Annotated in this window: 87 protein-coding genes, 1 tRNA gene and 1 pseudogene (1 of these 89 running past the window's edge); 39 read left to right on the top strand and 50 right to left on the bottom strand. The window is 72.0% G+C overall.

All coding sequences use genetic code 11. The annotated features are described in order from the left end of the window. A protein-coding gene (locus LDL48_RS30795; RefSeq protein WP_225258630.1) for a type I polyketide synthase crosses the window boundary here: on the bottom strand, positions 1 to 11,887 show its 5' portion. The gene continues 5,906 nt to the left of window position 1, outside the view; 11,887 of the gene's 17,793 nt are visible here — the first part of the coding sequence; it begins with the start codon at positions 11,885 to 11,887; its stop codon lies off the left edge, out of view. Between the two features lie 327 nt (positions 11,888 to 12,214). Between LDL48_RS30795 and LDL48_RS30790 the strand changes: the two genes are divergently transcribed. From LDL48_RS30790 to LDL48_RS30770, 5 genes are read left to right on the top strand one after another with little or no spacing between them, the layout of a single operon-like run. Continuing rightward, positions 12,215 to 13,075: a 3-hydroxyacyl-CoA dehydrogenase family protein gene (locus LDL48_RS30790; RefSeq protein ID WP_225258629.1), complete on the top strand. Its 861-nt coding sequence runs from the start codon at positions 12,215 to 12,217 to the stop codon at positions 13,073 to 13,075. Then, the gene (locus tag LDL48_RS30785) at positions 13,072 to 13,341 is read left to right on the top strand and encodes an acyl carrier protein (protein ID WP_225258628.1); all 270 of its coding nucleotides are present in this window, start codon (positions 13,072 to 13,074) and stop codon (positions 13,339 to 13,341) included. Before LDL48_RS30790 ends, LDL48_RS30785 begins: the two co-directional genes overlap by 4 nt. After that, entirely contained in the window at positions 13,328 to 14,455 is a 1,128-nt protein-coding gene (locus LDL48_RS30780) for an acyl-CoA dehydrogenase family protein (protein WP_225258627.1), read from the top strand. Before LDL48_RS30785 ends, LDL48_RS30780 begins: the two co-directional genes overlap by 14 nt. Next, positions 14,452 to 15,543, top strand: coding sequence for an HAD-IIIC family phosphatase (locus LDL48_RS30775; RefSeq protein ID WP_225258625.1), 1,092 nt, complete (start codon positions 14,452 to 14,454; stop codon positions 15,541 to 15,543). The genes LDL48_RS30780 and LDL48_RS30775 overlap by 4 nt, the downstream gene beginning before the upstream one ends. 13 nt (positions 15,544 to 15,556) lie before the next feature. Then, positions 15,557 to 16,222, top strand: coding sequence for an O-methyltransferase (locus tag LDL48_RS30770; protein WP_225258624.1), 666 nt, complete (start codon positions 15,557 to 15,559; stop codon positions 16,220 to 16,222). Here LDL48_RS30770 and LDL48_RS30765 read toward each other — a convergent pair. Continuing rightward, positions 16,197 to 16,856, bottom strand: coding sequence for a carboxymuconolactone decarboxylase family protein (locus LDL48_RS30765; protein WP_225258623.1), 660 nt, complete (start codon positions 16,854 to 16,856; stop codon positions 16,197 to 16,199). The genes LDL48_RS30770 and LDL48_RS30765 overlap by 26 nt on opposite strands. A gap of 250 nt (positions 16,857 to 17,106) precedes the next feature. Here LDL48_RS30765 and LDL48_RS30760 point away from each other — a divergent pair, with 250 nt between their 5' ends. Continuing rightward, entirely contained in the window at positions 17,107 to 22,593 is a 5,487-nt protein-coding gene (locus LDL48_RS30760) for an ATP-binding protein (protein ID WP_225258622.1), read from the top strand. Positions 22,594 to 22,614: 21 nt separating this feature from the next. Here LDL48_RS30760 and meaB read toward each other — a convergent pair whose 3' ends face one another. The 5 genes from meaB to LDL48_RS30735 all read right to left on the bottom strand — a co-directional run bounded on the left by meaB (position 22,615) and on the right by LDL48_RS30735 (position 29,940). Further along, on the bottom strand, positions 22,615 to 23,616 hold the full coding sequence (meaB, locus tag LDL48_RS30755; RefSeq protein WP_225258621.1) for a methylmalonyl Co-A mutase-associated GTPase MeaB: 1,002 nt from the start codon (positions 23,614 to 23,616) through the stop codon (positions 22,615 to 22,617). Further along, on the bottom strand, positions 23,613 to 25,832 hold the full coding sequence (gene scpA, locus LDL48_RS30750) for a methylmalonyl-CoA mutase (RefSeq protein WP_225258620.1): 2,220 nt from the start codon (positions 25,830 to 25,832) through the stop codon (positions 23,613 to 23,615). Before scpA ends, meaB begins: the two co-directional genes overlap by 4 nt. Continuing rightward, the gene (locus LDL48_RS30745; protein ID WP_225258619.1) at positions 25,829 to 27,673 is read right to left on the bottom strand and encodes a methylmalonyl-CoA mutase subunit beta; all 1,845 of its coding nucleotides are present in this window, start codon (positions 27,671 to 27,673) and stop codon (positions 25,829 to 25,831) included. The genes scpA and LDL48_RS30745 overlap by 4 nt, the downstream gene beginning before the upstream one ends. A 57-nt stretch (positions 27,674 to 27,730) precedes the next feature. Continuing rightward, on the bottom strand, positions 27,731 to 27,958 hold the full coding sequence (locus LDL48_RS30740) for a DUF5988 family protein (RefSeq protein ID WP_225258618.1): 228 nt from the start codon (positions 27,956 to 27,958) through the stop codon (positions 27,731 to 27,733). Positions 27,959 to 28,116: 158 nt separating this feature from the next. Then, on the bottom strand, positions 28,117 to 29,940 hold the full coding sequence (locus LDL48_RS30735; protein WP_225258616.1) for an ABC transporter ATP-binding protein: 1,824 nt from the start codon (positions 29,938 to 29,940) through the stop codon (positions 28,117 to 28,119). A gap of 73 nt (positions 29,941 to 30,013) precedes the next feature. Here LDL48_RS30735 and LDL48_RS30730 point away from each other — a divergent pair, with 73 nt between their 5' ends. Continuing rightward, positions 30,014 to 30,568, top strand: coding sequence for a TetR/AcrR family transcriptional regulator (locus LDL48_RS30730; RefSeq protein WP_225258615.1), 555 nt, complete (start codon positions 30,014 to 30,016; stop codon positions 30,566 to 30,568). 26 nt (positions 30,569 to 30,594) lie between these two features. On the opposite strand, the gene recD2 is transcribed toward LDL48_RS30730, so the two are convergent. Next, positions 30,595 to 32,808 carry an SF1B family DNA helicase RecD2 gene (gene recD2, locus LDL48_RS30725; RefSeq protein ID WP_225258614.1) on the bottom strand — a complete coding sequence of 738 codons (2,214 nt, stop codon included), beginning with the start codon at positions 32,806 to 32,808 and terminating at the stop codon, positions 30,595 to 30,597. A 138-nt stretch (positions 32,809 to 32,946) separates the two neighbouring features. Between recD2 and LDL48_RS44270 the strand changes: the two genes are divergently transcribed. Continuing rightward, entirely contained in the window at positions 32,947 to 33,414 is a 468-nt protein-coding gene (locus LDL48_RS44270; protein ID WP_308016511.1) for a cold-shock protein, read from the top strand. A 140-nt stretch (positions 33,415 to 33,554) separates the two neighbouring features. Continuing rightward, the gene (locus tag LDL48_RS30715; RefSeq protein WP_225258613.1) at positions 33,555 to 36,236 is read left to right on the top strand and encodes a DEAD/DEAH box helicase; all 2,682 of its coding nucleotides are present in this window, start codon (positions 33,555 to 33,557) and stop codon (positions 36,234 to 36,236) included. Between the two features lie 7 nt (positions 36,237 to 36,243). Here LDL48_RS30715 and LDL48_RS30710 read toward each other — a convergent pair whose 3' ends face one another. After that, positions 36,244 to 36,564, bottom strand: a complete 321-nt coding sequence (locus LDL48_RS30710) for a hypothetical protein (RefSeq protein WP_225258612.1) — start codon at positions 36,562 to 36,564, stop codon at positions 36,244 to 36,246. A 113-nt stretch (positions 36,565 to 36,677) separates the two neighbouring features. Then, on the bottom strand, positions 36,678 to 37,748 hold the full coding sequence (locus LDL48_RS30705) for a saccharopine dehydrogenase family protein (RefSeq protein ID WP_225258611.1): 1,071 nt from the start codon (positions 37,746 to 37,748) through the stop codon (positions 36,678 to 36,680). A gap of 101 nt (positions 37,749 to 37,849) precedes the next feature. Here LDL48_RS30705 and LDL48_RS30700 point away from each other — a divergent pair, with 101 nt between their 5' ends. Beyond that, positions 37,850 to 38,413: a TetR/AcrR family transcriptional regulator gene (locus LDL48_RS30700; protein WP_225258610.1), complete on the top strand. Its 564-nt coding sequence runs from the start codon at positions 37,850 to 37,852 to the stop codon at positions 38,411 to 38,413. Between the two features lie 26 nt (positions 38,414 to 38,439). Here the strand turns inward: LDL48_RS30700 and LDL48_RS30695 are convergent, their stop codons facing one another. The 17 genes from LDL48_RS30695 to pdxR form a co-directional block, all read right to left on the bottom strand. Continuing rightward, the gene (locus LDL48_RS30695; RefSeq protein WP_225258609.1) at positions 38,440 to 39,534 is read right to left on the bottom strand and encodes a PIN domain-containing protein; all 1,095 of its coding nucleotides are present in this window, start codon (positions 39,532 to 39,534) and stop codon (positions 38,440 to 38,442) included. Positions 39,535 to 39,660: 126 nt separating this feature from the next. After that, on the bottom strand, positions 39,661 to 40,176 hold the full coding sequence (locus tag LDL48_RS30690) for a MarR family winged helix-turn-helix transcriptional regulator (protein ID WP_225258608.1): 516 nt from the start codon (positions 40,174 to 40,176) through the stop codon (positions 39,661 to 39,663). A 123-nt stretch (positions 40,177 to 40,299) separates the two neighbouring features. Continuing rightward, entirely contained in the window at positions 40,300 to 43,338 is a 3,039-nt protein-coding gene (locus LDL48_RS30685; protein ID WP_225258607.1) for a BTAD domain-containing putative transcriptional regulator, read from the bottom strand. A gap of 70 nt (positions 43,339 to 43,408) precedes the next feature. After that, positions 43,409 to 49,657, bottom strand: a complete 6,249-nt coding sequence (locus tag LDL48_RS30680) for an RHS repeat domain-containing protein (protein ID WP_225258606.1) — start codon at positions 49,655 to 49,657, stop codon at positions 43,409 to 43,411. A gap of 20 nt (positions 49,658 to 49,677) precedes the next feature. Beyond that, positions 49,678 to 53,616: a discoidin domain-containing protein gene (locus LDL48_RS44730; protein WP_225258605.1), complete on the bottom strand. Its 3,939-nt coding sequence runs from the start codon at positions 53,614 to 53,616 to the stop codon at positions 49,678 to 49,680. 122 nt (positions 53,617 to 53,738) lie between these two features. Beyond that, on the bottom strand, positions 53,739 to 54,239 hold the full coding sequence (locus LDL48_RS30670) for a MarR family winged helix-turn-helix transcriptional regulator (RefSeq protein ID WP_225258604.1): 501 nt from the start codon (positions 54,237 to 54,239) through the stop codon (positions 53,739 to 53,741). A 7-nt stretch (positions 54,240 to 54,246) separates the two neighbouring features. Then, positions 54,247 to 55,494, bottom strand: a complete 1,248-nt coding sequence (locus LDL48_RS30665) for an FAD-dependent oxidoreductase (RefSeq protein WP_225258603.1) — start codon at positions 55,492 to 55,494, stop codon at positions 54,247 to 54,249. 9 nt (positions 55,495 to 55,503) lie between these two features. Beyond that, positions 55,504 to 56,589 carry an MSMEG_0565 family glycosyltransferase gene (locus tag LDL48_RS30660; RefSeq protein WP_225258602.1) on the bottom strand — a complete coding sequence of 362 codons (1,086 nt, stop codon included), beginning with the start codon at positions 56,587 to 56,589 and terminating at the stop codon, positions 55,504 to 55,506. After that, on the bottom strand, positions 56,586 to 57,419 hold the full coding sequence (locus tag LDL48_RS30655; RefSeq protein ID WP_225258601.1) for a carbon-nitrogen hydrolase family protein: 834 nt from the start codon (positions 57,417 to 57,419) through the stop codon (positions 56,586 to 56,588). The genes LDL48_RS30660 and LDL48_RS30655 overlap by 4 nt, the downstream gene beginning before the upstream one ends. Before the next feature lie 2 nt (positions 57,420 to 57,421). Beyond that, on the bottom strand, positions 57,422 to 58,255 hold the full coding sequence (locus LDL48_RS30650) for a carbon-nitrogen hydrolase family protein (RefSeq protein WP_225258600.1): 834 nt from the start codon (positions 58,253 to 58,255) through the stop codon (positions 57,422 to 57,424). Next, the gene (locus tag LDL48_RS30645) at positions 58,252 to 59,616 is read right to left on the bottom strand and encodes an MSMEG_0567/sll0787 family protein (RefSeq protein WP_225258599.1); all 1,365 of its coding nucleotides are present in this window, start codon (positions 59,614 to 59,616) and stop codon (positions 58,252 to 58,254) included. Before LDL48_RS30645 ends, LDL48_RS30650 begins: the two co-directional genes overlap by 4 nt. Further along, on the bottom strand, positions 59,613 to 60,665 hold the full coding sequence (locus LDL48_RS30640; RefSeq protein WP_225258598.1) for an MSMEG_0568 family radical SAM protein: 1,053 nt from the start codon (positions 60,663 to 60,665) through the stop codon (positions 59,613 to 59,615). The genes LDL48_RS30645 and LDL48_RS30640 overlap by 4 nt, the downstream gene beginning before the upstream one ends. Beyond that, complete coding sequence (locus LDL48_RS30635; protein ID WP_225258597.1) at positions 60,665 to 61,177, bottom strand: MSMEG_0572/Sll0783 family nitrogen starvation response protein; 513 nt, start codon at positions 61,175 to 61,177, stop codon at positions 60,665 to 60,667. The genes LDL48_RS30640 and LDL48_RS30635 overlap by 1 nt, the downstream gene beginning before the upstream one ends. Before the next feature lie 11 nt (positions 61,178 to 61,188). Continuing rightward, positions 61,189 to 61,989 carry an amidohydrolase family protein gene (locus LDL48_RS30630; RefSeq protein WP_225258596.1) on the bottom strand — a complete coding sequence of 267 codons (801 nt, stop codon included), beginning with the start codon at positions 61,987 to 61,989 and terminating at the stop codon, positions 61,189 to 61,191. After that, on the bottom strand, positions 61,986 to 63,293 hold the full coding sequence (locus LDL48_RS30625) for an MSMEG_0569 family flavin-dependent oxidoreductase (protein WP_225258595.1): 1,308 nt from the start codon (positions 63,291 to 63,293) through the stop codon (positions 61,986 to 61,988). The genes LDL48_RS30630 and LDL48_RS30625 overlap by 4 nt, the downstream gene beginning before the upstream one ends. After that, positions 63,290 to 63,568 carry an MSMEG_0570 family nitrogen starvation response protein gene (locus LDL48_RS30620; protein WP_225258594.1) on the bottom strand — a complete coding sequence of 93 codons (279 nt, stop codon included), beginning with the start codon at positions 63,566 to 63,568 and terminating at the stop codon, positions 63,290 to 63,292. The genes LDL48_RS30625 and LDL48_RS30620 overlap by 4 nt, the downstream gene beginning before the upstream one ends. Before the next feature lie 110 nt (positions 63,569 to 63,678). After that, positions 63,679 to 65,154 (bottom strand): MocR-like pyridoxine biosynthesis transcription factor PdxR, encoded by a 1,476-nt coding sequence (gene pdxR / locus LDL48_RS30615; RefSeq protein ID WP_225258593.1) that lies wholly within the window; start codon positions 65,152 to 65,154, stop codon positions 63,679 to 63,681. 66 nt (positions 65,155 to 65,220) lie between these two features. Between pdxR and LDL48_RS30610 the strand changes: the two genes are divergently transcribed. Continuing rightward, positions 65,221 to 66,489 (top strand): MFS transporter, encoded by a 1,269-nt coding sequence (locus LDL48_RS30610; protein ID WP_225258592.1) that lies wholly within the window; start codon positions 65,221 to 65,223, stop codon positions 66,487 to 66,489. Here the strand turns inward: LDL48_RS30610 and LDL48_RS30605 are convergent. Next, positions 66,478 to 67,521, bottom strand: a complete 1,044-nt coding sequence (locus tag LDL48_RS30605; RefSeq protein ID WP_225258591.1) for an ABC transporter substrate-binding protein — start codon at positions 67,519 to 67,521, stop codon at positions 66,478 to 66,480. The two genes, LDL48_RS30610 and LDL48_RS30605, sit on opposite strands and share 12 nt — an antisense overlap. A 178-nt stretch (positions 67,522 to 67,699) precedes the next feature. On the opposite strand from LDL48_RS30605, the gene LDL48_RS30600 reads away from it, so the two are divergent. Then, on the top strand, positions 67,700 to 68,002 hold the full coding sequence (locus LDL48_RS30600; protein ID WP_225258590.1) for a hypothetical protein: 303 nt from the start codon (positions 67,700 to 67,702) through the stop codon (positions 68,000 to 68,002). 20 nt (positions 68,003 to 68,022) lie between these two features. On the opposite strand, the gene LDL48_RS30595 is transcribed toward LDL48_RS30600, so the two are convergent. Continuing rightward, on the bottom strand, positions 68,023 to 68,265 hold the full coding sequence (locus LDL48_RS30595; protein WP_225258589.1) for an AMP-binding enzyme: 243 nt from the start codon (positions 68,263 to 68,265) through the stop codon (positions 68,023 to 68,025). A 461-nt stretch (positions 68,266 to 68,726) separates the two neighbouring features. Between LDL48_RS30595 and LDL48_RS30590 the strand changes: the two genes are divergently transcribed. The 3 genes from LDL48_RS30590 (at position 68,727) to LDL48_RS30580 (ending at position 74,236) form a co-directional block, all read left to right on the top strand. Further along, positions 68,727 to 71,153: a non-reducing end alpha-L-arabinofuranosidase family hydrolase gene (locus LDL48_RS30590; protein WP_372472216.1), complete on the top strand. Its 2,427-nt coding sequence runs from the start codon at positions 68,727 to 68,729 to the stop codon at positions 71,151 to 71,153. Positions 71,154 to 71,258: 105 nt separating this feature from the next. Then, positions 71,259 to 72,728 (top strand): poly(ethylene terephthalate) hydrolase family protein, encoded by a 1,470-nt coding sequence (locus tag LDL48_RS30585; RefSeq protein WP_225258588.1) that lies wholly within the window; start codon positions 71,259 to 71,261, stop codon positions 72,726 to 72,728. Further along, entirely contained in the window at positions 72,725 to 74,236 is a 1,512-nt protein-coding gene (locus LDL48_RS30580; RefSeq protein ID WP_225258587.1) for a hypothetical protein, read from the top strand. The genes LDL48_RS30585 and LDL48_RS30580 overlap by 4 nt, the downstream gene beginning before the upstream one ends. A 45-nt stretch (positions 74,237 to 74,281) precedes the next feature. On the opposite strand, the gene LDL48_RS30575 is transcribed toward LDL48_RS30580, so the two are convergent. Then, positions 74,282 to 75,025: a poly-gamma-glutamate hydrolase family protein gene (locus LDL48_RS30575; protein ID WP_225258586.1), complete on the bottom strand. Its 744-nt coding sequence runs from the start codon at positions 75,023 to 75,025 to the stop codon at positions 74,282 to 74,284. A 293-nt stretch (positions 75,026 to 75,318) separates the two neighbouring features. Here LDL48_RS30575 and LDL48_RS30570 point away from each other — a divergent pair, with 293 nt between their 5' ends. Beyond that, positions 75,319 to 76,158 carry a hypothetical protein gene (locus tag LDL48_RS30570; protein ID WP_225258585.1) on the top strand — a complete coding sequence of 280 codons (840 nt, stop codon included), beginning with the start codon at positions 75,319 to 75,321 and terminating at the stop codon, positions 76,156 to 76,158. A 31-nt stretch (positions 76,159 to 76,189) separates the two neighbouring features. Here the strand turns inward: LDL48_RS30570 and LDL48_RS30565 are convergent, their stop codons facing one another. Both LDL48_RS30565 and LDL48_RS30560 read right to left on the bottom strand, forming a co-directional pair. After that, a complete protein-coding gene (locus tag LDL48_RS30565; RefSeq protein ID WP_225258584.1) occupies positions 76,190 to 78,478 on the bottom strand; it encodes a hypothetical protein in 2,289 nt (762 codons plus the stop codon). Positions 78,479 to 78,480: 2 nt separating this feature from the next. Continuing rightward, positions 78,481 to 78,552, bottom strand: a tRNA-Tyr gene (locus tag LDL48_RS30560). Positions 78,553 to 78,786: 234 nt separating this feature from the next. Between LDL48_RS30560 and LDL48_RS30555 the strand changes: the two genes are divergently transcribed. Together LDL48_RS30555 and LDL48_RS30550 are read left to right on the top strand one after the other, a co-directional pair. Further along, complete coding sequence (locus tag LDL48_RS30555) at positions 78,787 to 79,188, top strand: VOC family protein (RefSeq protein ID WP_225258583.1); 402 nt, start codon at positions 78,787 to 78,789, stop codon at positions 79,186 to 79,188. Between the two features lie 71 nt (positions 79,189 to 79,259). Continuing rightward, entirely contained in the window at positions 79,260 to 79,838 is a 579-nt protein-coding gene (locus LDL48_RS30550) for an SMI1/KNR4 family protein (protein ID WP_225258582.1), read from the top strand. Positions 79,839 to 79,872: 34 nt separating this feature from the next. On the opposite strand, the gene LDL48_RS30545 is transcribed toward LDL48_RS30550, so the two are convergent. The 5 genes from LDL48_RS30545 to LDL48_RS30525 form a co-directional block, all read right to left on the bottom strand. Further along, on the bottom strand, positions 79,873 to 80,322 hold the full coding sequence (locus LDL48_RS30545; RefSeq protein ID WP_225258581.1) for a hypothetical protein: 450 nt from the start codon (positions 80,320 to 80,322) through the stop codon (positions 79,873 to 79,875). A 92-nt stretch (positions 80,323 to 80,414) separates the two neighbouring features. After that, entirely contained in the window at positions 80,415 to 80,747 is a 333-nt protein-coding gene (locus tag LDL48_RS30540; RefSeq protein WP_225258580.1) for a hypothetical protein, read from the bottom strand. Next, the gene (locus LDL48_RS30535; protein WP_225258579.1) at positions 80,744 to 81,970 is read right to left on the bottom strand and encodes a type 2 periplasmic-binding domain-containing protein; all 1,227 of its coding nucleotides are present in this window, start codon (positions 81,968 to 81,970) and stop codon (positions 80,744 to 80,746) included. Before LDL48_RS30535 ends, LDL48_RS30540 begins: the two co-directional genes overlap by 4 nt. 177 nt (positions 81,971 to 82,147) lie before the next feature. Then, complete coding sequence (locus LDL48_RS30530) at positions 82,148 to 82,564, bottom strand: VOC family protein (RefSeq protein ID WP_225258578.1); 417 nt, start codon at positions 82,562 to 82,564, stop codon at positions 82,148 to 82,150. A gap of 41 nt (positions 82,565 to 82,605) precedes the next feature. After that, a complete protein-coding gene (locus LDL48_RS30525; RefSeq protein WP_225258577.1) occupies positions 82,606 to 83,193 on the bottom strand; it encodes a TetR/AcrR family transcriptional regulator in 588 nt (195 codons plus the stop codon). A gap of 75 nt (positions 83,194 to 83,268) precedes the next feature. On the opposite strand from LDL48_RS30525, the gene LDL48_RS30520 reads away from it, so the two are divergent. Continuing rightward, complete coding sequence (locus LDL48_RS30520; protein ID WP_225258576.1) at positions 83,269 to 84,129, top strand: enoyl-CoA hydratase/isomerase family protein; 861 nt, start codon at positions 83,269 to 83,271, stop codon at positions 84,127 to 84,129. Positions 84,130 to 84,191: 62 nt separating this feature from the next. Here LDL48_RS30520 and LDL48_RS30515 read toward each other — a convergent pair whose 3' ends face one another. After that, on the bottom strand, positions 84,192 to 84,662 hold the full coding sequence (locus tag LDL48_RS30515; protein WP_225258575.1) for an SRPBCC family protein: 471 nt from the start codon (positions 84,660 to 84,662) through the stop codon (positions 84,192 to 84,194). A 99-nt stretch (positions 84,663 to 84,761) separates the two neighbouring features. Continuing rightward, on the bottom strand, positions 84,762 to 85,094 hold the full coding sequence (locus LDL48_RS30510; RefSeq protein ID WP_225258574.1) for an ArsR/SmtB family transcription factor: 333 nt from the start codon (positions 85,092 to 85,094) through the stop codon (positions 84,762 to 84,764). 51 nt (positions 85,095 to 85,145) lie between these two features. Between LDL48_RS30510 and LDL48_RS30505 the strand changes: the two genes are divergently transcribed. Then, the gene (locus LDL48_RS30505; RefSeq protein ID WP_225258573.1) at positions 85,146 to 86,414 is read left to right on the top strand and encodes an enoyl-CoA hydratase/isomerase family protein; all 1,269 of its coding nucleotides are present in this window, start codon (positions 85,146 to 85,148) and stop codon (positions 86,412 to 86,414) included. 9 nt (positions 86,415 to 86,423) lie between these two features. Here the strand turns inward: LDL48_RS30505 and LDL48_RS30500 are convergent, their stop codons facing one another. The 3 genes from LDL48_RS30500 to LDL48_RS30490 form a co-directional block, all read right to left on the bottom strand. Continuing rightward, on the bottom strand, positions 86,424 to 87,560 hold the full coding sequence (locus tag LDL48_RS30500) for a glutamate--cysteine ligase (RefSeq protein ID WP_225258572.1): 1,137 nt from the start codon (positions 87,558 to 87,560) through the stop codon (positions 86,424 to 86,426). A gap of 87 nt (positions 87,561 to 87,647) precedes the next feature. Next, positions 87,648 to 87,845: a ferredoxin gene (locus LDL48_RS30495; protein ID WP_225258571.1), complete on the bottom strand. Its 198-nt coding sequence runs from the start codon at positions 87,843 to 87,845 to the stop codon at positions 87,648 to 87,650. Next, positions 87,842 to 89,026, bottom strand: coding sequence for a cytochrome P450 (locus LDL48_RS30490; protein WP_225258570.1), 1,185 nt, complete (start codon positions 89,024 to 89,026; stop codon positions 87,842 to 87,844). The genes LDL48_RS30495 and LDL48_RS30490 overlap by 4 nt, the downstream gene beginning before the upstream one ends. Positions 89,027 to 89,131: 105 nt before the next feature. On the opposite strand from LDL48_RS30490, the gene LDL48_RS30485 reads away from it, so the two are divergent. The 7 genes from LDL48_RS30485 to LDL48_RS30455 all read left to right on the top strand — a co-directional run bounded on the left by LDL48_RS30485 (position 89,132) and on the right by LDL48_RS30455 (position 98,200). Continuing rightward, positions 89,132 to 89,728, top strand: coding sequence for a TetR/AcrR family transcriptional regulator (locus tag LDL48_RS30485; RefSeq protein WP_225258569.1), 597 nt, complete (start codon positions 89,132 to 89,134; stop codon positions 89,726 to 89,728). A 175-nt stretch (positions 89,729 to 89,903) separates the two neighbouring features. Continuing rightward, on the top strand, positions 89,904 to 91,517 hold the full coding sequence (locus tag LDL48_RS30480) for a PAS domain-containing protein (protein ID WP_225258568.1): 1,614 nt from the start codon (positions 89,904 to 89,906) through the stop codon (positions 91,515 to 91,517). A gap of 106 nt (positions 91,518 to 91,623) precedes the next feature. Continuing rightward, positions 91,624 to 94,314: an ATP-binding protein gene (locus LDL48_RS30475; protein WP_225258567.1), complete on the top strand. Its 2,691-nt coding sequence runs from the start codon at positions 91,624 to 91,626 to the stop codon at positions 94,312 to 94,314. 126 nt (positions 94,315 to 94,440) lie between these two features. After that, on the top strand, positions 94,441 to 95,427 hold the full coding sequence (locus LDL48_RS30470) for a Ppx/GppA family phosphatase (RefSeq protein ID WP_225258566.1): 987 nt from the start codon (positions 94,441 to 94,443) through the stop codon (positions 95,425 to 95,427). A gap of 233 nt (positions 95,428 to 95,660) precedes the next feature. Continuing rightward, a complete protein-coding gene (locus LDL48_RS30465) occupies positions 95,661 to 96,746 on the top strand; it encodes a CinY protein (RefSeq protein WP_225258565.1) in 1,086 nt (361 codons plus the stop codon). A gap of 10 nt (positions 96,747 to 96,756) precedes the next feature. Then, entirely contained in the window at positions 96,757 to 97,263 is a 507-nt protein-coding gene (locus LDL48_RS30460; protein ID WP_225258564.1) for an LURP-one-related/scramblase family protein, read from the top strand. Positions 97,264 to 97,816: 553 nt separating this feature from the next. Then, on the top strand, positions 97,817 to 98,200 hold the full coding sequence (locus LDL48_RS30455; RefSeq protein ID WP_225258563.1) for a VOC family protein: 384 nt from the start codon (positions 97,817 to 97,819) through the stop codon (positions 98,198 to 98,200). 154 nt (positions 98,201 to 98,354) lie between these two features. Here the strand turns inward: LDL48_RS30455 and LDL48_RS30450 are convergent, their stop codons facing one another. From LDL48_RS30450 to LDL48_RS30430, 5 genes and pseudogenes are all read right to left on the bottom strand, one after another. Continuing rightward, complete coding sequence (locus LDL48_RS30450) at positions 98,355 to 99,080, bottom strand: EAL domain-containing protein (protein ID WP_225258562.1); 726 nt, start codon at positions 99,078 to 99,080, stop codon at positions 98,355 to 98,357. A 281-nt stretch (positions 99,081 to 99,361) separates the two neighbouring features. Continuing rightward, positions 99,362 to 99,532 (bottom strand): hypothetical protein, encoded by a 171-nt coding sequence (locus tag LDL48_RS30445; RefSeq protein ID WP_225258561.1) that lies wholly within the window; start codon positions 99,530 to 99,532, stop codon positions 99,362 to 99,364. Between the two features lie 83 nt (positions 99,533 to 99,615). Continuing rightward, positions 99,616 to 99,891: pseudogene (locus LDL48_RS45455) on the bottom strand (hypothetical protein); the annotation flags it as partial. 15 nt (positions 99,892 to 99,906) lie between these two features. After that, complete coding sequence (locus tag LDL48_RS45200; RefSeq protein ID WP_225258560.1) at positions 99,907 to 100,071, bottom strand: hypothetical protein; 165 nt, start codon at positions 100,069 to 100,071, stop codon at positions 99,907 to 99,909. Between the two features lie 109 nt (positions 100,072 to 100,180). Next, the gene (locus LDL48_RS30430) at positions 100,181 to 100,834 is read right to left on the bottom strand and encodes a hypothetical protein (RefSeq protein ID WP_225258559.1); all 654 of its coding nucleotides are present in this window, start codon (positions 100,832 to 100,834) and stop codon (positions 100,181 to 100,183) included. Positions 100,835 to 101,062: 228 nt separating this feature from the next. On the opposite strand from LDL48_RS30430, the gene LDL48_RS30425 reads away from it, so the two are divergent. The 7 genes from LDL48_RS30425 (at position 101,063) to LDL48_RS30395 (ending at position 107,399) form a co-directional block, all read left to right on the top strand. Beyond that, the gene (locus tag LDL48_RS30425; protein WP_225258558.1) at positions 101,063 to 101,959 is read left to right on the top strand and encodes an ABC transporter ATP-binding protein; all 897 of its coding nucleotides are present in this window, start codon (positions 101,063 to 101,065) and stop codon (positions 101,957 to 101,959) included. Then, positions 101,956 to 102,705, top strand: a complete 750-nt coding sequence (locus tag LDL48_RS30420) for an ABC transporter permease (RefSeq protein ID WP_225258557.1) — start codon at positions 101,956 to 101,958, stop codon at positions 102,703 to 102,705. The genes LDL48_RS30425 and LDL48_RS30420 overlap by 4 nt, the downstream gene beginning before the upstream one ends. Positions 102,706 to 102,718: 13 nt before the next feature. Continuing rightward, positions 102,719 to 103,873 (top strand): sensor histidine kinase, encoded by a 1,155-nt coding sequence (locus tag LDL48_RS30415; protein WP_225258556.1) that lies wholly within the window; start codon positions 102,719 to 102,721, stop codon positions 103,871 to 103,873. Then, positions 103,870 to 104,526 carry a response regulator gene (locus LDL48_RS30410; RefSeq protein ID WP_225258555.1) on the top strand — a complete coding sequence of 219 codons (657 nt, stop codon included), beginning with the start codon at positions 103,870 to 103,872 and terminating at the stop codon, positions 104,524 to 104,526. The genes LDL48_RS30415 and LDL48_RS30410 overlap by 4 nt, the downstream gene beginning before the upstream one ends. Positions 104,527 to 104,714: 188 nt before the next feature. Beyond that, on the top strand, positions 104,715 to 105,530 hold the full coding sequence (locus LDL48_RS30405) for a helix-turn-helix domain-containing protein (protein ID WP_225258554.1): 816 nt from the start codon (positions 104,715 to 104,717) through the stop codon (positions 105,528 to 105,530). Between the two features lie 125 nt (positions 105,531 to 105,655). Further along, positions 105,656 to 106,591 (top strand): helix-turn-helix domain-containing protein, encoded by a 936-nt coding sequence (locus tag LDL48_RS30400; RefSeq protein ID WP_308016510.1) that lies wholly within the window; start codon positions 105,656 to 105,658, stop codon positions 106,589 to 106,591. Positions 106,592 to 106,634: 43 nt separating this feature from the next. Next, entirely contained in the window at positions 106,635 to 107,399 is a 765-nt protein-coding gene (locus LDL48_RS30395) for an SAM-dependent methyltransferase (RefSeq protein ID WP_255629395.1), read from the top strand. A 25-nt stretch (positions 107,400 to 107,424) separates the two neighbouring features. Here LDL48_RS30395 and LDL48_RS30390 read toward each other — a convergent pair whose 3' ends face one another. Next, the gene (locus LDL48_RS30390; RefSeq protein WP_225258552.1) at positions 107,425 to 107,631 is read right to left on the bottom strand and encodes a DUF397 domain-containing protein; all 207 of its coding nucleotides are present in this window, start codon (positions 107,629 to 107,631) and stop codon (positions 107,425 to 107,427) included. Positions 107,632 to 107,950: 319 nt separating this feature from the next. Here LDL48_RS30390 and LDL48_RS30385 point away from each other — a divergent pair, with 319 nt between their 5' ends. Continuing rightward, positions 107,951 to 108,871 (top strand): GGDEF domain-containing protein, encoded by a 921-nt coding sequence (locus LDL48_RS30385; RefSeq protein ID WP_225258551.1) that lies wholly within the window; start codon positions 107,951 to 107,953, stop codon positions 108,869 to 108,871. Between the two features lie 73 nt (positions 108,872 to 108,944). Here the strand turns inward: LDL48_RS30385 and LDL48_RS30380 are convergent, their stop codons facing one another. Then, entirely contained in the window at positions 108,945 to 109,823 is an 879-nt protein-coding gene (locus tag LDL48_RS30380; protein ID WP_225258550.1) for an NADP-dependent oxidoreductase, read from the bottom strand. A gap of 303 nt (positions 109,824 to 110,126) precedes the next feature. Here LDL48_RS30380 and LDL48_RS30375 point away from each other — a divergent pair, with 303 nt between their 5' ends. From LDL48_RS30375 to LDL48_RS30365, 3 genes are all read left to right on the top strand, one after another. Further along, positions 110,127 to 112,829 carry an ATP-binding protein gene (locus tag LDL48_RS30375; protein WP_225258549.1) on the top strand — a complete coding sequence of 901 codons (2,703 nt, stop codon included), beginning with the start codon at positions 110,127 to 110,129 and terminating at the stop codon, positions 112,827 to 112,829. A gap of 45 nt (positions 112,830 to 112,874) precedes the next feature. Beyond that, complete coding sequence (locus LDL48_RS30370) at positions 112,875 to 113,303, top strand: hypothetical protein (protein ID WP_225258548.1); 429 nt, start codon at positions 112,875 to 112,877, stop codon at positions 113,301 to 113,303. A 63-nt stretch (positions 113,304 to 113,366) separates the two neighbouring features. Beyond that, a complete protein-coding gene (locus LDL48_RS30365; RefSeq protein ID WP_225258547.1) occupies positions 113,367 to 113,801 on the top strand; it encodes an SgcJ/EcaC family oxidoreductase in 435 nt (144 codons plus the stop codon). Here the strand turns inward: LDL48_RS30365 and LDL48_RS30360 are convergent, their stop codons facing one another. Beyond that, positions 113,802 to 114,626, bottom strand: a complete 825-nt coding sequence (locus tag LDL48_RS30360; RefSeq protein ID WP_225258546.1) for a helix-turn-helix transcriptional regulator — start codon at positions 114,624 to 114,626, stop codon at positions 113,802 to 113,804. 102 nt (positions 114,627 to 114,728) lie between these two features. Here LDL48_RS30360 and LDL48_RS30355 point away from each other — a divergent pair, with 102 nt between their 5' ends. Beyond that, positions 114,729 to 115,196 (top strand): VOC family protein, encoded by a 468-nt coding sequence (locus LDL48_RS30355; protein WP_225258545.1) that lies wholly within the window; start codon positions 114,729 to 114,731, stop codon positions 115,194 to 115,196. The last annotated feature ends 147 nt before the right edge of the window (positions 115,197 to 115,343 follow it).

Below are 115,343 nucleotides of genomic sequence, written 5' to 3'. Positions count from 1 at the left end.
CGACGTCGACGCCGTCGACACCGAGCCGGGCGACGGTCGCCAGGAGCGTCGCCGATTCGGGCTGATTCCGGCGCAGCGTGGGAAGCAGAACGGTCTCCGGATCGGAGAGGGTCTCCCGTCCCATGGCCGTCAGCACGCCGTCCGGACCCAGTTCCACGATTCGCCGTACCCCGTGGGCGTGCATCCGCTGGACCGCGTCCGCGAAGCGGACCGGCTCGCGGACCTGCCGGAGCCAGTACCCGGCGGTGGCCCACTCCGTCCCGCTGCCGCCCCCGGTCACCGTCGACACGCCGGGGACGGCCGCCGGGTGGAAGGCCAGCCCGGCCAGCACGGCGCCGAAGTCGTCCAGCATCGGCTCCATGCGGGCGGAGTGGAAGGCGTGGCTCACCGGCAGCCGCCGGACTCGCCGGCCCTGCGCCGCGAAGCGGTCCGCCACGGCGAGCACCGCCGCCTCGTCGCCGGACAGGACCACGGACGACGTCGTGTTCACCGCCGCGAGAAACACCTCGCCGCTCAGCCACGGCCGGACGTCGTCCTCGGTCGCCTGCACCGCGACCATCGCGCCGCCGGCCGGCAGGGCCTGCATGAGCCGGCCCCGGGCCGCGACCAGCCGCACGGCATCGGCGAGCGACAGGACGCCCGCGGCCTGCGCCGCGGCGATCTCCCCGACGGAATGCCCGGCCACCAGATCCGGGTGTATCCCCCAGGACGCCAGCAGCCGGTGCAGCGCCACCTCGACGGCGAACAGGGCCGGCTGCGCATAGCCGGTCTGATCGAGGAGGGCCGCCTCGGGCCCGCCCGGGGCGGCGGAGAACACCGGCCGCAGCGGTGGTCCAGGCTCGCCGTCGACGAGGTCCAGCACCTCGTCCAGGGCGGTCGCGAACACCGGGAACGCCGCGGAGAGTTCGGCACCCATGCCGATCCGCTGCGCGCCCTGACCGGTGAAGGTGAACCCGAGCGTCCCGCCGAGCGGACGGCCCGTCCCGCGGATCAGGCCGGCGTGCTCGCGGTCGGCGACCAGTGCGTCGAACGCCCGGCCCGCGCTCTCCCGGTCCGCGGCCAGGACGACGGCGCGATGCCGGAACCTGGTGCGGGCGGTGGCCAGGGTGAACGCCACCTCCCGCAGATCGTGCCGGGCCAGCACCGGGCGGAGGCTCTCGGCCTGATCGCCGACCGCCTCCGCGACGGGTGCGGACAGCACCAACGGGAGTACGTCCGGCGCCGGAGCCGGCGTCTCGACCGGCGGCTGTGGTTCGGGTTCCGCCTGTTCGAGGATCAGATGCGCGTTCGTGCCGCTGATGCCGAACGACGACACGGCCGCCCGTCGCGGCCGGCCGGTCCGCGGCCACGGCACCCGTTCGGTCAGCAGCCGCAGGCCGTCGCCGGTCCAGTCGATCCGGGACGACGGCGTCGTGACGTGCAGGGTCCGGGGCAGTTCCCCGTGCCGCAGCGCGAGCACCATCTTGATGACGCCGAGCACGCCCGCCGCCGCCTGGGCGTGCCCGATGTTCGACTTCAGCGATCCCAGCAGCAGCGGCCGGGGCGCCCGTTCCCGGCCGTACGCGGCCAGCAGTGCTTCGGCCTCGATCGGATCGCCCAGCCGGGTGCCGGTCCCGTGCGCCTCGACCGCGTCGACGTCCTCCGGCTGGAGCCGGGCGTCCGCCAGCGCCTGCCGGATCACCCGTTCCTGCGCCGTGGCGTTCGGTGCGGTGAGCCCGTTCGACGCGCCGTCGGCGTTGACCGCGCTGCCCCGGACCACGGCGAACACCTCGTAGCCCTGGCGGCGGGCGGTGGACAGCCGCGTGAGTACCACCATGCCGACGCCCTCGGCCCAGGCGGTTCCGTCCGCGTCGTCGGAGAACGACCGGCACCGGCCGGTCGGCGAGAGACCGCCCTGGCGGGTGAACTCGACGAACATGCCGGGGGTCGGCATCACCGTGACGCCGCCGGCCACCGCCGTCTCGCACTCACCGCCGAGCAGGGCCCGCGCCGCGAGGTGCAGCGCGACCAGCGACGAGGAACAGGCGGTGTCGACGGTCACCGCGGGACCCTCGAACCCGAACTGGTACGCGACGCGGCCGGACAGGACGCTCAGCGTCGTCCCGGTCAGGGCGAAGCCGTCCGCGTTGTCCCCGGCCGAGTCGTGCAGGGCCGGCCCGTAGTCCTGGTGGGTGGCGCCGACGAAGACCCCGGTCCGGGTGCCGCGCAGCGCGTCGGGCGCCGAACCGGTGCTCTCCAGCGCCTCCCAGGCCGTCTCCAGCACGAGGCGCTGCTGCGGGTCCATGGCCGTCGCCTCGCGCGGGCTGATGCCGAAGAACTCGGCGTCGAAGTCCATCGCGTCCGGCAGAAAGCCGCCCTCCGACGAGGCGAGGGGCAGGTCACCGATCGTCCAGCCCCGGTCCGCCGGAAAGTCCGTGATCGCGTCCCGGCCGTCGCTGAGCAGTCGCCACAGCTCGTCCGGAGTGGTCACGCCGCCGGGCCCGCGGCAGGCCATCCCGACGACCACCACCGGGTCCGCGGCGGCGGCCGGCGACGTGCCGGTCACCTGGGCCGGCGCCGGCGCGGCGTCCCGGTCGCCCAGTTCCCGGTGCAGGTGGGCGGCGAGTTCCGCCGGGGTGGGGTGGTTGAACACCAGGGTGGGCGGCAACCGGCGGCCCAACTCGTCGGACAGACGCTCCCGCAGCTCGACCGAGGTGAGCGAGTCGAACCCATGGTCCTTGAACGTCACGTCGGGGTCGACCGTCGCCGGATCGGCGTGGCCGAGAACCGCCGCCGCCGACCGCTGAACGAGCGCCACCAGCGCGCGCCCGGATCCGCCGGGCGGCGCCGCCGCCCGACCGTGCTCGGCGGGCGCGGGCGGGCCGGCCACAGCGGACGGACCGGCCACGGCGGACGGACCAGCCACAGCGGACGGACCAGCCACAGCGGACGGACCAGCCACGGCGGGCGGACCAGCCACAGCGGCGGGCGAGCCCGCCAGGGCGGCGCCCGGGAGGCCGGGCGTCGCGGTCGGTGGCGTCGAGGTGGGGTCCGCGCCGAGCGCGACCACGACGGCCGGCCCGGCGCGTCGGGCGGCGTCGAACAGTTCCGCTCCCGGGCCCGCCGCGATCGGCCAGAGCCCGAGGCGGGACAGCCGCCGGCGGATGACCGGCGGCAGCGTGCCGGCCATCCCGGTGTCCCACAGTCCCCAGACGATGGATCTGGCGGGCAGGCCGGCGCTCTGCCGATGCTCGGCGAGCGCGTCCAGAAAGGCATTGGCGGCGGTGTAGTTCGCCTGGCCGGCACCGCCGAGATGCCCGCTCACCGAGGAGTAGAGGATGAAGGCGGCGAGCGGCCGGTCCCGGGTGAGTTCGTGCAGGTGCCAGGCCGCGTCGGCCTTGGCGCGCCAGACCGGGTGCAGCCGGGCCGGCGTCATGGACCCCACCGCCGCGTCGTCGAGCACTCCGGCGGTGTGCACGATCGCGGTCAGCGGCCGGTCGGCCGGGACGCCCGCCAGCACACCGGCGAGCGCGGCGCGGTCGGCGACGTCGCCGGCGACGACGTCGACGTGCGCACCGGCCGCGGACAATTCGGCGACCAGTTCCGCCACGCCGGTCGCCGTGGCGCCACGCCGGCTGACGAGCAGCAGGTACCGCACGCCCGAGGTCCGGACCAGGTGCCGGGCGACGTGCCCGCCGAGCCCGCCGGTTCCGCCGGTGACCAGCACCGTCCCGGCCGGGTCCCAGGGCACCGGCAGGGTCAGTACGACCTTGCCGACATGCCTGGCCTGGCTCATCACGCGGAACGCGTCCACCGCCTGCCGGACCGGGAACGTCCGCACCGGAGGCGGCGTCAGGGCGCCCGCGGCCAGCAGGTCCACCACCGTGCGCAGCATGCCGCGGATCTCCTCGACCGGCACGTCGAACAGGTCGAAGGCGGTGTAGGTGACCCCGTACCGGTCGGCGACCTCGGCGGAGTCCCGCACGTCAGCCTTGCCGATCTCGACGAAGCGGCCACCGGCCCGCGTCAGGCGCAGGGACGCGTCGACGAACTCCCCGGTGAGCGCGTCCAGCACGACATCGACGCCGCGGCCACCGCTGGCCGACCGGAACCGGTCCTCGAAGTCGACGGTCCGGGACGAGGCGAGGTGGTCGTCGGCGATTCCCCGGGCCCGCAGGTGCTCCCACTTGCCGGGGCTGGCGGTGGCGTACACCTCCGCCCCGAGGTGGCGCGCCAGGCTCACCGCCGCCATGCCGACCCCGCCGGCCGCGGCGTGGATCAGCACCGATTCCCCCGCCCGCAGCCGGGCCACGTGCACCAGAGCGTGGTACGCCGTGAGGAATGCGGCGGGGATCGCGGCCGCCTGCGCAAACGACCAGTCCGGCGGAACCGGCACGAGGACCCGGGCATCCACATCGGCGTGCGAACCGAGCGCCGGGGCGAACAGGCCCAGCACCCGGGTGCCCACCGGGAGGTCGTCGACGCCGGGACCGGTCTGCACCACCACGCCGGATCCCTCGACGCCGAACGGTACGTCCCCGGGATACATGCCGAGCGCGTTCAGAACGTCCCGGAAGTTGAGCCCCGCCGCACGGATCGCCACCCGTACCTGTCCGGCAGCGGGCGACGTCGCGCCGGTGGCGACCGCACGCAGGCCGTCCAGCATTCCCTTGCGGGCGGTCACCAGCTGCCAGGGGGCGCCGTCCGCGGGCGGCTCGATCCCGGACGGCAGCGGCCGCATACGTGGTGTCCGCAGCGCCTGCGACCGGATCGCCACCTGCGGCTCGGGCAGAGCGAGCGCCTCCGGCACCGGCGGGCCCGGTGCGGGTGCCGGTCCGGCCGGTGCCGGGTCGAGGTCCACCAGCTGGATCCGGCCGGGATGTTCTGCCTGGATGCCGCGAACCAGTCCCCACACGGCGGCGGCCGCCGGATCGGGCGCCGGATCGCCGCTGTCGGCACGGACCGCGCCGACCGTGACGACGGTCAACGTGGCCACGGCTCGGGCTGCGGATGGCCGGACCGGCGGCGTGAGGTCCGGCGAGTCGTGGTGCGCGAGCCAGGCCCGCACCTGGTCGAGCACGGTCGTGGTCGCGACCCGGGCGACGTCGGCCGCGTTCGCACCGGCCCGCGGCACCACCGGCAGCAGCACCGCGTCCGGTGGCGGGGTGGTCGTCGGCCCCGCCTCGAACAGCGCGTCCAGGTCGGGGTAGAACGCCGGGGGCGCGGTGAACGACGCGGCCATGCCCCACGGATCCCGCCCGATCACCGCCACCTGCAACGGCGCCGGAACGATCGGCGCGGCGGCGGCCGGCCAGTCGAAGTGCAGCAGCCGGCCGGTCGGCTCGGCCGTACCGGCATCCGGCGCCGGGTGCCGCGTGCGGCCGGCGTCCTCGGCCGGCGCCGGGCGCATGACCAGTGAATCCACGGTGATCACCGGCCGGCCGGTGTCGTCGGTGGCGGTGATCGTCACGGTGTCCGCACCCTCGACCCGGACCGCGACTCGCAGCGCGGCGGAGCCGCCCGCGTGCAGGGCCACCCCGGACCAGCTGAACGGCAGCCGCGTCCCGGCGTGCGGCCAGTCGAGCAGTGCGGTGGCCTGCACCGCGGCGTCGAACAGAGCGGGATGGAGCGGGTGCGCGGCCGCACCGGCGGAGAGCGGGGAAGGAAGGGCCACCTCGGCGAACACCTCGGTGTCGCGGCGCCACGCCCGGCGCAGGCCACGGAACGCGGGCCCGTACCCGAATCCGCGGGAGGCGGAGGTCTCGTGGAAGTCGTCGAGGTCGACCGGAACGGCGCCGGCCGGCGGCCACACCGGGCCGGCCGGTGGACCGGTGCCCGCGACCGTCCCGAGGACGCCGCTGGCATGTCGGGTCCACGGGTCGGCGTCGGTGCGCCGCGCGTGGACGCGGTACCTGCGGTCGCCGTTCCGGTCGGGTGCGTCGATCAGCTGCTGCACCGTCGTACCGCCGTCGGCGGACAGTGGCAACGGCGCTTCGATCGTCAACTCGACGACCCGGCCGGCCTCCACCTGTGCGCCGGCCGCGAGCGCCAGGTCCAGGAACGCGGTGCCGGGCAGGATGGCGCTGCCGTGCACGACGTGGTCGGCAAGCCACGGGGTGGTGTCCAGCGACAGCCGTCCGACGATGAGCCGGCCGCCGTTGCCCGGCAGGTCCGTCACGGCCGGCGCGGAGAACAGGGGCGACGTACCCTCGGGGTCGGCCACCCGTCGCGGCGACCGGGCCAGGAAACGCCGCCGCTGGAACGCGTACGTCGGCAGGTCGCAGCGGCGGGCACCGCGCCCGCGCAGCACGGCGGACCAGTCCACGTCGACGCCGTCGACGTCCAGACGGGCGAGCGCGGCCAGCGCCGTCCGGGTCTCCGGACGGTCCCGGCGCAGCATCGGCACGGCCACCGCCTCGTGGCCGTCGTCCGCGAGGTTCTCGCGGACCATGGCCGTCAGCACACCGTCCGGGCCGAGTTCCAGGAAGCGGCGCACCCCGGCCGTCCGCATCGCCCGGACGGCGTCCGCGAACCGCACCGGCTCGCGGACCTGGCGCACCCAGTACTCCGGCGTGGCCAGGTCGTCGGTGATGAGCCGGCCGGTCACGGTGGAGATCACCGGGAGGTTCGGTGAGCCGAAGGTGAGACCGGCCACGACCGTACGGAATTCGTCGATCATGGGGTCCATGTGCGCCGAGTGGAAGGCGTGGCTGACGGTCAGCCGCCGGGTGCGGCGGCCCTCTGCCGCCAGGGCGTCGGCGACGGCACGGACGGCCTCCTCGTCGCCGGACAACACCACCGATGTCGGGGTGTTGACCGCGGCCATGGACACCCCGGACCGCAGCAGGGGCCGGACGTCGTCCTCGCCGGCTTCCACGGCGACCATGGCGCCCCCGCCGGGCAGCGCCTGCATGAGCCGGCCACGGGCGGTGACCAGGCGCGCGGCATCACGAAGCGACAGCACGCCCGCGATGTGCGCGGCGGCGACCTCGCCGACGGAGTGCCCGGCCACGACCTCGGGTCGGACGCCCCAGGACGTACTCAGCCGGTGCAGCGCCGTCTGCACCGCGAACAGCGCGGGCTGCGCATAGCCCGTCTGGTCGAGCAGCAGCGCGGCCGGGGTATCCGGCGCGGCGAACAGGACGTCCCGCAGCGGCGGCTCGAACCCACCGCCGGCCACGTCCAGCACCTCGTCGAGGGCCTGCGCGAAGACCGGGAACCGGTCGTAGAGTTCCGCACCCATGCGCGCTCGCTGGGCGCCCTGCCCGGTGCAGAGCACACCCACCTTCCCGCCGCCGCGCCGCGGCGGCCCGGACACGACGCCGGGATGGGCGGTTCCGGCGGCCAGCGCGGCACCGGCCTCGTCGGCGCCGTCCCGGTCGTCCGCCAGCAGGACCGCTCGGTGGGCGAGCCGCGTCCGGGTGGTCGCCAGCGAGTAGGCCACGTCCAGCAGTGCGGTCTCGGGCGGCAACGGGCAGAGGCGGGCCGCCTGCCCGCGTACCGCGTCCGCGGAGTGCCCCGACACCACGAGCGGCACGGTCTCCAGGCGCGGCGCCGGCGGTACGGACGGCGGGGCCACGGGTTCGGCCGGCGCCTCCTCGACGATGGCGTGCGCGTTGGTGCCGCTGATCCCGAACGACGACACACCCGCACGGCGGATCCGGCCGGTCCGCGGCCACGGTACCGGTTCGGTCAGCAGCTGGACGCCGGCCCAGTCGACCCGCGACGACGGCGCGGTGACGTGCAGCGTCCGGGACAGTTCCTCGTGGCGCAGGGCCAGCACCATCTTGATCAGACCGAGGATTCCGGCGGCGGCCTGGGTGTGGCCCACATTGGATTTCAGCGACCCGAGCAGCAGCGGGCGGTCCGCACGGTCCCGGCCGTACGTGGCGACCAGCGCTTCCGCCTCGATCGGATCACCGAGCCGGGTGCCCGTGCCGTGCGCCTCGACCGCATCGACGTCCTGGGCCCGCAGGCCGGCGTCGCGCAGGGCCCGCTGGATCACCCGCTCCTGCGCCGACCCGTTCGGCGCGGTGAGTCCGTTGGAGGCACCGTCCGAGTTGATCGCCGTGCCGCGGATGACGCCGAGGACCCGGTGCCCGTGCCGGCGTGCCGCGGACAAGTTCTCGAGCACCAGCATGCCGGCGCCCTCCGACCAGACGGTCCCGTCGGCGTCGTCGGAGAACGACCGGCACCGCCCGCTGGGTGAAAGGCCGCCCTGGCGGTCGAACTCCACGAACATCCCCGGTGTCGGCATGACCGCGACGCCGCCGACCAGCGCACGCTCGCATTCGCCGTCCCGCATGGCCCGGGTGGCCTGGTGCAGGGCGACCAGAGACGAGGAGCAGGCGGTGTCGACGGTCACGGCCGGGCCCTCGAACCCGAACTGGTATGCGATGCGACCCGACATCATGCTCACCGACGTGCCGGTCAGGGCGAACCCGTCCACCGGCGTGCCGCGGGACTCGTCCATCCGCGGTCCGTAGTCCTGGTGGCTGGCGCCGATGAAGACTCCGGTCGGCGAGCCGCGCAATCCGGCCGGGCCGAGGCCGGCGTCCTCCAGCGCCTCCCAGGCCGTCTCCAGGACGAGCCGCTGCTGCGGGTCCATCGCGGTCGCCTCGCGCGGGCTGATCCCGAACAGGGCGGCGTCGAAGTCGAAGGCGTGCGGCAGGAATCCGCCCTCCCGGCGGGCGAGATCCATCCCGTCGAGCGACCACCCCCGGTCGGCCGGAAACGCGGAGATCGTGTCCGCACCGCGGCTGAGCAGCCGCCACATGGCTGCCGGCGAGTCCACTCCCCCCGGCAGCCGGCACGCCATGCCGACGATGACGACGGGGTCGTCCGCCACCGGCGGCGACGGCTTGGCGGGGCCCGCGGCGCCCGCGGTCCCCGGAGCCTCCGGCCGGTCCGGGACGCCGGCCAGCTCGCCGAGCAGGAACTCCGCGAGCGACATCGGGGTCGGATGGTTGAACACCAGCGAGGTGGGGGTCTGCAGGCCGGCCTCCGCATCCACCCGGTTGCGGAGGTCCATCGACATCGCGGAGTCGAAGCCCAGGTCCTTGAACGTCGACTCCGGGTCGACGACGTCGTCGTCGTGACCGAGCAGGACCGCGGTCTCGTGCCGGACCCAGTCGCGCAGCATCGACCGGCGGTCCGCCGGGTCGCTCGCGGCGAACGCGCGGGGCAGGGTCGGCCCGGTTTCCGGTTCGTCCGTCGCGGCCGGATCGATGGCCGGAGACGACGGCGGTGTGGCCCCGGCCGCCGCGCCGGCCGGCGCCAGCCAGTAGGGGCGCCGCTGGAAGGGGTAGGTGGGCAGGGACACCCGGCGACCGCCCGCGGTGGCGGCGCTCCAGTCGACGCCGGCCCCGGCGACATGCGCCGCGGCGAGCGAGTGCAGCAGCCGGCGCCGGTCCGGCTCGTTGCGGCGCAGACTGCCGACCGCGGTGACCTTCCGGCCGTGCTGCGCCGCGGTCTCCTCCACCGCGGCGCGCAGGATCGGATGGGGGCTCATCTCGAGGAAGGTGTCGTGCCCGGTCGACGTCAGCCGCTCCACGGTGTCCGCGAACCGGACGGTCTCGCGCAGGTTCCGGCACCAGTACCCGACGTTCAGCTCGGTCGTGGGCAGCTCCGCCGCGGTGACGGTGGAGTAGAACGGGACGCTCGCGGCCCGCGGGTCGATCGGGCCCAGCTCCGCGGAGAGCCGGGCCGCCGCGGGCTCGACCTGCGGCGAGTGTGAGGCGACGTCCACCTCGACGAGACGGGACCGGACGTCGCGGGCGGTCAGCTCGCCGTGGAGCCGGTGGACGGCGTCGATCGTGCCGGCGAGCACCACCGAGCGGGGCCCGTTGACCGCGGCCACGGCCAGCGCCCCGTCCGAACGGGCCGCGTACCGCTCCGCCTCCGCCGGCTCCAGCGCGGTGGAGACCATCGCACCGGTACCGGCGACGTCCCGCGCCAGGATCCGGCTGCGTACCGCGATGACGCGGGCGCCGTCGGGCAGCGACAGGCCGCCCGCCACGCAGGCCGCCGCGATCTCGCCCTGGGAGTGCCCCAGGACGGCGGCGGGTTCCACACCGAACGACCGCCAGACCTCGGCGAGGGCGACCATGACCGCCCACAGCACCGGCTGCACCACGTCGGTGCGGCGCAGCGCCTCCTCGTCGTCCAGGGCCGCGGTCAGCGACCAGTCCGTGAACGGGGCCAGCGCCTCGGCGCACTGGTCCATCCGCCGCCGGAAGACCGGCGAGGTGGCGATCAGCTCGCGGCCCATCCCGCACCACTGCGAGCCCTGACCGGGGAAGACGAACACCACCCGCCGCCGGTCCCCGCGGACCAGGCCGTCGATCACGTTCGGGTGGCTCCGTCCGGCGGTGACGGCGTCGAGACCGTCGAGCAGGTCGTCCCGGCCGGTGGCGAGGAGAACCGACCGGTGTGCGAACCGGGACCGGCCGCCGTCCAAGGTCGACGCGACGTCGGGCAGCGACAGGTCCGGCCGTTCCCGCAGCCGTACGGCAAGGTTGCCGGCCTGGTCCCGGAGGGCGATCGCGGAGCGTGCGGACAGCAGGAACGGAAGCGGCGCCGGGGCCACCGCGTCCGGCGTCTCCGGTACCGGTTCGCACGGGGTGGCCGGAGCCGACGACACGACGACGTGACAGTTCGACCCGCCGACGCCGAACGACGACACGCCGGCCAGCATCGGACCGTCGCGGTCCGGCCACGTCTCCAGCTCGCCGACGACCCGCAGCGGACAGGCGGCGAAGTCGATCGCCGGATTCGGCCTGGTGAAGTGCAAGCTGGGCGGAAGCTGACCGTGCCGGACGGCGAGTGCGGTCTTGAGGAGCCCGACGATGCCGGCCGCGCCTTCCAGATGCCCGACGTTGGTCTTGGCCGAGCCGACCCGCAACGGCCGCTCCGGTGACCGGCCCGCGCCGAGCACCGCGGTCAGCGCCGCGGCCTCGACGGGATCACCGACCGGGGTTCCGGTGCCGTGCAGCTCCACGTACTGCACCGCAGCGGGGTCCGCGCCGGCCCGCCGGTACGCCTCTGCCAGCACCGATCGCTGTCCGGCCTCGCCGGGGGTGGTCTGCCCCGCGGTTGCGCCGTCGTTGTTCGTGGCGCTGCCGCGGATCACACAGTAGATCCGGTCCCGGTCGGCCAGGGCCACGGAGAGTGGTTTCAGGATCACCACCGCCCCGCCCTCGCCGCGGACGTAGCCGTTGGCTCGGGCGTCGAAGGTGAAGCACCGGCCGTCGGGCGACAGGCCGCCGAATCGGTGCGCCACCTCGGCGCCGTGTGGGGTCAGATGCAGATTCACTCCGGCGGCCAGCGCCAGCTGTGAGTCGCCGCGCTGCAGGGACTCGACCGCGAGGTGGACCGCCACCAGTGACGACGACTGCGCGGTGTCGACCGTGAGGCTGGGCCCGGTGATGCCGAGCAGGTAGGAGACCCGGTTCGCGATGAGGCCGCGGCTGACACCGGTGAGGGTGTGATGGTCGACCGCCGGGCTACCCGCGGCGTGGGTCAGCTTCGCGTAGTCGTCGGCCATCGCCCCGACCATGACCGCGGCCCTCGTGTCCCGCAGCGCCGCCGGCACGATTCCCGCGTCTTCCAACGCCTCCCAGCACAGCTCCAGGGTCAACCGTTGCTGCGGATCCATCGCCTGTGCCTGGCGCGGCGTGAGCCGGAAGAAGGCCGGGTCGAACCCGGCGACGTCGGGCAGGAATCCGCCCCGGGCCGCGGCGTCGTCGATGCCGGATCCGAACCGCCCCGGCGGCGCCACGGTGACGGCGTCGGTCCCGTCCCGCAGCAAGGCCCAGAACGCCTCCGGATCCGCCGCGCCCGGCAGCCGGCAGGAGACACCGACGACCGCGACCGCGAGTTCGGGCGAGGGGGTGATCGGCAGATGCATCGGGTCTCCAGTCTCCGCGGCTCACGCGTCACGCTCAGCGGATCAGATGATCGATGTCGGCGACGGACACGTGACAAAGCACGCGCAATCCTGCCCGCCGGTCCGCTGGGAATTCCTTAGTAGAGCGTGGCCGGCATGATTCGCGGAACGACACACTCCGGATTCCACTAGTATTCCCCGGCGCTCGTTGACACTTCCCCTGCGCGCCGTGCAGCCTCATGCCGACGGTGCCGCCGTGTCGATCCCATGACGACCACGAACGGTGGCTGATTCGCAGCACCGCACAATCGGACACGTGCTCGAGGAGCATGGGAGGTACGGCGCCAGATGCATCCGGCTACGGAGACCATCGCCATTATCGGTGCGGGTGTCATGGGCTGCGGTATAGCGGCAATGGCGCTGGGCGAAGGTGTTGATGTGATTCTCATCGACATTTCCGACGATGCGCTGAAGCAGGCGCCGCCGACCATCGACAAGCAGTTGCGGCACGGCCGGATGATGGACGCGTTCCCGGCCTCCCGCCGCCCGGGAACGCTGACGACCGGGTCGTCGCACCGGGACGCCGCGGGCGCCGGCGCCGTGATCGAGGCGATCACCGAGGACACGGCGCTCAAGGCGGACGTCCTCGCCCGGGTCTCCACCTCGGTCGAGCCGGGCACCCTGCTGATCTCCAACACGTCGGGCATCCCGATCGCCGAGCTGGCCCGGTCGGTGCGCCACCCGGCCGAGTTCTGCGGGGCTCACTTCATGAACCCGTCCTATCTCATCCGGATGGTCGAGGTGATCCGCGGGCCGCAGACCAGCGACGCCACCATCGAGGCCATGGTCTCCCTGCTCACCCGGATGTCCCGGACGCCGGCCGTGGTCAACGACGCACCCGGCTTCGTCACGAGCCGGCTCCTGCACCCGATGATCAACGAAGCCGCCCGGATAGTCGCCGCCGGGACGGCCGACCCGGCATCCGTCGATGCGCTCATGCAAGGGTGTCTGGGTCACCCGACCGGCCCACTGCGCACGGCGGATCTGATCGGCATCGACAATCTCGTGGACGCGCTGCGCGCCCTTTCCGAACGCACCGGCGATGCCAGCCACGCGCCCTGTGACCTGCTCGTCGAGAAGGTGCGTCGCCATGAGCTGGGACAGAAGACAGGTCGCGGCTTCTTCGACTACGGAAAGGTACTCTCATGAGCCAGTTCAGCGCGTCGGAAGTCGAACGGCACATCGGCCAGTTCCTCGCCGCCCGGGTCAATGACGACGTTCCGGTCGACCGGGATCTCTTCGCGTCCGGGCTGGTGTCGTCGATGTTCGCGATGGAACTCGTCGTCTTCCTGGAGCAGGCGTTCGCGCTCGAAATTCTCGGGGAGGATCTGAAGCGCGACAACTTCCGCACCATCCGATCGATGACGGACCTGGTGCTGCGGCTGCAGCCCGCGGAAACCCATGCCGAGGCCTGAGCCGCTCGCCGGCGCCCGGGAACTGGTCGATCGTCTGGTCGGTGACCGGGCGGCGGACTGGGATCGGGACGCGCTTCTCCCGGCCGGCGTCCCGCGGGAGCTGGCGGCAGCCGGGTTGCTCTGCGCGGAGGTGCCGGCCGAGTACGGCGGCCTCGGCGCGACCAGCCTGGCGAACGGGGCGTTCACCGCCCACGTGGGCAGCCGGTGCTCGTCGCTGCGCAGCGTGATGACATCGCAGGGGATGGCCGCGTGGACCGTGCAGCGACTGGGCAGCCGTAGCCAACGGGCCCAGTACCTTCCCGCGCTGACCCGCGGCCGGCTCGCCGCCGTCGCCTTCAGCGAGCCCGAGGCGGGCAGCGATCTGTCGGCGATCACCGCGACGATCGAACCCGACGGTGACGACGTCGTCGTCCGTGGCCACAAGGTCTGGACGACGGCGGCCCGCTACGCCGACCTCATCGTCGTCGTCGGCCGCTACCGGTCGGGCGCCGCCGCCGTCGTCGTTCCCGCCACCGCCGACGGCGTGACCGTGACCCCGGTTCCTCAGCCGTCCGGATGCCGGGCCGCCGGCCACGCCGACGTCCGGCTCGACGGCGTACGGGTGCCGGGCAGCGCCGTGCTGGGCGGTGGACAGCCGATCGGCATGCTCGTGACGGCCGCGCTCGCCTACGGGCGCATGTCCGTCGCCTGGGGATGCGTGGGCATCCTCCAGGCCTGCGTCGACGCCGCGGCCGAGCACGCCCGCACCCGGACCCAGTTCGGCAAGGTCCTCGCGGAGCATCAGCTCGTCGGCCGTCATCTCGCGAACCTGCTGACCGCCCGCCAGGTCGCCACGCTCGTCTGCGAGCACGCCAGCCGGTGCTGGGACAGCGCTTCACCCGAACAGGTCATCGCCACCGTCGTCGCGAAGCAGGTCAGTGCCACGCAGGCGGCCCACGGCGCCGCCACCGCGGTGCAGGTTCTGGGCTCGGCGGCCGCACACGACGGTCACGTGGTGACGCGCGGATACCGCGACGCCAAGCTCATGGAACTCATCGAGGGCAGTACCGAGATCTGCCAACTGATCCTCGCCGACCACGTGGTGTCGTCCGCCCGAAGGAAGGTGACGCAATGACCGCAACCGCCAAGGTCGTCAAGTGTCTCGTCTGGGACCTGGACAACACGCTGTGGAAGGGCACCCTGGTCGAGGACGGCGACGTCGTCCTCGACGAACAGATCCGCGACCTGATCGCCGAGCTGGACCGGCGCGGCATCCTGCAATCGGTGGCCAGCAAGAACGATCACGACAACGCGTGGGCGAAGCTGGAGGCCCTGGGCGTCGCCGACTACTTCGTGCTCCCCCGGATCAGCTGGAACCCGAAATCCGCCGCCGTCGCGGAGATCGCCGCCGAGCTCAACTTCGCGCTCGACGTCATCGCCTTCGTCGACGATCAGCCCACCGAACGGGCCGAGGTCCAGTTCCACCATCCGGAGGTGCGGTGTTACGCCGCCGAGCAGCTCGGTGAGATCGCCGCCCGGCCGGAGTTCCGCCCCGCCACGGTCACCGCGGACGCGGGCAACCGGCGCAAGATGTACCAGGCCGGATTCCGGCGCAAGGCGGCCGAGGCGGAGTTCCGCGGCCCCAGCGAGGACTTCCTCCGGACCCTCGGCATGGTCATGCGGATCGACCGGGCCACCGAGGCGGACCTGTCCCGGGTCGAAGAACTCACGCTGCGCACCAGCCAGATGAACGCCACCGGCGTGCACTACCACCGGGCCGAACTCACTGCGCTGGTGGACGATCCGGACCATGAGGTCCTGGTGACCTCCCTCTCGGACCGGTTCGGACCACACGGCGCGGTGGGTCTGGTGCTGATGGCGAAGCACGCCCGCGTCTGGCACATCCGGCTCCTCGCCACGTCCTGCCGGGTGGTGGCGTTCGGCGTGGGTTCGACGCTGCTGAACTGGCTCGCGGACGAGGGCGCGCGGACCGGCGTCCACCTGCTCGCGGACTTCCTGCCGACCACGCGGAACCGGATGATGGACGTCGCGTACCGCTTCGCCGGCTTCACCGACGACCACTGTGACTGCCGCACCGAGCCGAAGCCGGCGGAACTGCCGGACCTCCGGCGACTGCATCTGATCCCGTCGCCGACGGACCCGCCGGCGACGCTGACACTGCACGCGGTGTCCCTCACCGGCGCCCCGGCCGGCAGATCCTGAGCGGAGACGACGCATGGCACAGCAGGTTGACACCTCCGCCCCGCTGGGGGCCTACATCCGGGACGTCTCGCTCCGGGAGGACGACATCCTCCGGCAACTGCGGGAGTTGACGGCCGAGCTGCCGATGGGCACGGCCATGCAGATCATGCCCGAGGAGGGGCAGCTGCTGGCGATGCTGGCGCGCCTGACGCCCGCCCGGAACGTTCTCGAGATCGGTACGTTCACCGGGTACAGCACGCTGTGCCTGGCCCGGGCACTCGCGCCGAACGGTCGTCTGATCACCTGCGACATCACGAACCGGTGGCCCCGGATCGGTGCGGAGTACTGGCAGCGGGCCGGGGTTGCGGATCGCATCGACGTCCGCATCGGCGACGCGGTCGACACCCTCACGACGCTCATCGCGGACCAGCGGGCCGGATCGTTCGACTTCGTGTTCATCGACGCCGACAAGCGACGCTATCCGGACTACTACCGCCTGGCCCGGACGCTGGTCCACGACCAGGGTCTCATCGCGGTGGACAACACGCTGTTCTTCGGCCGGGTCATCGATCCCGCGGCGGACGACGCCGACACCGCCGGCGTCCGGGACTTCAATCTCCTGGTCCGCGACGACCCGGCGGTCGACGTGTCGCTGATCCCGATGGCGGACGGCATCACGCTGATCCGGAAGAAGCCCTGAACCAGCCGGACCAGTCGGATTCGAACCGCGCCGCGTGGGCCGGGCCCGGAGGCAGCGGCGCCGGGCGCGGCAGCCAGGTGTCGATCGGCACCTGGCAGGAGTTCAGGACGTACGCCAGCGTCCGGTACGTGCCGGCCAGCACCATCAGTTCGAGCGCCTGATCCCGGTGGTACCGCCCGGCGATCGACCGCCAGGTGTCCGCGGAGATGACGGACCCGGCGTGCAGTTCGTCCACGGCACGCAGCAGAGCCGACTCGAACGGGGCCCAGCCACCCGGCTCCTCGGAGGCGATCCGCGCGATGTCGGCGTTGCTGAGACCCGCGGCGAGACCCGCGGGATGGTGATGTGCCCAGATGTAGGGGGCCTGCGAACGCCAGGCCGTCCGCAGAATCGCGATCTCCCGGTCCCGTGCCGGCAGCACCTCGCCGGCGACGTGGGCGAGCAGCGGCATCATCGCCGGGAACAGCTCGCGGTGGTGGGCGAGCGTGCGCAGCACATTGGGCGGCGGACGGTCGGCCAGGAGGCCCTCGAACGCCTGCGCGGCGATCTCCGCGTAGGCCCGGCCCGTCGGGGTGCCCAGGAACGCCTCCACCCCCAGCGGTGGGATCCGGGGCCATGCCTGCGGTCGCGTCACCGCCACCTCCGTTGTCAGCGTGACGGCAATCCCACCAACAACCGGCTCAGGGAAACCCTAGAAGGTGGGCGGCCGGGCGGCGTCGGACCGCCCGCGAACTAAGGGTTTCCCGACGGATTTCGTCACTAGGCTCCGGGAAATCGGCACCGCGCTCCTTCGACGGCCCCGATGCCCAGGTCGTGCACCTCGACTCCCGACCAGCCGAACGTCCGGTCAGGGCCTCGCCCTGGTCACCGTGAATGGAGGAACGGTGTTCCGTCGCATCGCCATCGTGAACCGGGGAGAGGCCGCAATGCGGCTGATCTACGCCGTTCGTGGCCTCTCCGCCGAGACCGGTACGCGGATCGAGACCGTCGCCCTTTACACCGACAGCGATCAGGACGCCACGTTCGTCCGGCAGGCGGATGTCGCCTACCCGCTGGGCCCGGCGTCCACCCGCCCGTACCTCGATCACGCCGTGCTCCGGCAGGCCCTCGTGGCGACGGGCGCGGACGCCGCGTGGGTGGGGTGGGGGTTCGTCGCCGAGGATCCGGCGTTCGCCGAGCTGTGCGACGAGATCGGCGTCGCGTTCATCGGCCCGAGCGCGGATGCCATGCGCAAGCTGGGCGACAAGATCGGCGCGAAGCTGATCGCCGAGGAGGTCGGCGTGCCGGTCGCGCCGTGGAGCCGCGGCGAGGTGGCCACGCTGGAGGACGCACTGCGCGCCGGTGACGCGATCGGTTTCCCGCTGATGCTCAAGGCCACCGCGGGCGGCGGCGGGCGAGGCATCCGGAAGGTCTCGACGGCCGACGACCTGGCCGACGCGTACGAGCGCACGCGCCAGGAGGCCCTGCGCTCGTTCGGCTCCGGCGTGGTCTTCCTGGAGCGGCTGGTCACCGGCGCCCGGCATGTCGAGGTGCAGGTGATTGCCGACGGCCAGGGCACGGCGTGGGCGCTCGGGGTGCGTGACTGCTCGGTGCAGCGGCGCAATCAGAAGGTCATCGAGGAGTCCGCCTCACCGGTCCTGTCGGCCGGCCAGGCCGCGGAGCTGAAGGCGTCGGCCGAACGGCTGGCCGTGGCGGTCGGTTACCGCGGTGCCTGCACCGTCGAGTTCCTCTACCACCCCGGCGACAAGCTGTTCGCCTTCTTGGAGGTCAACACCCGGCTCCAGGTCGAGCACCCGATCACCGAGATCACCACGGGCATCGATCTGGTCCGGCTGCAGCTGCACATCGCGAGCGGCGGCAGGCTCGAGGGCGACCCGCCGATCGAGTCCGGTCACGCCATCGAGGCCCGGCTGAACGCCGAGGACCCGGACCGGGACTTCGCGCCCGCCCCGGGCCGCATCACGCGCCTGGTGCTTCCGGTCGGTCCCGGCATCCGGGTGGACACCGGCGTCAGCGAGGGCGACACCATCCCGGCGGACTTCGACTCGATGATCGCGAAGGTGATCGCCTACGGGCGGGACCGGCGGGAGGCCCTGGGCAGGTTGCGCCGCGCGATGGCCGAGACCACGGTCCTCATCGACGGCGGCGTCACCAACAAGAGCTTCGTGATCGACCTGCTGAACCAGCCCGAGGTGATCGACGCGAGCGCCGACACCGGCTGGATCGACCGGGTCCGCGCGCAGGGCCGCCTGGTCAGCCGTCAGCACTCCGCGGTCGCCCTGGCGGCGGCCGCGATCGAGGCCTACCGCGCCGAGGAGGAGGCCAGCCTTCAGTCGTTCCTGTCCACCGCCCGGGGCGGGCGCCCACAGATGCAGCACCAGGGCGCCCGGCAGCTGCGGTTCAAGCTCCGCGGGATCGACTACCGGGTGAACGTGGCCCGGGCCGGGCAGAACGCCTTCCGGGTCGGCGTCGCCAGCGGTGGTGACGTGCACACCGCGGAGGCCGAGGTACGGCGGTTCGACAGGCACAGCGGGCAGATCGTGGTCAACGGCCGCCGGTTCCGGCTGGCGTCGGCCACGCACGGCCCGGTCCACCTGATCGAGGTCGACGGCGTGACCCACCGGATCAGCCGGGACGAGGGCGGTGTGGTCACCGCGCCCGCACCGGCCCTGGTGGTGGCGACGCCGGTGGCGGCCGGCGACGAGGTGGCGTCCGGTGCCCCGATCCTGGTGCTGGAGAGCATGAAGATGGAGACGGTGCTGCACGCGCCGTTCCGGGCCCGGGTCGGCGAATGCCTGGTCTCGGTGGGCAGCCAGGTCGGCGCCGGCTCGCTGCTGATGCGCCTGGAGCCGCTGGCCGGCGACGACGGCACGGTCGAGGCACCGGAGCCGGCCGCCACCGCCGACATCGATCTGCCGGCCGGGCCGGTGGACTCCTCGGCGGCCGAGCGGGTCGAGCGGGTGCTGTCCGACCTGCGCAGCTTCCTGCTCGGTTTCGACGCCGAGCCGCAGGACGGCGAACGGATCCGGTCCGCCTATCTGGCGGTCCGCGCGGAAGCCGGTGGCGGGCCGTGGCCCGAGGAGATCGGCCTGGTGACCGCGTTCGCGGACCTGCTGGAGCTGAGCCGCACCAAGCCGGCCGGCGGCCCGGAGACCGAACCCGGCGGCTCGGTACGGAGCAATCGCGAGTACTTCCACAGCTACCTGAAGAGCCTCGACGTCGGGCGCGCCGGCATCACCACCGACTTCCAGTCCGTGCTGGAGCGGGCGCTCGCGCACTACGGCGTCACGGATCTGGACCGTACCCCCGGGCTCGAGGACGCGGTCTTCCGGCTCTGCCTGGCCCAACAGCGTGCGGCCGCGGCCGCCGCCATCGTCTCGGAACTGCTCCGGCAGTGGCTCACCGACAATCCGCCGCCGGCATCGTTGCACGACGGCGCCGGCCGCGCCCTCAGCCGTCTGATCGAGGCCACGCAGGTGCGTTTCCCGGCGGTGTCGGATCTGGCCCGCGGGTCGGTGTTCCGCTGGTTCGCCCAGCCGCTGCTGCGCCGCAACCGCGCCACCGCGTACGCCGCCGTCCGCGGCGATCTCCGCCACCTGGACCTGACGCCGCTGGCGGCGGACCGCGCGGAACGGATCCAGGCGATGGTGAGTTGCCCGGAACCGCTGGTCCGGCTCCTCGGCCAGCGGATGGGGCGGCCCGGCCTCGACCACGCCCCGCTGCTCGAGGTGCTGGTCCGCCGCTACTACGGCAATCGCCGGCTGTCCGAGGTGACCGTCCAGGACACCGCGGGCTGCCGGTTCGTCACCGCCCGGCACACCACCGCCGGGGGCGTGTTCCGGGTCGTCACCACCGCCGCCACGATCGGCGCCCTGCCCGCCGCGCTGGATCAGATCGGCGCGCTCGCGGCCGGCCGCGCCGACCGCGGACTCATCGCCGACGTGTACGTGACCTGGCCGGACCAGCCGGACGCGGACACCATGGCGGAACGCCTGGGCCGGCTTCTCGCCGACCATCCGATGCCCGGGAGCACCCAGCGGGTCACCGTCATCGTGGCCGGGCCGAGCGGCGCCGTGATGCATCGCCAGTTCACCTTCCGGCCGGGCGATGCCGGCTTCGCCGAGGACCGGCTGATCCGTGACCTGCACCCGCAGACCGCCCGACGCCTGCGGCTGCGCCGGCTGCACGCCTTCGACCTGGTCCGGCTGCCCTCGGCCGACGAGGAGATCTATCTGTTCCGGGCCGTGGCGAAGAGCAACCCGGCGGACGAGCGGCTCATCGCACTCAGCCAGGTCCGCGATCTGACGCCGCTGCGCGAGGCCGACGGCCCGCTGCGCGCCCTCCCGTCGCTGGAGAACGTCCTCGCCGGCTGCCTGGACGCGATCCGCAAGGTGCAGGCCCAGCGCCCACCGCACAAGCGGTACGAGACCAACCGCATCATCCTGTACGTCTGGCCGCCGACCGACCTGACCGCCGAGGAACTCGAGACGCTCGGCCGGCGTCTCCTGCCGACCACCGCGGGCGCCGGTCTCGAGGAGATCGAGCTGGTCGCTCGCCGGCGTACCCCGGCCGGCGAACTGGTCGAGTCCGCGATGCGGATGACCCTGGGCACCGGCGGCGGCGCGCACCTGCACGTCGGCGAGCCCTCCAAGGAGCCGGTGCAACCGCTGGACGGCTACCGGCAGAAGGTGCTCCGGGCGGCCCGGCGCGGAAACGCGTACCCGTACGAGCTGTTCGGCCTGATCGGCGACGTCGTGGAGTACGACCTCGACGACGACCTGGCACTGGCCCCGGTGGATCGCCCGAAGGGCGGCAACACCGCGGGAATCGTGGCGGGCGTGGCCACCACCCGCACCAGCCGGCATCCGCAGGGCGTGGTCCGGGTCGTGCTGCTGGGTGATCCGACGAAGTCGCTGGGCGCGTTGTCGGAGCCGGAATGCCGCCGGGTGATCGCCGCGCTGGACCTGGCCGAGCGGATGGGCGTGCCGTTGGAGTGGTACGCGCTGTCCGCCGGGGCGCGCATCTCGATGACGTCGGGCACGGAGAACATGGACTGGGTGGCCGCGGCGCTCAAGCGAATCGTCGAGTTCACCCAGGCCGGCGGTGAGATCAACATCGTGGTGGCGGGCATCAACGTCGGAGCGCAGCCGTACTGGAACGCCGAGGCGACGATGCTGATGCACACCAGGGGCGTCCTGATCATGACGCCCGACTCGGCCATGGTGCTCACCGGCAAGCAGGCGCTGGACTTCTCCGGTGGGGTATCGGCCGAGGACAACTTCGGCATCGGTGGCTACGAGCGGGTGATGTCGCCGAACGGGCAGGCCCAGTACTGGGCGCCCGACCTGGCCGGCGCGCGGGACGTGCTGATGGCGCACTACGACCACACGTACGTCGCGCCGGGCGAGGCCGGACCGCGGCGGGCGGACACCAGCGATCCGGTCGACCGGGACGTCACCGTGTTCCCGCACACCGCGCCGGGATGCGACTTCGGCACGGTCGGCGAGATCTTCTCCCGGACCGCCAATCCGGACCGCAAGAAGCCGTTCGACATCCGGACCGTGATGCGGGCCCTGTCCGACCAGGACCACCCGGTGCTGGAACGCTGGGCCGGGATGGCCGGTGCGGAGACCGCGGTCGTGCAGGACGCCCATCTCGGCGGCATCCCGGTGTGCCTGCTCGGTATCGAGTCCCGTTCGGTGCCGCGGCAGGGCTTCCCGCCGACCGACGGTCCGGACACCTACACCGCCGGCACGTTCTTCCCCCGCTCGTCCAAGAAGGCCGCCCGGGCGATCAACGCCGCGAGCGGCAACCGCCCGCTGGTCGTGCTCGCCAACCTGTCCGGCTTCGACGGCTCGCCGGAGTCGATGCGCGAGCTGCAACTGGAGTACGGCGCCGAGATCGGCCGGGCCGTCGTGAACTTCCGCGGCCCCCTGGTGTTCTGCGTGATCTCCCGCTACCACGGCGGCGCGTTCGTGGTGTTCTCCAAGGCGCTGAACCCGACCATGACCGTGCTGGCACTGGAGGGCTCCTACGCCTCGGTCCTCGGCGGCGCCCCGGCCGCCGCGGTGGTCTTCGCCGGCGACGTCGACGCCCGTACGGCGGCCGATCCGCGGGTGACCAAGCTGCAGGGACAGGCGGCGGCGACGAGCGGGACCGAGCGCGCGCTGCTGAACGCGCAACTGGTCGAGGCGCAGTCCGCCGTCCGCGCCGAGATGCTCGGCGCGGTGGCCGCCGAGTTCGACCGGGTGCACAGCATCCAGCGCGCGGTCGAGGTCGGCTCGGTCGATGCGATCATCAGCGCCGCGGAGTTGCGGCCGAAGGTCATCGAGGCCGTGGAGAGGGGAATGGGCGCGACCGGAGCATCCTGAGGCCGGGCGCGCGGTGACCGGTCAGGTCACTGCGCGCCCGTCATAGGCGGCGAGCAGGTGTTCCACGGCCTGTGCGGGCGTGAGGGAACCGTCCAGGACGCGCCGCTCCACGGCGTCGGTGGCGGCGCGCACCGCGGGATGCGACCGGAAGCGGCTCAGCACGGCGTCCCGGGCCATCGCCCGCATGGACTCCACCTGCTGCCGGCGGCGGCGCTCGGTCAGCTCCCCGCTCGACCGCGACCTCTCGCGGTGCGCGGTCAGCTGCGCCCAGGTCTCCTCGATGCCGGTGCCGTCGAGACCGCTGCAGGTGAGGACCGGCGTCACCCAGGACGATTCGTCGCCGCCGCGAAGCAGCCGCAGTGCGCCGGTCAGTTCCCGGGCCGCGCGTCTCGCCTCGGCGGCATGCACGCCGTCGGCCTTGTTGATGGCGATGACGTCGGCGAGTTCGAGGATGCCCTTCTTGATGCCCTGGAGCTGGTCGCCGGCGCGGGCCAGGGCCAGCAGCAGGAACGAGTCGACCATGTCGGCGACGGCGGTCTCGGACTGTCCCACGCCCACGGTCTCCACGATGACGACGTCGTAGCCGGCGGCCTCCACCACGACGATCGCCTCCCGGGTGGCCTTGGCGACTCCGCCGAGGGTGCCGGCCGTGGGTGACGGGCGGACGTAGGCGTCGGGGGCGGCGGCCAGCCGCGCCATGCGGGTCTTGTCGCCCAGGATGCTGCCGCGGCTGCGGGACGAGGACGGGTCCACGGCGAGGACCGCGACCCGATGCCCGGCGGCGATGAGATGGCTGCCCAGCGCGTCGATGAAGGTGGACTTGCCGGCGCCGGGCACGCCGCTGATGCCGATGCGGTGCGACCGGCCGGCGTCCGGGGCCAGCAGGGCCAGCAGGCGCTGGGCCTGGGCCTGGTGGTCGCTGCGGGTCGACTCGACCAGGGTGATGGCACGGGCGACCCACGCCGGGGTCCGGGCGCGTACCCCGGCCGCCACCGTGGCGATCTCCGGCCCCGGTGGGGTCATGTCGCCGGTACGGGGTGGCCGAGTCGGCCGGACAGGTCGGCGAGCAGGTCGACCGCCGCGTCGGCCAGGACGGTGCCGGGCGGGAAGATGGCGGCGGCGCCGGCGGCCCGCAGCGCGTCGTAGTCCTGCGGCGGGATGACGCCACCGGCGATGATCATGATGTCGGGACGGCCCTGAGCGGCCAGTTCGTCGCGCAGGGCGGGGACGAGCGTGAGATGACCGGCCGCGAGGGAGTTGACGCCGACGATGTGCACGTCGGCGTCGACGGCCTGTTTCGCCACCTCTGCCGGGGTGGCGAACAGCGGGCCGACGTCGACGTCGAAGCCGAGGTCGGCGAAGGCCGAGGCGACGACCTTCTGCCCGCGGTCATGGCCGTCCTGCCCCATCTTGGCCACCAGGATCCGCGGCTGGCGTCCCTCCGCCGCGGCGAACGCGGCGGTGGCCGCCCGGGCCGCGGTCATGTTCGACACCTCGCCCGCCTCCTTGCGGTACACGCCGGACACCGTGCGGATGCGCGCGGTGTGGCGGCCGTAGACCCGTTCCAGCGCGTCGGAGATCTCCCCGACGGTGGCCTTGGCCCGGGCGGCGCGCACCGCCAGCGCGAGCAGGTTCTCCTCCAGCCCCGGCCGGCGCGCGCCGGTGCGCTCCCGATCGGCCGCCCGGGTCAGCGCGTCCAGCGAGGCACGCCAGGTGGCCTCGTCGCGTTCCGCGCGCAGGGCGCGCAGCTTCGCCAGCTGGCTGGCCCGGACCGCGGCGTTGTCGACCTTCAGCACGTCGATCGGCTCGTCGGCGTCCAGGCGGTACCGGTTCACGCCGATGACCGCCTGGCGGCCGGAATCGATACGGGCCTGGGTCCGGGCCGCGGCCTCCTCCACCCGCATCTTCGGGATGCCCTCGTCGATCGCCCGGGCCATGCCCCCGGCCGCCTCGACCTCCGTGAGGTGTTCCCAGGCGCGGGCGGCCAGATCGCGGGTGAGACGCTCGACGTAGGCGCTCCCGCCCCACGGGTCGATGGCGCGCGTCGTACCGGACTCGTGCTGGAGCAGCAGCTGGGTGTTGCGGGCGATCCGGGCGGAGAAGTCGGTGGGCAGGGCGAGCGCCTCGTCGAGCGCGTTGGTGTGCAGCGACTGGGTGTGTCCCTGGGTGGCCGCCATCGCCTCGACGCAGGTCCGGACGACGTTGTTGTACACGTCCTGCGCGGTCAGCGACCAGCCCGAGGTCTGGCTGTGCGCGCGCAGGCTCATCGAGCGCGGGTCCTTCGGCCCGAACTCGCGCACCAGCCTGGCCCACAGCAGCCGGCCGGCGCGGAGCTTGGCCACCTCCATGAAGAAGTTCATGCCGATGCCCCAGAAGAACGACAGCCGCGGCGCGAACGCATCGATGTCGAGCCCGGCGTCCCGTCCGGCGCGCAGGTACTCCACCCCGTCGGCGAGCGTGTAGGCGAGTTCGAGGTCGGCGGTCGCACCGGCCTCCTGGATGTGGTAGCCGGAGATGGAGATGGAGTTGAAGCGCGGCATCCGCTGCGAGGTGTACGCGAAGATGTCGGAGATGATCCGCATCGACGGCGCCGGTGGGTAGATGTAGGTGTTACGGACCATGAATTCCTTGAGGATGTCGTTCTGGATCGTGCCGGACAGCTGCTCCGGCGCGACCCCCTGCTCCTCCGCGGCGACGATGTAGAGCGCGAGCACCGGCAGCACCGCGCCGTTCATCGTCATCGACACGCTCATCCGGTCCAGCGGGATGCCGGCGAACAACTGCCGCATGTCGTAGATGGAGTCGATGGCGACGCCGGCCATGCCGACGTCACCGGTGACCCGTGGGTGGTCGGAGTCGTAGCCGCGGTGGGTCGGCAGATCGAACGCCACCGACAGGCCCTTCTGCCCGCCGGCCAGATTGCGGCGGTAGAAGGCGTTGGACTCCTCCGCGGTGGAGAATCCGGCGTACTGCCGGATGGTCCACGGCTGGTTGACGTACATGGTCGGATAGGGGCCACGAAGGTACGGCGCGATGCCGGGATAGGTGTCCAGGAAGTCCAGGCCGGCCAGATCGGCGCCGGTGAACAGCGGCGGCACCACGACGTTCTCGGGCGTGTGCCAGCGCAGGTCGCCGGGGGCCCGCCCGGTCTCCGCGAGCACCGCGGCCTGCCAGGTCTGCTCCGCGTCCGGCGGGGGCACCGGCGCGGTCAACTCGGCGGTGGAGAAGTCAGGGATCACTCCGGCACTCCCAGCTCGGCCAGTGTTCTGGTCAGGACCGCCACGGCGTCACACCCCACGTGGACGTTCTCGTCCACGTCCGGATGGTCGCCCCGGCCGGCCAGCAGGATGCGTTGCGCTCCGGCCGCCCGCAGCGCCGCGACCACCGGATCGGCGTGTTCGACGTAGGCCTTGTCGGTGCCGCACAGGCACGCGACGGTGGTTCCGGAGGCCACGAACGCGGCGGCGACGGCTTGCGGGTCCGCGCCGGACCCGGTGACCACCGCCAGGCCGCCGGCCGCGAACAGGTTGGTCGCGAACGTGACGCGCGGTCCGCTCCCGCCCGGTGCGCCCAGGGCGGCGAGGAAGACGGCGGGCCGGCCACCGGTGGTCTCCTGGTGGGCGTCGCTGCGGTCACGGAGACGCTCGAACGCCTCCGCATGGCGCCGCCGGGGCAGGCCGCCGTTCGCGGGCGCGGCGGCGGGCCGGCGCGGTGGCGGTTCCTCGGCCGGGTTCGGGAACTCACTCACCCCGGTGATCGGGTCCCGGCGGTGCGCGATGCCGCTCTCCCGCAGCCTCCACGTCCGGTTCAGCCGGTCGGCGACCAGACCGCTGTCGAGTGCGGCCGCGAGACCGCCGGCACGCTCGATGGTGGTGAACCACTCCCAGGCGGCCTGCGCCAGCTGCTCGGTGTACTGCTCGACGTACCACGAGCCACCGGCGGGGTCGAGCACCCGGGCCAGATGCGCCTCCTCGACGAGCAGGGTCTGCGCGTTGCGGGCCAGGCGCCGGGACAACGCATCGGGACGGCCCAGCTGATGGTCGAAGGGCAGGACGGTCACCGCCTCCGCCCCGCCCACCCCGGCGGCGAAGGTCGCGATCGTGGTGCGCAGCAGATTCACCCACGGGTCCCGGACGGTCATCATGGCCGCCGAGGTCACCGCGTGCTGTCGTTGCCCACCGGCGTCGGCGGCGCCGCACATCTCGGCGACCCTGGCCCACAGCCGGCGGGCCGCGCGCAGCTTGGCGATGGTGGCGAACTGGTCGACCGTGGCGGCGAACCGGAACTCCATCTGGCTCAGGGCCGCCGCGACGGACAGCCCCTCGCCGGTCAGCGCGCGAAGGTACGCGACACCGGCGGCGACGGCGCTGCCGAGTTCCTCCGCGTCGGAGCCACCGGCGTCGTGGTACGGGGAGGCGTCCACGGTGATCGCGCGAACGCCCGGCGCCTCGGCGACGCACCGGGTCGCCAGCGATGCGGTGTCCTTCAGCGCACCACCGAGGCCGGTCCGGTCCCCGGTGCGGGCCCGCCATCCCAACGGATCCGCGCCCAGTCCCCCGGACAGCTGCCGGGAATCAAGCCCACGGGCGGCCGCCAGGTCGAACCAGGCGTCGGCCGCGTCGGTGCAGCCGTCACCGCTGTCCAGGAACACCGCGGCCATGGTGAGGTGGACGCCGTCGAGCGCGTCCGGCAGGGCGTCGATCGGCAGGGCGTCACCGCCGAGCACCACCCAGAGCGAGGTCGTCCCGTTCTCCAGGTCGGTGAGCGCGGCCTCGCGGAGCGCCTCCGGCTCCGCCTCGGCGTACCGCTGGCGCACGTCCCAGCCCGCGACCAGCCCACCCGAGGCCCGGGCCCCCCGCACGTACGGCGGCTGGCCCGGCAGGCCGACCGGCGGCAGGACCGCGCTGTCCGCGGTGTGCAGAGCGGCGATCCGCGGCCCGCCGTGGGTCACCGTGGCGAGCAGGTCGTCCACCTGCTCCGGGCCGGTGCGGTCGGTGGCGTTGCCGGACCTGCGCAGCGCGGCCAGCGCCAGGCGCCGCCACTGTTCGGCCGTGGTGGCGGGAAACTCGGTACCCGTCATGAGTTCCTCGGCCACGCGGTCATGGCCCGGCAGTCCAGGTCGACACGTCCCGCCCGTTCACTCGGCCACGTACGTCCGCCGGGCCCAGTCGAAGACCCGGAGTTCGCGATCGTCCACAAGGGTGGTGTCCGGGCTGGCCTCGAAGTGCTCGTAACGGTTGCCACACAGGATCTTCACCGTGGTGGTGCTGGAGTCCGGGAGGTAGCGCAGCCGCTGTTCGTCAGCGATCGCCGCCTGCGGATCGCCACCGCGGAGGAACACGTTGGGAACGCCGTTCTCACCCATGATCACCCTCGTTCTCGCGACCTGTGATCCCGCACGTACGCCCGGGCCGGCGGTCGCGACAGCCGCCCGGACCACAATGATCCGCCGCTATTCGTGTGATTTTCCCCAGACAGTTGGGCCTGGGGCCGGAGAGTCAGCGGTACCGGCGGGGCCAGGCCTCAGACGGCCGGGACCGGCGTCTGGGTCTGGATGTGCAGGGCCTCGATCAGCTCCCGGTAGAGGGTGCTGCGTTCCAGCAGTTCGTCATGGGAGCCCCGGGCGACCACACGCGCGTCCTTCATCACCAGGATCTCGTCCGCGTCGAGCACGGTGGACAGCCGGTGGGCGATCGTGATGACCGCCGCCCGCTGCGCATGCTCCCGGACGGCGGCGTGGATGGCGGCCTCGGTGATGCCGTCGACCTGGGCGGTCGCCTCGTCGAGCAGGAGTACCCGCGGGTCGGCGAGCAGGGCGCGGGCGAGGGCGATCCGCTGGCGTTGCCCGCCGGAGATCGAGCTGTCGCTGAGCGGGGTGTCGAGGCCGAGCGGCAGGCCGTCCACCAGCCCGTCGAGCCTGATCTGCTCGAGTACCGCGTCGATCTGCTCGCGGGAGGCGTCCGGGTTCGAGAAGGTGATGTTCTCGCCGATGGTGCCGGGCACGACCGGAGTCTCCTGCTCGACGTAGGCGAGATGTTCGCGCACCCGGGCGGAGCCGAGCCGGTCGTACGGCACGCCGTCGAGTAGCAGCTCTCCCTGCTCCGGTTCGAGGAACCGCAGGATGAGCGCGAGCACGGTGGTCTTCCCGGCGCCGGACGGCCCGACGATCGCGACGTGGCCCCGGGCCGGGATGACCATGTCGAGCTGGCGCACCGCGGGTTCCGTGTCCGGACCGTAACGGGCGGTCACCCCACGCAGTTCGATCGCCGGGGGACGTTCGGCGGTCCAGAGGTAACCGTCCGGGTTTCCCGGCGCCGAGGTCGCCAGGGCGGGATCGGCGGGCTCGATCTCCAGCGCCTCCAGCTCGCGGATGCGCCCCGCGGCCGCGAGTCCGGCCTGCATCGCGGTGAGGTGGGTGCTCAGTTCCATGATCGGGCCGATCAGGCCGAACGCGTAGAGCAGGAAGGCGATGAGCGTCGACACGGGGAGGTCACCGGTCGACACGCGCCAGGCGCCGAATCCGAGGATCACGATGATCGCCCCCTGGACGCCGGACCAGGCGACCGTCCACACCAGCGCTTCGCGCCGCACCGCACGGATGCTCTGCCGGCGCGACTCGGCCGCGTGGCGCAGCAGGACGTCGAGCTGGCGCTGCTCGGCGCCGGCGGCCTTCACGGTCTTGATCGCCCGGAGCGTTCCCTCGAGCGCACCGCCCAGAGCGCCGAGGGAGTCCTGCGCCTTCTCCTGCGCGGTGGCGATCGCGGGCATGAGCGCCACGAAGATGATCACCACGATGAGCACGGCGGTGAGCGTGGCCGCCACCAGCGGGAGGTCCAGCACGGCCATGAGCACGATGGTCCCGACGAGCATGATCGCGCCGTTGACCAGCCCGATGATGCTGGACGAGGTCGCTTCGCGCAGCAGGAGCGAGTCCGACGTGACCCGGGTGACGAGTTCTCCCGGTGAGCGCCGCAGCAGCGGGAACACCTTGGCGCGCAGGAACCGGCGGATCATGCCGTCGCGCACGTCGTAGACGATGTGCTCGGCGAGGGCACCGAGGATGGTCCACTGCCACCAGCTGACGGCGGCACCGATGACCAGGAGCCCGACGAGAAGCAGAACCGGGGTCACCAGCGTGCCGCCCCCGGCGAGGGAATCCAGCACCCATTTGGTGACGAGCGGATTGGCGAGATTGAGGGCCGACACGAACAGCCCCAGCACGAGCGCGCCGATCAGCACCCGGGCCCGGGGACGGGCATAGCGCCACAGGAGCGCCAGCCGGCTCTTCTCCAGTCTGCGATCCAGCACGGTACGGGTCGCTTCTTCGGTCGTCCGCGAGTCACCCACCGAGCGATCGTACATTCATGTCCCAAAAACGACAATGGCTGTCCGATTGTCGAACTCGGGTTATTCTTTCCGCATGTCTGTGACGGCCACGGAGAGCTCCACACGCGAGCGCACTCGCCGCGCCATCCTCCTGGCCGCCATCGCGACGCTCATCGCGAAGCCCAACGCCAGCCTGGGTGAGGTGGCGGATGCGGCCGAGGTGGCCCGGAGCACGCTGCACCGCTACTACCCGAGCCGGGCCGCCCTGATCGCCGCGCTGAACGCGTTCGTGGACGCGGAGTACGAGGCGGCGGTCAAACGGTCCCGACCGGACACCGGCTCGGGTCTGGAAGCCTACGAGCGGTTGTGTGCCGAACTGCTCGACGCACACCAGATCTTCTACTGGTGGACGCAGAGCGTCCATCTGGAGGAGGACCGCAAGCCGGAGTACGACCCGACCGTGCAGGCGGTACTGCGCCGCGGGCAGGAGGACGGCACGATCGACCGCCGGCTCGACCCCGAGTGGCTCGAGATGAGCATCTGGCCCTCCCTGCTCACCGCCTACCAGTACGCGGTCACCAGCCACCGGTCACGGCACGAGGCACGCGAGATGGCCCTGCGTACCCTCATCAAGATTGCCGCGGCCTGAGCCGGGGCGGGTCCGGAACTCCCGCCTCAGCGGGCGAGCCGGTGGGTGAGTGCGGTGTGGCGGCGGCCGGCGCCGACGGTGCGGACGGCGGCGGCCAGCGCCCGCCGGGAGCCGACCAGGACGACGAGTTTCTTCGCCCGCGTGACGGCGGTGTAGAGCAGGTTGCGCTGCAGCATCATCCAGGCGCTGGTGGTGATCGGGATGACCACCGCCGGGTATTCCGATCCCTGGGAACGGTGGATGGTCATGGCGTAGGCATGGGCCAGCTCGTCGAGTTCGTCGAAGCTGTACTCGATGACCTCGTCCTCGTCGGTACGCACGCTCAGCGTCTGATCGTCGGTGGACAGGGCGGTGACGACGCCGACGGTGCCGTTGAACACCCCGGCCACGCCCTTGTCGTAGTTGTTGCGGATCTGCGTGACCTTGTCGCCGATGCGGAACACCCGCGCGCCGACCCGGCGTTCCGGCATGCCCTCCCGCGACGGCGTGAGCTGCTGCTGCAACAGGGTGTTCAGCGCGCCCGCCCCGGCCGGGCCGCGGTGCATCGGAGCCAGCACCTGCACGTCGCGCCGCGGGTCCAGCCCGAACCGTTTCGCGATGCGGGTGCAGGCGACGTCGACGGTCAGCGCCGCGGCGGCATCGGTGTCCTCGCACGGGAACAGGAAGAAGTCGCTCATCCCCTGCAGCAGCGGCGGCCGGCCGGCGTTGATCCGATGGGCGTTGCTGACCACCCCGGAGTCGGCGGCCTGCCGGAACACCTGGGTGAGCCGGACCCGGGGCACCACGTCCGCGGCGAGGAGATCGCGCAGCACCTCCCCGGCGCCGACCGACGGGAGCTGATCGACGTCGCCGACCAGCAGCAGATGCGCCCCGGGCGGGACGGCCTTGACGAGCTTGTTGGCCAGGATCAGATCGAGCATGGACGCCTCGTCCACCACGAGGAGGTCGACGTCCAGCGGGGTGTCCCGGTCGTAGGTCGGCTCCCCGCCGGGTTGCAGCTTCAGCAGCCGGTGCACCGTCGCCGCGGGCTGGCCGGTGAGTTCCGCGAGACGTTTCGCGGCCCGCCCGGTCGGCGCGACGAGCAGGATCTTCGCCTTCTTGGCGGCGGCGAGTTCGACGATCGACCGGACGGTGAAGCTCTTGCCGCAGCCGGGTCCGCCGGTCAGGACGGCAACCTTCGACGTCAGCGCCAGCCGGACGGCCTGCTCCTGCTCGACGGCCAGATCGGTGCCGGTACGCGCCTTCAGCCAGGCCAGTGCCTTGTCCCAGTCGACGCCGCCGAACTCCGCCATCCGGTCCGCGCGATCGCCGAGCAGCCGCAGCACCGAGCCGGCCAGCGACTGCTCGGCCCGGTGGAACGGCACCAGATAGATCGCCGGAACCGGTTCACCGTCCGGACCGGGTACCGGCTCGCGGACCACGCCCTCCGCCTCGACCAGCTCGTCCAGGCACCGCCGGGCCAGTTCGGCGGGTACGTCGAGGATCTGCACCGCGTCCGCGATCAGGTGGGGCGCGGGCAGGTAACAGTGGCCGTTGTCGGTGGCCTGCGACAACGTGTACTGCAGACCCGCCTTGACCCGGTCCGGGCTGTCGTGCGGAATGCCGACGGCCTGGGCGATCGTGTCGGCGGTCTTGAACCCGATCCCCCACACCTCGGCGGCCAGCCGGTAGGGCTCGTTGCGGACCACGCCGATCGAGGCGTCGCCGTACTTCTTGTAGATGCGGACCGCGATCGACGTGGACACCCCGACGCCTTGCAGGAACACCATCACCTCCTTGATGGCCTTCTGCTCGGCCCACGCGGCGGTGATCTTCGCGGTGCGTTTCGGGCCGAGTCCCGGCACCTCCACCAGCCGGCCCGGCTCGTCCTCGATGATCTGCAGGGTCGCCAGGCCGAAATGCTCGACGATCCGCTCGGCGAACACCGGCCCGATGCCTTTGATCAGCCCGGAACCGAGGTAGCGGCGGATGCCCTGAATCGTCGCCGGCAGCACGGTGGTGTACGAGACGACCTCGAACTGCCGCCCGTACTGCGGATGTGACGACCACCAGCCCTGCAACCGCAGGCTCTCACCGGGCTGCGCGCCCAGGAGCGCGCCGACCACGGTCAGCAGGGACGAATCGCCTCCGGTCGCGACCCGGGCGATGGTGTAGCCGGTCTCCTCGTTGACGTAGGTCAGCCGTTCCAGCACCGCTTCCAGGGAATGCGGGGAGGGGCGGGACGACGCAGCCACGGGCACGCCCACCATGGTGCCGTCGGCGTCACTCCGGCGCAAAAACCGGACCGGGCGGGCAACTCGGAAGAAAGACGTGACGACGGTCACACCCCTGGATCTCGGCGGGTCTGAGCCGCCGACGGTCCGCACCCGTTCTCATGGGTGATCGATCTACGCTGGTCGGTGTGCCAATTGGGGGCACACCTGGGTCTTGGGGTGGTGATGGTGATGGCGGTCGGGACGATTCTCAGCTTCGACAACGTGAAGGGCTACGGGTTCATCAGTCCGGAGGAGGGCGGTGATGACGTCTTCGTCCATGTGAACGACTTCGGCGATCAACGTCATGTCGTGAGCCGCGGGCAGCGCGTCGAGTTCGAGGCGATGGAGGGCAGCCGGGGCGTCAAGGCCTCGTACGCGAGGCTGCTCGACCCCGACAGTGCGGTCAAGGCCGGCGGCGAGGCCGCGCACGGCGACGACGGCGAATGCGACGTGCTGAGCACGGTCGCGTTCAAGAACGAGATCACGACGGTGCTGCTGGAGCAGGTGCCGACACTGACCGGCGCGCAGATCCTCCAGGTACGCCAGCACGTCCTCACCGTCGCGCGCTCGCACGGCTGGATCGAGGACTGAGGTAGCGGGCGCGTACCGGGGCACTCGCCGTCGCGGCTCGACCGGCGCGGTCGGGCCGGGACGGCGTTGCACTTTATGCCGTGAATCTCCGGTAATGCTGGATCGCGGAGTATTTCCTCCGTGGAAGGCATATTGCAGCGGTGTCATCGAGCCGGTCGACCGCTGCGCGCCAGGATCTGAAGATCAGCGATCCCCTCGCCGAGGTGCCGGTCCTCGCGCCGCACACCGCCGTCCGCGTGCTGCTCTCGGCCGATCCGGCGCTCGATCCCCTGGCGGACAAGCTCGACGACGCGGGGGCGTCCGTGCGGCGGGTGCCGTACCTGCTCGAGGACGAGCGGATCGGTGTGCCCTCCGCAGTGGAGGGCCGGTGCACGGAGACCCGCGAATGCCACCTGAACCGTCCCCGGCGGCAGGTGCTCACGCGCCGGTCGGGGGCGCACGCCCGGCCGGCCGAAGAGGCGTTCGACGCCATGTGGCGGGCCTGGGCACCGGCGGAGCGCCAGGCACCGTCACCTACTCCGGTCGCGCAGCTGGCGCCGGCGGAATGGGCCGGTTACTTCCCCTACCCCGAGTTCAACCCGGCGCAGACCCAGGCGGTACCGGACGTCCTCGGCGGCGACGACAACCTTCTGATCGTCGCGCCCACCGGCGCCGGCAAGACGGTCATCGGCATGACCGCCGCGCTGCAGGCGATCCTCGGCCAGGGACGCAAGGCGGCATGGCTGGTGCCGCAACGGTCGCTGACCGATGAACTCGACCGCGACCTGGATCTCTGGCGCCGGCAGGGGCTCCGCATCGAGCGGCTCTCCGGTGAACACCGCCTCGACGTCGACCGCATCCGCGACGCCGACCTGTGGGTGGCGACCACCGAGAAGTTCGAGTCGCTCTGCCGCACCGCGTCGTTGCGGGACGCCCTCGACGACGTCGGTGCCCTGATCGTCGACGAGGTGCATCTGCTCGGCGATCCGGCCCGGGGCCCGGTCCTCGAGGGAGTGCTGGCCCGGATGCGTGACCATCGCGTCCGCACCCGGCTCATCGGTCTCTCCGCGACGGTCAACAACAGCGCGGAGATCGCGTCCTGGTTGCAGGCCCGGCTGGTGCCCATCGCATGGCGGCCGAGCCGGCTCACCTGGCAACTGCCGATGATCGCGGGGTACGCCGACTGGAACGTCCGGGAGGCGGCACGTACCCGCATGGCGGCCGCCATCACCCGGACCGTCACCGCGGACGGTGGCGGCGTGCTCGTCTTCTGCGGCAGCAAACGCAACGTCCGGCTCACCGCTCTGGTGGTCGCCGCGTCGCGCGGGGCGGACGTCAACGGCGTCCACCCCGACGACGTGAAACAGGTACGCGAGGTGTGCCGCAGCGTACGGGTGGGCCTGCACTACAAGGGCTGGGAGGATCGCCTCGAGGCGGAGGACGACTTCCGCAACCGCAGGCTGGACGTGCTGGTCGCGACCTCCACCGTCGCGGCCGGCGTCAACCTGCCCGCGCGTGCGGTGGTCGTCCAGGACACCCAGATGGGCTTCAACTCCGTCGACGTGGCCACCGTGCTGCAGATGTTCGGCCGGGCCGGACGCATCGGCGCCGGGGAACAGGACGGCTGGGCCTTCCTGATCGTCGACGAGCACGAACACGGTGACTGGCAGGCCAAGCTGATCCGGGGCTACACCGTGCAGTCACAGATCCTGGCGAACCTCCCCGAGCAGGTCCTCAGCGAGGTCGTCCAGCGCCGGATCGCCACCCCGGCCGACGCCGACCGGTGGTGGGTCCGGACCCTCGCCCATCACCAGGGCAACCGCCGCCTGGGCCCGGTACGCGACGCCGTCGCCTTTCTCCGGCAGGCCGAGCTCCTGGCCGAACCGGCCGCCGCGGACCAGCCTGACCAGCTGGCACCCTCCGAACTCGGCACGGTGACCGCCCGGCTGATGATTTCGCCGGCGGTCGGCGACGACCTGCGCAGGGCGCTGCGCGAGGCACCGGTACCGCAGAATCCGCGCGACGCCGACCGCCTGCTCATCACGGTCCTCACCACCGCGGTGCCGAAACTGGCGCAGGCTACCGCCGGCGACAGTGTCAAGCCGGCCGTGGCGCGCCTGCTCGCCTCCCTGCCACCGGCGGACGAACGCCACCTTCGTGACCGTTCCGGGTCCACCGCTCCGGGCGGGGCACCCGGAGACCTCGCGCTGGCCACGCTGCTCGCCCATGTCGACGGCGAGCAGATCCCGCCGCCGCACCAACCGGTCGCCGGCATCCCCTACTCGGCGATGTACCCGGTGCTCGAGGAGGCCCCCCGGTACCTGCACTGGATCGGCTCCCAGGGACTTCTCGGGACGGTCCACCCCTGGTGCGCCGTCGCGGCGGCCGACCTCGGGCGGCGTCTCCGCTGGCGGCACTGCGGCACCCGGCGCGGCGGGGGCCGGCTGCTCTGGATGCTGGAGCAGATGGCCGACCCCGCCGACCTGGATCAGGCGGTGCCGGCGATGTGGCGGGCGGCGGCCGGCCGGGGGTACGCCGGCCCGGACTGGCCGGCCGGGCGCGCCCCCGCCGGCTGTGTCCTCGACGACCGCGAGTATCCGGCGCTCCTGCGGGACCGGGCCACCGACAGCCGGCTCACGGAGTACCCTCCGCACGCCTGGGTGACCGGCCCCGCCGGAGCGGTCGCGGTGACCTGGAGCGGCCCACACTGGCGGACGACCGGGCTACGCCGGGGCACCGCCGAAGCGCCGTATCCCGAGGGCGGTGGCCCGCGCGGGGCCGCACTCTTCACCCGGCGCGGTGACTACCGCGCCACCGGCTGGCTGTCGGCGTACACGCCCTAGCCGAACCTCACTCCGCCCCGACCGCCACCGGATCGGACCCGACCAGGTCGCCCGCCACGACGGCGGGGTCCCCGACCTGCTGCGCCGGGACGGTGAGCGTCGGGACGCTCAGCTCCGGGATCGCCGTCACGGCGTCCAATGACGACTGGATGGCCTCGGTGAGTGACGGCCACACATCGGTGTCGAAGTCCAGCTTCGTCACCTTGACATCGTCGGCGCCGCGCGACGTCTCGCGTCCGACCACGGCGTCCACACCTGCGTCCCTGAGGGTCTGAAGCTCATCGTCGGTGATCTCCCGGTTCAGAACAAGAGTGAACTTGTTTCCCACTGACTGCCACCTTCCCAGCTCACAGGCGCGCCGAAACGGCCTCCCGGCGTCGGTAGCCGGCAGGCCCAGTAAAGCGCCGGTGCGGCCGGAAGATCCCTAGGATCCGAGGCGGCTCACCGGATCTGGTACTCGCCGCCGCATGCCTCGGCGAGGGCCGGCCCGAACAACGTCGCCGGCGTGTACGCGCCGGGCCGTCCCTGCCCGTCCAGCAGCCGCCGGGCCACGGCGGCGGGTACCGTCGCCGCCCAGGACTGGGCTTCGCCGACCCGCAGCCAGCCCTCGCGGATGCTGCCGTCCGGCCATTCCACGACGGCGTGGCCCCAGGAGTGCTCTCGGGGCTTCGGCCGGGCCTTCGCCCGTACCCGGGCCAGCCGTCGGCGGGCGAACGAGCGCACCGGTCCGATCGCGAGCAGGGCGGTCGCCACGGGCAGGACCGCGCGGGCGACGAGGGAGGACGGGGCCTCGCTCGACGCGGCGAGCACGTCCGGGGCGCCGCTGGCCCGCTGGGCGGCCACCAGCTCCCCGAGCGGCATGCTCGCGGTGGTCACGGTGGAACCGTCGGGAAGGACCAGTTTCATCGGGTCGGCGGCGAGACGGGCGGGTGCGAGCCGTCCGGTGCGGTACCGGCGGCTCTGGAACCGCCCGCCGCCCGCCACTCCGGGGTTGCCCATCACGATGGTGCCGGCCAGCGCGTCACCGAGGACGCCGTCCTCGACGGCGAACGAGGGAACCATGTCGACCCGGACCCGCCGCGGTGCCGGCCGTCCCTCGCACAGCCGCACCACGAGGCTCTCGGTGGCGGTCACGCCGAATCCGGCGCCCGTGACGGCGGTACGCCCGGCAGCCGTCAGTTCCGCGTCGCGGCCGAGCAACGCCGTCACCGCCGCCAGGTCGTTGGCGAGGTCGAGGTAGTGGCTCGCCGGAAGGCACGCGTCCAGCAACGGCGCGGTCGTCTCGAGGAACGGTCCGACGGTGTTGACGACGACGGCCGGCCGCTCCCTGCGGATTGCGGCCGCGGTCTCGCGGACGGATGCGGCCACCACCGTCGGGAGGCCGCCGGCCGCCGCCGTGAGCCGCTCGCCGTCCCGGCCGACCAGCACCGGCTCGATGCCCCGGCGCCGCAGCTCGGCCGCGATCGCCCGTCCGCTACGGCCGGTGCCGCCGAGAATCCACACGTCATTCATGCACAGCTCCGCCCTGGTGCGGCACCCGCCCTGGTGACGACATGCCGTGTCATCACCGTACCGCCGACGGCACGGGATGTCATCACCGCTAGATTGGGGTCATGGCCCGATGGCGACCGGACGCACGCGAGCGCCTGCAGCAGGCGGCGCTCGAACTCTTCGCCGAGCAGGGCTTCGCCGCGACCACGGTGCCGGCGATCACCGCGCGGGCCGGCCTGACCACACGTACCTTCTTCCGGCACTTCGCGGACAAGCGCGAGGTGCTCTTCGCGGACGAGGCCGAGATGCCGTCCGTCGCGGCGCGGCTGATGGCCGAGGCGCCCACCGACGACCCGCTGACGGCGATCGTCGCGGGCCTGCGCATGATCGCCGAGACGCATTTCGAGGGCCGCCGGGACGCTCTGCGACAACGGCGCGCGATCGTGGCATCCGACCAGGGACTGCGCGAACGCGACCAACACAAGCGCGCCGCCCTGGCGCAGGTGGCGCGGGACGGCCTACGCGCCCGTGGCCTCGACCCGCTCCGGGCCGGCCTGCTCGCCGAGACCGCGGTGACCCTGATGTACGTGTCCGTCGCGGAATGGCTCGACGCCGACGACGACCGCGGGCTCTGCGACGTCATCGACGCCGCGCTCGCGACGCTGCGCGCGGAGTTCGAGGGCTGAGATCCGCGCCGGGCCGCGGCGGCGGGTCACTCGTCGGCCGGGGGCGTCAACAGGTAGTCGTCGGCATCGGCGCTCCAGGCCAGGTCGATCGCGCCACCCGTGGCCGCCGCCTTGGCGAACTGCAGGAAGCTGCGGTAGCCGAGCTTCTTCTCGCTGAAGTCCGGCGCCACCTTGCGGACCTGGTTCTTCAGACCGGACAGCGCCACCGCGCCGTTGCCGGCGGCAAGGTCGGCGACCACGTTGTGGAGCAACCCGAACGCCGCCTCCCGGTCGCCGTGTTCCGGCAGCGAGATCTCGGGGTCACCCTTGGCCTGGCCGTCGCTGAGTTCGACAACGTTGGTGCCGGCGAGATGGCGCAGCATCTCACCGAACGCCCGGAAGCCGTAGTCGGCCTCGTTGAACGTGGGGTCCTTACGCAGCAGCGTGCGCTTGAGTGTCGAGGCGGTCACCGTGCCGCTCGCGCTGCGCTGCATGCCGGACACAGTCTGGGCGACCAGCGTGGCCAGGGTGTCCAGGTCGCGGGCGGGGGCGTCGACGACCGGCTCAGGGGCGGGCTCCGCGGGGACCGGTTCCACCGCCTTCGCGGGAACCAGCACCGGCGCCGCGGCGGCCGGGCGGCTGCGGCGCGGCCGGGACGGCGGAACCTCCACGCCGTCCAGCCGGTCGTAGAACAGGAACTCGTCACAGGCCGGTGGCAGCAGGGCCGAGGTGGTCCGCTCCACCCCGACACCGATCACTCGCTTGTTCAGCTCCCGCAGCTTGTGCACCAGCGGAGTGAAGTCGCTGTCCCCGGTACAGAGCACGAACGTGGAGATGTACTCGCGCTCGAAGGCCAGCTCCAGCGCGTCCACCACCATCTTGATGTCGGCGGCGTTCTTCCGGGAGGCGCCCATCTTCTGCGGGATGTCGATGAGCTCCACGTGCGAGCGGGTGAGCATCCGGCGGTCCTCGTCGAAGTACGACCAGTCCGCGTACGCCCGGCGGACCACCACACGTCCCCGCTCGGCGAGAGCGTCGGCGACCGGCCGCAGGTCGAACGTCATGCCGCCGAGGTGATCGCGGGCGCCGATCGCCAGATTCTCGTAGTCGAGGAACACGGCGATGCGCTCTTCTTGATCCACGCGCCTCACCCTACCCGTGCATCGCCCGGCACCCGGCCCACCGGGAACCGCCCGTCGCCGCCCCGGAGGACGGCCTCCCCCGGCCGGCGCGACCCGGGCGGCCCATCGCCCGATCGGCCGGCGGACTCAGCACGCCTCCCCCGCGTCCGCCTCGGCGATCGCCCGTTGCAGCGCCTCGCCGACCTCCGGTGACGCCGCGCCGGTCACCGCTCGCGCGATCTCCCGCAGCTGCGTCACCTGCTCGCGGGTGAGCACGTCGAAGACCAGCCGGCGGGCCTCCCGGACATGGCCGGGCGCCGCGGCCACCAGCGCAGCCATGCCCTCGTCGGTGAGAACCAGCTCGGTGGCCCGTGACTCGCCGGTGATCACCCGCCGGCGGACCAGGCCCTGCTGCTCCAGCCGGCTCGCGGCGTGGGACAGCCGCGACAGCGTGCCGCCGACGAGTTGGGCCAGCCGGGTCATCTGCAGGGCCCGGTTCGGTGGCACGGACAGCTGCGACAGCATCGAGTACTCGAAGAAGTTGATCCCCGAATCGCGCTTGAGTTGCGCGTCGATCGCCGGCGGAACGCTCATCAGCATGGCCACCAGCGTCATCCAGGCGGACCGCTCGGCATCGTCGAGCCACGGCGTGGGACCAGTCACACGATCATTCTACAAGCAGACTTTAACGTTCAACTCAGCTGGTGGTGGGGAGATCGGCACCCATGGAGCCGGCCTCGCACGGCGTTCGCCGCGGCGATGCCCACCGCGTCCTGACGTCCCGGCTCAGCCCAGTTTCGCACGGACCGCGGCGGCGTCCGGGTGTCCCAGGTCGTCGAAGATGTGCAACGCCCGGCGATAGCTGGACCGGGCCGCGTCCCGGTCGCCGAACGCCTCCTGGCAGTCGCCGAGATGGGTGAGGGTCTCGGCGATGGAAGGGCGTGCACCCAGCCCTTCGAAGAGCTCGATGCTCCGCCGCAACGCCGCTTCGGCCCGTTCCCGGTCGCCCAGATTCCGGTGGGCGAAGCCGATGCTGTCCCAGGTCGCCGCCTGCGTATAGCGGTCATCGGTGTCCCGCAACCGGACCAGCGCCTCCTGGCAGGCGGCCAGGGCGTGCTCGTACTCGCCGAGCTGGGCGCTGTGGTAGCCGACCGCGTTGAGCGCCCACGCCCGCTCGATGTCCCGGCTGTCGGGTGCGAACAGGGCCAGCGCCCGCCGCGCCTCGTCGAGGGCGCTTCGCGGGTCGGCGCGATGATCGAAGATCCGCGCCAGTCCCAGGCGCGAGGTGGCCTGTCCGATCTGGTCGCCCGTCTCGGCGCTGCGGGCTATCGCGGACCGGTAGTGGTCGGCCGCCTCATCGAGGCGGCCGAGGCCGGTGCAGGCACGGGCGATGGCACGGTGGGCGACGGCCTGACCGTCGCGGTGGTGCTGACGCAGCGCCGCAGCGAGCGCGGTGTGCTGAACCGCCAGCAGTTCGTGCCAGAGGCCGCGCCGGTCGAGGTAGTTCCACAACGTCCAGGCGAGTTGCCGGCTGTGCGTGTCGTGGCCGTCCGCGTCGGCCTGCTCGATCGCGCCGCGCAGCACCGGATGGTGCACGCCGAACCAGGCCAGCGCCGCGTCCGCGTCGGGGACCGGCTCGACGATCGTCGCGGCGGCCGGCGGATCGAGTGCGATGACGCGACGGGCCGGGTTGATCAGCCGCGCCGCGGCGTGTGCGGTGTGCAGGTAGTGGTCGAGCATCCGCACCGTGGCGGCCCGGCGCTGCTCGTCCGAGTGATGCAGGGTCACCAGTTCATGCGCGTACGCGCGAAGCAGATCGTGCAACGCGAACCGACCGGGTGCGATTTCGGTCAGCAGATGGGCGCCGGTCAGCTCGTCGAGCAGGTGCCGCGCCCCGGCCGCCGGCAGGCCGGCCAGGCTGGCCGCGGCCGGCACCGAGATTTCCGGGCCGGGGTGCAGACCGAGCAACCGGAACAGGTCACCGGCGGCCGGGTGCAGGGCCAGATAGGACCACGAGAAGACCGATCGTACGTCGGACGCGGCGCTGCCGGTGGCCAGGGCGTTCAGCCGATGCCGCTGATCGCGCAGTTCGTCGGCGAGTCCGGCCAGCCGCTGTCCGGCCGTGGTGGCCGCCCGGGCCGCCACGATGGCAAGCGCCAGCGGCAGCCGCGCGCACCGCCCGATGATCTCGGTGACGGCATCCGGCTCGGCGGCGATCCGGCGGCGGCCCAGACGGGCAGCCAGCAGGTCGCCGGCCTCGGTGTCGGAGAGCAGGCTCAGCGGCAACGAGTCGGCGCCCTCGGTGGCGACCAGGCAGACGAGCGGGTCGCGGCTGGTGACCACCACCAGGCAGCCGTTGCCGGCCGGCAGCAGCGGGCGCACCTGGTCGGCGTCGCGCGCGTTGTCGAGCAGAATCAACATCCGCTTACCGGCCAGCATGCCGCGCAGCAACGCCGCCTGCGCGTCCGGATCGGCCGGTATTCGAGCGGCCGGCGTGCCGAGCGCCTGCAGGAACCGGCCGATCGCCTCGACCGGGCTGACCGCGACCGACGACGGGTCGAAACCGCGCAGGTCGACGTACAGCTGACCGTCCGGGAAGCGGGCCCGGACGCGGTGCGAGAAGTGCAGCGCCAGCGAGGTCTTGCCGACGCCCGCGGTGCCGGTGATCGCGATGAGCACCGACGTGCCCCGGTGATGCTCGTTCTCAGCCAGCGTGTAGAGGAGGTTCAGTTCAGCGTGCCGCCCGGTGAAGTGCCGGACCCCGGCCGGCAGCTGCGCCGGACCTTCGGCGGCGCCCGCCGGTGTTCCGGGAGTGCTCGACCGGCTCGCCGGGCGCTCGCCGCGCAGGACGACGCGGTGTGCGTCGCGTAGCTCGGCGCCCGGGTCGAGGCCGAGTTCCTCGTTCAGCCGGTGCCGGATGCCGTCGAAGACCTCCAGCGCGGCAGAGGTCCGCCCGGCCTCGGCGAGGATCCGGATGAGCCGGGCGTGCAGCGGCTCGTGCAACGGATGCTCGGCGGTGAGGCGGCGCAGCCACGGCAGGGCCTGCTCCGGCCGACCGGCCGTCGCGGCCAGCTCCGCGTGCCGCATGGCGGCCACGACCAGTTCCTCGGCGATCGGCGTGAGCAGCGGATGCCCGCGCAGTTCGGGAACGTCGGCCAGCGGTTCGCCACGCCACGTCTCCAGCGCGGCGGTGAGCAGTTCCCGCTCGGCGGCCGGGTCGGCGGCGTAGGCGGCCCGGCGGGTCAGCGCGCGGAACGCGGCCAGGTCCGACTGTTGTTCGCCGAGGTGCAGGCGGTAGCCGTTGGCGACGAACTGCAGGCTCATCTGGGAACGCCCGTCGGCCCGCTCCGGATTCAGCAGTGCCCGCAGCCGGGAGATCCCGCTCTGCACGGCACCGGCCGCGGCCCGGTGCGGCTCGTCCCGGCCCAGGAGCCGGGCCAGGTCGGACACCGGAACCGTGGTACCCGCGGCGATCGCCAGCCGGGCCAGCAGGGCGCGCCGCCGCCCGCCGCCCAGCGCGACCTCCCGCTCACCGCGCCGAACGGTGAGCGGGCCGAGCACGCCGACCCACACCGGTCCGGACGGCTCCACCGCCGGGCCGGCGTCGGCGAAGGACAGCCACGCCGCCGCCACGCCGGCGTCCAAGCCGAGGGCGGCGACGAGCGCCTGCACGGACTCGGGGCGCGGTTGGCTGGTGCGACCCTGCTCCAGGTCGCGTACGGCGGCGAGGCTCAGCCCCGCTCGCGCGGCGAGTTCCCGCTGACTGAGCCCCGCGGCCGAGCGGCGCAACCGCAACCGCGTCCCCAGCATCCCGTGTTCCTGCACGGCCATACGGTAATCGCCGGGCGCCCCGGGGGACGTGGCGCGACGTCCCCCGGTTGCGCAGATGCGCAAACTACCAGTTGGTTCGCTTCCCGATCGTCCAGCTGTTGCTCACCGTCCACGGTGCGCCTGCACCGCCGTAGATACCCACATTCCCGCCGTACGTGGACACCTTTCCGTCATGCGACGCGGTGTGATAGCCCTCGACGTTCGCACCGCCCTTGAGCCCGACCGTGGTCGTCCTGGCGCCTTCGGTCTGCCCGTAGAAGTCGCCGTTGGAGAGGAACCCTCCGGCCGACGCACTGATCCCGAAGGACGGTCCGACCCCGTGCGACCAGGCGATGAGTGGTCCGAAACCGTTGTTGTCGTGCGCGAGGCAGACCGACAGGCCGACGTTGAAATAGGCCGCGGCGGAAACGTTGGCGCAGGCGCCGACGGTCTGCACCCACCCCTTCTCCTCCGACCGGCGCATCTTCTCCGACATCTCCTTGCTGGCCGGCCCCATCTTGGGGATTCCCCGGCCGCCCGGCGGAGCATGCCGGTTCTGGCGCCGCTGCTGGCCGGCCGGCGTGCCGCAGAAGTTGAAGTCGTTCCGGGTACACGACTTGCCGCCCTCGACGTCGTAGACGAAGCCGTCCTCGCCGAGCCAGCACACGTTGCCCTTGTTGTCCCGGTGACAGTCGGTGACCGGACCGAGGACCTGGACGCCCGCACCGGAGCAGTCCTTCGTGGGGCCGGAGGTGCTGCCCTCGATCGCACTGTAGGAACAGCCGCGGTGCTTCTCCACCACCCCGTTGTTCTTCTTGTAGGTGGACTGCGTCATGGTCCGCTTCTTCACCGGCAACCCACCGGCGCCGCGCGCCGGCTCCTCACGGACCTCGAGCACCGTCTTGACGTGCACCGGTTCCTTCGGCTGCGGGTTCGCGATGCAGTCGCCGTCCGGGCACTTCACCCGGCCGTCCGGGTCCGAGTCGGTGACCGGGTTGGCCCCCGCGTACGTGTATCCGTTGAGCGACTGCGGATCGCCGGAATCCAGGATCGGATCGACCGAGATGAACCGGCCCAGCTTCGGGTCGTACTCACGGGCGCCCAGATGGACCAGGCCGGTGTCGTCGACGACGCCGTTGACGAACCCACGCCGCGAGTTCCAGGCCGGTTCCGGTCCACGGGCACCGCCGTAGGGCAGGGACCGCCGCCGGGTGACCGTCATGGTGGCGCTGTCCACGCTCGCCACGCCGGTGCTCTGGTGGTCGGCCACCTGCCACGAGACGCCCTGGGTGGTCCGGGTCGCGACCACCCGGCCGGCCGCCGCGTACGAGCGGACGCACGTCGGCGTGTTGTCGCCGGACACCGTGCACTCCCCCTCGGGCAGGAACAGCGTGGTGCCCTTCGGACCGCGTTCGATCAGACGGTTGCCGTCCGCGTCGTAGAGGTACGAGGTGGTGGCGCCCGACTCGGCGATCGACGCGAGGTGACCCTCGACGTCCCAGGTGAGCGTCTGCGGCCCGGTCCGGCCGGGACGGGTCAGCAGGTTGCCGTTCTCGTCGTAGGTGTAGGAGTCCGTGCGGTCGACGCCCGGCCCGGTGGTGCGTACCGAGGAGACCGCGTGGGTGCGCGGCTTGCCCGGTTCGGGGTAGGACGACGTCTGGGTGGTGTTCCCGGCCACGGCGTGGTTCACCTCGGTCACCCGGTTGCCGGTGCTGTCGAACGTCCAGCTCTGCCAGTAGGGCGCCGGGCCGCCGAGATTCGCCGCCGACGCGCCGGTCTCGCAGTCGTCCTGTTTCGGCGTCCAGGCCTCGCGGAGTCGTTCCAGCCCGTCGTAGCGGAAGCACTGCAGATCGTCGGGCCCGCTGTTGTACTGGCTGGTCCGGTCCGCGATCCCGATCAGGTTGCCGGACGGATCGTAGGTGTAGTGCGCATCCGTGATCACCTCCGGGTTCACGTCGCCGTACCCGGCGTGCTCGACGACCCGGCCGGTCGCCTCGTGGTACGCCCACTCCTCCAGGAGGCTCTTGCCGGCGGTGTTGGTGCGGACCGAGATGCCCAGCCGCCCGGCCTGGTCGTAGATCGCGTCGGTGAGATAGGCCGCCGCACCGGTGAGGCTCGTGGGCTGTCCGGTCGCGTTGTAGCCGTAGCGCAACGTCTCGGCCGGCAGACCGCCGATCGCGGGCAGCGACGTCGTGTCCGGCGAGCCGTCCGCGTTGAAGGTCTGCGACGTCCGGTAGGTGCCGGCCAGCTTGCCTTCCGCCTCCGGGACGGTCAGCACCGTGCCGGTCGGCCGGCTCTCCTCGTCGTACCCGGAGAACGCCGTCCGGTAGGCGTGGTCGCCGACATGCCGGGTCGACGCGGTCGGGTAACCGTTCAGCAGGGTGTCGTACTCCCAGGACACGAGCTTCGGCCCGTTCACCGTGTCCTGGTGGACGCTGGTCCGCCGGCTCAGGTCGTCGTACCGGTACGCGATCCTCTTGCCCCGCGCGTCGGTGAACGTGGCCAGCTGATCCCACTGGTCGTAGGTCCGCGTGGTGACGCCCTTGTCCGGGTCGCTGGTCGAGGTCAGGCGGTCCCGGTGGTCGTACTCCCAGCGCCAGGTGTTGCCCGCCGGGTCGACGAGGGTGGCCGGTTTCCCGGTCGCGGTGTACGTGTACCGGGTGCGCTCGAACGACCCGCCGACCGTGTCACCCAGGTACTGCCGCAGCTCGCTCTGCTGGCCACGCGCGTCGGTGTACAACGACGTGGGGGTGCCGCCCCGCGGCGGTGTGGTGTCGGTGTGGTCGCCGCCGTGGGCGAACGTCGTACGCCACAGCTCCTCGCCGGACGCCCGGAGGATCTCGGCCGTCTTGCGCTCCGCGGCGTCGTACTCGAACCAGGTGGCCGACGGCGGCTCACCCTTGGACACGAACAACGCCCCGCTCGGCGCACCGGGCATGAAGTACGGCGCGGACTTCTTGCGTATCTTGCCGCGCGAGTCATAGCCGGAGTCGGTCACCATACTGCCGCCGCCGACCGCGGGCATCTGCGTCTGCCGCTCCCGCATCAGACCGTCGTAGATCTGGTACGAGGTCAGGTATCCGTCGCCGGCCGCGTTGAGGCGTGCCACCGAGGTGACGGTCGGCGCATCGGCCCGCACGTCGTAGCTGTACCTGCTGCTCGGTGTCTGATCGGAGTCGCGGCCGGGCGTCCAGACCGCGGTGACCCGGCCCAGCGCGTCGTACGCGGTCTGGGTCCGCCGCCCGTTCACGTCGACCGCCAGCGTGGTCCGGCCGAACCCGGGATCGACGGTCGTGCTGGTCTTCCAGCCGAGCGGATTGGTCTCCTCGGTCCGGGTCAGCGGCCCGGCTGCCGGGAGGTAGGTGACGGTCGACCTACGGCCCCGCTCGTCGAACGTCTCGGTGGCCCGGCCGTAGGCGTCGTACGCCGCTCGCATGGTCTGCCGGAAGACCGGCTCGCCGTCGTTCCAGCCGACCATCTGCTCGACCTTTACCTGGTCGCCCTTGCCCACACCCGGCCCGCCGTCGTAGGCGACGCGGATCCGCGACAGCGTGTTGCTGGCCCGGTCCGGGGTGGCCGAGCAGCGCACGCCGACCGTCTCGATCTCGGCGGGATAGGCGAGTGCGTGGGTGTCCGGGTTGGCCGCGTACGTGGTGCGGGTGCAGCGGTCGTCGTCGGGGGTGGTGATGTCGCCGGCATCGTCCTTGCGGGTGATCCGGCCGGTCGGGTGGGCCGACCCGTCGTCGTAGTCGAAGGTGTTGTCGACCCTGGTGGTCCGCCACCCCCGGGCGCCGTCCAGCGCGGTCTTCACGGTGGTCGCGGCCACCCCGGTCACGTACGCCTCGACGACCACGCCGTTCCGGTCGCGGGTCGCGGTCGGGCCGTGTTTCCACGGGTCGTGCTTGGTCTTGGACACCACGGGCGCGGCGTCACCGGTGCCGTTGTAGACGATGGTCTCGCGAACCTTCCCCTGCTGCCACGCCGAGTCGGGCAGGGCGACGCCGTCCGAATCGGTGACGCTGACGTTCCGCGTACGTTTGTCGGGCAATCTGTCGCCGTGCATTCCGCGGAAGTACAGCGTGTCGGTCTGGGACCGGGTCTGGCCCTCCGCTCCCTTGATCACGCGTACCCGGCCGTAGCCACGCCACTGTCCCCACGACCGCCGTTCCGGCTGCACGAACTCGGCTTCGTCGTAGTGCCAGGCGGGATGGTCCAGGTACTGATAACCGGTCACCGCGGTCGGCGCCGCGCCGGTGCGATCCGTCTCGGTCACGCTGGTCACCACGTACTTGTGGAAGTAGTCGAAGCCGGGTTTGGTCTGCCCGGGCCGGGTCCAGTACACCGGGAAGCAGCGCAGGGTGCTGCTTTCCGGGTTCGCCGGCATGCGGCTGCCCAGCACGCAGTCCGGTGCCGAGTAGTTCACGCCGATCACCCCACCGGTCGCGGTCTCGATGGACGAGACGCGGTACCGGATGATCGGTTCCAGGGTGCTGGTCCGGTCCACGCGGTTGTTCAGCGGCACGCCACCGAACTTCACGTCCGGCAGTGTCGCTCTGCCGCCGGAGAGCCCGGTCTGCCCGATGGCGCTGAGCCACAGCACCTTCGCCCGGCCGTCGCCCGGGTCCTTGTAGACGTGCCGGAGTGTCCACTGTTCCACATCGGACAGCTGGTCGCCGCGGAGAACCTGGGTGGTCACCGTGGCCAGTCGCTTCTGGGTCCAGAAGGTCGGCGCGTACACGCCCACGCAGGTGGCGGTCGAGTCGCACAGCTGGTCCATCGGTACGTCCGGCCAGTTCGCCGCGTTCGCCTTGGTCAGCGTGCACGTCCCGCCGGGTGTCACGCAGCGGTCCGCCGTGCCGAACTGGGCCCGCATCGGCACCGGCCCGGCGAACCGGCTGTCGACGCCGCCGTCGCGCCGGGTGCCGTAGTCGATCCGGTTGATCGTGCCGCCCCGGACGTACCGCGACACCGTGTTGTCGGTCTTGTTGCGGGCATAGCTGTTCCACTCGACGTCGTACCAGATCGACATGGAGTTGCCGTGCGGGTCGACGACGTAGTCCAGGTTCCACCGGTAGGCCTGGTCGCACCAGGACGCCGCGAAGCCGGACCCGTTGTGGCACCGTTCGCCGGCCTGGTTGCCGAACACCGGGACCTTCCAGGCGCTCGACGTACGCTGATCGTCCGGGGCACCGGGCAGCTTGCTGAGTCCGAAGAAGTACTGCACGCCGTCCGTCGTGGTGACCCGCCAGTGCTCGCCGTTCCAGACGCCGTTGTCCGCACCGAAGAGCCGCTCCACCCTGGTGCCGTCGTCGTTGCGCAGCCGCCAGCGGTCGGGGTTGCCCTGCTCCTGGATCAGCTCGCCGCTGTGCGAACTGAGCGCGAGCGTGGCGTTGTCGCCACCCCAGCACAGGTCACCGACGCCCGCCTGGCCGTCGTCCGCGCAGGGCTTGTAGCTGCGCGACACCGCGCCGGACCACAGGTCGAAACCGTCGCCGGCCCACGAGGGCTGATTGTTCGACGCCGCGGTCCGACCGTCCAGGCTGCCCGAGCTGTAGCCGAGCGCGAGCTGCGGTGCCGGCCCGCCCAGCGGCGGCGGCGTCCGCATCGGGTAACTCCAGTTGAAGTCACCACTCGATCCGCCGGCCGACCAGGTACCGGACGCCGCCGGGCTGGACGCGGTGAAGTCGCCGCCGGACCCGGCGGGTCCGGATTCCAGCGCCAGCAACGTGTTCGTGCCCGCCAGCGCCACCTGCGCCGAGGCGACGCCCTTCACCGGATCGTTGGCGGTGGCCAGCGGGACCGGCCGGCAGGCCGGGTCGCCCGGCCGGTCCGCCCGGCATTCCGGCACCTGCACCAGACGCGCACGGGACGCCCAGTCCCCACCGTACGCGTCGCGGAAGCCGGTGTAGTCCACCTCGACCGAGACGTCACCGCGGCCGGGTGCGGTCAGCCGGATCAGCGGACCGGTCACCTTGGCCCGCTCCGACTCGGCGCGGCCGAGCGTGGTCACGGTCACCTGCTCAGGCGCCTCCTTCGCGGCCCGGGCACCGACCCTGACCGGCAGCCGGCCGGCCTTCCGCCCCGGCTCGCCGGACCGCGGCGCGACCTGCGCCGACCCGGTGACCGGCCAGTCCACCGCCGGCGCTGCGGTCAGGTTGTGATCCGCCGACGGGTCGACCGGCGGCGGCGCCACCTTCGCGTAGGCGCCGGGTTGGGCCTTCATCGGCTGGAACGCCGAGGGCCTGTCCGCCGCCTGTGCCGCCTCGGCGAACACCACCACGGACGGTGCCAGCAGCACCACTGTCAGAGCCCGGATCGCGGTTCGGAACCGCATGCCTCGTTCCCCTCTCCCCGTCACTGGACCAGGTACGCTTCGATCTCGGCGAACTGGGTCAGGCGCACCGAGGTGCAGACCACGCGGAGCCGCTGAGCGAGCACCGGTTCGAAAGTGAAGGTCTGCACGGCGCCCGACGTCGGCGCCGGATAGTTGGTGTGCCGGCTGGCGACCACCCACCCGTTGCCCGCGTCCGCCTCGATCGTGAAGTTCCTGCAGAAGTTCCCGCCGCCGTCCGGGCGCGGATACAGGTCCACCCGGTTGACGTGATGCCTGCGCCGCAACGTCAGCTCGATCGCCTCGGTGTGGTCGACATCGTGGTTGGACCACGAACTCCAGCCGGGTAGGGCGCGGGTGCCGTCCACCGCCCATTTCGGCGCCCAGCCCCAGTCCTCCGGGGCCGAGCTGGTCGCGGTCGCCGTCGCGTCCAGCACCAGGTTCGCCGGTGGCGCGCCGCGCCCGGTCTGGTAGAGCTCGATCTCGGCGAGTTGCATGACGCGCAGGTTCAGGCCGGTGACCCGGACATGGTCGGTGAACCGCCCGCCGAACGACAGGCTGACCATGCCGGCGCCCGGACCGGCCGGGTTGTTCCGGGTCGCCACGGTGCGCCAGCCGCTGTGGGTCCACACCTCGACCGTGAGGTTCGCCGGGAACGACGTGCCGATGTTGGTCCCGTCGTTGCGCGGGTACAGGTCGATCCGGTTCACGTACCGCCAGGACGGCAGCAACAGGCTGATCGTCTCGGCGTGGTCGTTCTCCAGGTTCGACCAGGAACTCCAGCCGTTGCTGGCGTGGCTGGTGCGGTTACGGTCGATCGCCTGCCCCGGCGCGAACGTCTGCGCCGTGCTGGTCGCGCTGGCCTGGGCGTCCAGGGCGAGGTTCGGCGTCATGCCGCCACCGCCCAGTGCCGTCTTCGTCCAGTCCAGCGCGGCACTCCACCGGGCCGCCGGGGTGAACGCCGACCCGGTCGACCGGAGCAGCGAGTAGCGGCTCTTCGCGAAGCCCTCGTCGTAGAGGACGGCCAGATCGGTCTCGCGGCCGCCGGTGAAGTCACCGGCCACCAGCTTGGCGCGTGCCGGGTCGAACGTGTCCGCGCCGCCGCTCTGCCAGAACCGTTCGGCGGTCAGCCGATCGCCGTCGGAGAGCAGCCCGACGGCGGACGTGTCGCCGTTTCCGTGGTGCTGCACCAGGATCAGGTCCGCCTTGCCGGCCCCGGAGACGTTTCCGGCCAGCACGGTCGTACGGTCGAAGTCGAACCGGTCCGGCCCGCTGTCGAACCACTGTCGCGGCGGGTTCAGGGTGCTGCCGGTCGACGTCTGCACGAGGACCTTGAGCTGCCCGTTGCCGTTGTCCTGCACCCGGGCGACGTCGGCCTTGCCGTCGTCGTCGACATCCGCGACCCGCACCGCCGTCCGCGCGTACGTCGAGGTGGACGCTCCCGCGGTGGCCCACGCGGCCGGCGCGGCGAACGTGAACGACCCCCGGCCGGTGCTGGTCGACTCGAACACCCGAACCGACCAGCCGCCGTCCGCCTCGGGTCGCGCGATCACCAGGTCGGCCTTGCCGTCACCGGTCATGTCGGCGCCCGCGGACTGCATCGTCGTCAGGTCCCAGTCCGACGCGCCGGAGTCCCACATCGCCGGCAGCGCGAAGAGCGCGTTGCCGTTGGAGTGCAGCACCGAGGCGTCCACCCGGCCGCTCGCCGCGCTGCGCAGCAGCATGAAGTCGGAGTCGCCGTCACCGTCGTAGTCGCCGCCCACCAGCCGCGTCGCCGCCGCCGGATAGGCCGCACCGCCGTCGAACACCTGCACCGGGTCGAGCGAACCGGACCCGTCATGCTTGGACGCCGACATCCAGACCGTGGCCCGGCCGTCGGTGTCGCGCAGGTAGACCAGGTCGCTGCGCCCGTCGCCGGTGAGGTCGTCGGTCGCCGCCACCCGCTCGGTGGCCTGCGCGGCGAACCGGTACACCGCCATCGTGCCGGACATGCCCGCCTTGTTGCGCGAGCGTACGGTCAGGATGTTGGGCTCGGGGCCGGACGTGGCCGGCGACACCGGCGCCTGCGCGGTTCCGTCCGGACCGGCCGGCACCCACAGCGTCGGCGCGGTCGCGGTGCCGGCGCCGACCCCGACGAGGTAGCCCTCGATGTTGCGGTCGCCCTCGGCCGGCTTCAACGTGATCGTCACCGGCCGGCCCACCCCGGCGGTGTCCGGCGGGTCCGGTGGCAGCAGGCCCGTGGTGAGCGCCAGGTCGCCGCTGGTCACCACCGGGCCGCCCGGCAGCGAGTTACTGATCACGAACGTGCACCCGGGCGAGGTTCCGCCCTCGTGGTGTCCGTCCGTGCCGGACATCGACCAGCTGTAGGTCTGTCCGTCGGTGAACGCCGCGGCCGGGATCGTGGTGGTGAACTCGCCGCCGGGCGCCCGTGGGGAGTCCGGCGGCTGGTGTGCACCCGGAACGCCCTGCACGCGCCACTTCGCGGAGATGTTGTCGCCGTCCGCGTCGGTCAGTCGACCGCGCAGGGTGACGCCGTTGAGCGCGTTCACGTACAGCGGCTGGGCGGCACACGGTTGCCGCGGGTCGATCGACATGTCGTTCAGTCCCGGCGGCGACGGCGGATTGTTGAATTCCACGGTCAGCACCGCCGAGCCGGGCACGAACTTCTTCCAGCGGTTGGTGGTCGACTCGCCGCCGCCGTTGGAGTCCATCGCCGACAGGCCGACGGTGTAGGAGCCCCAGCCCCGGTCGGCCGGGCCGTACTGCAGGTCGCTCGCCAGCAGGTGGCCGAAGTACATGGTCGGGGTGTTCGGCGTGTAGCAGTCGTCCTTGTTGGCGGCCCCCGACTGGGTGTCCAGGTAGTGGTCGTATCCGGTCGCTCCCCACGGATTGCGGGGCGTCGACGCGATGGGCCCGGTGCGCCACAACGTCACCGGGGTCGCGCCGCAGGACCAGCTGTGCCACAGCACGATCCGCATGTTCGCCGAGATCACCCGCGTGCCGCGGATGTTCATCGGGAACTCCAGGAACGGCCGGTAGATCGCGCCGGACTCCGGGTCGCGGCCGGCGCGGATGGTGCCGGTCTCGTTGTTGCTGTCGTGGCTGTTCGAGTACGCCCAGCGGGACACGCCCGGCGGGATCGTCTGCGGGTCGATGAACAGCGGATAGGTGGCGGTCGTGAGGAGTGCCCGGTCCGGCACCAGCACGAGCCGTTTCCGGGTGACGCGCATCCCGACGTCGGCCTTGCGGGCGTGGTCGCCGGCCGCCTCCGCGGTCGACCCGGCGCCGTCCTCCCGCGCGCCGGCCGAGTCCCACATCGACGCGCCGGCCGACGTGAGCAGTGTCCTGCCGCCCCGGTCGGTGACCCGGAAGCCGTCCTTGATCGCCGTGACCCTCGCCGTGCCGCCGAACCGGAAGGTGACCTCGCGCAACGCCGGGTTCCTCGCGGCCTCGGCCGAGTGCACCACCAGCACGTAGGTGAAACCGGTGCCGGTCGCCCGGACCACCAGGTCGACGCCTTCGTAGACGCCCGGATAGGTCGCCGTGTCACCGTCGACGCGCGGGGCGGGCAGCGGCGCCGGCCAGGCCATCGTGAAGCGGTTGCCAGGCGCGTCCAGCGTCACCAGCGGATCAGCGCCGCCGCCGGAGAAGGTGACCGGAACCTTCGACACCGCGGGCGACCAGCCGCCGTCCTCGCGCCGCAGCGCCGGGTCGATGTCGGCCCACCGGTTGCCCCGCTTGACCCGCCGCGGCTCGGCCGACACCTCGCGGGTGAACGTGCCGTTCGGATTCGCGAACTCCCGGGTCGACTCGTTCGCGGCGGCCAGGTTCTCGATCGGCCGGCGGCAGGTCCGGGCCAGGTCCTCGGCCGCCTTCGCCCCGTCCGCGGCCAGCACGGCCGTCGGGCAGGACGGCGCCGCCTCCGCGGCGCCCACCGCCGGCAGCGTCAGCCCGGTTCCCACCAGGGCCAGACACAGAAAACTTCTTCGTACGCGCCATCGCCATTCGGCCACGTCACGTCCCCCTCCACGCCGCGCCGTCGTCATCGACGCGGATCATGGCAGGAGGCGCTGGCCCTACGCTGTCACGGCGCTGCCCGTACCGGCCCGTACCGTTCGTCGCCGTTGCCGAGGCGGTCCAGCTCGGCGAGGTACAGCGCCCGCATGCGGTCGAAATGCCGGACCAGCAGCAGAATCTCCTCCACCCGGTACCCCTCGACGAGCCGCTCCGCCTGCTCGGCGAACCGCTCGTACGGTCGCTCCACCTCGGCGGCCCGCTCCGGCCGCAGGGTGACGATCACCCGTCGCCGGTCCGCCGGGTCGCGTTCGGCCGTGACGTAGCCGGCCTGCTGGAGCCGGCGGAGCATGCTGGTCACGGCCCCGGTGGTGAGGTTGGTCCGTTCGGCGACCTGCCCCGCGGTGGCGGATCCGACGTCCGCCAGGAAGTCCAGGCACTCCAGGTCGCTCACGGTGAGGCCCAGCTGGTCCGCGATGGCGTACCGGAACACCATGGACAGGCGGGAGGTTTCCCGCCCGGCGCGCATGAGGTCGGCGATCGCGGACGTACGGGCCGGCTCGTCAGGCATGCCGCCATCATGCCTCTGGCACGGTGACCCGGTGCAGCCGAGGTAGCACCCGGGTCAGCACCCAGTGCGGTACGGCCGCTCCCCCGGTGAGGCGGCGCATCAGCCCGGCGGCGGTGTCGACGGCACGGAAGGCGTACGGCACCATCTCGTCCTGGTAGCCGGCGATCGCCTCCTCCACCGGCGTGCCGCCCGTTCGGGCCTCGACCAGCCGCCGGCCGAGCAGGGCGGCGTCGCGGAGTGCGGTGTTGCCGCCGTGCGCGCCGAACGGCGGCATGACGTGCACGGCGTCACCCATCATCGTCGCCCGCGGCACCGCCCACCGGTGCGGGCGCCGGCCGGTGGCGAAGAGGTTGAGGACGGTGGCGTCCACGTCGGCCGTGTCGACCAGCCGCCGGACGAGCGGGTGGAAGTCCGTGCTCATCCGGGCGGCCAGGTCGCGCAGCGCCGGCAGGTCACCGCGGACGCCGGTGGGCACGTCGTCCTGCCGGAGCAGCAGCCCCCACATGACGTAGTCGTCGGCGGTGGGCGCGTGGCTGTCCGGGGCCAGGCGGGCGAACGCCTCCCGCGGGTTCTCGCCGAACCGCATGGAGGTGAAGAAGAACGCGCGGCCCGGCCGGTCGGCGATGGCCAGGACCGCGCTGGTACGCAGGGCGTCCGGGATGATGCTCTCGCCGCCCGGCCGCAGGGGTGACCGGCCGTAGACGCCCGCCATCGGCGTGTTCGCCGGGCCCGCGTCCGGCATGAGCTGCGCGCGCAGTGCCGAGCCGACGCCGTCCGCGCCCACCACGACGGTCGCCGGGACGGCCTCCCCGTCGGCGAACCGCAGGCGCAGCCCGGCCGGGCCGCCACTGTCCACCGCGACGGCGGCCTTGCCGTAGTGGATGCGCCGGTCCAGCCCGGACATCAGGATCGACCGCAGGGTCAGCCGGTCGACCTGGCGGGTCGCGTACGGCTCGTCCTTGAACGTGACGGTGAAGGCGTTCCGCAGCCGGCTGTCCGTGAAGCGCAGGTGCCCGCCGGGCTCTTCGCCGGTGGCCAGCGCCAGCTGATGGAGCGTGCCGGGCAGGCTCTCGCGCAGCGCCTCCAGCCCGTACCGGTCGAGGATGATCCGGTAGCCCTGTCGCCGGACCGAGGGGTCCGGGTCCCGCTCGTAGACGTGCACGTCGATGCCGGCGCGCGTCAGGTACTGGGCGAGGCAGAGGCCGGAGAGGCCGGCACCGGCGATGGCCACCGTGAAGTCGGTCGATGTGCCCATGCGATTATCTTAATGACTAAGACGATTCTGACAACCCAGACCGGTGTAGAAGTCGACGTGCCGCCGCGCGGCCGCCGCCCAGGTGTGCGCGGCGGCCAGGTCCCGGCCCCGGCGGGTGCGGTCCGGGTCGGGTACGTCGATCGCAGCCCGCAGGGCGGCCGCCAGGGATACCGGATCGGTGCCGTAGCCGACCGCGGCGCCGAACACCTCGCGCAGCACCGGCAGGTCGCGGACCACCACCGGGGTGCCGGCGGCGAGCGCCTCCATCGCGGCCAGGCCGAAACCCTCGCGGGTGGACGGGAAGCCGAACGCGGCGGCGCCGGCCACCAGGGCCGGCAGCGCGTCGTGGTCGACCGGCCCGAGAACCCGCGGGGTGACGCCGAGTTCGGCGGCGCGCCGGTCCCACCGCTCGCGGTAGGCGCGGTAGTCGAACAACGTCTCGCCACCGGCGATCACCAGGTTCAGGCCGGGCCGGTCGTGCCGCAGCAGCGCGTACGCCTCCAGCAGGTCGAGCGAGCCCTTGCGCGGCTCGATCCCGCCGACGGCGAGCAGGTACGACCCGAGGCGGTCCCGCCACGCCGCCCGGGCCGGTGCCGCGGTCCCGGCGAAACGGTCCGCGTCCACGCCGTTCGCGATCACCGTCGGGGTCAGGCCCCAACCGGCGCGCACCTCCGCGGCGACCGCCGCGGAGACGCAGATGTGGGCGTACGGCCGCACGATCGCCCGCTCGTGGCACGCCGCCAGTTCCGGCGTGGTGAACTCGTCGAGGTGGTGCACGGTGCGCACGCACCGGTCGACGGCGTTGGCGCTGATGCAGTCCTGGGCGTGCACCACGTCGTAGCGGCCGGGCGTGAAGGCCTCCCGCAGGCAGGCGATCGAGCGCAGGATGCGCGGCCCGACACCCTCGCCGGGCACGTCCGGGAACGGCACCACCGCCAGGCGCACCCGGGGGTCGACGGCGCGGAAGAAGGCACCCCGGCCGAGCGTCCACACGGTGACGTCGTGCCCCAGTCCGGCCAGCGCCTCGGCCAGGGACAGGGTGTGCACCACCCCGCCCCGCGGCCGGGTCGAGTAGGTCAGCAGCGCGATCCTCACCGCTTCGTCCGGTAGCTGTCCGCGCGCAGCTCGTCGAGGTGGCTGAGCACCCGCCGGGCGGTGGCGATCTCCGCGGCCACGTCCAGTTCGGCGGTGGCCAGCCCGGCCTTGGCCCAGGTCCGGGCCAGGACGTTGCCGGCCGGGCCGACGACCTTGGCCTGACCGAGGAAGCGCATCCCGCCGACCGCCCCGGTCTGGTTGGCCGACACCACGACGATCTGGTTCTCCGCGGCGCGGGCGCAGTCGTACAGGTCGAACAGCCGGGACTGGCGGTCCTGGGCCAGTTTCGGCGCCTGGTTGGTGATGCTGGCCGGCCAGGCGGACAGGCAGGCGACGATCTGCGCGCCGTCCAGCGCCAGGCTGCGGGCCGACTCGGGGAACGTCTTGTCGTAGTCGATCAGCATGCCGATCCGGCCGACCGGGGTGTCGAACGCCGCGAACGTGTCGCCGGCCGCGTACACACTGCTCTCCGCGGCCGGCAGGTGCACCTTGCGGTGCCGGCCCAGCACGCCGTCGCCGGTGACGCAGACCGCCGCGTTGTAGCGCAGCTCGCCGTCCGCCTCGCAGTAGCCGACGCACACCACCAGGTCGCCGGCCAGCGCGGCGACCTGGTTCAGCACCGGGTCGTCGTGGGCGAACGCGGGCGGCAGCGCCGCCGGGTCGGGGTGGCGCAGGTCGGCCAGGTACCCGCCGAGCGCCGCGTCCGGCAGCACCAGCAGCCGGGCGCCGGCCGAGCGCGCGTCGGCCACCAGCTTGCCGATCCGGGCGAGGTCGTAGTCGAGGTCGCGGCCGAAGTGGGCCGCGGCGGCGGCGATCCGGGTGACGGCCATCCTCAGACCGTCGACAGCGCCGGGTACGCCTCCGGCCGGCGGTCCCGCAGGTGCCCCATCGAGCGGCGGGCCGCGGCGATCACCCCGGCCACCGGTACGTCGGCGACCGCCACCCCGGCCGCGGTGCCGGTGGTGGCCAGCACGTCGCCGCCCGGGTCGACCACCTTGGCGCTGCTGACGAAGCGCAGCGAGCCGAACGTGCCGGCCTGGTTGGCCGACAGCCAGACCACCTGGTTCTCCAGCGCCCGGGCCCGGTCGAACAGGTCGAAGCGGCGGGTCCAGCGGTCCTCGGCGAGGTCGGCGGGGGCGTCGGTGCGGCTGCCCGGCCACGCCGACACGCAGACGATGATCTCGGCGCCGTCCAGGGCCAGCATCCGGGCGGACTCCGGGAACGCCTTGTCGTAGCAGATCATCAGCCCGATCCGGCCGACCGGAGTGTCGAACGCCGCGAACGTGTCGCCGGAGGCGTAGCTGGCGTTCTCCCGAAGCGGCTGGTGCACCTTGCGGTGGTTGCCGAGCACCCGCCCGGCGCCGACGCAGACCACGCTGTTGTACCGGCGGTCGCCGTCGGCCTCGCAGTACCCGGCGCAGACCACCATGCTGCCGGCCAGTTCGACCAGGCGGGCGATCTCCGGAGAGTCCAGGCGCAGCGCGGGCGGCTGGTCGGCGCCGCCGTCGAGGTGGGCGAGATAACCGCCGAGGCAGGCCTCGGGAAGGGCGAGCAGGTGTACGCCGTCGGCGCGGGCCGACTCGATCAGCTTCTCGATGCGGGCGAAGTCGCCGTCCAGGTCGCGGTCGAACTCGTCGGCCACCGCGGCCATCCTGATCACCGTCATGCCGTCCCCAATCCCGTGACACCGGCGTCGATCGCGTCGGTGAGTTCGCCGTCCGGCCAGCGCAGCCGGACGCCCCGGCCGGCGGTGAGTTCGCCGCACCGGGCGGTGACCGCGGGCGCGGGCGCCGCGGTAGCCAGGTCCCCGGCGGTGACCATGGCGAAGCCCGGGAAACAGGTCAGCCAGTCCCCCGTCGTCGCGCCGGCCGGGCGCGGCACCCGGGCGACGTCGAGGATCGCCCCGCACCCGCCGGCCTCGGCGAGCATGCCGAGGGTCCCGGCGATGCCGGCCATCGAGACGTCCTTGGCGGCGGCTGGGCGGGCCGCCGCGACGAACGAGGTGAGCCGGCGCAGTTCCGCCGCACTGCGGTGGGTGGTCGAGTCCCACTGCCGGCCGTGGTGGCCGGGCCGCCAGCGCCCGCCGAGGTCGGCGGTCAGCCGGACCCGGTCGCCGGGCCGCCCGCCACCGCCGGGCACCGGGTGCGCGGTGCGCCCGAGCGCCGTCGCGGACAGGGCCGCGGGCACGCCGAGCTGGGTGTGCCCGCCGAGGATCGGGATCCCGTACGCGGCAGCACCGCGCCGGAGTCCGGCGAGGATCCGCGCGGCGAAGGCGGCGTCCCGGGCGCCGACCGCGTTGAGCAGGCCGACCGGTTCGGCGCCCATCGCCGCCAGGTCGTTGACGTTGACCAGCACCGCGCACCAGCCGGCCCAGTCCGGGTCACGTTCCACCATGGACGGCAGGATCGCGTCGCACGCGGCGACCAGGTCGGTGCCGGGCACCGGTGCGCCGTCGTCGCCGACGAAGCCGGTCCCGCCGGGCAGCAGGTCGCGCAGCAGCGGGCCGAGCGGATTCTTCGTGGCGGCGGCCAGGGCGGCGATCCGGCCGATCGGCCAGCGCATCAGGACGTGCGGGCGGCCGGCCACCGGCGCCCGGCGCACCGCCCGCCAGCCCAGGCGCCGGAACATCGGCTCGTGGCGGGACTGGACGGTGGCGTCGAAGCGCAGCGCCCCGGCGTTCTCGGCGTACGCGCAGGCGGCCCGGACCAGCGCCGGCCCGATGCCGCGCGCGCCGCGGACGGCGGGGTCGACGACCAGCCGGCTGCCGGCCCACCAGCCGATGTCCGGGCCGGCGCCGGCCGGGCCGACCCGGACCCCGCCGAGCACCGTGCCGTCCGGCGCCCGGGCCAGCAGCACCACGGTGCGCGGGTCGTCGTCGCGCTCGTCGGCGTCGGTGCGGTCGAACAGGCCCTGCTCGTCCACGAACACCCGCCGGCGCAACCGGCGGTAGTCGCGCTGGTCGGCGGCCGGCGAGATCTGGAACGACGCGGGCGGTGCACCGAGCAGGGCGGGGACGAGGTCGGTCATCCGCCGGCCGCCCGCAGCACGCCGCAGGCACCGCACGCGGCACAGCCGGCCTTCTGGTCGGCGCCGAGCATCCCCGCCGCGCGCAGCAGCGCGGCAACCCGTTCGGAGACGTCCCGCACCAGCGACGGCGGCGGTGCGGGGTGGCCGTCGCGGCGGGCCAGGGTGCCGGCCATCGGCCGGAACGGCACCACGAACGGGTAGACCCCGCGCCGGATCAGCCCGGCCGCCCCGGCGACCAGTTCGTCCGGGTCCTCGCCGAGGCCGATCAGCAGGTACGTGGACACCTGGTTGCGGCCGAACACCCGCACCGCGTGGTCCCAGGCGGCCTCGTACTCGGCCAGCGGGACGCTGCCCTTGCCGGGCATCCACCGCCGCCGTACCTCGTCGTCGAGGGACTCGGCGTGGATGCCGATCGACGACGCGCCGGCCGCCCGCAGGTCGTCCAGCACCGCCAGGTCGCCGGGCGGCTCGATCTGCACCTGGACCGGCAGGCCGGGTACCGCGCCGAGCACCGCCCGCACGGCGCGGACCAGGGTGCGCGCCCCGCGGTCCGGGCCCGCGGTGGTGCCGGTGGTCAGCACCATCTGGCGGACCCCGTCCAGGCGGACCGCCGCCTCGGCCACCTCGGCCAGCTGGGCCGGGGTCTTGGCGGCGACCGTGCTGCCGGTGCGCAGCGGCTCCTCGATGGTGCAGAACCGGCACCGCTGGTCCTCGGCGTACCGGATGCAGGTCTGCACCACGGTGGTGGCCAGCACGTCCGCGCCGTGCAGCCGGGCGATCTGCTCGTAGCGCACGCCGTCGGCGGTGGTCAGGTCGTAGAACCGGGGGCGGCGCACCACCTGCAGGGACAGGCCGGTGTCGGTGTCCCCGAGCCAGACCCGGTCGTCGCGGACCTCATACGGGCTGGCCGGATCGATCGGCAGGGCGGCGTTCGCGCCGTCGATGACCAGGTGCCCGTCGTCGCTGGGACCGGCCCCCGCGGGGCGGCGCACGGGTGTCGCCACCCGCACGCCGCGCACCGCCAGGTCGGATCGGAGATCGACGGACATTAGAACATGTAGGTCGAGTTGATGATGGCGCCCTTGCGGGCGTAGTGGATCAGCGCGTCCTGCACGTCGAGCGGGTGGGTCGGGATGACGCCGGCGATCAGGTCCTCCTCGCGGGCGCCGTGCAGGCTCAGGCCGAACCGGCAGCAGTACACCTTGCCGCCCTCGGCGATGAACGTGGCCAACGAGTTGTTGAGGTTGTGCTCGCCCGGGAACGCCGAGGTGCCGGTGGTCGGGAAGCCGCGGGTGGCCAGGCAGTTCAGCGACCCGGGGCCGTAGAAGTAGATGGCCGACTCGAAGCCCTTGCGCAGCGCCCGGGTGGCCTGCAGCACCGCGACGAAGCTGACCGACGACTCGTGCGCGATGCCGTGCACCAGGGTGAAGTAGCTCTGCCCCTCCTCGGCCTGGTAGTCGGGGAACACCTTGGTGCCGCCGTAGATGCTGGACCCGTCGGCGAGGGCCGGGTGCGGGATCTCGTCGAGGCTCTTCTGCTCGAGTTCGGTCAGGTCGGTCATGGCGGTCTCCTTCAGGCGTAGAGCTTGTCGAATGTGGAGCGGAAGACGGCGTCGGACAGTTCCCGGCCGGCGACGACGGCCCGCAGGCGGGCCGACTCCCCGGCGTGGTCCCCCCAGGGTTCGTCGCTGGCGAACAGCACCCGGTCGTGGCCGAGGCCGCGCCGGTCGATCTCCTCGGCGAGCCATCGGGGGGCGAACCCGATGGCCCAGGACAGGTCGGTGTAGACCTGTTTGCCGGCCGCGATCCAGTCGAAGAACCGCGAGCCGATCAGCTTGATGTGACCGCTCATGCCGCCGCCGAAGTGCACCAGGTGCACCTTGACGTGGTCGCCGTACCGGTCGACGAGCGTGCCGACCCGGTCGATGTCGGAGGCCGCGCCGGGCGAGGTGTGCACGTGCACCACCAGGTCGTGCTCGCGGGCGGCGGCGAAGATCGGTTCCAGGCCGGGATCGTCGGCGGTGCCGCCGAGCAGGAAGCTCAGCTTCAGCGCCCGGACGCCGTCCTCGCCGGCCAGGCGCAGCGCCCGGGCCGTCCGGGCGGCGTCGGCGGCCCGCGACGACACCCAGAGCCCACAGCGGATCCGGTCGTCGCGCTGCGCCGCCTCCACCACCAGGTCGTTGAGGGCGAACGCCACGTCCGGGTCGGGGACGCCGTAGTTCGGCAGGATCAGCGCCCGTTCGGTGCCCTCCGCGTCCAGGTCGGCGATCAGCTCGTCGATGGTGGCGCGGGCGGTCACGTCGGGGCGGACCGGCGGCCCGCCGTAGAACGGGTACGCGGGAAGCAGCCCGAGGTGGCGGTGTGCGTCGTTCATGCCGCGAGCCGGTCCAGCTCGGGGTAGGTCTCGGTGGGGGTGCCGGCCAACCAGCTGACCCCCTCGGTGACCTGGCGCCGGCGGGTGGCGGTGATCGCGGCGCAGAGGTGCTCGGCGTCGCGGGCCACGCCGGCGAACCGGCCCGACCCCCAGGTGTACTGCCAGGGCAGGCCCAGGAAGTACAGGCCCGGGCAGCTGGTCACGCCGCGCTCGTGGGTCGGGTAGCCGCGGCCGTCGAAGACCGGCACCTCGATCCAGCGGTGGTCGCGGTGGTACCCGGTGGCCCAGACCACCGCGGTGACGCCCTCGGCGGCCAGGTCGATCGCCCCGACCGGCGCGCCGGGCTGCCACACCGGGACGTACCGGGCCTCGGCCGGCGCGTCGATCCCCCGGCCGTCGATCCAGCGGTCGATGGCGTCCTTGATGCCGTCGGCGACCGCGTCGGCGTTGTCCAGGTCGGCACGGAGGCCGTCGCCGAACGTCACCGCCGGGCCGTCGACGGTGCGCAGCCGCCCGTACAGCCGCATGCCGTCGCGGGCGAACGCCCGCAGGTCGATGTCGCGGCCCCCGCCGCGCCCGGTCATGTAGTGGTTGGCCCGCAGCCGGACGGCGTCGGCGTCGGCGAACTCGTCGATGCCGCGGGCGTAGTGGCCCATGTCCTCCAGCCAGGCCAGCGTGTCGCGGCCCCGGTAACGCCGGGCGGCGCGCGGGGCACTGCCCACCGCCAGGTGCACCTGCCGCCCGGCCAGGTGCAGGTCCTCGGCGATCTGGCAGCCGGACTGCCCGGTGCCGACCACCAGCACGGCGCCGGGCGGCAACCGGTCCGGGGCGCGGTACTGCGAGGAGTGCAGCTGCACGACGCCGGCCGGCAGCCGCTCGGCGATCCGCGGCACCGCCGGATCGTGGTAGGGACCGGTCGCGACCACCACCTGGTCGGCGGTGCACGGACCGGCCGAGGTGGTGAGGTGGAAGACGCCGGTGGTGCTCCGGCGCAGCCGGGTCACCGTGACGCCCTCGGCCACCGGCGGTTCGAACGACGCGGCGTACCTCTCCAGATAGTCGACGACCTCGGCGCCGGCCATGAAACCGTCCGGGTCGTCGCCGTCGTACCGGAACCCCGGAAGCCGGCACTGCCAGTTCGGGGTGACCAGGCAGAACGAGTCCCAGCGCCGGTCCCGCCACTCGTGGCCGATCCGGTCGCGCTCGAAGACGACGTGGTCGACGCCGCGCTGCCGCAGGTACCAGCTCATCGACAGCCCGGCCTGGCCACCGCCGACGACGGCGACCGCGTGGTGCGCGCTCACGACCCTATCCCCTCGACCACGACGTCGCCGTCCGGGAACGCCGCGGCGTGCGCCTCGACCAGCGCGATCGAGCGGGAGGCGCTGCCGCAGGGGAAGCCGTACGCCGCCCGGACCCGGTCACCGGCGATCAGCAGGGCCTCCCGGCAGGTGGCCACGAACTCGTCGACCGGGTACGCCTGCCCGACGGCGAAGTAGTCCTCGACCACCGTCGAGGGCGAATAGATGCGCTGCGCGGGCCCGTCCGGCCAGCGCACCGACACGTACCGTTCCGGCATCGCGGCACCTCCGTCCGCCGCTCCCGGGAACCCCCGGTGTGCGGCTGGTGATGCGGCTCAGTCAAGGCACCGGCGGTTTCCCCGCGGTTTCCTCCGGAACAAGCAAGCGTTTAATACTCCTCACCACGGCCGGCCGGGCGGCCCGCCGGTGTTCCGGCCGCCGACCGGCGAACGTCCCGGATCACCCGGGCCAGCTCGTGCACGCCGCCGCGGATCCGGCCCTCGGACATCTGCGCGTACCCGAGGATCAGCGTGGCCGGCCGGTCCCGGCCGGTCCGGTAGTCGGTCAGGGCGCCCAGCGCGATCCCGGCCGCCCCGGCGGCCCGCCGGATCCCGGTCTCGTCGCCGGCCCCGGGCAGTTCGACGGTGACATGGAGCCCGGCCGCGATGCCGCAGACCCGCGCGCCCGGCAGGTCGGCGGCCAGCGCCTCGATCATCACGTCGCGGCGGGCGCGGTACCGCAGCCGCATCCGGCGCAGGTGCCGGTCCAGGTCGCCGCGTTCCAGGAAACGGGCGAACGCCAGCTGCTCGATCCGGGCGGTGCCCTGGTCGGACAGCATCCGCTCGTGCCGGATGTCCGCGGCGAGCGCGGCCGGCACGACCATCCAGCCGAGCCGCAGGGCCGGCGCGAGGACCTTGCTGGCCGTGCCGGCGTACACCACATGGTCGCGGTCCAGGCCCTGCAGCGCGCCCACCGCCGGCCGGTCGTAGCGGTACTCGGCGTCGTAGTCGTCCTCGATCGCGATCGCGTCGTGCCGCCGCAGCCAGGTGACCAGTTCGGCGCGGCGGCCCGGCGTGAGCACCACCCCGGTGGGGTGCTGGTGGGCCGGGGTGAGCACCACCGCCTGCACGTGCGCGGCGTCCAGCAGGTCGACCCGCAGGCCCCGGTCGTCGACCGGCACGCGCACCGGCTCGAGCCCGGCCCGCGCCACGATGTGGTCGTGGTCCCAGCTGCTCGGGTCCTCCAGCGCGATCCGCCGGGCGCCGCGGGCGGCCAGGGCGCGGCAGACCAGTCCGAGCCCCGGCAGATAGCCGTTGGTGACCACCACGCACGCCGGGTCGGCGACCACGCCGCGGACCCGACCCAGGTAACCGGCGATGCTCTCGCGCAGCGCGTCCACCCCGAACGGGTCGCCGTACCCCAGATCCGCCACGGTGATCTCGCCGACCGCGTCGCGCAGGCAACGGCTCCAGGCCTCGCGCGGAAACGCGGAGACGTCCGGCCGGGCCGGCCGGAAGTCGAAGCGGACCGGGGGCGTGGCGTCGGGCAACAGGGACCGTGGTGTTCCACTGGAGCGCTCCGGTGGAACACCACGGTCCTCCGCGGCGACCGGGCGGAACGGCCCGTCCGCGACCCGCGGCCGGGCGCCCTGCCGCAGCGCCAGGTAACCCTCCGCGGCGAGCTGGGCGTACGCGTCGGCGACCACCCTGCGCGAGCACCCGAGCTGCGCCGCCAGGTCACGGGTGGACGGCACCACGGTGGCGGGTCGCAGGCTGCCGTCCCGGATCGCGGTCCGCAGCTGCACCTCGATCTGCGTCCGCAGGGTGTCCGGCCGATCCCGCGAGACGGTCAGCAGCAGTTCCAACTGGACCCCTCTCTCGGCACCCCACTGGGCCTGTTCTCTGCACCAGTTACCGGCCAGCGTAGAGCCATGCTGTTCACCACGTCGGTCCTCGCCCGTCTGCCCCTCGCCGCGTTCAGTCTCGGCGTGCTCGTCCACGTCGAACACCTCACCGGCTCGTACACCGCCGCCGGGGCCGCCGCGGGCGCGCTCGCCGCCGCGCAGGGAGTGGGCGGCCCGCTGCTCGGCCGCCTGGTCGACCGGCACGGCCAGACCGCCGTGCTGCTCGGTTCGGCGTTGACCGCGGCGGCGGCGCTCGGCACCATCGCGGCGGTCCCCGACGACACCCCACTGGGTGTGCTGATGCTGCTGGCGGCGCTGATCGGGCTCGCCACCCCACCGGTCGGCGCCTGCCTGCGGACGCTCATCCCGCTGCTGCGGTCCGGCCCGGTCCAGCAACGTCGCGCGTACGCGGTGGACGCGGCCGCCACCGAACTGACCTGGATCGCCGGCCCGCCACTCGCCCTGGGCGGGGGAATCCTCGCCGGGTCCGACACCGCGCTGGCCGCGGCCGGACTGGTGCTCGTCCTCGCCACGACCCTGTTCGCGCTCTCCCCGGCCTCCCGGACCTGGCGGCCACCACCGGTCACCCGCAGCCGCGGCACCGCCCTGGCCTCGCCGGCGCTCCGCGTGCTGGTGGCCGTCCTGGGCGGGGTGGGCGTTCTGTTCGGCGCCACCGAGGTGGCGACGACCGCGGCGGCCGGCCCGGCGGCCGGTCTCCTGCTCGGCCTCTGGGGCGCCGGTTCGCTGGCCGGCGGCGTGGTGGCGGCCCGGCTCGGTGGCGGCGCGGCGGCCGGCCGCGGCTTCACCCGGTTGCTGGCCGCGCTGGGCGCCGGGCACCTGCTGCTGGTCGCGGCGTCGGCCACGCCGCTCTCGTTCGCGGTGGCGATGGTGGTCGCCGGCTCGCTGATCGCGCCGATCCTGGCCAGCTCGTACGCCCTGGTCGGCGGCGCCGCGCCGGCCGGCACCAGCACCGAGGCGTTCGCCTGGCTGGCCACCGCGACCGCGGTCGGTACGTCGATCGGCGCCGCCGCCGGGGGCGCGCTGGTCGACGTGGCCGGGCCGGGCGCCGCGTTCACTCTGGCCGGCGCCGCGGCGTTGCTGGCCGCCGCGCTGTCGGCCGCGCGTCTCCCACCGGCCGAGGGTCCGCCGGCGACCGCGGATCCCGCGCCACCCGGGCCGGGTGGGCACCGTGCCGTGCTCGGTCCGGAACAGCCGTTGCAGTGGCCGCGGGAGCCGATCGGCCATCCGCAGAACCTCGGCGAGGACGCCGGGCGCCGCGCCGCCCTACCCGCCTAGCGCCTTCGCCGCCATGGGTACGAACCGGTCCAGCGCGTACCGGATGCTGACCGCGGTGCCGATCGCGAACGCGCCGGCCAGGTCGGCGTCGTCGACGATGAGCAGCCGGCCCGACCGCGCCGACGGGAGACCGTTCAGCGCCCGGTCGGCACGCAACCCGGTGCCGTCGCCGAACACCACGGTCAGGTCGGCGTCCAGCCAGGACGGGTCCGTACGCGAGAGCACGGTGTGGAATTTCGGGTCCGGGTACGTGTCGGGCGCGGTGTGCTCGATCCGCCCGGCATTGCGGAAGCCGATCATCTCGAGCAGCCGGACGCGGTCGTCGCGGCGGATGTAGGCGTGGTACCTGTCGCCCGCCGCCACCGCCACGCTCACCGTCCGGCCGGCGAACCCCGGGTTGTCCCGCCGGACCGCTGCGATCGCCGCCTCGGTGCCGGCCACCAGACGGCGACCGTCGTCCCACCGGGCGCACGCGGCGGCGATGATCGTCGTCTGCTCCTGCCAGGTGGTGTCGTAGGGCGCGCGGCCGCGCCAGGTGACCGGAACCGCCGGGTCGGGCACCGCCGGCGCCACCTCGTTCAGCCGCGCCCAGGCCGCCCGGTCCGGCGCCACCATCCTGGTCGCCGTCACCAGGTCCGGGGTGACCGCCGCGACCGCCGCCACGTCGATCCCGGCCCCGGTGAGGACGGTCGGGCTGAGACCGCCCAGTGCCGGCCGTGACCACGGACCGACACCCGGCGGCCAGACCCCCACCCAGTCGTGCACCACCACCGGTCGCACGCCGAGCGCGAGCAGCACATCCGCGTCGCCCCGGCCGAGGGCGGCGACCCGCTCCGGCCGCGCCGGGATGACGGTGGCGCCGTACCGGTGCTCGACCGGGTTGGGGAACGGCGGTCCGGGCGTGCCGTCACCGCCCGCGACGGACGGGTGATGCTCGTCGGCCCCGCATCCGCCGACCGCGGCGCCGGCCAGCACGCCGAACCCGCCGGTGAGCAGCAGCCGACGGGAGATCGTACGAGGGGTCGCCGGCATGGCGCCCATCCTGGTCGGCCGGGACAACCGCGGGGGCATCGCGGCCGGCCGCCGGTGCGGCGCGCGCCGGGTAGCATCGGTCCCGTCCTGCCGCTCGTGTCGATGTCGAGGTGATCACGGTGCACCCGGTCTAGTGACGGCCCCGTCCCGGGGCTGCACGGAGCCGAAAGGTGCCCGTATGAGCAGGACTGACAAGATCCGACCACGGTGGGTCCGGATGGCCGACAAGCCGGGCGTGACGGCCGTTGCCGTGCACGACCACCGGTTCGGACCGTGCACGTTGCCGGGCACGATCAGCGCCGACACCGTGACGACCGGTGCACCGCACGGACGCTGTTACTGGAGCGCCGGCGGATATCACGTGCTCGGATGCGACGGCGGCAGCTGCAGCCGCGAACGGCAGGTCTTCCGGCGCCGGGCCAATCGCCGGGACCGTTACCGGGTGCGGCGTGCGCTTCGCGCGTACCGCGACGAGGACTGAGCCTCGGGACGGAATCCGGATCAGATCGGCAGGGCACGCTTGTCCGGCTTGCCGCTGGGCGTGACCGGCACCCGGTCGATCATCCGGACCCGTCGCGGCACGGCCGCCTCGCCCCGCGACTCGGCGACCAGCCGGCGCAGTGCCGAGGCGTCCGGCGCACGACCGCCGGCCGGCACGACATAGGCGTGTACGGCCTCCCCGGTGACGTCGTCGGGCCGGCTGACCACGTAGGCCTCGGCCACGGTGGAGTCGGCGGCCAGCACCCGGACGAACAGTTCGCCCCTGCGGCGAGCGAGACGCGGTTCGCGTCACGCACCCGCCGGCCTCTCGGGGCCGTCCGAGAGCCGACGTCCGCAACAACGTTGAAACTACCGGCCATGGCCCGAAACTCTCGCTTGATGAAACTGTAATTTTCTGTAAACCTGAACCCATCGAAGATTGTGAACGTTCACAACGCTTCGATACACCCCCAAAACTGGACAGAACGCGCCGCTATCCCCCCGATCGTTGACGCCGCCTCGACCCTCACCAACCCGCCATGAGCCGAGACGGTCCTTGCCGGCAACGACCCATCCCCGTCGCCCGGAGGTGCACCTCAACCCACCGAGCTGAGCGCTCTTGGCCACCACCACTCCACCGGCCGCGGTGGCGGAGCCGCTCACCGTCAGCGGGCTTTTGCCCGTCTTGTGCAAGAAAGCTTCTTATCCCAATATGGAGGATCCAGATGGTCTCCCGGAACCGTCCCCCCGGGCGTCGACTCCGAACGCCGTCGGTACTCGGAATCGCCGCGGTCGCCGCGGCTCTCACCGTGTCCCTGTTGCCCAACCTCGCGCACGCCGCCGAGTCCACCCTGGCCGCGGCGGCGACCCAGTCGGGTCGGTACTTCGGCACCGCCGTCGCCGGGGGCAGGCTCAGCGACAGCACGTACTCCACGATCTTGAATCGGGAGTTCAACAGTGTGACCGCCGAGAACGAAATGAAGATCGACGCGACCGAGCCGCAGCAGAACAACTTCACCTTCGGTAACGCGGACCGGATCGTGAACCACGCCATCTCCCGCGGGTGGAAGGTTCGGGGCCATACCCTGGCGTGGCACTCACAGCAGCCGGAGTGGATGCGGACCATGGAGGGCTCCGCTCTGCGCAGCGCGATGCTCAACCACGTCACCCGGGTGGCCACCTACTACCGCGGCAAGATCGACTCCTGGGACGTGGTGAACGAGGCGTTCGAGGACGGCAACAGCGGCGCCCGCCGCAACTCGAACCTGCAGCGCAGCGGCAACGACTGGATCGAGGCCGCGTTCCGGGCCGCCGACGCGGCCGACCCGAATGCGAAGCTCTGCTACAACGACTACAACACCGACAACTGGACCTGGGCCAAGACGCAGGCCGTGTACAACATGGTGCGCGACTTCAAGTCGCGCGGCGTGCCGATCGACTGCGTCGGTTTCCAGTCGCACTTCAACGCGCAGTCGGCGTACAACAGCAACTACCGCACCACGCTGTCCAGCTTCGCCGCGCTCGGCGTGGACGTGCAGATCACCGAGCTGGACATCGAGGGATCCGGTCAGTCGCAGGCGAACACGTTCCGCAGCGTGGTCAACGACTGCCTGGCCGTGGCCCGCTGCAACGGGATCACCGTGTGGGGCGTGCGGGACTGCGACTCGTGGCGGTCCAGCGGCACCCCGCTGCTCTTCGAGTGCAACGGCAACAAGAAGGCCGCCTACACGGCCACCCTGGACGCGCTGAACAGCGCCGGCCCCACGACGCCTCCGTCCAACCCGCCGTCCAACCCGCCGTCCAACCCGCCGAACCCGCCCGGCTCGGCCGGCCAGATCGTCGGCACCCAGTCCGGACGATGCCTCGAAGCACCCAGCACCACATCCGGCAACGGCACCCGCGTCCAGCTCTACGACTGCAACCAGCAGACCAACCAGGCCTGGACCTACACCACCGACAAACAACTCCAGGTCAACGGCACCATGTGCCTGGACGCAGCCGGCTCCGGCAACGGCACCGCGGTCCAGATCTACGCCTGCCACACCCAGACCAACCAACAATGGAACCTCAACTCCAACGGCACCATCAGCGGCGTCCAGTCCGGACGATGCCTGGACGTCTGGAACACCACCAACGGCACCCAGGTCCAGCTCTACGACTGCCACGGCCAGACCAACCAGCAGTTCCGCCTCGCCGCCGGCGGTGCCACCGATCCGCCGACCACCACACCGCCGCCGGCCACCACCTGCGCTCTGCCGTCGTCGTACCGCTGGTCGTCGACGGGCGCGCTGGCGCAGCCGAGGTCGGGGTGGGTGTCGCTGAAGGACTTCACCCACGCGCCGTACAACGGCCAGCAGCTGGTCTACGCGACGACGCACGACACCGGAACGACGTGGGGCTCGATGAACTTCGGGACCTTCGCCAACTGGAACCAGATGGGGTCGGCCAGCCAGAACGCGATGCCGTTCGCGGCTGTCGCGCCGTCGCTGTTCTACTTCGCACCTCGTAACGTCTGGGTGCTGGCCTACCAGTGGGGCGGACCGGCCTTCTCGTACCGGACGTCGACCGATCCGACCAATGTGAACAGCTGGTCGGCGGCGCAGACGCTCTTCACCGGCAGCATCTCCAACTCCAGCACGGGCCCGATCGACCAGGCCCTCATCGGCGACAGCCAGAACATGTACCTGTTCTTCGCCGGGGACAACGGCCGGATCTACCGGGCCAGCATGCCGATCGGGAACTTCCCGGGCAACTTCGGCGCGAACTACGAGACGATCATGACCGACTCGACGAACAACCTGTTCGAGGGTGTGCAGGTCTACAAGCTCGACGGCGAGAACCGGTACCTGATGCTCGTCGAGTCGATCGGCTCCCAGGGCCGTTACTTCCGGTCGTACACCGCCACCAGCCTGGGTGGTTCGTGGACGCCGCAGGCCACGTCCGAGGGCAGCCCGTTCGCCGGCAAGGCCAACACCGGCGTCACCTGGACCAACGACATCAGCCACGGTGAGCTGCTCCGTACCAACGCGGATCAGACCATGACCGTGAACGCCTGCAACCTCCAGATGCTCTACCAGGGGCGTTCGCCCAACTCCGGCGGTGACTACGGCCTCCTGCCGTACCGGCCGGGTCTGTTGACACTGCAACGCTGACGATCGGGCAACGCCGAAGCGGACGGGCTCGGCACCGGCCGGGCCCGTCCGCTCCCCATCACCTCATCATCAGGAGGTAGCGAAGTGCGAAGACACACAAGACGGTTGGTCAAGCTCGCCGTGGTGGGACTCGCCGCCGCGGTCGGGCTGTCCGTTACGGCGCTGACCACCGTGTCGGCGTCGGCCGCCGACAACCCGTACCAGCGGGGGCCGGACCCCACCCGGGCCAGCGTGGCGGCCGTGAACGGCCCCTTCGCCAACACGTCGGTCAGCGTCCCGACCGGAAACGGCTTCAACGGCGGCCGCATCTACTACCCGACGGACACCAGCCAGGGCACCTTCGGGGCGATCGCGATCTCGCCGGGTTACACCGCGTTGTTCTCCGCCGAACTGGCCTGGATGGGGCCGTGGCTGGCCTCCCACGGCTTCGTCGTGATCGGCATCGAAACCAACAGCCGCAACGACTTCGACACGGCCCGGGGCACCCAGCTGCTCGCCGCGCTGGACTACCTGACGCAGCAGAGCCCGGTACGCGACCGGGTCGACCCCAACCGGCTCGCCGTCTCCGGCCACTCCATGGGCGGTGGCGGGGCGCTGAGCGCAGCCATCCGGCGCTCCTCGCTGAAGGCCGTGGTCGGGATCGCGCCGTACTCGCCGTCGTCGAACCTGGCCAATGACCGGGTACCCACGATGATCTTCTCCGGGCAACGGGACACGGTGGTGACCCCGTCCTACGCCACCACGCTGTACAACAGCATCCCGGCCACGACGGAAAGCGCCTACCTGGAGGTCGCCAACGGGGATCACGGGTTCATGGTCGGGCGGTCCGACCCGGTGCTGATCCGGACCATGCTGCCGTTCCTCAAGATGTTCCTCGACAACGACGCCCGGTACAGCCAGTTCCTGTGCCCGCTGCTGGACTCCAGCGGCGTGGTCACCTACCGCAGCACGTGCCCGTTGCTGCCCGCGACGCCGACGACTCCGCCCTCGGACCCCCCGCCGAGCACGCCGCCGTCCACGCCGCCCAACCCGCCCGGCTCGGCCGGCCAGATCGTCGGCACCCAGTCCGGACGATGCCTCGAAGCACCCAGCACCACATCCGGCAACGGCACCCGCGTCCAGCTCTACGACTGCAACCAGCAGACCAACCAGTCCTGGACCTACACCACCGACAAACAACTCCAGGTCAACGGCACCATGTGCCTGGACGCAGCCGGCTCCGGCAACGGCACCGCCGTCCAGATCTACGCCTGCCACACCCAGACCAACCAACAATGGAACCTCAACTCCAACGGCACCATCAGCGGCGTCCAGTCCGGACGATGCCTGGACGTCTGGAACACCACCAACGGCACCCAGGTCCAGCTCTACGACTGCCACGGCCAGACCAACCAGCAGTTCCGCCTCGCGCGTGAGCATCACCGGCCCGGCGGGCAATCCGTACGACGGGCTCTGACAGGCAGGTGGAACGGGACCGAAAGCGGGCGGGCCCGGCGTTACGCCGGGCCCGCCCGAGTCGTTTCTCCGCCGAGGGTCAGCGGCTCCAATCAGGACGGACGTAGGATTCCCGCGTGACTCCCGCACTCGTGACCGACTGGGCGCGGCTGTTCGTCAGCTACTGCCAGTACCAGGTGTACACCGTGCCGGGCGCCTCGAACCTGGGGACCTCCATGCTCGGCGACGACCTGCTGCACGTCGGCGGGCCGCATCAGCTGGTCGGCTTCTGCGGCATCCACACCGGCTGGATCGAGGCACGCGCGGTGGTTCTGCCCGGGCCACCGGCGCAGGCCGATCCCGGCTGGGACGCGATCAGTGAGGCGACCCTCTGGTGTCCCAGCGGCCGGCTGTCGGTGGTCGGCCTGATGGGCGGCGTCGCGGAGGCCCTCACCGACGTCCCGGTGCCCCGGGGCCTGATCCGGATCCGGGTACACGCCCGGCACCGCCTGCACGAGAACGAACGCACCGACGACCACCCGCCCGAGCGACACGAGCTGCACATCTGGGCGGTGTCCGAGCAGACACCGTGGCGCACCGTGCTGGCCGACCCGGTACGTCGCGGCTGGGAGCGGAAGCCGGCGAAGGCCGCCGAGTGGGCGATGCTGTCGCTGGTGCCGCGCCCGCCCGAGCGCCACGCCCGGCTGGCGCCGCCACCACCCGACCCGTACGAGGACGACACCGGCCTGTCCCGGGTGACCGTGGTCTGCCACCGGCCCGGGCCAATCGAGATTCCGGTCGCGGTGCTGCCCGCGGGCGACCTGGAGGTCCGGCTCGGCCGGGTCGACGACGAGACCCTGACCTGGTCGTGGGCCCTTGCCGACGAGCCGATCTTCCCGCGGCCGCTCGTGACCCTGCCGGACGACGAGCCGAGCACCGTCCGGCTGATCTCCGGCCCGGACGGCGGCACGCTGCGGCACGAAGGCGTGCTGGGCCGGCACGCCGCCGCGCTCGGACTGATCTGGGACCACCTGCTCGACGGCGCCGGGTCGTACCCGTGGATCAACGAGTTGCGCACCCAGGCCGCCGCGGCGACCGCACGGGCCGAGGAGCACCGCCGCCGCGCGGCCGAGCGGGAGGCGCGGCGGTGGGGAGGTCCGCCGCCGTCGGAGCGCGTCCGCGGCCTGGCCGGCCAGGCGCAGTCCCTGGCCCGGATCGACCGCGCTCTGCTCGACCGGATCGACGCGCTTCCCGCCGCCGGTCAGCGCGCGGCGGCCTGCTGGGCGGCCCGCCGCGCGATGCGCGTGGCCGGACTGGAACAGATCGGGTGGATCGCCGAGGCGCTCGCCGACGCCGAGGCCGGTCGCCCACTCCCCCGGCTCATCGCCGACCCGGGCGCCGCCTTCCGCCGGCTCCTGTCCGACCCCGAGGTGCCGCACACCACCATCCCGCTTCGCCTCGGCCCGAATGCGCTCGGCGCACACGGCGCGACCGAGATGCTGCAACAGGCCGCGGCGTTCCCCGCCCTGATCGCTCTGGCGAACGACGATCCGCTGGCCGCCGCGCTCGACGCCACCTACAACGCGGCCCTCGCCCACGGCGACGACCGCGACCGCTTCCTCGCCGAGGCGCACACCGCCCTGACCTGACCTCGCGGGCGCACGGACCGGCCGGCACCGGGCGAGCCGCGTCTGTCAGGTCGTCGCATAGACACCGCGCACCGCGTCGACGAACGCCTGCCCGCAGGTGCGGAACGTGGCCGTACACGCCGATGCCGGGCCGTCCTTCGTCGGAAACAGATCCGTGCGCAGGTCGGCGGTCAGTTCGAACTGCACGCCCTGGCCGTCGGAGTCCTTGTTGACGAAGTTGTCGGGTGACGTTCCGGCGATGTCGGCGGGCGCGGGCTGGACGACCGTGAACCCGGCAGTCCTGAGGGCAGTCGCCAGCCGCGCGCCGGTGTCGGTGTCCCGGCCGCCGATGAACACGGTCCGGCCCTCACGCTTGGTGCCATGGACCGACAGCGCGTGCGTACGCTGGCGGATCAGGATCAGGCATTCCTCGAGATCCCAGTGCTCGCTGGTCACATGGAGCCGGGGGAAATTCTTTCCGGCCGGCAGCCGGCCCTGGAAATGACACTGGGTGTGGTCGGTCCCGGCGACGGCCTGCGCGATCTCGCTGGTACGTATCTCGATCGCGCCGCCGTGCGGTGCGACCACGATCAGCGGAGAGTCGGTGATCTCGATCGCGATCTGGTAGGCGTCCGCCTTCTCCACCTTGCGCAACGCGGTCATCGACGGGTACTCCGCCACGGTGCCCGGAACGGCGCCGGTGGCCCGCGGCTCCGGCGACCGGACGGAACGCGGTGACGCGACACCGTAGACGGTCAGCATCACCAGTGTCACGCCGAGGGCGCTCAGCGCCCATGGTGCACGTCTCATCACGTCATCCCCGCGCCGAACGTCGCCGAACGACACGGATTCTCGCACGCGCCGGCCGGACCGTGGGTCCCGTGCCGAGCCCGCCGCCGAGGGCTCCCCTGACAGACGACAACTGGCACGCACCACCGGGGTTCGCCCATCGGGGTCCGGTACGGCCTCCCCCGTTCGGACGCACGGTCGGCTGGCTTGGGGGACGTCCCGGGAGTCGATCAACGCCTAGCCTCTGACCGGTGCGCGGACGTCGGAGCTGGCAGGGGGACATCGTGCCTCGTGATCGCGGACCTGGACGGTGGGTGCCGGTCGGTGCCGCCGCGGCCACGATCCTGGCCGCGGGGACGCTGGTGTTCGCCCTGCACCGGACACCGCCGGAGCCCGCACCGGCATCGGCGGTCATGGCGGCGGGGCCGGGCATCGTTGCCGAGGGGCCGGCCGGGCTGATCGTCCGGGACGGCGACCTCGTGGAGGCGAGCGGCCCGGTCGAGAAGGGTTCGACGATGTGCTCGCCCGCCCCGGTTCCGGCCATCTACGGGCCCTGCCCGCACGGTATCCGGGTGCCCGGAATCAAGCCGACGGACGGTGTGACGCTGCGTGGCCGGTGGCATCCGAGCGGGCTGTCCGACATCCGGCGGATGCCGTACTCGCCCCCGTCGGGCGGCGTGCTCGGGGACTCGGACCTGCCGGACACTCCGCCGTGCCCGGCGCCGGCCGGTGGCTGGCGGGACGGCGAGGACTGGGTCGACGACCGGGTCCGCGACCATCTGCACGCCCGTCCCGACCAGTTCGCCGAGCCGTTCGCGACGCACGTCGGGAACGCCCGCGTCCTGGTGGTCGAGGTGGTGAGCGGCGACGTGGACCAGGCCCGGGCGGCGTTGACCGCGACATACTCCGACAACCTCTGCGTGGTCGCCGCGCCCGGTGGCCACAGCATCGCCGCTGAGGAGAGGCTGCAGGCCACCGTCGGCGAGGCGGTCCGTGCGCTGATGGACGCTGATCCGGGCATCTACCTGGCCGGTTCGGAGGACGGAAAGATGCGGGTGATGATGCTCCAGCTGACCCAGCCGCTGTACGACAGGTTGGCCGCAATCGGCCTCGACCACCTGATCGTCGACCCATGGATCCGCCCGGCTCGCTAGACGTGGGAGTGGACGGCTGCCGGGTCCGGAGTCATCGCCGCTCGACGCGCGGGGCCATCCAGTGTCGGTCGGTGGTCCACCCCAGCAGCCGCCGGCCGGTACCGGCGGTGCCGTCCGGCGCCACGGTGTTACCGGCGGCGACGTGTGCCAGGCCGGCGAGCGCCGGAGCGAGCGCGGCCCGTACATGTCCCGGCCGGTTGTCGAGATCGCGCGACCAGTGGGCGAGCCGGGTGGTCACGTCGGCGGGCTCGCAGAGCGACAGGTAGAAGACCAGATGCCGCCAGGCGTACGCGATGTCCTTGATCGTGCCGAGCGGCCTCGGATTGCCGCGCAGCCGCCCGGCGAGGGTGCCCGCGACGGCGAAGGCGCGGTCGGCCGTGGTCGACCAGTCGGACGACGGACGCACGGCGACCCGGGCCACCAGCGTCGCCAGGTTGTGGGTGGTGATGATCTGTGCCTGTTCGATGACCGTGCCGTTGGCGGCGACGGAGTAGCCGCCTCGTGCTCCGGCGCGGTCCCGGCACAGCGCGTCGAACGCGGGTGACGTGGCTGCGGCGTGCGGGCCGCGCTCGACGGTGCTCCCGGCAGCTCGGACCAGGTCGTAGTCGATGTCGTAGTACCGGCTGTACAGGGTCCCCCGGAGCAGATCGGCGGCGATCTCCGCGGCCCCCACGAAGGTGGCGGAGAAGGTTCCCTCGAAGATGTCCGCGGCGAGTTCACTCACCCAGGGCAGGTTCGCGCCGGCCTCGCGGCTCAACGTGGCCAGCTCTCTGACCAGTGGATTGGGCAGCAGCGTGGCGGGGAATCCGTCGATGGCCAGTTCGCCCAGCCGGCGCAGCGTCGCGTGGGCCTCGCCGCGGGTGTCGTCGTCGGCGGCGCGGTACACCCGGACCGCCCGCACCCACGGCAGCTCGTCGAGCTGCACCTGACGCTCCAGGTCGCGCAGCAGCAGCGAGCGGCGGTTGCGGAAGGCACGGTAGGTGGCGGCCATCAGCCTGCGCAACGTGTCGTCGCGATAGGGCGCCGCGGCCGTAGCGGCAGCGATCTGCGGGACCAGCGTCGCCAGAACCTCGGCGGACGCCACGATCCGCGCCGCCACCAGATCTCCGACGGTGCCGGCGAGGGCCCGCCGTACCGGCGCGGTCAGTGGATCGGGGAAGGCGGTCCCGGCCGGAACGCCGTCGTCCTCGCCGGCGAGCGTGGGAGCCAGCACCGCCGGCAGGTCGGCGATGCCCTGCCGGGGCGGCAGGGCCGCCAGCCGTCGCACCAGGATTCGCGCCAGCTGGTGGTGCGTCGGCCGGGCGATCGCCGCGGCCTGCCCCGCACGCACCGCGGCATGCTCGGCGGAACCGGGCAACCCACGCCGGCGCAGCATGGCGTCGACGGCGTGCTGCAGCAGGCCCCGGGTGCGCGGACCCAGTGCCCGGCCGGTCACCACCTCCTGCACCGCGGCCCGGAGAATGGCCAGGTTCTCCTTGGGCCGCCGATGCTTGCCACAGCGGGTGTGAGCGGCAGCGAGACGCTCGTAGCGGTGCAACAGGGCCGACGCCCGGCGCAGCCAGTCGTCGTCGACCTCGTCCGTGACCACGCCGTCGACAACGGTTTCGCACCACAACGCGAGCAGTTCGTCGGCGAACGGATTCCAGACGGTGAGCGCCTCGCGCTGCGCCTCGACCCGCGGGTTCGGCGGCCGGCGCGCCAGCGTTTCCCGCGCGTCCGCGGCGGTCTCGCGCCACACCACCTCGGGGTCACCGTCCGGCGTGCCGTCGGCGAAGGGCGAAAACCGCAACCGGTCGGCGTACGGGCCGATCTCCTCGAGCACCGCCAGCGCGCCGTCGCGGTCCCCGGCACGCAGGAGCCACGCCACCACCGGCAGCGCCGCATGCTCCGGCAGAGCCACCCGGTACGCGCCGCTGTCGAGCAGGGCGGTCAGTTCGGCCAGACCGCGCTCGGTCAGGTGGTGGGCGAACAACGCCCGGCGCTCGGCAGGTACACCCAGCCGCCGGGCCAGGGCGCCCTCGTCCGGCTGCACCGCCCCGCCGGCAGCGGCCCCGCCGGTAGCGAACCCACCCCGCACCACCTCCGGCGTCACCCACACCGGCAGGTCGGCCACCGGCGTGCGGGACCCGATCCGCAGGGTGCCGCTCAGCATGCCCCGCAGAACGGCCGCCCAACGACGCCCACGTTCGTCGGCCCTCCGCCGCGTCGCCGCGTCCTCGTGCGCCGCCGCGGTGGCGAACGCCCTGGCCAGCTCGCCCAGGACGTAGTCCGTGCCGGCGGACGGCCGATCGTCGTTCGTCAGTCGCTTCTCGTCACTCATCGCCAGCGTGGCGGGATCCGCCCCCGCGCCCTCCGGGTCTACAGCCCGGTGCTCTCCTTCTGAGCTACACGCCGCCATCGCGGACCACGGCCCGCGTACCGGCCGACCATACCGTCGGCCCGGGCACCCGCGCCGCGCATTTCCCGACCTCCGCATCCACCGGGTCGGCGGACGTCCGCGTCCCGGTCCGGGGTGACCGGCGACCCCGGGGATAGGGTCGGCCTCGAGCCAGGCCGGGTTTCGCCGCGCCCGTGGCCGTCGGCCGATGTTGTGGGTTGTTCGAGCTGGTCGATGCGGGAGGAGAATCCATGAGCACCACACCCGAGCTGCCCTACTCGTTCCACGGACTGCACCACACACAGCTGGCCATTCCGCCGGGTGCCGAGGACCGGATCCGGGCGTTCTACGGCGGCGTCCTCGGCATGACGGAGATCGCGAAGCCGCCGGTACTGGCCGCCCGCGGTGGCTGCTGGTTCCGCGGCGGTGGCCTGGAGCTCCACTTCGGAGTGGAGCAGGACTTCACCGCCGCCCGCAAGGCCCACCCCGGTCTGCTGATCGCCGGCCTCGACGCGCTGGCGAAGCGACTGAGGGACGCGGGCGTCGACGTCGACTGGGACGGCAACTTTCCCGGGCACCGCCGGTTCTACGCATTCGACCCGTTGGGCAACCGGCTCGAGTTCCTCGAGCCCGAGGCGCCGACCGAGCGGTAGGCGTCTCGTGGGTCTCCTGCCGACCGCGACGTCCTGGTGGCGTTGATCTACGTCGAGGTAGCGGTGAGGTGATGGGCGGGACGTATCTTGAGATGCCCACGGACCCGAGCGGCGGAGGAGAAACGTTGACGGCAAGGGACGATCTGCTGGCGCTCGTACCGCCACCGTCCAGACCAGCCGTCGTGCCCGACTGGGCGGCGGTGGAGGCACGACTGGGCACGCGGCTCCCAGGTGACTACAAGTGGCTGATCGAAACGTACGGGTCGGGCTCGTTCGACGAGTTCCTCGGCGTCTTTCAACCGGGATCGCGCATCGACGGGCTACGGCTCGAGCACCAGGCGGAGCGCACCGCGTGGGCTTTGGACTACCTCCGCGACGGAGGCGAGCAGGTCCCCTTCCGAAACGACGAACTGCTACCGTTCGGCCGGACCGACAACGGTGACTTCTGCTACTGGGTACGTCATCCGGCCGACGACCCGGATGCGTGGACGGTAGTGGTGAACGAGGCACGCGGACCGGAGTGGTCCGCGTTCGACGGTGGCGGCGCGGTGGCCTTCTTGTCCATGGTCCTCTCGGGCGGTCACCGCGTCAGCGTCTTCCCGGACGACTTCCCCGGTGCACATCCCGCGTTCGAGCCGGACGAGGCATAAGGCCCTCCGACCGTCCACGGCGTACTCCCGGTGGTCATCGGCGGGCCGCAGCATCCCATGGCGGTGTACTCCGACTCAGGTACGCGCGGGCGCGCGGCCTCGGATCGCGCCAGAACTGGTCCGGCCTGCGATGGTGGTAGGTCTCGCAGAACTCGTCAAGGCCGACGCCGACGGACACCCGCTGGACCATGCGGCGCTCGAAGTCCGCATTGATCTCGATCAGGTGGGACTCGGGATTCCACCCCGAGTGGTCGAACGCCCAGCCCTCCCACGACGCATAGACGTGAAACGGCTGCCATCGACCCTCGAACACGAGCGCCGCCAACTCCACCGGCCGGTCCGCGTACGCATCCCGGCACGCCCAGGCAAGAACATGGCATGCTCCCGCCGCGAAGAACGCCTGATCCGGCCGCTCCCACGACACCCGCTGGTCCGACCGCTCGACCGCCGTCCGGCGAAACGCCCCCGCCGCCATCGCTGCCATGACACGGATGGTAGGCGAAGGGCCATTACGTCCATGGCTGTCGGCAGCGCGCAACGGCGTGAACAACGCGGGTCGCGCGTCCAGGCCACGTCTTACCGCGTCGGTTCGTGCTCGTCCTCGTCCTTCTCCTCCACCGACCGGCTGATCCACGAGGCCACACCCAACGTGGCGATGGCCAGGAACATGCTGATGATGCTGGACAGCTTGTCCGCCTTGTCGAGGCCGATGGAGATCAGGTGGATCAGCAGCACGATCGCCGCCAGAGCGAGAGAGACGATGAAGAGCTGCCGGGGCACCGCGACGCGCCGGCTGTTCCGGACCAGCCGGTTCACCAGAGAGGTGATCCCGACGGTGGCCACCACCAGCGCGGTGGCCCAGAGCGACGGCAGATAGGCGGGTTGCTCGAAGAAGGCGAATCCGCTCATTTTCCGGCCCGCGCCTTCTTCATCAGCTCGACGAAGCTTCCGGGGAGCTTGGTGACCCGCGGGTCGAACAAGTAGACCCGCAGCGGCTCCTGGACATCCTTCGAGAAATTGTCGTAGTCGGGCAGGCCCGGACGGGGCCGGGCCTGCCCGATCAGGATTCGCAGGGTTTCCAGATGCGGCACCTGATCCTGTAGGACATCGTCGTTGTACGTATTCGTCCGGGTCGGCGCGAATCCGTGCACCGCGAGTACGTGCTGCGCGGGTAGACCGGTCATGAAATCGATCCACTTCTGCGCCTCGGCGGGATTTCGGGTCCGCGTGGTGATGGCCAGGTTCTGTCCACCGAGAATGCCGTGCGGCAGACCACCGATGGCGATGGCCGCCGCGACCTTGCGATCAATCTCCCGAAACCTGGTGGGCCAGTTGCGCATAATGGTGGCAGCGCCCCCGACGAACGAGTTGACGCTGCGATTCTCATCGCTGAGCTCCGCCACGCCGACCACCCGGTCCCGGCCGATCGCCGTCCGGAGCGGCTGTAGCGCGTCGTGCCATCGGTCGATTTCGGCGGACGGGACGCCGTCCGCGTCCACGATGCCCGGGTCGATCGCCAGCGCGTGCTCCAGGACGTTGCAGAGAAAGGCCTCGCCCTGCGGTCCGGGACTCTGGGGCAGCTGGGCGATCCAGCGCCTCCCCGCTCCGGACTTGGTGGACTCGAGCAGGTCACGCAGCTTCGGCAGCGATCCCCGGCCGGGAGATCGGTGGAAGAGCACGCCACAGTCCGTGTTGAACGGCACCGCCCACAGCCGCTCGTCGCCGGCCACCTGACAGGTCCGGAGCGGCGCTTCCAGGAACTGAGCACGGTTGTCGACGTCCAGCGGTCTCAACAAGCCGGTCGAGACCGCCTCCGCCATGTGGATGGCGTCAAGGTTGACGATGTCGACCTCTCCGTTGGCCGCCCATCCCCGCATCTGGCGGAATTGGTCGGAGGTCGACCCTTCGGCAATGCGGTATTCCGCGGTGCAGTTCGGGTCACCCTCATTCCAGACGTCGTTGAGCAACTGCCTGGCACCGGTGAGATCCGCACCGCTCGCGATGGTAAGCGTGACCTTGCGCTGCGGTCGCGGCGCGGGCCGGCCACTGAAAACCAGACTGCCCCACGCCGACAATGCTCCACATGACAGTGCGCCGCTCACGAATGATCTGCGCGAAAACCGTTCGGGCATCCAGAGTCACTTTCACCTCATGATATTTCCTGGACAACCCTTGCCGCCCGACCGGAAGAATGCAACCCTGTCCCATGTCGGAATCGCGAAACTCGTGGGTTTCCGCTGTCCGTGGTCGGATGATCGGTTGATTTTCCAACGCAGCGACGATGCGGCCCGCCGAATGTCATCCCAGCACTATGCAGCCGGGCCTTCTCCGGCTCGCACGTCGCCGAGGAGGTCCCACCGGTTCCCGGCGATGTCGAGGAAGACGGCCACGCGGCCATAGGGTTCGGTACGCGGCGGGCGTACGAAGGTGACGCCGGCCTCGGTCATCCGTCGGTACGTGGCGTCGAAGTCGTCGACGCGGAGGAAGAACCCGACCCGTCCGGCTGTTTGATGACCGACGGCCGCGGTCTGGTGTTCTCCGTCGGCCCGGGCAAGGAGAAGCCCGGTCTGCGCGCCGGGCGGACGGACGACCACCCAGCGTTTCGGCTGTCCGTCGTTGGTGAGTGAGGGTGAGTCCTCGACGAGGTCGAAGCCGAGTACGCCGGTGAAGAAGGCGATGGCCGAGTCGTACTCGTCAACGATCAGGGCAACCAGGTCGATCCGCACCCCGCCAGCCTACGGATGGCCTGGCCGTGGTCGTCCGCTCGTCAGAGTGGGAGAGGGTCCGGCCGCGCGTAGATTCCGGTCATCGCGGTCGTGACTCGGCGTCGCGCCTTCGCCTGGTCGTCACCGAATCGGTCGATGCCCCAGGACAGGGCGAGGACCAACTCGAACACCTCGTCCGCTGTCATCTCGTCCCCGATCTGGCCGGCCGCCCGTGCGCCGTCCAGCAGCACGCCGATCCGCTCGACCAGCGGCGCGTTCGCCGAGTGCAACGGCGAGGCGTCGTCGTCGTGCGCGGTGGCGAGGCACGTGGGCAGGTCGTGCCAGATCCGCAGGCCCCAGCTCACCCGGATCAGCCACTCGCCGAGTGCGGCTGCCGGCGGCAGCGTTCGGGCCAGCTCGTCGGCCTCGGCCAGCGCTCGGGTGAAGAAGCCCGCGATGACGGCGGACACCAGATCGTCCCGGGTGGGGAAGTTGCGGTAGAGCGTGGCGTTGCCGACGCCGGCGCGTAACGCGATCGCGTCGAGCGGGGCGAACACGCCCTGTTCCTCGAACGTCTCCCGGGCGGCGGACAGGATCGCGTCGCGGTTGCGCTGGGCGTCGGCGCGCAGCGGGCGTGCTTTGGCCAACATCACTCCTCATTGACTAAGTGGGGATGGTCCCCACATAATTTCCGGGGAAACTCCCCAGTTCGGTAAGGAGTATAGATGGACTACGACGACCTGCCCGGGGTACGCATCGCGGTCGCGAACGGCGTCGCCGTCGCCACCCTCGACCACCCGCCGCTGAATCTCCTGGACGGCGTCCTGCTGCCGTCACTGCGCGGCTTCGTCAACCGGGTACGCCACGACACCGAGGTCCGCGTCGTCGTGTTCGACAGCGCCGACCCGGAGTTCTTCAGCGCGCACGGCGACATGGCCTACCTCACCGACCCCGCGGCGCTACCCGCCGCCACCGCCGCCGCGATCGCCGCCGCTCCGGACGTGCCGGTTGCGGACGGCATGAACATCCTCGAGGCCCTGAGCGACGAGGTGCGTAGCCTGCCACAGGTCACCATCGGCAAGATCAGTGGTTTTGCCCGCGGCGCCGGCAACGAGTTCCTCATGTACCTGGACATGCGCTTCGCGGCGATCGGACGATCCGGCCAGGCCCAGCCCGAGGCCGTGATGGACATCCTTCCCGGCGGTGGCGGGACGGTGCACATGGCCCGTCTGCTCGGCCGGGAACGCGCCCTGGAACTGCTGCTCGGCGGCGAGCTGGTCGGCGCCGAACTGGCCGAGCGCTACGGCCTGGTCAATCGCGCACTCCCCGCCGACGAGATCGACGCCTTCGTCGACCGGCTGGCACGCCGGATCGCGCGCCTGCGGCCGGAGGTCGTCGCCGCCGTCAAGACCACCGTCGAGACCATCACCCCGAAAATCCCGCACCGTGCGTACGCCGTGGAGAATGCCGCCCTGTTCTCCCTGTTCACCGAGGACATGGTCGCGTCGGCCCACCGGCAACTCGCCGCGGGCGTGCAGACGCGCGAGGGCGAACGCGACCTGGAACGCATCCTCGACGACCTCTGATCAGTCACCCACCACACCCACCGCCCGGAAGCGTGGATCCGCCCTGTGCCGGGGAAGCACCGTCAAGGCTGACCGGCACACGCCTCGGCCGCCCGCCTGAGGTGAGCGGCACGCTCCTCCAGGAGCCGTCGCAGGTACGGGGCGAGCAGCAGACGAGTCACCACCACCCCCACCGGCCCGAGCGGTGCACCAACGGTCATCCGATCCGTCATCCGGGTGGTCCCGGGCCGCAGGGTGTGGAACAGATGCTCGTGACGCAGCATCCGGAAGGGCCCCCGGGTCTGCTCGTCGACGAACCGATACGGACGCTCGCACACCGTGATCCGGCTGGCCATGCGCCAGCGAAGGCCGAAGTGACGAGCACGGAAGGTGACCTCGTCACCGAGCGCGAGGCGACGCCGGCCGGTGCTCGTCGTCGCGGTCTCGGCACTGTCGGGAATCGACGCGGCATGGACGTCCACGTCGAGCGCCAGGTCGAACACGACGTCCGAAGCAGCCTGGACGAACGTCACGACCTCGATCACCACCGGCACGTCGGCAGCCTAGACCGGTCGAGCTGGGCCTCCGCTCATCGCCCGGTTCCAGATCTCAGGAACCGCCGAGGCCGCCGGCCGTGCGCCCGCGGCGGTGACTCAACCCTGCCGCTGTGGCACGCCGGCGGCAGTGGTCAGGGCGTCGATCAGGCCGGGGAAGCGGACGTCGAGCTCGTCGCGGCGCAACTCGACGGTGTGCGTGCGGCCGGACACGACGGTACGGGTCAGGCCTGCCTGCCGCAGCGTGCGGAAGTGGTGCGTCATGGTCGATTTGTGCACGCCGAAATCCCAGTGGGTGCCGCATTTGCCGTGCGGCAGGCCGTCGGCGAGCGTCTGCACGATACGGAGGCGGATCGGGTCGGCGACCGCCCGCAGCACGTCGACCATCGTCACCTCGGCGATGTCCGGCATCGCGTCGTCCTCCCGGGCCATGCCCCCACCATACAGTTGGACATCCGTCATACCATCGCCTACGTTAACCGTATGACGGATGTCCAACAGTCTGGTTCGGCGCGCTGGTCCTGGGACGCCGACGGCGTCGTCACCGTGACCCTCGACGACCCCGGCCGCACCGCGAACATGCTGAACCGTCGCCACTACGACGGGCTCGGCGCCTGCCTCGACGACCTCACCCGGCACCTCGGCCGGCTGCGTGGCGTCGTGCTCACCTCGGCGAAACGCTCCTTCATCGCCGGCCCCGACTTCGTGCCGGGCGAGATCACCCCGGACGAGGCCGCCGCCACCTACGAGCTGCTGACACCGCTGCGCGACCAGGCGCGCCGGCTGGAGACCCTGGGCCGGCCGGTCGCCGCCGCGCTCAACGGCTCCGCGCTCGGCGGCGGCTTCGAGCTGGCGCTGGCCTGCCACTACCGGGTCGGCGCGAACAACCCGTCAGTCGTGTGGGCGCTCGCCGAGACCGGGATGGGCATCCTCCCGGCGGGTGGCGGAACGGTCCGCGCGACCCGCATGTTCGGGATCGCCGCGACGGTGCTCGAGATCGTCGGCCCCGGCACGGTGTACCACCCCGCGCAGGCGCTGGCCGCCGGCCTGGTGGACGAGCTGGCCGACGACACGGTCGCCGCGGCGCGGGCCTGGGTTCGGGCGCAGCCGGCCGGGCATTTCGTGCAGCGGTGGGAGCGACCCGGTTACGCGCTTCCCGGTGGGACCGCGGAGCCGCCGGGCGTGGCCGAGGAGGTGCACCGCCGCTCACAAGGGTCACCGGTACGTGCCCTCGCCGCGGTGCACGAGGTGGCGGTGCGCAGCGCGGCGGCGCCGTTGGACGAGGCCTTCGACATCGAGACGGCGGCTTGCCGGGCCCTGCTGAGTGCGCCCGAGTTCCCGGGTCTGGCACATCTGTTCTCCGCGATGCGTGCGCTCGCCACGGCACCCACCCGGCTTCCCGCGGACGGCACGCGGACCGGAGTGCGGGAGTTCCCGCAGATCGTCGACAACCCCTTGGCGGCGGTGTTCTTCGCCCCCGGCGCTCCGATCGTCGAGATCACCGACGCCGGCCACATCCCCGGGGTACGCGCGAAGGGCGGTATCCCGGTGCTCATCCACGCCGGCCACGTCTCCTTCGTGCAGACCCTTCTGGACGCCGGTCCCGACCCCGCCGACATGGCCGCCGCCGCGCGCCGCGCCCTCGACAACGGCCTGCGGATCGACCCGGCCGGCGCCGACGTCGCCTCCGTACTCGGTGCCGGCTTTCCCGCCTGGACCGGCGGCGTCCTGCACGCCGGAGGCGGCCGGTGAGACATCCCGCTAGGAGCCTGGCCTGTCCTCGCGCAGTTCCCAGACGAGCGAGGACACGACGGCCTTGAGGCTACCGCCGTTGGCCGCGGCGACCCGGAGCTGACGCTGATAGCTCGCGCCCCGGTCGATGATGTCCCGCACGCCGTCCAGCTCCGCCGGACAGCCGAGCGCCTGGGCGGTCGGCGCGAGGGCCGACAGCAACTCCGCGAGGTCCTCGGTCACGAGTCGTTCGTCACCGGCGGAGTTCCGGATGATGATCGCGTCCATGCCGTAGCGCGCCGCCCGCCACTTGTTCTCGCGGACGAACCACGGTTGCAGTTTCGGGACTTCGCGGCCGGCGTCGAGTTCCGACGAGAAGTGTTCGACCAGGCACTGGGTCAACGCCGCGATCCCGCCGATCTCGCGCGCGGTGGGAATCCCGTCGAACGTCCGCACCTCGATCGTGCCCCATTTCGGGGCGGGCCTGATGTCCCAGCGCAGCTCGTTCAGCTCCTCGATCACACCGGTGTGCTGCAGATCGGCCACCATCGCCTCGTACTCGGACCACTCGGTGAACTGCGGCGGCAACCCGGCGGTCGGCAGTTGCTGGAACATCAGCGCCCGGTTGGAGGCGTACCCGGTGTTCTCCCCCGCCCAGAACGGGCTGGAGGCGCTGAGCGCCTGGAAGTGCGGCAGGTACGTCAGCAGGCCGTCGATGATCGGCAGCACCTTGCGGCGATCCTCGACCGCGACGTGCACGTGTACGCCCCAGATCATCATCTGCCGGCCCCACCAGCGGGTGCGGTCGATCAGCGTGTCGTACCGCGGCTTGCCCGGCGTCACCTGCTGCTGGAACCACTGGCTGAACGGGTGTGTCCCCGACGAGATGAGGTCGACACCCATCGGCTCCGCCATCGCACTCACCCGCTCGACCAGCCGCGCCAGGTCGTCGACGGAGTCCCGGACCCGGCGGTGCGGGGCACTGACGATCTCGACCGTGTTGGTGAGAAGCTCGTTGGTCACATGCGGGAAGGCGTCCGCCGCGCCGAGCTTCGCCAGCAGGTCCGGAGCCGCGGGAGCCAGGTCGCCGCTCCGGCGGTCGACGCAGGCGAACTCCCATTCGATCCCCAGACTCGACCGGCGTGACGGGGCGAATTCGATACGCATGCGCCAACTCTACGAACCGGCCCGATGCGGCGGCCGTCTGCCGATGCGCAGGTGCCAGGCCCGCGCATGCGGCTCCGGGAACCTGGCTCACTCGACGAGCGACAGCGCCCGGCCCGGGCACAGATACTCCGCCGCCCGCGCCAGGGCCAGGCCCTCGTCGGAAACAGCAGCGCGCAGCAACACGACGACACCGCTCGCGCCGTCCTGGTCGAACGTGGCCGGATCGGTGAGTACGCATTGGCCGGCGCCGACGCAGCGGGTCGCGTCCGCCACGATGCGGGTCATGGCACCGTCCAGGTGACCGGCAGCTCGTACAGGCCGTAGATGTTGGCGTCGTCCTTGAACGGCAGCTCGTCGACGGGCGCGGCGAGGCGCAGACCGGGAAGCCTCCGGAACAGCGTGTCGAGGACGATCTGCAGCTCCGCGCGCGCGAGGTTCTGTCCGAGGCACTGGTGGGCGCCGAAGCCGAACGCGACATGGTGCCGCGCGTCGCGCCCGACGTCGAACCGGTCGCCGTCGGCGAAGGCGGCCGGGTCGCGGTTCGCCGCGTTGGAGAGCACGACGACACCCTCACCGGCGCGGATGAGCTTCCCGCCGATCTCGACGTCGCCGACCGCGACCCGGGAGAGCGAGAACTCGCCGATGGTGAAGTAGCGGAGCAGTTCCTCGACGGCCCGCGGTGTCCGGCCCGGGTCGTCGCGTATCGCGGCGAGCTGGTCGGGGTGCCGCAGCAGCATCATGACGCCCAGGGAGATCATGTTCGCGGTGGTCTCGTGGCCGGCGATCAGCAGCAGCATCGCGAGGCTGACCACGTCCTGCCGGTCGGCGCCACCGTCGAGCTGGCGGCTGAGCAGGTCGTCACCGGGTTCGGCGGCCTTGCGGGCGACCAGCTCCTGCAGGTAGGCGTGGAGTCCGCCGAGGCTCACCTGCCGCTCCTCCGGCGGTGTGGTCCGCCGGAGGAGCGCCTCCGTGCTGCGCTGGAAGAATGCGTGGTCGGCGTAGGGCACGCCGAGCACCTCGCAGATGACCAGGGAGGGCACCGGCAGCGACAGCGCCGGCACGAGATCGGCGGGGCGTGGGCCGGCCGCCAACGCGTCGATACGCTCGTCGACGATCTGCTGGATCCGCGGCCGCAGCGCGGCCGTCCGCCTGACCGTGAACTCCCCCACCACGGCCCCGCGGGCCCGCCCGTGCTCCGGCGGATCCATCGAGACCATCATGCGCTTGAGCGAGCCGGCCATCGCCCGGCGGCCGGGCGCGAGGTGGGGAAACCCGGGGTGCGTACGGTCGGCGCTGAACCGCGGGTCGGTCAGCATCGTGCGAATGTCGTCGATCCGGGTCAACGCCCACACCTGCTCCCCGGTCGGCAGCGTCACCCAGGCCACGGGCTCGGTCTCCTGCAGGCGGACGTGCTCGGCCGGCGGCGCGAATGGGCAGGTGCGGGTGAGCGGCAGCACCGCGTTCATGACGTCAGTCCCGTCGTTGCAGGTATCGATCTCGGTCGGATGACAACCTACGACAGTTCTGTCAGTAACTGTCAACCGTGGCGTGGGTGATACGGTCAGCCCGTCATGAACGTCGAGTCAGGTCTGCGCGAACGCACCCGCCGAGCGGTACAGCGGGAGATCGGCGAGGCTGCCCTCTCGCTGTTCATCGAGCGCGGTTACGACGCCACCACCATCGACGACATCGCCGCCGCCGTGGGCATGTCACAGCGCAGCGTCTTCCGGTACTTCGCCACCAAGGAAGACATCGTGGTCGGCAAGATGGACGCCACCGTGCCCGTGATGCTGCAGACGCTGCGTTCCCGGCCGGCCGAAGAGCCGGTCTGGACGTCCCTGCGCCACCTGTTCTTCATGCTGGACGAACCCGGCCGGCCACAGACCGCGGAGGCTACCCATCGGGTACTCCTGGAGACGCCCGCGCTGTTCGCCGCCTACCTGCGGAAGCTGCAGCTCATCCAGGACGCGGTGGTGGAGGTGCTGCGGGAGCGCGCCGACATGGCCGGCAAGCCGTACGCCGTCGACGATCCGGCGCCCCGCGCGGTCACCGCGGCGGCCTTCGGATGCCTGGTCGCCGCCCAGCACGCATGGCTGGCATCCGGCGCGGCGGGCTCGCTCGGTGACGCCATCGACCGCGCCATGGCCACCGTCGCGCCCCGCATCTGACGCCGCGCGGTTCGCCCTCGCACTTTGACGCTCCGTCCCGGCCCAGTCGGCTCATCGCGTTGCCGCCGTAGGGTGTGCCAATGCCACAAGTCATCGCGCTACGTATACACCGGCATGGACACACAGCGACGGCACTGGTACTAGTGGGGCCGTGCTGAGGGCCATCGAATGGAGCGTGCTGGGAATCGGTAGCGCGTCCGCCATCGTCTACGGGGTCCGCCGTCACCGACCTGCCCGGATCGGACCGTGGCTCCTGCTCGCCGCCGCCATTGTGGCGAGTGCCGCCGGCGACGTGCTGACCGCGTCGGGCCGGCCCGGGGTGGCCGATCTCTGCTTCTACGCCATGTTCGTGTTCGTCGCCGGCAGCCTGCTGCAGCTGACCCGCATCGGCGCGATTCTCGTCGACCGGGCACGGCTGATCGACCTGCTGGCGCTCGCGTGCTCGACGCTGCTGGTGGTCTGGGTGTTCGTCATCGGCGACGCGGGCCAGATCGGGAACATCTCCGGGGCGTACGTCATCGGCGCCCTGCTGCTCCTCGCGGTGGTCGCCCGCCTGCTGGTCGCCGTGGGCCGGAACCCGTCGGCCGCGCTGCTGGTCGTCGGCGCGGTGGGGGTGCTGGTCAGTGACATCGCGCAGCCACTGTGGCCGGGCCGGCTGAGCGAGTCCGGGTTCGTGGTGCTCTATCTGGCGTGGGGCGCCGCCGCGCTGCACCCGTCGATGGTGCGGCTCACCGAGCCCGCGACGCCGCGTCCGAGCCCGTGGCGCGGGCGCTGGGCGGCGCTGTTGGGCATCTCCGTCGCCACCCCGCCGGTCGTTCTGCTGGTCGAGGCGGTCCAGGGCACGGTGGGCGACGGCGTGGTGATCGCCGTGGCCGGCGGGATCACCCTGCTTCTGACCATCACCCGCCTGACCGACGCGATGACCCTGAACCGCCGCGCCCTGACCCGCGAGCGCGGCTTGCGGCAGGCGAGCGCCGCGCTGGTCGCCGCCGCCGACGCGGTGGCCGTCGACAAGGCGATCCGAGCCGCGATCGCCCAGCTCATGCCGCCGGACGCGGTCCGCAGCGTCGACTTCGCCACCGACGACCGCCAGCTCACGCTCGAAGCGGTGCCCGGCCCCGAGGCCGGCGCACCGCCGCGCAGCTGGTGGCTCGACAACGCCGGCCACGACCACGCCACCCTGGTCTGTCCGCTCTGGCTGGAGCCGCTCGCCGTCGCCCGGCCCAGCGGCGGCGCGCTGATCCTGGTGGGCCGCCGGGACACGCTGACCGCCACTCGCGACGCGCTGGAGGTGCTGGCCGGTCAGGCGGCGCTCGCGCTGGATCGCATCTCCCTGGTGGAGGCGGTCGGCCGCCGCGACAGCGACCTCTATCTGCGCGCGGTGATCCGGACCAGCGCGGACATCACCGTGGTGATCGACGAGGACCAGCGCATCCGGTACGCCAGTCCGTCGCTGCGCGAGCTGCTCCGCGTGCCGGACCTTCCACCTCTGGCCACCCTCGGCGACCTGGTGCATCCGGACGATCGCACCCAGCTGCGTCAGGCGTTCCGCGGCTCCGGCGACGGCGTGGTGTTCTGCTCGCTGGTGCGGGCGGACGGCAGCCAGGTGCTGGTCGAGGCCACCTACCGCGACCTGCGCGAGGATCGCCTGGTCCAGGGCTTTGTGGTGACGATGCGGGATTTCACCCGAAGCCATGAGCCGAACGAGCAGCCGGCCCATGGCGACACCCGCACCAAGGCACCGGCCCGGGTGAACCGGCGCAGCGCTCGGCACCGGTTCCGCTTCTAGCGAGGCCGCGTTCGGCGTGGACTGTCCGGTGCGCGACCGCCGGTGGACGGTGCGGTCGCTACCCTCCGGAACACTGAGACATCGACCCGACTCACGGGGGTGGGTGATGACGTTGTCAGCGGGCCCGGTGACCACGCCGGAGGAGGCGTTCACGACGCTGCCCGATCCGGGACGGGCGCGGAGCCTCGCCGATCTGGTCGAGCGGCTGCGGCGGTTGAAGGTCTGGGCCGGTGACCCCTCGTACGAGACGATCAAGGACCGGGTCAACGCCGCCTGGACGGCGGCCGGGCGGCCGGCCGATGAGCTGGTGTGCAAGTCCACCGTCGCGTACTGCTTCCGGCCCGGCCGGCGCCGGCTGGACACCGAGCTGGTGGTCGCGCTGGTCCAGGCGTTGCACCCCGACATCGGATACGTCACGCAGTGGCGCCAGGCGTTGCGGGTGATCGGCGGGGAGATCGAGGCGGTCGCCCAGGTCCGGGTCCAGGACCGCCTGCCGCAGGACCTGGCCGGATTCACCGGCCGCACCGGCGAACTCGACCGCCTCCACCGGGCGGCCCGTGCCGGAGAGGCGGTGGTGATCTCCGCGATCGAGGGAATGGCCGGGGTCGGCAAGACCCAGCTCGCCGTCCACGCCGGGCACCAGCTCCATCGGGAACAGCCGTTCGAGCGGGTGCTCTTCGTCGACCTGCGCGGGTTCGATCCCGACCCGACACAGCCGCCGGCCGACCCGGCCGCGGTGCTGGACGGGTTCCTGCGCCTGCTCGGGATGCCCGGCCAGGAGATCCCGCACGATCTCGACGCCCGCGCCGCCGCCTACCGCGACCGCCTCGCCGGCATCCGGGCGCTGGTGGTGCTGGACAACGCCGCCACCGTCGAGCAGGTCCGCCCGCTGTTGCCGGCCACACCAGGGTGTCTCACCCTGGTCACCAGCCGGCGCAACCTGGCGGACCTGCCCCTCGCGACGCACCTGTCGGTGGACGTGTTCACGCTCGACGAGGCCCTGACGTTTCTCGCCCGTGCGGTACAAGGGATTCCGCCCGGCGCGGATCCGCGCGCCCCGGCCCGGATCGTCCGGCGCTGTGGGTACCTGCCGCTGGCGCTGAGCCTGGTCGCCGCGCACATTCGCGGTACGCCGGGCTGGACGTTGACCGACCACGCCGACCGGCTCGACGAACGCCACCGGGAACGGCGCGTGGACACCGGCGTCGAACTCGCCCTGCACCAGTCCTATCAGCACCTGCCCGCCGCCCGGCAACAGATCTTCCGGCTGCTGACCCTGCACCCGGGTCACGACTTCGACGCCTACGCTGCGGCCGCGCTCACCGGCACCGAGGTCGATGCGGTCGGCGAAGACCTGCGCCACCTGTGCGGCGATCATCTCCTGCAGTCGGCCGCACCGGGCCGGTTCGTCTTCCACGACCTGGTACGCGCCTACGCCACCGCCCAGGCCCGCGACGAGGACCGCCCCTCGGCCCGCCGCCACGCCCTGACCCGCCTCCTCGACCATCTCCTGCACACCGCGGGCGCGGCCACGCACACACTGTTCCCGGCCGAACGGCACCGCCGGTCCCAGATCCGGCCGCCGGACACCGCCGTCCCGCCGGTGGACGATCCGGTGGCCGCCCTGGCCTGGCTGGATGTCGAACGCGCCAACCTCATCGCCGCCGCCGGCCACGCCGCCGACCACGGCTGGCCGTCCCACACCACCGGCCTGGCCGCCACCCTGTGGCGGTACCTCGACGCCGGCGGGCATCACGGGGCGGCAGCCGTCCTGCACACCCTGGCACGCCGGGCGGCGAGCGACACCGGCGACCGGGCCGCCGAAGCCCAGGCCCTGAACAACCTGGGCGCCGTCGACTGGCGGCGCGGCCGGTACCAGCAGGCAGCCGGCCTGCACGAGCGGGCCCTCCGGCTGTGCCGCGAGGTCGGCGACCGCGAGGGTACGGCCCGCGCGCTGGGCAACCTCGGCATCATCTACTGGGGGCTGAGCCGGTTCGAGCACGCCGCCGATCATCTGCAGCAGGCCCTCGATATACATCGTGAGCTGGGCAGCCGCGACCGCGAAGGCTTCACGCTCAACAACCTCGGCCTCATCCTTCAGCGGCTCGGCCGGTACCCGCAGGCCATCGAGCACCACCAGCAGGCCCTGACCCTCCACCGGGACATCCAGGACCGCTGCGGTGAGGGTTACGCCCTGGACTCCCTCGGCCTCGTCCACCTGCGACTGGGACGGCACCGGGAGGCCACCCGTCTCCTCCGGCAGGCGCTCGCCCTGTTCCGCGAGATCGGTGCCCGTGAGGGGGAAGGCTACGCACTGGACACTCTCGGCCTCGTCCACCTGCGACTGGGCCGGCCCGAGCGGGCCGTCGAGCACCACCGGCAGGCCCTCGCCCTGTACCGCCAGATCGGCGCCCGCGAGGGGGAAGCCTATGCGCTGACCAACCTCGGCGGCGCCCTCCAGCGACTGGGCCGGCACGGGCCGGCCATCGAGCACCATCGGCAGGCCCTCGCCGTCTTCCGCGAGATGAGCGACCGGGGCGGAGAGACCACGGCGCTCAACAGCCTCGGCCGGACCATGTGTGCCGGCGGCCAACTCCGCCGGGCGCGCGCCTCGCACGCCGCCGCTCTGGCCATGGCCACCGAGATCGGCGAGCGGTACGAGCAGGCTCGCGCGCACCATGGTCTCGCCCACGTCCACCACTCCACGGGCGACGCCGACGAGGCGCACCAGCATCAGCAGCGCGCCCTCGCCTTGTTCGCCGACCTCGGCATCCCCGAGGCGGAGCGTCAGTTCTGACCCCGTCCCCGCCGATGCCGGGTTCCGTACTCGGATCATGTTCCCGGGACAAACAAACATTGAACGCCTGATGAATCCCGTAGCGCGGCCACCGGGCTCCCCGTACTCAGCGTTACCGTTGTTGGCATGCGGCTCGGTGTGCTGGATGTCGGCTCCAACACCGTGCATCTGCTCGTCGTCGATGCGCACCCGGGCGGGCATCCCCATCCCATGCGCTCCGAGAAGACGCAGCTGCGGCTCGCCGAGCACATCGACGCCGGGCGGCTGACCCGGGCGGGTGCCGACGGACTCGTCCGTGCCGTGGCCCGGGCGAAGGCGGCCGCGACGATCGCGGGCTGTGCGGAGCTGGTCGCCTTCGCGACCTCGGCGGTACGCGACGCGGACAACTCGGCCGCCGTCCTGTCCCGGGTCCGGTCCGAGACCGGTGTCGGCCTGCAGGTGCTGTCCGGCGAGGACGAGGCCCGCTACACGTTCCTGGCCGTCCGCCGCTGGTACGGCTGGTCCGCCGGGCGGCTGCTGGTGCTCGACATCGGCGGCGGATCGCTGGAACTGGCCGCCGGCCGTGACGAGGACCCCGAGGTGGCACTGTCGCTCCCCCTCGGCGCCGGACGACTCACCCGCCAGCGGCTGACCCACGACCCACCCACCCGCCGCGACATCGAGGCACTCACCGACCATCTCGAAGCCACCCTCACGCCGGTCGCCCACCGGATACGCCAAGCGGGACCGTACGAACTCGCCGTCGGCACCTCGAAGACGTTCCGCTCGCTGGCGCGACTCGCCGCAGGGGCCCCGGCCGGCACCGGGCAGCGCGCCCGCCGCACCCTGACCGACGTCGGACTGTGCCAGCTGTTCAGCTTCATCAGCCACATGGCCTCGCCCGACCTGGCCACCCTGGACGGAGTCAGCCCGGGTCGCGCCCACCAGCTCGTGGCCGGCGCAATGGTGGCCCGGGCCGCGATGCGCACACTGCCGGTCAGCGAACTGGAGATCTGTCCGTGGGCGCTACGCGAAGGGGTGATCCTGCGCCGGCTGGACACGCTCGGCGTGCCAGCCACGTCCCAACGGCCGTGGCCCCTGACCGACCGGCGTCCCGACGCGCCGGCCGCGTGAGGCCGGCTACCGGATCGGCACGCGGCGCGCGCAACCTCCGCGCCCACGCGCTACTCCGTGTCCTCCTCGGGGCCGCGCACGGCCGGCATCGGCCATTCGACCAATAGCACGTGCGTCATCCCGTCGGTGGACGTACCGACGACCATCCCGGCGGGATGACGCCGCGCGGCCCCGGATGCCGCACCATCTGAGGCCGGGCCGCCGGCCGACGGCGGCCTCGGAAGGCGGGCGCTGTGCCGGCACGGCGGGTTCTCGTTCTGCTCCCGGCGCTCGTCGCGACCTGGCTCGCGACGGCGCCGGCGCCCGCCGCCGCGTTCGGCACGATCAACGGCGGCGGCCAGAGCCGCGAACACGAGCGCATCACGCGGGCCGCCCTCGCCTGCGCCGGCGACGCCGGCGCCCGGTCCGCCTGCTTCGAACCGCGGTCCGCCGACTACCTCGCCGGTCACGACCACGCGTTCGGCGCCGTCGGCGCGCCGGACAGCGACGAGATGGCCGACCCCGCCGCCCACTGCGACGGCGCCGACTTCGTCGCCGATGACTACCCGCGGACGCGCGAGGCGGCGACCAGGGTGCTGCGGGACTGCGTGACCCGGATGCGTACGCGGTTCCGCGAGGCCGTGGACCGCGCGGCGGCCCTGCTCGACGACGAGGGCGGCGTGATCGCCGGCGAGGTCGACCTGGGCACCGAGTGCAGCGCGCAGGAGCGGGCGGAGAAACGGGCCAAGTGCGCCTCGCTCGGCGCGTTCGGCCGGGTGCTGCACGGCGTCCAGGACTTCTACTCGCACAGCAACTGGTCCGACGAGGCCGACCCGTCCCGTCCGGTCGGGGAGCAGAATCCGCCGGGCCTGAACCGCCGCGGCGTGAGCCCGGTGCTCGACCTGCGCACCCGGACGGAGCCGGCGGTGCCGGAGGACCTGACGACCGGCTGTTACGTGCTGCAGGACCGGGTGCCCGGCGTGGGCCCGTGCCAGTCCCGCGTCGCGCACGCCGCGCTCAACAAGGACCGCGGCCTGATCGACCCGGCGACCGGTAAGACGGCCGACCCGACGACACCGCGCGGCGCCGTCGGCGACAACTTCGCGAACGCGGTGGCCGGCGCCGTCGCGGACAGCCGCAGGCAGTGGCGCGACCTCCGGCAGGAGCTGACCGCACGGTACGGCCGCGACCGCGGCGCCCGCATGGCGTGCGCCCTGTCCCACGACGATCCGGCGACCGACTGCCGGGCGGGCCGGACCGGCCGGATCGCGGTCATCGCCCTGGTGGCCGGCGTGGCGCTCGTGGCGGGGGCGATGGTCGTCCGCCGCCGAACAGATTGAGGAGGGCGACATGCAGGACGGTACGAACGGGACCCGGCGCTTCCGGATGCGCCAGAAGCTGGTCTCCATCGGCGACGACTACTGGATCGAGGACGAGGACGGCCGCAGGGTCTACAGGATCGACGGCAAGGCGATGCGCATCCGCGACACCCTGGTGCTGGAGAACGCGGACGGCCACGCGGTCCTGAAGATCCGGCAGAAGATCGCGCGCCTTCGCAAGACCATGACGATCGAGGACGCCGACGGCCGCACGGTCGCCACCATGAAGAAGGCCCACCTCACCCCGCTGCGCGACCGCTGGGTGGTGCAGATGGAGCACGGCGCGGAGATGGACGTGACCGGCAACATCATCGATCACGAGTACACGATCACGCGCGGCGACCGCGAGGTGGCGGTGGTGACGAAGCGCTGGTTGCGGATGCGGGACACGTACACCGTCGACGTCGCGGGCGGCGAGGATCCGGCACTGGTGCTGGCGGTGGTCGCGGTCGTCGACCATATGGCCCACGACAACTAGGGCGCCGTTCATCCCGCCGGAATGATTCCGTCGTCGGGCGGTGCCGCGAAGCTGAAGGACCGACGAGTCGCGTGGAGGTTCTGGTGAACGGCTGGTTGCTGTGGGGACTTGTCCTGCCCGTTCTCCTGGTCGTCGCAGGAGTGATCACTATCCGACGCCGGAAGCGCGGCGAGTAGGCGCAGGTGCCGTCCGCCGGACGACCCGGCATCACTCCACCACGGACAGGCCGAGCCCTTCCCGCGCGGTCCTGCCGATCTCCCCGGCCGGCGCTCCGGCCGGCAGGGACAATTCGTGGTCCATGTCGGGAGCTGACACAGCAAACGACGAGCTCTGCCACCGGCCGGAGCGGGTTTCCCACGCGACCATTCGGCGATCGAGCGGTCGGGAAGGTGGCGGGTTGCACGATTCGGCTGGGGGATGCGACGATCACCCGGTCAGCCTTGGCGAGAGGAGGTGCGGTTGAGATGTTCACTCCTGAGTCCCCCGCGCCCCGTCGCCGGCACCGCTGACCTGCTGTCACCTGGGGCGCGCTTATCCACTTCCGGAGAGTGCGATGGTTGCAAGCATTCACAACATCACGTTCGATACGACTGGTGATCCGTACGAGCTCGCCCAGTTCTGGTCGGTGGTGGTCGGCCGGCCGATGCGCGTCGAGGACGAGCCTGGCGACCCCGAGGTGTCGCTGATCGCCGAGGGGCACCCGACGATGCTGTTCATCCGGGTGCCGGACGGCAAGGCGGTGAAGAATCGCGTACACCTTGATCTGCAGCCGCAGGATCGCACCCGGGACGAAGAGGTCGACCGGCTGATCGAGGTCGGCGCGAAGCTCTTCGAGGACCACCGCCGGCCGGACGGCACCGGCTGGGTCACCCTGACGGACCCGGAGGGCAACGAGTTCTGCGTGGAACGCAGCCTCGCCGAACGAGCCGCTACCTGACACCCGGTGGGGGCGGTCCGCGCCGGACCGCCCCCACACCGGGGGACGCCCGGGACGTGCCAGGGGCATCGTGCCGTCGCTGCCGAGGAATTCACTCGGCCATGTCAAAGTCTCAAGGCGGGTCGAGCACCTTCCGGCGCCGGCCGTGGCTACTTCAGTGGGGATCCGGCAGCGGGCCCGGGCGGGCCATCAGATACCCCTGGCCGAGTTCCACGCCGACCGACCGCAGCGTGTCGTGCTCGGCAGACGTCTCGATGCCTTCGGCGATGAGGATGGCGCCGGTGTCCTTGGCGAAGCTGATCAGCGCGCGGGCCAGTGCCAACCGCACCGGGTCGGTGTCGATGCCGCGGATCAGCGTGATGTCCAGTTTGATGATGTCGGGACGCAGCTGCAGGATGTGGCTGAGCGAGGCGAATCCGGCCCCGGCGTCGTCGACGGCGATCAGAATGCCGGCAGCGCGGAGGCCCTCGGTGACGTCCGCCAACGCCAGGTAGTCGCTGACCTGGGTGTGTTCGGTGAGTTCGATCGCGATGCGGCGGTGCGCCTGAGCGAGCAGCGTGTCGCGTACCCGCGGGGTGAGCAACGCCTCCACCGATACATTCGCGCTCATCCACGCACCGGGCGGCATGTCGTCGAGCCGGCGGAAGGCCTGCTGCACCGCGAACAGTTCCAGATCGACCCCGACGCCCGCGTCGTTGGCGGCGGCGAAGGCTTCGGACGGACCCGCGAAGTCGGCTTGCGAGAACCGCGACAACGCCTCGTAGCCGCGCACCAGACCATCGTTGAGTTGCACCACGGGCTGGTACACCATGTGCACGCTGTTCGGGTCGATCACCTCGTGGAGCACGGGGGTGTTCGCGGATGCCGGCGCGATGGTCATGCGCCCTCAGTCGGTAGCCCACCGCAACGCCGCCTCAAGCTGCCCTCAAGAACACGTACACGCCGTCGCGGACTGTGCCCGGTGCGCCGCCGTCCGCGACGCACCGGGCCGAACCATCAGCGCTTACCAGCCGTTGCCGATCTGGACGCGCTGTACGGTGCCCGGACCGCGGAGGCTCTGACCCGGGTAGAGCCAGAGGTCCCCGGTGCTGTCCTGCCGGGTGACGATGTCCTGATGACCGTCCCGGTCCCAGTCGGCGATGTCGGCGAAGGTGAAGGTGTTCAGCCATTGCCGATCTGGACCCGCTGCACCGTACCCGGACCGCGAAGGCTCTGACCCGGGTAGAACCAGAGGTCTTCCGTGCTGTCCTGCCGGGTGACGATGTCCTGGTGACCGTCACGGTCCCAGTCGGCGATGTCGGCGAAGGTGAAGCTGGTGCTGGCGATGCCCACGGTCCGGTCCGGGGGGGGATCGCCGCCGAGGCGGCGGCCGACCCGAACACCATGGCGGCGACCGGCACCAGGGCGCAGATCCCCGCGAAACGGCGATCGGACGGGTCGCCGTACACCGTCAGGCATTGCGGCGCGTACCCCTGCTCGCCCGCCCGCCGGTGCTGGAACTGGAGGGTCTGTGGATCGGTGTCATCGCCCCACCGCAGTCCGTGCCCGGCGAACCACCGCTCGTCGGGCCGCTGTTCGAAGACCGCGGCGAAGACCTCGCTCCCGGACGGCCCGACCGCGCTCACCATCGTCGGGCCGAAGCCCTGGTCCGACAGTTCGTCCACACGCTCCTGATAGTCCGCCGCCGACAGCCCGTGGAACGCCCACTAGGGCGGGCCGGGGCGGCGCACCCAGACCGCGGCATAGCGCGGGCTCGCCGGATCCCCCGAGACGGCGTACACCGCAGGGCGAAGTCCGCCCTCGGCCAACTCGTCGAACCGGCGTTGGTGTTCGGCACTGTCAACGCCGTGGTATGCAGTGAACTCGGACATCTGCCCTCCCGGTCGGTAGGGTTGCGGGCCCCGATCCTCCCGCCAGTGTCTGCTCGGCATCCTTGCGGCTTTCTTGCGGAGCCACGACGCGGCCCTGAGCCATCCGGATTCAGTTCGCTACGGAGTCCAGCCAACGGCTGTAACGCAGGCGTAGCGCACGCTCCGTGCTGCCCACCGCGGCGGCGACCGTGAGAGCGATGTTGAACCAGGCCGGCGCGTCGATCGGCGAGTCGAAGACACCGAAGCGTTCGGCCAGCGGCGGAATCCGGGACAACGACGCCACGGTCTGCGGAAGACCGAGAAGGAGGGGAACGACGATCAGGACGATGGACAGCACGCCGATCCATCGGCTGAGCACGGGTCGTTCGCGATCGAGCCGGGCCCGGCGTCCCTCCGCGGACCGAGGGTCGGGTACGAGCTGCTGCTCGGTCCCCGCATAGGTGACGTAGTGGCACCGGCGGATTCCGAAGGGCGAGGTGACCACCTCGATCTCCCCGCCTTCGACCGGGAAGACGGCGGGGAGTCGCGCCCGGGCGTGGTGCACACGGTCGCGGTACAGGTGAGCTTCGGTGTCGCCGTTCTCATCGCTCCGCAGGTGGCGTACGTCGATGGCGTAGTCCGCCGGCCGGCCGGCGCTACCGTCGGCGGAAAGGTAGAACAGGGACCGGCTCAGCGGTTGCCACCAGCGGAACCGCCGCAGAGGGCGCCCATCGCCGGGCTTGATCCGGGCGACGGCGCGACGCCTTCGCCATTCGTCGAACATGTGCCGGGACCCGGTCACCGCTGAGTCTGAGCGGTCGACGTGCTCGGTGCCATCGGTTCACCTCCGGGGTACGAACAGATCCGTGTCCCGCCAGTCGACACCCTGTTCCCGCAACACGGTCAAGGCAGTGCCCCTTCGCTGACCGTGGTACCGGAGTACCACCGGCGGATCGGAAGAGCCGACCGCGGTACCACGATCATGTCCGGGCCCGGACCTAGCGTGTTGACCATGATTCAGGTACGCGAAGTAACCAAGCGGTACGGCGCGAAGACGGTGGTCGACCGCCTGTCGTTCACCGCGAAGCCCGGACAGGTCACCGGCTTCCTCGGCCCCAACGGCGCCGGCAAGTCGACGACCATGCGGATGATCGTCGGTCTCGACGCACCGAACTCGGGCGACATTCTGGTCAACGGCAAGCCGTACGTGTCCGCGAAAGCCCCGCTGCGCGAGATCGGCGTCCTGATCGAGGCCAAGGCCGTGCACCCGGGCCGCACCGCGGTCAGCCACCTGCTCGCCCTGGCCCGTACCCACGGCATTCCCCGTTCCCGGGTCGACCAGGTGCTCGACATGGTCGGTCTCTCGACCGTCGCCCACAAGCGCGTCGGCGCCTTCTCCCTCGGCATGGGCCAGCGGCTCGGCATCGCCGCCGCGCTGCTCGGCGACCCGGCCGTGGTGATGCTCGACGAGCCGGTCAACGGGCTCGACCCCGAAGGCGTCCTCTGGGTGCGCAACCTGCTCACCGGTCTCGCGGCCGAGGGCCGTACGGTGATGCTGTCCTCGCACCTGATGAGCGAGGTGTCGCTGATCGCGGACCACCTCGTCATCGTCGGCCGCGGCAGGCTGCTGGCCGACACCACGGTGGCCGACTTCGTGACCGCCGAGGGCGTCCGGGTCGTCACCCCCGCCCCCGACGAGCTGCGCACGGTGATCGCCGGCCCGGGCATCACGGTCACCTCGACCGGCGCCGAGGAACTGCTCGTCGCCGGCGCCTCCGCCCGCGAGATCGGGCTGGCCGCCGCCACCCGCGGCATCCCGCTGTTCGAGCTCACCCCGCAGAACTCCTCCCTGGAAGAGGCGTTCATGGACCTGACCCGCGACGCTGTCGAATACGAGGCCTCCCGATGAAGATCACCCCGGGCGGCGTCGTCGCCGCCGAATGGACCAAGTTCTCCTCGTTGCGCTCCACCTGGATCACGACCGGCATCTCGGTCCTGCTCCTGATCGCGTTCGGCATGATCGCCTCGGCGTCCTTCTCCGGCGACACCATGACCTCGGTCGATCTGGCCCTGTCCGGCAGCATCTTGGCCGCCCTGTCCGTAGGGGTGCTCGGCGCGTTGCTGGGGGCGAGCGAATACACCACCGGCATGATCCGGGCGACTCTCGCCACGGTGCCGCGCCGGTCGCCGGTGCTGTGGTCGAAGAGCCTCGTGGCCGGGGCAGCCGCCTTCGTCACGATGACCATCGGCGCCTTCGCTGCTTTCGCGCTGGGGTCGGCGGTGCTCAACGAGAAGGTCGGCGGGCTGGGCCTCGGCGACGACGGGGTGCTGCGGGCCCTGCTCGGCGCGGGCCTCTACCTGGGCCTGGTGGCGGTGCTCGGCGTCGCGCTCGGCATGCTCGTCCGGTCGAGTGCCGGCGCCATCGCGATCCTGACCGGGGCGCTGCTGGTGGTACCGGTTCTGGCGCCGCTGCTGCCGGACGCGATTTCCGACGCCGTCACCCCGTATCTGCCCGGCAACGCGGGTAGCGCCGTGATGGCGCTGGCCCCCGCGGAGGGCACGCTGTCGCCGTGGGCCGGCCTCGCGGTCTTCGCCGGATACGTGGCCGTGACGCTCGCCGCGGCCGCGTATCGGCTCAAGAAGACCGACGCGTAGAGAGAATCGGGAGATGAGTACGCAGGGCTGGCTGGTGGACAGGCAGGCGCGGTGGCGCACGTTGGACCGGCGCCGCCCGTGGGTCGTGGACACCCTGGTGGCCGTTCCGATCGTGCTCTTCAGCATCCCGAACGTGATCGAGAGGTCACTGCCGGCCATCGTCGCGACCCTGGTGCTGCTGCCGCCGCTCTACTGGCGGCGGCGGTACCCGTTCCCGGCGTTCCTGGTCACCGCGGCCACCGATGTGCTCGTGGGCCTGCTGGACGTCAGCGTCGGCGCCGGGGTGATCGTGCTGGTGATGCTCTTCGGGGTGGCCTCCCGCGGCACGTGGTGGTCGCTGGCCTGGGCCTCAGCGATCACGGTCACGCTGCTGGTCGCCGAGGTCTACGTCTTCGGACCGGTGACGCAGAGCCGCACCCTCACCCTGCTGCTGGCGATCGGCATGGCGGTGGCCGCGGTGGCGTCCGGGGTGGCGGTGCGCACGCGCCGGGCGTACCTCATCGCTCTGGAGGACCGCGCCGCCCGCCTGGAGATCGAGCGGGATCAGCGGGCCCGCCTCGCGGTCGCCGACGAGCGGGCCCGGGTGGCCCGCGAGATGCACGACATCGTGGGCCACCACGTGTCGGTGATCGTCGGCCTCGCCGACGGCGGCGCCGCACACGCCCGGTCGCGGCGGGAGCAGGCCGCCGAGCCGCTCGGGCTGATCGGCGAGACCGGCCGCCAGGCGCTCACGGAACTGCGCCGGGTGCTCGGCGTGCTGCGTGAGGGGGACGGCGATCCGGAACTACGGCCTCAGCCCGGGATCGACGATCTCGATCGTCTGCTGCCGAGCGTCCGGGCGGCCGGGCTGCCGGTGACCTACACGACCTCGGGCGAGCTGCACGGCCTGAGCAAGGGGTTGCAGCTGGCGGTCTACCGCATCGTGCAGGAGGCGCTCACCAACGTCCTCAAACACGCGGGACGCGGCGCGGTGGCGGACGTCAGTCTCGTCGTCGCCGACGGGGAGGTACGGATCCGGGTACGCGACAACGGCCGTGGCGCACCCGCTGTCCCGAGCCACGGCCTGCTCGGCATGCGCGAACGCGCGGCCATGTACGGCGGCGTGGTGACCGCCGGCCCCGCCGAGCAGGGCTGGCTCGTCGACGTCGTTCTCAAGGAGCCCGCATGACCACGGTGCTGATCGCCGACGACCAGCCGCTGCAACGCATGGGTTTCAAGATGCTGCTCGACGGCACCCCCGGGATGGTGGTGGTCGGCGAGGCCTCGGGTGGCGCCGAGGCGGTGCGGTTGGCCGAGCGGACCCGCCCCGACGTGGTGCTGATGGACGTCCGCATGCCCGGCATGGACGGCATCGAGGCGACCCGCCTGATCACCGCGGTCGGCTCGCGTACCCGCGTGCTGATCCTGACCACGTTCGATCTGGACGAGTACGTCTACGCGGGGTTGCGGGCCGGGGCGAGCGGCTTCCTGCTCAAGGACGTACGCCCGGAGGAACTGATCGCCGGGATCCGCGCCGTGGCCGGCGGCGACTCGGTGGTGGCGCCCAGCCTGACCCGCAAGCTGATGGACGCATTTCTCCAGGACCAGGTGCCGGCCATGTCGGTCGATCCCCGCCTGGACACGCTGAGCGAGCGCGAGCGGGAGGTGCTGGAGGCGATCGGCCAGGGCGCCACCAACACCGAGATCGCCGAACGCTTCACGCTGACCGAGTCGACGGTGAAGAAGCACGTCGGTCGTGTCCTGTTCAAGATCGGCGCCCGCGACCGCATCCAGGCCGTGATCTTCGCCTACGACAACGGTCTGGTCCGTCCCCGCACCTGACCCGCCCCTGAAGAACGGAGATGTCATGGACGTGGAGGAACGTCCGTCCGGCGATCGGACGAGAACCGGCTCACTTCCGGTGCTGCTTCTCGCCACCGTGTTGATCGGAGCTGACCACATACCCTTCCGGGGCCTCGCCACGGCCATCGATCATCGAACGCCGCAGACCGACGCGCGACGGAGCGGACGTGGCCTGGAGCACCCGTGAACTCGCGGAACTGGCCGGCACCACGGTGAACACGATCCGGTACTACCATCGGCTCGGCCTGCTCGAGGAGCCGCAGCGCCGGCACAACGGATACAAGCAGTACGGCGTACCGGATCTCGTCTGTCTCCTGCGCGTCCGGCGGCTCGTGGAGCTGGGCGTTCCGCTCTCCCGGATCGCCGTGGTCGGCTCGGGCGGGGCCGGCGCCCCGGAAGTGCTGCGCGAGGTCGATGCCGGCCTCGCGGCAGAGGCCGAACGCCTGCGCCGGGCCCGCGCCCACATCGCGATCATTCTGCGCGACGGGGTGCCACCGGACGGGCCGGCCGGCTTCGAATCCGTCGCGCCACGCCTGTCCGCCTCCGACAACTCGCTCATCCACGTGTTCACCCAGCTGTACGACGAGGACGCGATGAACGACCTGCGGCGCATGCTGGAGGCCGACGCCGATCCGGTCAGCGCGGACATCGACACCCTGCCGGCCGATGCGGACGAGGCGACCCGTCAGGACCTCGCCGAGAAGCTCGCGGTGATCCTGGCACAGCACCTGGTCGACTATCCCTGGTTGAGCGATCCCGCTCAGCACCTGTCCAAGAGTGAGCGCGTCACCCGCGAAACGTTCATCGACGCCGTGGTCGAGCTGTACCACCCGGCCCAGCTCGACGTGCTCGGCCGGGCGAGCGTGCTCGCGCAGGAGCACCTGCGCCGCGCGCGGGCAACGGCCGGCGACGAGGACCGCGGTCCCGACGGTCCGGCGTGGCGCAAGAGATGCGTCCGGCAAACCGGACGGAAGGCACCATGACTCGGCAATCGGGCGAATCTCGGCGTGCTCGCCGACGGCAAGAACCGCGACCGCGGGCGGCCACGCTCGCCGCAGTTCGGTGAGATCGCCGGGCGGCGCCACGACGGGGCGAACCCGGAAGCGTAGTGGGCCGTTCCCACATTCCGTGCGCACCGACGGGTCGCCTGTCGGCAACGCGGCGTTGCGGGTACGGTGGTCGGCGTCACCGTCCACATGGGTTGGCGTTGCGGAGGTCAGGCGTGCCGGTCACAGGCCAACGCGTCGTGCGGCGGGCATTGGGGCGGCGACTGACGCGGCTTCGCACGGCGGCCGGAATGAGCCGGCGTGATGTGGTGGAAGCGCGGCTGGGCATCTCGGAGCCGACGCTGCACCGCATCGAGACGGGCAAGGTGCCGGTCACCGGGGCGAACGTACGCGCGCTCTGCTGGCTCTACGGCGCGGACCAGAGCATCACCGACGCGCTCGCCGACCTCGCGCTGGGCACGTCGCAGGAGGAGTGGTGGGACGCCAGCCCGGTGATCCCCGAGTGGTTCAAGCTGTATGTCGGGCTGGAGGCGTCCGCGTCCCGGATATTCGGGTACGACGGCGAGGTGATTCCCGGCGAGCTGCAGACCCCGGAGTACGCGCGAGCCGTCTTCGGCGCCGAGCAGCCGGTCGACTCGGACGCCGCCGAGCGCCACATCAAGCTCCGCATGCAGCGGCAGAAGACGCTCTTCGCCCGCAACCCACCGGTCCGCCTCGTGACGGTGCTCGGCGAGGGAGCATTGACCCGGCCGGTCGGCGGCGAACAGGTGATGAAGGGGCAGATCGAGCATCTGCGCCGGCTGTCCCGGGAGGACACGGTCGACATCCGGGTGCTGCCGTTCTCGGTCGGGGCGCACGCGGCCATGGCGGGCGCCTTCCGGGTCCTCGAGTTCGACGACCCGGACGATCCAGACGTGGTCTACCTGGAATCCCACGTCGGTGCGCTCTACCTGGAGGAGCAGGCTGAGGTTGATGAGTACCGGCGGATATTCGATCTCATCGGTAAGGACTCCACACCGGTCGACGAGTTCCGGTGACGGCGCCCCGGACGCACCTCGGAAGCCCGTCACCGCTGCCCGGTTGTACGACTACTACCTGGGTGGGATCCACAACTTCCCGGCAGACCGGGCGGTGGCGAAGGTTCTCCTGGAGCGGACTCCGATGCTCCGCACGATCGCCCGGGACAACCGGGCGTTCCTCGCCCGCGCCGTTCGCTACCTGACATCGGTCGGCGTACACCAGTTTCTCGACATCGGCTCCGGTATCCCCACCGAGGGCAACGTCCACGAGATCGCCCAGGCGGTGGTCCCGGGCGCCCGGGTGGTCTACGTGGACGTCGATCCCGACGCCGTGTCGGAGAGTCTGCAGTTGCTTGCGGGCAACCAGTACGCCACGGCCATCCGCGCGGACATCCGTGAGCCGCAGGCCATCCTCGACCATCCGCAGGTACGCGATCTGCTGGACTTCGACCAGCCGATGGCGGTCCTGATGGTCGCGGTGCTGCACTTCGTCGAGGACACCGACGAGGTGTGCGACATCGTGGCCACGTTCCGCTCCGCGCTCGCGCCCGGCAGCCACCTCGTGGTCGCGCACGCGACGCTCGACGAGCTGATCGTCGACGAGCGGGAGTGGGAGAAGACCCAGAGGGAGTACCGGCAGCAGACCACCACGCCGCTCGTTCCCCGCGAGAAGAGCGACGTGGCCCGGTTCTTCGACGAGTGCCGGATGGTCGAACCCGGCCTCGTCTGGCTCAACACCTGGCGGCCGGACCCGGACATGGTCGACGAGTTCAGGGACCGGCCGGAACGCTCGAGCATCTACGTCGGGGTGGGCCGCCTACCCTGAGCGGACCGTCCCCCGGTCGCCGTGATCAGTCGGACAGGAGCTCGTCGAACTCACCGCGCTTGGCGCCGAACAGGAACGAGTCCCACTCCTCGGTCGTGAACACCACGGTGCCGGCCTCGCGTGCCTTGCTGTTGCGAACCTCGATGACGCCTTCCCGGCGACGAGCCTCGACGCAACTGCCGCCGTTGCCTGTCGACCTGCTGGAAATGATCCAACCGGTTTCGCTGCTCATCAGTGCCCCTCCCTCTGGAGTTGCTTGCTGTGCGTAACCGACTTGCCACCGATCCAGTAGCCGGTGTGAAACCCAAAGCCAGCGTGACGTGCAGGATCAACACTTCGCGTCCCTGCACTGTCCTTTCACCACGAAAGTGGCAGCACCTAGAGTAGCCGAAACCGCCCATAGATGCATCATGTCACCGTGATACCTGTCGCGGTGAAATCTTGCACGGGCCTCGACCGACTGTCATGATTCCACTGTGGCGCTCGGCGATTCCTCGTCGTCGACTTGACCGGCCCCCCGCTTGTCCGCCGCAGTTCTGAGAGGACGGCCGATGCGGATCCTCGATCCCGCCGCCGACGCGGGCGGTGCGTTGCCAGATGACGCTCAGCTGCGGATCGGGGCCGAGACCGCCCGCCTCCAGGCTCGCATCGACCAGCTTTCGGCGCACGTTCAGAAACTGGAGCAGGAGCGCGCCGCACTGCGGTGGATGGCCGGCCACGACGAGCTCACCGGGCTTGCCAACCGCCGCCTCTTCCACGCCCTCGCCCCGGAGCTGCTGCGCGGCGACGACTGCCCGTCGGCCGTCCTGATCCTCGACCTCAACGGCTTCAAGCCGATCAACGACACGTACGGGCACGACGCCGGCGACGAGGTCCTTCGCGTGGTCGCCCGCCGCATGGCCGCCTGCCTCGACGACCACCTGGTGGCCCGGTTCGGTGGTGACGAGTTCGCCGCGCTGTCACGTGCCCCGCGCGCCGACGCCCCGGCCACCTGGTGGCACCACGTGGCCGGCTCGCTGAGTGCGGCGATCGCGCCCCCGATGGACGTCAAGGGCCACGCCCTGTCCGTCACCGCCTCGATCGGCGTCGTACCGGCCGGGCGCTCCGCCGACCTCGTCGACCTGCTGCGACGCGCGGACCAGGCGATGTTCAGTGCCAAGCGGCATGCGAGCAGCACCGACAAGGCCGGTAGCACGTGGGTCGTGTCCACCGAGAGCGGCGACCACACCGAGACGTACGAGACCGCCGCGGCACCCGCGGTGGCGTGCCGGCCGGGCGATCCGGTGTGGGTGCACCGGAACGGTGACCGTCGCGCCGGAGTGGTCGAGGGCGCCTGCGGATGGGCGGCCCTGGTCCGCTACCGAAGCCCGAACGGCGCCGGCACGATGGTCGACACCATGCCGACGGACTGCCTCACGAACCGGTCCGAAGCCGATCCGTACCTCGACCGGAGATCCTCCGTCCACCGGTGAGTGCGCGACCTGCCTGCCGCCACCGCGGCAGGCTCGGTCGCCGCACCGTCCCGGAACCGGTGCGGGGGCCGGCTCAGCCCACCGTCAGCACGATCTTTCCGCGCAGGCCGCCGGCCAGCACCTGCCGATGCGCGTCGGCCGCCTCGGTCAACGGCATCGTGGCCGCCACCCGCGTGCGCAGCCGTCCCGCCGCCACCTGACTCACCAGGTCGGCCAACACCTTGCGATCGAGCCGGATGAGTTGCAGCTCCTGGCGCACGCCACGGGCCGGAACGATGGCCGGCGTGGGCCGGGTCGTGACCACGACTCCCCGGTCCTCGACGGCCGCGGCCGCTTCCTCGCCGATGGGGACCGCGTCGAACACCGCGGCCACCGGCCCCACCGCGGCCAGATCGGCGGAGCGGGACACGACCTCGTGGGCGCCGATCTCCTGCACCCATTGCTCATCCCCGTGGCTGGCCTGCGCCAGCACACGGTAGCCGCCCTGCACGGCGAGCTGGGCGGCGAATCCGCCGACACCACCGCTGGCACCGGTGACCAGCATGCTGCTGCCGGCCGGGAGCATGGCCAGGGACACCAGGGACAGCCCCTGGTGCGCGGTCTGCGCGTTCAGCGGCACCGTGGCGGCGGACGCGAAGTCGAGCCCGTCCGGCAACGGCACCAGCCATTCCGCTTCGGCGGCCACGAACTCGGCATAGCCACCGGGTGCACCCCGGGTCAAATACCACGGAATCATCCCGACGACGCGATCACCCACCCGGAACTCCGCCGTGTCGGGGCCGACCGATGCCACCTCGCCGGCAATGTCCCACCCGGGCGAGAACGGCGGCGGCACCGGCCCGCGAGGGATCTCCCCGGTCGTGGCGGCGACGTCAGCCGGGTGCACACAGACCGCACAGACCCGGACGACCACCTGCCCCGGCCCCGCCTCAGGATCGGGCAGTTCGGTCACTTGCAACACCTCAGGACCGCCAAGCGCGGCCGCGACGACTCCCAGCACGCGTCCACTCTAGACCGGACGCCGCGAGTTCTGACCTCCTGAGGCTTTCGTGATTCGGAGGCGGCGCCGGTCGGCGGACACCGGCCGGGCGGGGGTCCCAGCCCTGCACCGCACGCCGGAGTTCACCGCACGATCCGAGACCGTGACCCTGCGTGCATTTCCTTCGCCAGCACGATGCCGGCGAAACCGATCTGCAGGCCGACCACCTTCCTGGTTACCCGGTGCGCGCTTGGCAGGGCTGGCTACGTTACGTGAGTGCGAAAGCTGAACCAGAGCGCCGAACTCATCGGCAGACGTGCGGAGAGGCGGCGGATCGACGATCTGGTTGCCGCCACCCGCACCGGTCACGGCGGCGCGTTGGTGATTCGCGGCGAGGCCGGGATCGGCAAGAGCGCACTGCTGGCTCACGCCGGCCGGGCCGCGGCCGACGGTCAGGTCATGACGGCAACCGGTTCCGAATTCGAGACCGAGCTGCCGTACGCGGCCCTGCACCAGCTCTGCGTGCCGCTGCTGGACGGGCTGCACAAACTTCCCGAGCCGCAGCGCGAGGCGATGGAGGTCGCCCTGGGCCTGGCGGATGGCCGGCCCGATCCGCTGCGGATCGGGCTCGCCACCCTGAACCTGCTCGTCACCGGAGCGCGGGACCAGCCCCTGGTCTGCCTGATCGACGACGCGCAATGGCTGGACGACGCCTCGACCCGGGCACTGGCCTTCGTCGCCCGGCGCATCGGCGTGGAGCAGGTCGCCGTCCTGTTCGCGGTCCGCTCACCGGCGCCCGTGGCCGGCCTGGACGAGCTGCCCTCTCTGCCCGTGTCCGGGCTGACCGACGCGGATGCGCGGGCCTTGCTGTCCGCGAGCAGCCACGTGGCTCTCGATCCACAGGTCCGGGACCGGATCGTGGCCGAGGCACGCGGAAACCCGCTGGCACTGCTCGAGTTGCCGAAGGCCGGTGGATTCATCGCCACCGCCACGCTGCCGGTGCCGTCGCGGATCGAACGTGGCTACCAGAATCGGCTGACCGGCCTGGCCGACGAACCGCTGATGCTGCTCACCATTGCCAGCGCCGACCCCACCGGCAACGCGAGCCTGCTGTGGTCCGCCGCACAACGACTGGGCCTCGACGTCGCTGCCGCGACCGGAGCGGTCAGCGCAACGGGTCTGGTCGACTTCGCCACCCGTATCCGGTTCTGCCATCCGCTGGCCCGCTCGGCCGTCTATCGCGCCGCCCCCGCGGACCGGCTGCGTACCGCGCACCGGGCCCTGGCGGACGTGACCGATCCGGTGAACGATCCGGACCGGCGTGCGTGGCACCGGGCGCAGAGCTGCGTCGGCCCGGATGACGACGTTGCCGCAGAGCTGGAGCGATGCGCCGCAACCGCCACCTCGCGCGGCGGCGTTCAAGCCGTCGCCGCCTTCCTCGAGCGGGCCGCCGCTTTGACTCTCGATCCTGGTACGAGAATCGAACGCACCCTGAAGGCGGCTCAGGCCAACCTCGATGCCGGCCATGTCGACGTCGCCGCGGACCTACTGGCCGTCCTCAGCGGCCTCGGGCTCGACGTCGGCCAGCGGGCCCGCGCCGACCGCATTTCCGGCGGGCTCGCCTTCGTCCGGCACGACGCCCGACTCGCGTCCACGTCCATGCTGCGTGCGGCACGGAGCCTCGCGGCCGTCGATTCCGCTCAGGCTCGCGATTGCCTCATCGACACGGCGGAGGTGAGTCTCACGGTCGGCTGCGCCAGTAGCGTCCTGCCGGCGATCCTCGCCGAGGCGGACCAGATCGCGCCGGCCGGGAGGGAACCGGATGTGCTGGACGCGCTCTCCGCCCTGGCCGAGCGTGGCCACCGAGACGCTGCCCCGCTGATGCGGCGGGTGCTGGAAGGCGCCGGCGAACCTTTGTGGGTCCGCCGGCCGTCGCTGGCGATCATGATCTCCTCCGAGCTGTGGGACGCGGACGCCTACGCTCTGATCGCCACGTCGCTGCTGGCGGCGGGCCGCCGGTCGGGTGCTCCGCTGCTGTTGCGAGGGGGTCTCGCCCAGGCCGCACAGCACGCCATTCTGACCGGTGACATCGACGCCGCGATCACCGCGACCGCCGAGGAGGAAGCGGTGGCCGACGCGACCGGCCAGCCACCGCTGGCATATCACCGGCTCCAGCTGGCCGCGATACGCGGCCGCCCGGCCGACGCCGACGAGGTTCGCCGGGCAAGCGCCGCCGCTCCGGTCGCCGGGCAACTCAGAGCCAACGTTTCGTGGGCGGCGGCGGTACTGTTCAACGGCCTGGCCGACTACCCCGCCGCGCTGCGCGCAGCCCGCTGCGCAACCTCGTCGGACGACCTCTTCCTGACCGGCATGGCGCTGCCCGAGCTGGTCGAGGCGGCCGTACGCTGCGGCGAGGCCGACGAGGCGTCCGAGGCTCTGCACCGGCTGGCCCAGCGGGCCGAAGGAAGCCGGACACCGACCGGACTGGGCGTCCACGCGTACGCCCGGGGACTCGTCACCGGGCAGGAAGCCGACTTCGCCGAGGCGGTCGAGCAGCTCCAGCACAGCATTCTGCTGACCTACCGAGCCCGCGCCCACCTGCTGTACGGCGAGTGGCTCCGCCGGGAAGGCCGGCGCCGTGACGCCCGCCGCGAGCTGCGTACGGCGCACAGTCTGTTCTCCGAACGTGGCATCGAGGGTTTCGCTCGCCGCGCGTCCACGGAACTGGCGGCGACCGGCGAGAACGCCCGCCGGCGGACCGAACACGACTTCGCCCACCTCACCATGCAGGAGCTCTACATCGCGCGGCATGTCGCCACCGGCGCGACGTCCCAGGAGGTCGCCACCCGGCTGTTCCTCAGCCGTCGTACCGTCGATGCCCATCTCCGGAACATCTATCGCAAGCTGGGCATCTCTTCGCGCCGCCAGCTTCGTGATCTGCCCATCGTCCAGACCCACGAGGACCCCCGGCATACGTAGGTTTCACCGACGCGAACGCGGCTGCGCCGACGGCACGGTGTTCCGGTGCAAACCACGACTCCTCACACCGACGTGCCGGACACCGGCCGTCGCAGTCCCGGCGCGGACCGGATCGGCAGGTCACTTCTGGCGGTGTGCGCCATCGCCACGATGGGCGCCTTCGTCGACGGGATCGGCCGGGTCTCCGACGCGCCGGACGACTTCCTCCTCACCGAGTTCTGGCGGACGACCGCCTATCTGGTCTTTGCCGGCATGTGGGCGCTGCTCGCCGTCGCGCCACGTGCTCAGCGCGGCATGTTCGAGCTGATCCTGCTCCAGAAGACGTTGGTCACCGTCCAGGCCCTGATCGTCATGGATCTGCCCGGCAGCGCGCTGACCGCCGCCATCGACGGCGCCGTGGTGGTCGCGACCCTGACCGCGTACGTGCTCTGCCGCGGCTGGTACGCCTGGAAACGCGGCCCCGCCACTGACTGACCCGGTCCGGAACCAGAGCGACAACCCCTCATCCGTACGAAGCACCGAAGGAACAGTGAACGCGTGGAACAGTCCATCGAGACCTTGAGTGCCATCCCCCTCCGGATGTACGACGCATGGAACCGCGGCGACGTCGCCGGCTTCTTCGCCGATTTCGCCGAGGACGCCGTGTTCGCCGAACTCGAGGGGACCATCTACCGCAGCCGGGCTGACATGATCGCCAGCCACGAGGTACTGCTCGGCACGCTGTTGGCGGGCTCGCGGCTGGTCGGCGGCGAAGTGCACTTCGCACGGATCGTGAGTCCGGGCGTGGGCGTGGTCCACAGCCGCGTCGGCATCCTCATGCCCGGGGAGACCGAGCCACCGTCGACACGCTATTCGATGCAGTTGTTCGTTGCGGTGTGGCGTGACGACTCGTGGGTGGTGGTGGCTCTGGAGAACGCGCGCATGCTGACGATGGAGACGATGGCGGCGCTGGAGGCCCTGCACACGGCTTGATCAGCCCGCTTTACGGGCCTCGGCCGTGGCCAACCGATTCAGCTTGCTCCGGGCATCGGTGCCGGGCCGCGCCGTCAGCACCACGACGCGCAGATCGCTGTCCTGGGTAGGAAGGATGTTGGCGTCCAGAGCGATCTCGCCAACCTCCGGATGGACAGCGATCTTGTGCGCGCTCTCGTGCGCCGCGACTGTCGGTTGCGTCCACAGCTCGCGGAACCGCGCACTACGGCTCAGCCGTTCGATCAATGCGGCCACGTCGGGATCGTTCGGGTACCGACTGGCAGTGGTCCGTAGGTCGGCAACAAGAGATTGCTCGAACCAGGCGCGTTCCGCCGCATTCTGGCGGACCCGCGGGTTACGCCCCTCGAATTGAACGATCATCGCGTTGCGGTCCTCGTAGCCGGATCTGGCCGGGTCGCCCCAGGTCGCGGTGAACAACGGATTCCAGTGCAGCAGCTGCCAGGTGGCGTCATACACCGACAGTGGGTTGGCGCCCAGCTGGTCGACCACCCGGCGCACGCTGACCGGGATCAGCCTGGGCACGCGGTCAGGACTGACCACATGCCCGGCCAGCCGCAGCAGGTGAGCCTGTTCGTGATCGGAGAGCTGCAACGCACGAGCCAACGCCATGCAGACCTGAGCCGATGGAGTAGCCGCTCGGCCCTGCTCCAGTTGCGCGACGTACTCGACGGAGATGCCGGCCAACGTCGCGAGTTCACCCCGGCGCAGGCCGGCAACCCGCCGCGGCGAGTGATGAACCAGACCGACAGTCGCGGGGTCCGTCCGATCCCGCCAGGCACGAAGCGCGGCGCCGAGACGATTCATCCCCTCCATGCTCCTTCATCCGGCCGACCGGATCGTAGTACTACCAGTACGCGCAAGATCCATGCCTCCCTCTCCGGGTCCGCGGTGGTGCAGCATCGAGGGATGTTCAAGGTGACACGAATGAATCACATCGGCGTACCCGTCAGCGACCTCGACCGATCGGTGCGATGGTACGAGGACGTTCTGGGCATCGCCGCGAACGGCGTGACCATCTCCGCCGACAACGCCGCCCTCGGTCCGGTGCTGGAGCTGGAGAACCCCGCGATGCGGGCGGCCTTCTCGCTCGCCGGCGACAACGTGCTCCTTGAGTTGATTCAATACGACCGCCCGACACCGAAGCCGTTCGACGGCCGCAACTGTGACGTCGGCATGATGCACCTGTGCTTCGAGGTTGATGACATGGACGCCGCGGTCCGGGATCTCAAGGAACGCGGCGTCCACCTCAACTCCGAACCCGTGGTGCTGGCCAGCGGTGAGGGGATCCATCCGGGAGAGCTGGCCGGTACCAAGATCCTTTACCTGCGTGACCCCGACGGCATTCAACTGGAACTCTTCGAACTCCCCGCGTAGCGCTCATGCCGTGCGGGGGAAGCTCCCGGCGTCCGAGTGCGGACGGCGCAATCGCCTAGTGCGCTGACCACGAACGTTCACCGGGTCGGCGACACACCGGTGCACGTGCGCGGGTAGTCGTTGCCGAAGGCTCACTCTCAACGGCGG

The organism is Jidongwangia harbinensis (genome assembly GCF_020216025.1).
Lineage (GTDB): Bacteria > Actinomycetota > Actinomycetes > Mycobacteriales > Micromonosporaceae > Actinoplanes > Actinoplanes harbinensis.
This window is presented reverse-complemented; position numbering and strand designations above follow the sequence as displayed.

Coding starts and splice junctions, on each gene's coding strand:
- LDL48_RS30790 (WP_225258629.1), top strand. CDS start 12,215: ATGCATCCGGCTACGGAGACCATCGCCATTATCGGTGCGGGTGTCATG.
- LDL48_RS30785 (WP_225258628.1), top strand. CDS start 13,072: ATGAGCCAGTTCAGCGCGTCGGAAGTCGAACGGCACATCGGCCAGTTC.
- LDL48_RS30780 (WP_225258627.1), top strand. CDS start 13,328: ATGCCGAGGCCTGAGCCGCTCGCCGGCGCCCGGGAACTGGTCGATCGT.
- LDL48_RS30775 (WP_225258625.1), top strand. CDS start 14,452: ATGACCGCAACCGCCAAGGTCGTCAAGTGTCTCGTCTGGGACCTGGAC.
- LDL48_RS30770 (WP_225258624.1), top strand. CDS start 15,557: ATGGCACAGCAGGTTGACACCTCCGCCCCGCTGGGGGCCTACATCCGG.
- meaB (WP_225258621.1), bottom strand. CDS start 23,616: ATGACCCCACCGGGGCCGGAGATCGCCACGGTGGCGGCCGGGGTACGC.
- LDL48_RS30745 (WP_225258619.1), bottom strand. CDS start 27,673: ATGACGGGTACCGAGTTTCCCGCCACCACGGCCGAACAGTGGCGGCGC.
- LDL48_RS30740 (WP_225258618.1), bottom strand. CDS start 27,958: ATGGGTGAGAACGGCGTTCCCAACGTGTTCCTCCGCGGTGGCGATCCG.
- LDL48_RS30730 (WP_225258615.1), top strand. CDS start 30,014: ATGTCTGTGACGGCCACGGAGAGCTCCACACGCGAGCGCACTCGCCGC.
- LDL48_RS30705 (WP_225258611.1), bottom strand. CDS start 37,748: ATGAATGACGTGTGGATTCTCGGCGGCACCGGCCGTAGCGGACGGGCG.
- LDL48_RS30700 (WP_225258610.1), top strand. CDS start 37,850: ATGGCCCGATGGCGACCGGACGCACGCGAGCGCCTGCAGCAGGCGGCG.
- LDL48_RS30680 (WP_225258606.1), bottom strand. CDS start 49,657: ATGCGGTTCCGAACCGCGATCCGGGCTCTGACAGTGGTGCTGCTGGCA.
- LDL48_RS30670 (WP_225258604.1), bottom strand. CDS start 54,239: ATGCCTGACGAGCCGGCCCGTACGTCCGCGATCGCCGACCTCATGCGC.
- LDL48_RS30665 (WP_225258603.1), bottom strand. CDS start 55,494: ATGGGCACATCGACCGACTTCACGGTGGCCATCGCCGGTGCCGGCCTC.
- LDL48_RS30655 (WP_225258601.1), bottom strand. CDS start 57,419: ATGGCCGTCACCCGGATCGCCGCCGCCGCGGCCCACTTCGGCCGCGAC.
- LDL48_RS30650 (WP_225258600.1), bottom strand. CDS start 58,255: ATGACGGTGATCAGGATGGCCGCGGTGGCCGACGAGTTCGACCGCGAC.
- LDL48_RS30645 (WP_225258599.1), bottom strand. CDS start 59,616: ATGACCGACCTCGTCCCCGCCCTGCTCGGTGCACCGCCCGCGTCGTTC.
- LDL48_RS30640 (WP_225258598.1), bottom strand. CDS start 60,665: ATGTCCGTCGATCTCCGATCCGACCTGGCGGTGCGCGGCGTGCGGGTG.
- LDL48_RS30635 (WP_225258597.1), bottom strand. CDS start 61,177: ATGACCGACCTGACCGAACTCGAGCAGAAGAGCCTCGACGAGATCCCG.
- LDL48_RS30630 (WP_225258596.1), bottom strand. CDS start 61,989: ATGAACGACGCACACCGCCACCTCGGGCTGCTTCCCGCGTACCCGTTC.
- LDL48_RS30620 (WP_225258594.1), bottom strand. CDS start 63,568: ATGCCGGAACGGTACGTGTCGGTGCGCTGGCCGGACGGGCCCGCGCAG.
- LDL48_RS30610 (WP_225258592.1), top strand. CDS start 65,221: ATGCTGTTCACCACGTCGGTCCTCGCCCGTCTGCCCCTCGCCGCGTTC.
- LDL48_RS30605 (WP_225258591.1), bottom strand. CDS start 67,521: ATGCCGGCGACCCCTCGTACGATCTCCCGTCGGCTGCTGCTCACCGGC.
- LDL48_RS30600 (WP_225258590.1), top strand. CDS start 67,700: ATGAGCAGGACTGACAAGATCCGACCACGGTGGGTCCGGATGGCCGAC.
- LDL48_RS30590 (WP_372472216.1), top strand. CDS start 68,727: ATGGTCTCCCGGAACCGTCCCCCCGGGCGTCGACTCCGAACGCCGTCG.
- LDL48_RS30575 (WP_225258586.1), bottom strand. CDS start 75,025: ATGAGACGTGCACCATGGGCGCTGAGCGCCCTCGGCGTGACACTGGTG.
- LDL48_RS30565 (WP_225258584.1), bottom strand. CDS start 78,478: ATGAGTGACGAGAAGCGACTGACGAACGACGATCGGCCGTCCGCCGGC.
- LDL48_RS30555 (WP_225258583.1), top strand. CDS start 78,787: ATGAGCACCACACCCGAGCTGCCCTACTCGTTCCACGGACTGCACCAC.
- LDL48_RS30550 (WP_225258582.1), top strand. CDS start 79,260: ATGGGCGGGACGTATCTTGAGATGCCCACGGACCCGAGCGGCGGAGGA.
- LDL48_RS30545 (WP_225258581.1), bottom strand. CDS start 80,322: ATGGCAGCGATGGCGGCGGGGGCGTTTCGCCGGACGGCGGTCGAGCGG.
- LDL48_RS30540 (WP_225258580.1), bottom strand. CDS start 80,747: ATGAGCGGATTCGCCTTCTTCGAGCAACCCGCCTATCTGCCGTCGCTC.
- LDL48_RS30535 (WP_225258579.1), bottom strand. CDS start 81,970: ATGCCCGAACGGTTTTCGCGCAGATCATTCGTGAGCGGCGCACTGTCA.
- LDL48_RS30525 (WP_225258577.1), bottom strand. CDS start 83,193: ATGTTGGCCAAAGCACGCCCGCTGCGCGCCGACGCCCAGCGCAACCGC.
- LDL48_RS30520 (WP_225258576.1), top strand. CDS start 83,269: ATGGACTACGACGACCTGCCCGGGGTACGCATCGCGGTCGCGAACGGC.
- LDL48_RS30510 (WP_225258574.1), bottom strand. CDS start 85,094: ATGGCCCGGGAGGACGACGCGATGCCGGACATCGCCGAGGTGACGATG.
- LDL48_RS30505 (WP_225258573.1), top strand. CDS start 85,146: ATGACGGATGTCCAACAGTCTGGTTCGGCGCGCTGGTCCTGGGACGCC.
- LDL48_RS30500 (WP_225258572.1), bottom strand. CDS start 87,560: ATGCGTATCGAATTCGCCCCGTCACGCCGGTCGAGTCTGGGGATCGAA.
- LDL48_RS30495 (WP_225258571.1), bottom strand. CDS start 87,845: ATGACCCGCATCGTGGCGGACGCGACCCGCTGCGTCGGCGCCGGCCAA.
- LDL48_RS30490 (WP_225258570.1), bottom strand. CDS start 89,026: ATGAACGCGGTGCTGCCGCTCACCCGCACCTGCCCATTCGCGCCGCCG.
- LDL48_RS30485 (WP_225258569.1), top strand. CDS start 89,132: ATGAACGTCGAGTCAGGTCTGCGCGAACGCACCCGCCGAGCGGTACAG.
- LDL48_RS30475 (WP_225258567.1), top strand. CDS start 91,624: ATGACGTTGTCAGCGGGCCCGGTGACCACGCCGGAGGAGGCGTTCACG.
- LDL48_RS30470 (WP_225258566.1), top strand. CDS start 94,441: ATGCGGCTCGGTGTGCTGGATGTCGGCTCCAACACCGTGCATCTGCTC.
- LDL48_RS30460 (WP_225258564.1), top strand. CDS start 96,757: ATGCAGGACGGTACGAACGGGACCCGGCGCTTCCGGATGCGCCAGAAG.
- LDL48_RS30455 (WP_225258563.1), top strand. CDS start 97,817: ATGGTTGCAAGCATTCACAACATCACGTTCGATACGACTGGTGATCCG.
- LDL48_RS30450 (WP_225258562.1), bottom strand. CDS start 99,080: ATGACCATCGCGCCGGCATCCGCGAACACCCCCGTGCTCCACGAGGTG.
- LDL48_RS45200 (WP_225258560.1), bottom strand. CDS start 100,071: ATGTCCGAGTTCACTGCATACCACGGCGTTGACAGTGCCGAACACCAA.
- LDL48_RS30430 (WP_225258559.1), bottom strand. CDS start 100,834: ATGTTCGACGAATGGCGAAGGCGTCGCGCCGTCGCCCGGATCAAGCCC.
- LDL48_RS30425 (WP_225258558.1), top strand. CDS start 101,063: ATGATTCAGGTACGCGAAGTAACCAAGCGGTACGGCGCGAAGACGGTG.
- LDL48_RS30420 (WP_225258557.1), top strand. CDS start 101,956: ATGAAGATCACCCCGGGCGGCGTCGTCGCCGCCGAATGGACCAAGTTC.
- LDL48_RS30415 (WP_225258556.1), top strand. CDS start 102,719: ATGAGTACGCAGGGCTGGCTGGTGGACAGGCAGGCGCGGTGGCGCACG.
- LDL48_RS30410 (WP_225258555.1), top strand. CDS start 103,870: ATGACCACGGTGCTGATCGCCGACGACCAGCCGCTGCAACGCATGGGT.
- LDL48_RS30390 (WP_225258552.1), bottom strand. CDS start 107,631: ATGAGCAGCGAAACCGGTTGGATCATTTCCAGCAGGTCGACAGGCAAC.
- LDL48_RS30385 (WP_225258551.1), top strand. CDS start 107,951: ATGCGGATCCTCGATCCCGCCGCCGACGCGGGCGGTGCGTTGCCAGAT.
- LDL48_RS30360 (WP_225258546.1), bottom strand. CDS start 114,626: ATGAATCGTCTCGGCGCCGCGCTTCGTGCCTGGCGGGATCGGACGGAC.
- LDL48_RS30355 (WP_225258545.1), top strand. CDS start 114,729: ATGTTCAAGGTGACACGAATGAATCACATCGGCGTACCCGTCAGCGAC.